The sequence below is a fragment of the Streptomyces sp. NPDC044106 genome (genome assembly GCF_056433985.1).
Window position 1 is genome coordinate 57,672 of sequence record NZ_JBWKFZ010000014.1, and the last position, 114,742, is coordinate 172,413.

The window sequence follows — 114,742 nt, forward strand, 5'->3', positions numbered from 1 at the left end:
CGCGCGCTTGCGCTGCGTGTACATCCGGAATCCGGCCAGCACGAGCAGCAGAAGGCCGCCGGCGATGACGAGCATCACCGTAGGGGTGACCTCTGTGACGTTGACCTCGAAGCGCACGGCGTCGCCGTAGGGCTCCCCGTCCTCCGTGTACAGCTGGGCGTAGACCGGCACCGGGCCGTTGGCGTTCGCCGTGGTCGTGAACTTCACGGACTGGGAGTGGCCGCCCGCGATCTTGATCGGCTTCTCCTCGAACTGCCCGCCGCCGATCTTGAGACGCGTGGGGTTCCTCGAGGACAGCCGCAGGGTCAGGTGATCGACGCCCTGCACCAGGTTGTTCTGCACGGACACCGGGATGGTGGCGCTGCGGCCGGAGAGCTTCGCGTCGGCCCGCTGGATCAGGGACACCTGTTGGGTGAGGCCGTTCAGGTACGCCCAGACGCTGTCCTGGTAGGCCTTCGCCTCCCGCGGGTGCCCGCGCCAGGACGTCGACATCTCACGGTCTATGGCCCTCCCGAAGGGGGTGACCACGCGGTCCTTCTCGTCGAGGATCACCTGGAAGCGTTCGAGCCGGTTCTGGGTGTTCTGGATGCTCTCGAACGACTGCTGCGTCAGCTCCTGCCTGCGCAGCGACGCGGGGTACGCCCCGGCGGACGGGACCCGGGTGGTGGCCTGCGGGTCCGGCTTCGCCTTCGCCGCGGCGGTCAGGTCCTCGGGCTGCGACCACTTCTCGTCGGCGAGGGCCGAGAGGGCCTTCTGCATGGTCTGGGCCTGACTGGCCGACGGCATGCGCTGCGGGGCGATGACGATGCTCCGCTGCCTGTCCGGGTCCTGAAGATTGAGCATCAGGCTCTGGGCGAGGAACTCCTGGACGGCGAGCGTGGAGTTCTCGGCCTCCGACATGTCGCCCTGGAAGGCCGTCGAGAGGCGCGCGTCGGCCACCACCGCGGTCGTGCCGCCACCAATGGGCCGGGCCGCGGTCGGCGAGTACGGCAGGTCGTTCGTTTCGCGCATGCTGTCGCTGCGCGTGATCACCGTGTGGGCACCCGCGGAGGTGGCGACATCGACGATCGACGGATCGATCGCCCCGTCCGCCGGCCATGCGAAGTCCGTGCTCGGCTTCACCTGGAGGATCGTCTGTACCGTCTTGGCCCCCACATCAGTGGCTTCCTTGAGGTGGCCGAGCGAGCCGGTGACCGCCTTGCCGGTGTGGGCGAGGGATGCGAGGTCGGGGTCGGCGAAGGGCAGCGCGACGACCTTCTTGCCCTTGACGGCGGACTGGAGGTTGTTGAGCCACTGGTTGGCGACCGCCTGGTGCTTGCCCGCCCTGCTGGTCTTCCCGTCGGGGTTCTCGATCCGGTAGCTCTTCGTCATCGCCTCGACCGAGGCGAGCAGGTACGGATCGATGACCCAGGTGACGTCCAGGCCGCTGCCGAGGGACAGGAGCTGTTCCAGGCGCCCGCCCGTTGCCAGTTCCTCGGCCAGGTCGTCGTTCTTGAAGACAGGCGTCTGCTGCTCGTCGGAGCCGGTCTTCGCGGTGAGGTGGTTGGCGGAGATGAGCGGCCACAGGTACGTGGTCTTGGTCTTCGTGCCCGCGGCACCGGGCTGCCATGGCAGGAACGTGCGCTTGATGCCCAGCACCTGGGCGTACGGCTGGGCGGCGGTCTGGCCGGTGAGGGCGACCCCCAGCTGATAGACGCCGTCGACGCCCAGAGGCAGCTCCTTGACCGGTACGGAGATGCTGAAGTCCTGCCGCACCCCCGGAGCGAGCCTGCTGAACTTGTCGACGTACTTTCCGCCGACCTCCGTGCCCTCTGACCCGGGCTGATACCCCGTGCGCTGCGCGGCGCTGTCGATGGAACTCCGGGAATTGAGCGGCGCGACGCGCAGACCGACCTGCGCCTGGGTCACCGGCTGCTTGCCGTTGTTGGTGACCGTGCCCGACACGGTGAGCGTGTCGCCCTCGCCGGGAGCCGTGGGGGTGAGCGAGTCCACAGAGACGTCGACGGTGCGCGATCCGGTCGCGTCGGCCTTCGCGCTCGGCACGGCCGTGCCGGCTTTCGCGCTTGTCCCGGTGGCATGCGCCGCGGGCCCCGCCGGGACCTGCAGGAGGCCGGCCAGCATAGGGGCACCCACCAGCAGTGCTGCGGTGCGCCGCAGCCACCGGCGGGCAGGTGAGGGGCTTGTCCCCGGGAAGTCTGCCGCCTCGGCCACGCGTTCGCCCGTCCCTCGTCGTCAGTGGTCGTCGGTTGTGCGTCCACGCATGGTAACGATGCGCGCCGGGGCGAAGTGCCGCGGACTGCTCCACGTGATCGGGAGACCGGCCGGAGCGGCGGTGGGAGCCCTTCGGGGCCGGGGCGGAATCGGGTCGGCCGGGGGCGCCGGGGGCACGTACCCTTTTCTGTTGTGCCGAACGCCAATGAAGACAATTCCAGCGCACTGAGCCAGGTGCAGCGCCGCGCGGTCAGCGAACTGCTGCGTGTGTCCCCTGTCGCGGACGACCTCGCCCGCCGTTTCCAGGAGGCCGGGTTCTCCCTCGCCCTGGTCGGTGGCTCGGTCAGGGACGCCCTTCTGGGCCGGCTCGGCAGTGACCTGGACTTCACGACCGACGCCCGCCCCGAGGACGTACTGAAGATCGTGCGGCCGTGGGCCGACGCGGTGTGGGAGGTCGGGATCGCCTTCGGCACGGTCGGCTGCCAGAAGGACGCCCGCGTCGAAGACACTGATATGAGCTTCCAGGTCGAGGTCACGACGTACCGCTCGGAGGCGTACGACAGGACCTCGCGCAAGCCTGAGGTGTCCTACGGCGACTCGATCGAGCAGGATCTCGTCCGTCGTGACTTCACCGTGAACGCGATGGCGGTTGCTCTCCCCGAGAAGGAGTTCATCGACCCGCACGGCGGTCTCGAAGACCTCGCGGAGCGCGTGCTGCGTACTCCGGGCACCCCTGAGGAGTCGTTCTCGGACGACCCGCTGCGGATGATGCGGGCCGCGCGCTTCGCCGCGCAGCTGGACTTCGAAGTGGCTCCCGACGTCGTCGCGGCGATGAAGGCGATGGCCGAGCGCATCGACATCGTCTCCGCGGAGCGCGTGCGGGACGAATTGAACAAGCTGCTCCTCTCCGCACACCCGCGCAAGGGCCTCGCTCTCCTCGTCGAGACCGGGCTCGCCGAGCGGGTCCTGCCCGAATTGCCTGCGCTGCGTCTGGAGCGGGACGAGCACCACCGCCACAAGGACGTGTACGACCACTCGCTGATCGTCCTCGAGCAGGCGATGGCCCTGGAGACGGACGGCCCCGACCTGACGTTGCGGCTCGCGGCGCTGCTGCACGACATCGGCAAGCCGCGGACCCGGCGCTTCGAGAGCGACGGCCGGGTCTCCTTCCACCACCACGAGGTGGTCGGCGCCAAGATGGTCAAGAAGCGGATGACGGCTCTCAAGTACTCCAACGAGCTTGTGAAGGACGTCTCCCGCCTGGTGGAGCTCCATCTGCGCTTCCACGGCTACGGCACGGGAGAGTGGACGGACTCGGCCGTACGTCGCTACGTACGCGACGCGGGCCCGCTCCTGGAGCGTCTGCACAAGCTGACCCGGTCGGACTGCACGACGCGCAACAAGCGCAAGGCGAACGCCCTGTCGCGTGCGTACGACGGCCTGGAGGAGCGCATCGCCCGCCTCCAGGAGCAGGAGGAGCTGGACTCGATCCGCCCCGACCTCGACGGCAACGACATCATGGAGATCCTGGATGTGAAGCCGGGCCCGGTGATCGGCAAGGCGTACAAGTTCCTGCTGGAGCTGCGCCTGGAGAACGGGCCGATGGAGCGGGAAGCGGCGGTGGCGGCGCTCAAGGAGTGGTGGGCCGCGCAGAGCTGAGGCCTCAGAACGGGGACGATTCGGTAGGTGTTTCACGTGAAACACCCATCGCACCCGAATACGCCGAGGGGCCGCTGTTTCACGTGAAACCGTGAAACAGCGGCCCCTCGGCGGGCTCCTACTTGGTCTTCTTCAAGCAGAGCACCACGTTGTGGCCCTTGCCGCTCTGGTAGTAGGCGATCTCAGAGGTCTTGACGGCCTCGCACTTTTTGCTGTCACTGGTGTCGTCGAACTTCTCGACGACCTTGAACTCGGAGTCGCTCGAGGAGCAGTCGACCTCCTTGAGATCCGGCGTGAACTGCGTGCCCTCGTTGTGCATGCAGCTGCCGACCGAGGTGGTCTCCGCGTCGCTCTTGTTGAGCATCGACTTGCCGACGGCTATGAGGATCGCCACCAGGATGAATCCGCCGATCCGCAGGAACAGCTTCTTGCCACGCCCTCCACGAGGAGCGGCCGGCGGGGGGACGGGGCCACCCTGGTTGTAGGGCGGGTACGGCTGCTGCGGCATTCCCGGCTGGCCCGGCTGGCCCTGGTGGGCCGGGTAGGGAGCCGTGGGGGCCTGCTGGCCGTACGGGGCCGGAGCGCCGCCCTGGGGCTGGCCATAGGGGTTCTGGCCCTGGGGCGGGTACGGCAGCTGGCCCTGGGGCGGCGGAGTGGTCACTTTGGGGGTCCCCCTCGAACGGAAGCGCGATGGCGCGAATACGACGCCCGTAAGTTATCGGGGTGCGGGGACAACTCTGAAGCTCAGAGGGGCTCTGTGGCACTGATGTGACACTTATTGCGCGTCAAACCGGGCCATAGCTCCAGCAACCGCCGCGTAGACCAGAGCCACCGTGACCACCAGCGGCACCGACCGGCCGTCGGGCGGCAGCATCAGGGCGGCCACTGCCGCGGCGCCCACGAACGCGACGTTGAAAAGCACGTCGTAGACGGAGAAGATCCGACCGCGAAAGCCGTCGTCCACCGCGGACTGCACCACCGTGTCCGTGGCGATCTTCGCGCCCTGGGTCGTCACGCCGAGGACGAAGGCGGCGACGAGCAGAGGGACGGGCTCAAAGAGGAGGCCGAGAGCTGGTTCCAGGACCGCGGCCGTTCCCGCGCAGGCGACCATCCAGCCGCCCGCTCCCAGCCGCCCCACCGCCGCCGGCGTCACCAGGGCCGCCACGAAGAACCCCGCCCCTGAGGCCCCAACGGCCAGGCCGAGCAGCGCGAGCCCGTCGGACTCCGTCGACGACCAGGCGTACCGGCACAGCATCAGGACCATGACCGTCAGCGCGCCGTAGCAGAACCGCATCATCGTCATCGCGGCCAGCGCACGCGCGGCCGCGGGGCGCTGCGTCAGGTGTCGTACTCCCCCTCTCAGCCCGCGCGCCGTCCCGGCCAGCGCGGCGGAGAGCCGTGGCGGCACCAGCTCCGGATCGGGGCCGAGCAGGTCGCGCGCCATGCGCAGTGAGGCGAGCGCGGCGCAGAGGTACAAGGCGGCGCCGAGGAGGACCACCGCCGCGTCCGAGTCCGATCCCACCAGGCGGACCGCGAAGGCCATGCCGCCGCCCACGGTCGCGGCGAGCGTCCCTGCGGTTGGCGAGAGGGAGTTGGCGATGACCAGGCGGTCGGCGTCGACGACGCGTGGCAGCGCGGCCGAGAGCCCGGCCAGGACGAAGCGGTTGACGGCGGTGACACAGAGGGCGGAGATGTAGAAGAGCCAGTCGGGGACACCGCTCAGCATGAGCACGGCGGTCAGCGAGGCCAGGGCAGCCCGCAGGAGGTTGCCGTACAGAAAGACCTGTCGGCGCTGCCAGCGGTCGAGCAGGACCCCGGCGAAGGGCCCGATGAGCGAGTAGGGCAGGAGCAGCACCGCCATGGCGGAGGCGATCGCCGCCGGTGAGGTCTGCTTCTCCGGGGAGAAGACGACGTAGGTGGCGAGTGCGACCTGGTAGACGCCGTCGGCTCCCTGGGAGAGCAGCCGTACGGCGAGCAGCCGCCGGAAATCCCGCAGTCGCAGCAGTATCCGCAGGTCACCGACGACAGCCATGGGGCACAGCCTCACATATGAGGAAGGCCCCCGGGCGCCATGCCCGGGGACCCTCGACACGTGACAAGGAGAGAGCTGTTTAGCGCTCGACCTCGCCCTTGATGAACTTCTCGACGTTCGCGTAGGCCTCGTCGTCGAAGTACTGGACCGGCGGCGACTTCATGAAGTAGCTCGACGCGGAGAGGATCGGGCCGCCGATGCCGCGGTCCTTGGCGATCTTCGCGGCGCGCAGGGCGTCGATGATGACACCGGCCGAGTTCGGGGAGTCCCAGACCTCGAGCTTGTACTCCAGGTTCAGCGGGACGTCGCCGAAGGCGCGGCCTTCGAGGCGGACGTACGCCCACTTGCGGTCGTCGAGCCACGCGACGTAGTCCGACGGGCCGATGTGGACGTTCTTCTCGCCCAGCTCGCGGTCGGGGATCTGCGAGGTGACGGCCTGCGTCTTCGAGATCTTCTTCGACTCGAGGCGGTCGCGCTCCAACATGTTCTTGAAGTCCATGTTGCCGCCGACGTTCAGCTGCATGGTGCGCTCGAGGCGGACACCGCGGTCCTCGAACAGCTTCGCCATGACGCGGTGCGTGATGGTGGCACCGACCTGCGACTTGATGTCGTCACCGACGATCGGGACACCGGCCTCGGTGAACTTGTCGGCCCACTCCTTGGTGCCGGCGATGAAGACCGGCAGAGCGTTGACGAACGCGACCTTGGCGTCGATGGCGCACTGCGCGTAGAACTTCGCGGCGTCCTCGGAACCGACGGGCAGGTAGCAGACGAGGACGTCGACCTTGCGGTCCTTGAGGATCCGGACGATGTCGACCGGAGCCTCGTCGGACTCCTCGATGGTCTGGCGGTAGTACTTGCCCAGACCGTCGAGGGTGTGACCGCGCTGGACGGAGACGCCCTTGTTCGGCACGTCGCAGATCTTGATGGTGTTGTTCTCGCTGGCGCCGATGGCGTCCGACAGGTCGAGGCCGACCTTCTTCGCGTCGACGTCGAAGGCGGCGACGAACTCGACGTCACCGACGTGGTAGTCGCCGAACTGGACGTGCATCAGGCCCGGGACCTTGGCGTCCGGGTCGGCGTCCTTGTAGTACTCGACGCCCTGGACCAGCGAGGCGGCGCAGTTGCCCACGCCGACGATGGCTACGCGAACCGAACCCATTCCGGTTGCTCCCTGTGTGATCTCGGTATTCGGGATGAAACCCCGCGGAACGCTGGGTCTCACTTGGTGGGGTCATCGGACGGATCCGGCGGCGGGTTGGTCTCCCGCCGCCGGGGCAGGCCCGCCGACTCCCCAGATGTGCTGTTCTGCTGAGCGGAGCTGCCGGAGGGCCGTTGCTGGTCCCGTCCCGCTCGCTCGCTCTCGATGAGCTCGTTCAGCCAGCGCACTTCGCGCTCCACGGACTCCATGCCGTGCCGCTGAAGTTCGAGCGTGTAGTCGTCCAGGCGCTCCCGGGTACGGGCCAGGGAAGCGCGCATCTTCTCCAGACGCTCTTCGAGGCGGCTGCGGCGGCCCTCGAGCACCCGCATCCGTACGTCCCGCGAGGTCTGCCCGAAGAAGGCGAAGCGGGCGGCGAAGTGCTCGTCCTCGTATGCGTCGGGGCCGGTCTGCGAGAGCAGATCCTCGAAGTGCTCCTTACCTTCTGCCGTCAACCGATAGACGATCTTGGCGCGACGCCCTGCGAGCGGGGCTGCGAGTGCGTCGTCAGGGGCGCTGCCCGACTCCTCGATCAACCAGCCGTTGGTGACCAGCGTCTTGAGGCAGGGGTAGAGCGTCCCGTAGCTGAAGGCGCGGAACACTCCCAGTGACGTATTGAGTCGTTTACGCAGCTCATAGCCGTGCATCGGGGACTCTCTGAGCAGACCGAGCACAGCGAATTCCAGGATGCCGGAGCGCCTGCTCATCTTCGCCTCCCGACTGCCGCGGTCCCTCAGTACGGCCTTTATGCCGAGCTGATGTATCGACTCGATACATCGAGACGATAGAACGGCGATCCGGTTGAGACAAGAGGGGGAACGGTGAACGGCGTCACATCACCGATTCGTAGGAAGTAACTTGCCTGATTTGGGGTGAACTTCGGCTCTACGAGGGTTTTGACGGTGCGTAGTCTGTGCGCCATGCATGCCACCGGGAACCATGTGACGCCAGGGGGCGTCGTCGTCCCCGGTGTAGTGCGGGTGAGCTTCGGAACGGGCGCATCCGTACTTCGGGGGGACCGGAAACCAGCCGCCGTTTCCAGGCGTGGACAGCTGCGCCTGCCCGAGGAGTAATCGTTCGATGAGCGAGCACCGTCGCAAACCGCCGCAGCCGCAGGGTGGCGGACGCGCCGCGGCCAGGCGTGGCACCCCACCAGCGCCGTCGGGCCGCCGCGCGGCACCGCGAAGCGACACCGGATCGCCTTCTTCCTCTTATGGGGCGCCCGGATCAGGGGCCCCGGATGCCGGGGACCGTCCCTACGGAGGCCGGGCCGAGGCCCGCCGTGCCGCCCAGCGCAGCGGCTCGGTCGGTGCGAGCGGCGGCCGGCGCAGGGCGCCGGAGGGGGGCGGGCGCTCGGGCGGTGGTGGCCGCCGCGGCGGTGGCGGACCCGGTGGCCCGAGCGGTCCGGGGCGCGGCAGGGGCCGTGGCGGCTCCGAGCCGCCCCGCAAGAAGCGGTTCATCGACTACCCGCGCGCGGGCAAGTACGGCGCGCGGCGCTGGGTCCCGTCCTGGCGCTTGGTTTCCGGTCTCTTCCTGGGCTTCCTCGGCAGTGTGATGGCGGTCGCCGGCATCTCGTACGCCCTGGTGGATGTGCCGGAGGTCGACAAGGCGGCCAAGGCGCAGAACAACGTCTACTACTGGGCCGACGGCAAGCAGATGGTCGCGACCGGTGGTGAGCGCAACCGCCAGATCATCGATTACGACGACATTCCCGATGAGATGCGCTTCGCCGTCATGTCGGCGGAGAACAAGTCCTTCGAGAAGGACAAGGGCATCGACCCGATGGGCATCACCCGCGCCCTGGTCAACATGGCCAAGGGTGGGCAGACCCAGGGTGGCTCCACGATCACCCAGCAGTATGTGAAGAACGCGCGCCTGGGCGACCAGTCGCAGACGTTCACCCGTAAGTTCAAAGAGCTCTTCATCTCGATAAAGGTCGGCCGGACGGTCTCCAAGGAAGACGTCATGGCCGGGTACCTCAACACCGCCTATTACGGGCGTGGGGCGTACGGCATCCAGGCGGCGGCCCGGGCGTACTTCAACGAGGAAGCCAAGGACCTGGACCCGAGCCAGTGCGCTCTCCTCGCCACCGTCCTGAAGGGCGCCACGTACTACGACCCGGCCGGCTACCCCGAGATCGACCCCTCGGCGAACCCGCAGGACAACACAGCCCGGGCCAAGAAGCGGTGGGCGTGGATCCTCGACGAGGAGGTCAAGGACGGCCGTCTGACCGCCGAGGAACGGGCCAAGTACACCAAGTTCCCGAAGCTGCAGAACCCGCGGTCCAACATCGACCTGGCCGGCCAGACCGGTTACCTCGTGGACCTGGCCAAGGCGTACGTCATCAGGAACACCGGCATCACAGACGAGCAGCTTCGGCAGGGCGGCTACGAGATCCACACGACCTTCGACAGGACGAAGGTCAAGGAGCTCGAGAAGGCGGTCAACAAGGTCCGCAAGGAGAAGATCAAGCCGAAGCTGCGGCCCGATAAGGACACCCACGTCCAGTTCGGTGGCGCCTCCGTGGACCCGGGGGACGGCGCGATCAGGGCCATCTACGGCGGTGAGGACGCGACGAAGCACTTCACCAACAACGCTGACCAGACCGGTGCGCAGGTCGGTTCGACGTACAAACCGTTCGTGCTGGCCGCGGCCTTCAAGTACGGCGTGCGGAACCCGGACCTCGGCGAGGTCCAGACGGACAGCGAACGCACCATCGTGAACCCGAAAAGCCTGTACAGCGGCAAGAACGAGCTCAAGATCCAGAAGTACAACGGCGCGATCTGGACGGACCGGGAGGGCCAGCAGTGGAACCAGAAGAACGACGGCGGCCGTTCGTACAACCCTCCTAGCTACCAGATCGACCTCCGCGAGGCGATGAGGGAGTCGGTCAACTCGGCCTACGTGCAGCTCGGCATGGATGTCGGTCTGTACAAGGTGAAGGAGTCGGCCATGGCCGCCGGCCTCAAGGACGACCAGTCCATGGCCAGCGCCAACTACCCGTCCTTCTCGCTCGGCACCTCGTCACCGAGTGCGATCCGGATGGCCGGCGCGTACTCCACCTTCGCGGCGAGCGGCAAGCAGAACGATCCGTACTCCGTCACCGAGGTCCAGCACGGGGGCGAATCGGTCTACCGGCACAAGAAGGAGACCAAGCAGGCCTTCAGCGATGAGGTCGCCGACAACGTCACCGACGTGCTGCGGACCGTCGTCGAGAAGGGCACCGGAACCTCGGCCAAGCTCATCGGCCGCCAGGTGGCCGGCAAGACCGGTACGACCGACGGCAACAAGTCGGCCTGGTTCGTGGGCTACACCCCGCAGCTCTCGACGGCGGTGAGCATGTACCGGCTCGACGACGACGAGAGCAACAAGAAGCGCAAGTTCCTGGAGATGTTCGGCACGGGAGGTGAGGCGAAGATCCACGGCGCCTCGTTCCCCGCGCAGATCTGGCAGGACTACATGGAGCAGGCGCTCAAGGGCAAGCGCGCCATCCCCTTCCCTGTGCCCGGGCCGATCGGTCAGGTCGTCGGTGAGACTCCGCCCCCGACGAAGACCAAGGCACCGGAGGAGACCAAGGAGCCGGAGAAGACGACCTCGCCCACCCCCTCGCAATCCGAGACAACGAAGCCTCCGACGAAGGAGCCGGACCCCGAGGAGACCTGCGAGCCACTCGACTGGGAGTGCAACCACCAAGACGGTGGGCAGCAGAACGGAGGCGGCGGCCAGGGCGGTGTCGACGGCGGTCCCGGTGGCCAGTCACCGCCCCCGACGGATGATCCGGCCGGTGGTGGAGCCAACGAGGGCAACGAAGACGGAGGCGGCGGCTTCATCCGCGGCCCGAGGGGCTGAGCCGAATCCGCTGGGGCGCGACTCGGCGGGTCGCCGGAACTCCCCCAGGGATGTTTCACGTGAAACGAGGACCGTCGCACTGATGGGTGCGGCGGTCCTCTCCGTGTTCTCAGGCGCGTACGGCAGGATGGCGGGCATGCCCAGCGCAGACCCCCACAGTGCAAACCCTGGTGCAGAGACGGCGCACACGAGCGCGTACGAATCTGTGAGCCCGCAGGAGCCGGTACGGCCGACCAAGGAGGATCAGGTCGCCCGGGCCGGCAGTGAGCTGCTCGGGGGCCCGGCCGGCAGAAGAGTGCTGTTCACGGCGGGCTGGTGGACACCCGTCCGTGTCATCACGCTCCTCGCCCTCGGCATGTTCGCGCTCGGCATGGTCCAGAAGATGCCGTGCTACAACGGCGCCTGGTTCTTCGGAGCGAGCTCGCAGTACACGCACGCGTGCTACTCCGACATCCCGCACCTCTATCAGGGACGCGGCTTCGCCGACGGTCTCGTGCCGTACTTCGACCGGCTGCCCGGCGACATGGAGTACCTCGAATACCCGGTCCTGACAGGGGCGTTCATGGAGGTGGCCTCCTGGGTGACGCCTGGCAGCGGCTCCATCCAGCACCAGGAGAAGATCTACTGGATGGTCAACACCGGGATGCTGATGGTCTGCACCGCGGTTCTCGCCATCTGTGTCGCGTGCACCCACCGGCGCCGCCCCTGGGACGGGCTGCTCGTCGCCCTCGCGCCGGCCCTCGCGCTGACGGCCACCATCAACTGGGACCTGCTCGCCGTCGCTCTCACGGCCGCCGCGATGCTGATGTGGGCGCGCTCGCGCACCCTCGCCTTCGGCGTGCTCCTCGGGCTCGCGACGGCCGCCAAGCTCTACCCCGTGCTGCTGCTCGGCCCCCTGCTGATCCTGTGCTGGCGGGCCGGTCGATGGCGGGAACTCGGGACGGCCCTGCTCGGCACGGTGGGCACCTGGCTGCTCGTGAACCTTCCGGTGATACTGCTCGCGGGCGACGGATGGTCGAAGTTCTATACGTTCAGCAAGGAGCGCGGCGTCGACTTCGGGTCCTTCTGGCTGATCCTCTCCCAGCGGATGGATTCCCCGCTGTCCACCGACACGGTCAACACCCTGGCGATGGTCCTGATGCTCCTCGCCTGCCTGGGCATCGGTGCGCTCGGGCTCACCGCGCCGCGCCGTCCGCGCTTCGCGCAGCTCGCCTTCCTGGTGGTCGCCGCCTTCGTCCTCACCAACAAGGTCTACTCACCGCAGTACGTCCTGTGGCTGGTTCCGCTCGCCGCGCTCGCCCGCCCGCGTTGGCGCGACTTCCTGATCTGGCAGGCGGGTGAGGTCGCGTACTTCCTGGGGATCTGGATGTACCTGGCGTACACGACGAGCGGGGACGCCCATAAGGGGCTGCCGACCGAGGGCTACCAATTGGCCATCGTCGTGCACCTGTTGGGCACGCTGTATCTGTGTGCCGTGGTCGTACGCGACATCCTGATGCCGGAGCGCGACACGGTGCGGCGGGCCGGGGACGATGACCCTTCGGGGGGTGTCCTGGACGGGACCGAGGACGTCTTCGTCCTGGGGTACACGGGCCGTGCCGCACGCACTTCGCTGTGCTCCACTGTGGCGCCCGTCGTGAAGTGGGGCTCTGTGACGGATCCGTCGCGTTGAGACTGCCCTAGGTTTCGCTCAGAGCGAACAGGGGGCGGCGAGTGGACGACGGGGCGGCTTTGCGGCTCGCCAGTCAGACGGAAGGGCCGGTACGACGGTGAGTCGTACCGGCCCTTCCGCTTGCCGCTGCGTTACCCGCGCTGAGGGCGCCTCTTCTCAGCGGTCGAGGATCCGGTCGAACTGCGTGGTGGTGTGCCGCAGATGGGCCACCAGTTCCTCGCCGACCTTCGGCTCCGGCGCGTCGGAGGGCACGAAGAGGATCGAGACCTGCATGTGCGGCGGCTCCGCGAACCACCGCTGCTTGCCCGCCCAGACGAACGGCGAGAGGTTGCGGTTGACGGTCGCGAGGCCCGCCCGGGCCACGCCCTTGGCCCGCGGCATCATGCCGTGGAGCGCCTTCGGAGCCTCAAGGCCGACACCGTGCGAGGTGCCGCCGGCGACCACGACCAGCCAACCGTCGGACGCGGCCTTCTGCTGGCGGTAGCCGAAGCGGTCACCCTTGGCGACGGCGGTGACATCGAGGACGGCGCCGCGGTACTCCGTGGCCTCGTGATCGCCCAGCCAGAGGTTCGTGCCGATGCGCGCGCGGAAGCGGGTCTGGGGGAACTGCTGCTGCAGACGCGCGAGTTCACCGGCCTTGAGGTGGCTGACGAACATCGTGTGGAGCGGGAGGCGGGCCGCGCGCAGGCGGTCCATCCAGCCGATGACCTCCTCGACGGCGTCGGAGCCGTCGGTGCGGTCCAGCGGCAGGTGGATCGCGAAACCTTCGAGGCGCACGTCCTCGATCGCCGCGTGCAGCTGCGGAAGCTCCTGTTCGGTGATGCCGTGCCGCTTCATCGAGGACATGACCTCGATGACGACACGAGCGCCCACCAGGCCGTACACGCCGTCGAGCGACGACACGGAGCGGATGACGCGGTCGGGCAGCGGCACCGGCTCCTCGCCCCGCCGGAACGGGGTCAGGACCAGCAGGTCACCGCTGAACCAGTCCTTGATCCGGGCGGCTTCGTACGTGGTGCCCACGGCGAGGATGTCGGAGCCGAAGCGCGTGGCTTCCTCGGCGAGGCGCTCGTGACCGAAGCCGTAACCGTTGCCCTTGCAGACCGGGACGATGCCCGGAAACTGCTCCAGCAGGTGCTTCTGGTGTGCCCGCCAGCGCGCGGTGTCGACATAGAGCGTGAGCGCCATGGCTGGATCCCGGAACCTTTCTCGTGTCTGCGGTGTATCAGAGGTATGGAAGGAAATTGTGCGGGATCAGCGGCGCGACATGTAGATGTCCAGCGCCTTGTGCAGCAGCTTGTTGAGCGGGAAGTCCCACTCGCCGATGTACTCGGCGGCCTCGCCGCCGGTGCCGACCTTGAACTGGATCAGGCCGAAGAGGTGATCGGTCTCGTCCAGCGAGTCGGAGATGCCGCGCAGGTCATAGACCGTTGCCCCCATGGCGTACGCGTCGCGGAGCATCCGCCACTGCATCGCGTTCGAGGGCCGGACCTCACGCCCGATGTTGTCCGAGGCGCCGTAGGAGTACCAGACGTGCCCGCCGACGACGAGCATCGTCGCGGCCGACAGGTTCACGCCGTTGTGCCGTGCGAAGTACAGCCGCATGCGGTTGGGATCCTCGGAGTTGAGGGCCCGCCACATCTGCTCGAAGTAGCCGAGGGGCCGCGGGCGGAACTTGTCGCGCACTGCGGTGATCTCGTAGAGACGCTGCCACTCGGGGAGGTCCTGGTAACCGCCCTGGACGACCTCGACGCCCGCCTTCTCGGCCTTCTTGATGTTGCGCCGCCACAGCTGGTTGAAGCCCTTCTGGACCTCGTCCAGGGAGCGGTTGGCCAGCGGCACCTGGAAGACGAAGCGGGGCTGTACGTCACCGAAGCCGGCGCCGCCGTCCTCGCCCTGCTGCCAGCCCATCCGCCGCAGCCGGTCGGAGACCTCGAAGGCACGCGGCTCGATGTAGGTGGCCTCGGTGTCCCGCAGCCGCTTCACGTCCGGGTTCTGGATGCCTGCCTTGATCGCCGGAGCGTCCCAGCGGCGGATCACGACCGGCGGACCCATCTTCACGGAGAAGGCGCCCTGCTGCTTCAGATGCGCCAGCATCGGCTGCAGCCACTCGTCGAGGTTCGGGGCGTACCAGTTGATGACCGGGCCCTCGGGGAGGTACGCGAGGTACCGCTTCAGCTTGGGCAGCTGCCGGTAGAGCACCAGGCCCACGCCGACCAGCGCACCGGTCCGGTCGTCGAACCAGCCCAGGTTCTCCGAGCGCCATTCGCTCTTCACGTCAGCCCATGCCGGGACCTGGCAATGACTCGCCGACGGCAGTGTCTGGATATACGCCAGATGCTGCTCGCGACTGATGGTCCTCAGGGTCAGACTCATTCGGGGCGCTCCTCGGGCTGGTGTGTCCCCATGGGTTCAGGGGCTCCGGCTCTCGCGCCGAAGCCTACTGCGCCCTGCGAGCGCCCCGTCTGGGCGTACGGAACTCCGAGCCCCGGCCCGCTTGCGCGACCGGGGCCGGGAAGGCCGTCAGCCGACGATCCCGCCGAAGAGTCCGCCGTGCGCCATGCCCAGGAAGAAGCCGACCGCCGAGGCGCCGAGGCCCAGGATCAGGCCGAAGCGCTCGCGCGTGGTCACCGAGATGAACTGGCCGTACGCGCCGGTGGCGATCCCGACCAGGCCCGCCCACGAGCTGAGCAGATGGAGGTTGTGGAACATCGCCGTCACGAAGGCGATCACCCCCAGCACCAGTGTCACGCCGACCAGCGCGTCCTGGAACGGATGGGCTTTGCCGTCCGAGGCGAAGAGAGAGGTGGCGGTGTTCGGTCGCATTGCTTGTGCCATGTGAGGCACCTCCTGCGTGAGGCGGCGCATCGTAGCGCCATACACACCCGATGTGTACAGATTCTGCCCGTCCGCAGCCGGATTTCAACCGGAAGCCTCGGTGCGGGTACTCTGTACCGTCTGCACCGGTGTCTGCCCTGGCCACAGCATGAGCCCCCGTTCGCGGGAGCCGATTGTCAGTGGCGGCCGATACCGTTGCGTACGCATCACGACCCTCCTGCCACGGAACGACCGTGGCCGCTGAGTCCAAAGGAGGTGGGTTCCACATGCGTCACTACGAAGTGATGGTCATCCTCGACCCCGATCTCGAGGAGCGCGCTGTCTCCCCGTTGATCGAGAACTTCCTCTCCGTCGTCCGTGAGGGCAACGGAAAGGTCGAAAAGGTCGACACCTGGGGCCGTCGTCGTCTCTCGTACGAGATCAAGAAGAAGCCCGAGGGCATCTACTCGGTCATCGACCTGCAGGCCGAGCCTGCGGTCGTCAAGGAGCTCGACCGCCAGATGAACCTGAACGAGTCGGTCCTCCGGACCAAGGTCCTCCGTCCCGAGATGCACTGAGCTCTCTAGCTCAGCAGCACCCGGGAATCGAGTAGCAGCAACAAGCAGCCAGCAGCAAACCCGCCGAGAGGTTCCCCCATGGCAGGCGAGACCGTCATCACGGTCGTCGGCAATCTTGTCGACGACCCCGAGCTGCGCTTCACCCCCTCCGGTGCGGCGGTCGCGAAGTTCCGTGTCGCGTCCACCCCCCGCACCTTCGACCGTCAGACGAACGAGTGGAAGGACGGCGAGAGCCTCTTTCTGACCTGCTCGGTCTGGCGTCAGGCGGCGGAGAACGTCGCGGAGTCGCTTCAGCGAGGCATGCGCGTCGTCGTGCAGGGCCGGTTGAAGCAGCGGTCCTACGAGGACCGTGAGGGCATCAAGCGCACGGTCTACGAGCTGGACGTCGAGGAAGTCGGCGCCAGCCTGAAGAACGCCACGGCCAAGGTCACCAAGACCACCGGTCGCGGTGGCCAGGGCGGCCAGGGTAATTACGGCGGCGGTGGCGGCAGCCAGCAGGGCGGCGGCTGGGGCGGTGGCCCCGGTGGCGGTCAGCAGCAGGGTGGCGGCGGTGCTCCCGCCGACGACCCCTGGGCGACCGGTGCGCCGGCCGCTGGCGGTCAGCAGCAGGGCGGCGGCGGTGGCGGCTGGGGCGGAAGCTCCGGCGGCTCCGGTGGCGGCTACTCGGACGAGCCCCCCTTCTAAGCCTCAGGGCTTTCAGGCCTTCGGGCCGAGGGTGGGCCGAACCCCACTTCTTGATCACACAGGAGAAACACCATGGCGAAGCCGCCTGTGCGCAAGCCGAAGAAAAAGGTCTGCGCTTTCTGCAAGGACAAGGTCACGTACGTGGACTACAAGGACACGAACATGCTGCGGAAGTTCATTTCCGACCGCGGCAAGATCCGTGCCCGCCGCGTGACCGGCAACTGCACGCAGCACCAGCGTGACGTCGCCACGGCCGTGAAGAACAGCCGTGAGATGGCGCTGCTGCCCTACACGTCCACCGCGCGATAAGGGAAGGGTGACCGACTAATGAAGATCATCCTCACCCACGAGGTCTCCGGCCTCGGCGCCGCCGGCGAGGTCGTAGACGTCAAGGACGGCTACGCCCGCAACTACCTGATCCCGCGGAACTTCGCGATCCGCTGGACCAAGGGTGGCGAGAAGGACGTCGAGCAGATCCGTCGTGCTCGCAAGATCCACGAGATCGCGACCATCGAGCAGGCCAACGAGATCAAGGCCCGCCTCGAGGGCGTCAAGGTCCGTCTGGCCGTCCGCTCCGGCGACGCCGGTCGTCTCTTCGGTTCCGTCACTCCGGCTGACATCGCTTCGGCGATCGAGGCTGCCGGTGGCCCGAAGGTCGACAAGCGCCGTGTCGAGCTGGGCGCGCCGATCAAGACGCTGGGCGCCCACACGACGTCCGTGCGTCTGCACCCCGAGGTTGCCGCGAAGGTCAACGTCGAGGTCGTCTCCGCCTAAGCACTGCGCTTGGCAGAGTTGAAACGAAGCGATGGGCCGCACCCCTCGGGGTGCGGCCCATCGTCTTTCCTGGGAGGTGCTGTTTCACGTGAAACAGCACCTCGGGAACTGCCCCTACCAGGAAACGACGACGCTTTCAGGACGGCCGCTCAGCGCGTGGCGCCGGTGACGATCCAGCGGCCCGAGCGGGAGCGCAGCCAGAGCGTCAGCATGCGTACCGCCATCATCAGCGTCATCGCTCCCCACAGCGCTGTCAGGCCTCCCCCGAAGACCGGCACGAGCAGGGCGACCGGTGTGAAGACAGCCAGCGTGATGATCATGGCCCAGGCGAGGTAGGGCCCGTCGCCCGCGCCCATCAGGACGCCGTCGAGGACGAAGACGATGCCGCAGACGGGCTGGGCGAGAGCCACCACCACGAGGGCGGGCAGTGCCGCGTCCTGGACGGCGGCGTCGCCCGTGAAGAGCGGGATGAACAACGGCCGGGCGAGGACGACCAGCAACCCGAGGACGACACCCGAGGCGATGCCCCACTCGACCATCCGGCGACAGACGGCGCGTGCGCCGTCCGGATCATCGGCGCCCAGATAGCGTCCGATGATCGCCTGCCCGGCGATGGCGATGGCGTCGAGCGCGAAGGCCAGCAGACTCCACAGGGAGAGAACGATCTGGTGGGCGGCCACGTCGGAATCCCCGAGGCGGGCGGCCACGGCGGTCGCGATCATCAGGATGGCCCGCAGCGAGAGCGTGCGGACCAAAAGCGGCGCACCGGCTTGGGCGCAGGCCTGGATCCCGGCGATGTCGGGACGCAGCGAGGCGCCGTGGCGCTGTGCTCCGCGTACGACGACGAAGAGGTACACGGCGGCCATGCCGCACTGGGCGATGACGGTGCCCCAGGCGGAGCCGGCGATACCGAGGCCGGCGCCGTAGACCAGGCCGACGTTGAGGACGCCGTTGGCGATGAACCCGCCGACCGCGACGTACAGCGGGGTCCGGGTGTCCTGCAGGCCGCGCAGGACACCGGTGGAGGCGAGGACGACGAGCATGGCGGGGATGCCGAGCGAGGAGATCCGGAGATAGGTGACGGCGTACGGGGCCGCGGTGTCCGATGCGCCGAAGAGTTCCACGAGGGCGGGAGCGGTGGGCAGGACGAGGGCGATGACGACGGCACCGAGGAGCAGCGCGAGCCAGATGCCGTCCATGCCCTGGCGAATGGCGGACGGGAGGTCCCCGGCACCCACCCTGCGGGCGACGGCGGCAGTGGTGGCGTAGGCGAGGAAGACGAAGACGCTCACCGCGGTGGTGAGGAGCGCCGAGGCGACACCGAGACCGGCGAGCTGCGCGGTGCCGAGGTGCCCCACGATGGCGCTGTCGGCCAGCACGAAGAGGGGCTCGGCGACCAGCGCGCCGAAAGCGGGAACGGCGAGCGAGATGATCTCTCGGTCATGCCGTCGCCGGGCGGTCTTGGATGCCGCGGGAGCCTGTGTCATGGGTGCCAATCTAATCTTCCACAGGTAAGAGATGCAATGCCTACGAGACCCTTACGCGAGCCGTCCGGGAGCATGCTGCCCTGCGTGGTTTGCAACGATCTTGGTCCGACCGGGAAAGTTTTTCTTCTGCACAGCCAGTGGATGGGGAAAGTGCAGGTCAGCAGCGTTTTCGTGGAGTTGCTGAGGGCTTGTTCACAGGGCTGTCCACCGGGCCGTGCACAGGTTTGGGGAGGTTCTCCACAGCGTAGGGTCCGTCATCCACACCGCCTGTGGATAACCAGATTGGCTGACGGTGCCCACAGGCCTACCGTGGTCCGGCGCCCGCCTCCTCGTGCGACCTCGGAAACCGCGTAAAACCGACGCGTCAGAACCGGAGTTGGGACCCCTTATTTGTCAGTGTCGTGCCGTAGGAAAGAGGGGCACGGCGAGGTCCGCTCGGCGGACGGGAGGAGGTGGCCCGGTGAGTATTTCCGAGCCTTTGGACGACCCCTGGGCCGACAGCGGTCCCAGTGACCGTCTGCCCGTCTCCCGTCAGCGCCGCGACGGAGGCCGGGGCCGTGACGAGCAGCACGATCGTGGCCGGGAGAGCGGCTGGGACGGCGGAGGCACGTCGTTCGAGCGCGTTCCGCCGCAGGATCTCGACGCGGAGCAGTCCGTGCTGGGCGGCATGCTGCTCTCCAAGGACGCCATCGCCGACGTCGTCGAGGTCCTCAAGGGCCACGACTTCTACCGGCCCGCGCACGAGACGATCTACGCCTCGATCCTCGACCTCTACGCGAAGGGCGAGCCGGCCGACCCCATCACCGTGGCCGCCGAGCTCACCAAGCGCGGTGAGATCACCAAGGTCGGCGGCGCATCGTATCTGCACACGCTCGTCCAGACGGTCCCGACCGCGGCGAACGCCGAGTACTACGCGGAGATCGTCCACGAGCGTGCGGTGCTGCGCCGCCTGGTGGAGGCCGGCACGCGCATCACGCAGATGGGCTACGCGGCCGACGGCGACGTCGACGAGATCGTCAACAGCGCCCAGGCCGAGATCTACGCGGTCACCGAGCAGCGCACCACCGAGGACTACCTGCCGCTCGGCGACATCATGGAGGGCGCGCTCGACGAGATCGAGGCGATCGGGTCGCGCTCTGGGGAGATGACCGGTGTCCCGACGGGCTTCACCGACCTCGACCAGCTCACCAACGGCCTGCACCCCGGCCAGATGATCATCATCGCGGCCCGCCCCGCCATGGGTAAGTCGACGCTGGCCCTGGACTTCGCGCGGGCCTGCTCGATCAAGCACAACATGCCGAGCGTGATCTTCTCGCTCGAAATGGGACGCAACGAGATCGCGATGCGTCTGCTGTCCGCCGAGGCCCGGGTGGCGCTGCACCACATGCGCTCCGGCACGATGACCGACGATGACTGGACCCGCCTCGCCCGGCGCATGCCGGACGTCTCGGCCGCCCCGCTCTACATCGACGACTCCCCGAACCTGTCGATGATGGAGATCCGCGCCAAGTGCCGCCGCCTCAAGCAGCGCAACGACCTGAAGCTCGTCGTCATCGACTATCTGCAGCTCATGCAGTCGGGCGGTTCCAAGAGGTCCGAGAGCCGTCAGCAGGAAGTCTCGGACATGTCGCGAAACCTGAAGCTCCTGGCCAAGGAGCTGGAGCTGCCGGTGATCGCGCTCTCGCAGCTGAACCGTGGCCCCGAGCAGCGTACGGACAAGAAGCCCATGGTTTCCGACCTCCGTGAATCCGGCTCGATCGAGCAGGACGCGGACATGGTGATCCTGCTGCACCGCGAGGACGCGTACGAGAAGGAGTCACCTCGCGCGGGTGAGGCGGACATCATCGTGGGCAAGCACCGTAACGGCCCGACGGCGACGATCACGGTCGCCTTCCAAGGCCACTACTCACGCTTCGTGGACATGGCCCAGACCTGATCCAGGGACGGGCTATCGCACTTCGGGCGCAATCTCCCGCACGGGAGCCTCGGGTTCCGGGTGCCCTGAGCTGCTGTACGAGGCAGCGTCACGCAGCGCCGTCTCGACCCGGCGGTTGCTGGTCATGGTCGCCGTCACGGCGGTCATGGTGAGCAGGAGGCCGGCGGCGGCGTAGAGCGGGGTGCGTACGTCGTACGTGGTGGCCAGCCAGCCGCCGAGGAAGGCGCCGAACGGGGCGGCGCACATGGCGAGCATGCGGGAGGTGGAGGCGACCCGGCCCATCAGATGGGCGGGGACGATCGCCTGCCGGAGAGAGGGCCCGAGCACCATCGTGGCGCCCATGCCGGCCCCGCAGATGGCGAGCGCGAGCCCGGCCACGTAAGGGTTCGGGGCGGCGGCAAGGCCCAGGATGGCCAGCCCTTCGACCGCGGCCGTGCAGGTCAGCGCGGTGCCGGTGCCGAGTCGTCGGCCGAGGAAGGAGGCGATGCCCGCGCCGAGCAGACCGCCGGTGGCCTCCGCTGTCAGGAGCAGGCCGAAGCCGAAGGTGTCGATGCCGAGACGTTCGTGCGCGAAGAGGGCGAGCACGGTCTCCACGGCGAGGAAGGCGACGTTTCCGACCGCCGGACGCAGTGCGAGCCCGAGCAGGACGCGGTCCCGGAAGACATACGAGGCGCCGGCCCGCGCCTGCCGCAGCAGCGACTCGCGGGCCTTCGGTGCGGACCGCGGGGTGGCGGGCAACGACCGTACGAGCAGTGCGGAGAGCGCGAACGACACCGCGTCGGCGAGCAGCGGAACCGCCCGACCGAGTGCGAGGAGCGCACTGCCTGCGGGCGGCCCCGCGAAGCCGGACGCGGCGGTCTGGGTGCCGCGCAGGCGGGAGTTGGCGCGTTCCAGGAGCGCGGGGGCGCGGCCGAGCAGATCCGGCAGGTAGGCCGTGGCGGCCGTGTCGAAGAAGAGCCCGCCGAGGCCGAGGAGGAAGGCGACGGCTGCGAGCAGGGGAACGCTCAGCGTGTCGAGCGCGGCTGCTGCCGCCGGTATCGCGAGCAGCACCGCACGTGCCGCGTCCGCGACCCACATCGTGCGCCGACGGTCCCAGCGGTCCACCAGCGCACCGCCGAGCGCCCCGAAGAGCAGCCACGGCAGTGTTCCTGCGGCCGTGACGACGGCGAGCGCCATCGGATTCCGCGTCAACGTCAACGCGAGCAGCGGCAGCGCGGCATGTGTCACTCCGTCACCGAGCGAGGACACCGTCTGCGCGGTCCACAGCCGTCCGAACCCGGCCGGCAGCTTTCGAACGCTTGAGGTCACGTGGCGTCCCCTTCGGACTTGGCGGTTGTTTCGGTCTGCTGACGCGGTGCCGGGTGGAAGAGGGCGAAGACGAGAGACGCGTCCGGCAGTGACGGGTCGGACAGCTCCCGGTACTCGTCTGCCAGCGCCTGCAACCGCGCCCCCAGCTCCGCGAACTGCTCCTCGGTGAGCCGCAGATGCGCCATCCGTACGTGCCGCTCGCTTTCCGCCGACGATGCCTCCAGGTCCGCCACCGCATGCCGCATCAGCACATCCGGGCCTCCCTCGCCCGGTTCCGGCAGCACGATCGACCGTGCGGCCATCGCGTAGTACCGCTCGGTGACCCCCCGGACCTTCCGCGTCCGCACCACTTTCACCAGGCCGGCCCGTTCGAGCAGTCGTACGTGGTAGCTGGAACTCCCTTTCGCCAGGCCCACCCGCTCGGCGATCTGCGTGATCGTCGCGGGCTCGAAGCGGAGGACGGCCATGATCCGGTGGCGAGTGAGATTGGAGACGGCCCGCAGCTGTTCGTCAGTGGTGACGTGAAGCGTCTCGGGGAGATCGTCAGTAGGCATGCACCAATGGTCAACACTCCTTGACCATTGCGCAAGAGGGTTGTCCGTACTGGTGGATGAAAGTGCTTGGATCACTGGAGCGAGTGGAGATGCGGGCGCCGGCCGGCTCGGGCGTTCCCCTGGGATGACCGCTTGCCGAGAACGGATGGCCGCCGCCCGATGTGGATGAGGCAGAGCGCCGACGCGCCCTACGGTTGCGAGGCAAGCGGAGGAAATCGAAGCCTGGAGGCGTTCATGTACAGCTGTCGCGGCGCGCGGACGGCCGTGATCGTGGGTGCGGGCGTGGCTGGTCTGACAGTCGCCACCGCTCTGGCACGCGACGGGTGGCAGGTCGAGATCGCCGAGATCGGTCCGTCGCAAGCTCCTTCCGGATGGGGACTGTGCCTGACCGGTCCTTCGCTGCGTGCGCTGGACGAGCTGGGTCTCGCCGACGCGTGTCTGGCCGAGGGATACGGCATGAGCACGATCACGCACGTGGACATGCGCGGGGAGCCCGCGGGCGTGGTCCGGTTGCCGCGCCTGCTCGGTGCGTACCAGCCGGCGATGGTCGGCATCGCACGCCCCGTGTTGCACCGCATCCTGTACGCGGAGGCCGAGAGGTGTGGCGTAGTGGTACGCCATGGAGTCACCGTTGCCGCGGTGGATCAGGAGAGTGAGCTGGTCCGCGTGCGGTTGTCGGACGGAGCGGTCCGGAGGGTCGCGTTGCTGGTGGGCGCGGATGGGATCCGCTCGTCGGTGCGGGGCCTCCTGGGACTCGAGACCTCGCTCGATTTTCACGGGCAAATGGTCTGGCGGGCTCTGGTGCCACGCCCGCGGTGGGCCAGGGGTATCCACCAGTTTGCCGGGAAGACCGACACGGCCGGACTCGTGCCCCTCTCGAACACGCAGGCGTACATGTTCCTGACGGAGAACGGCGTAGAGCAGAGCGTGCTGCCCGACGCCGAACTCGCCCCGCGTCTGCGGCGACTCCTTGAGGCCTTCCCGGGCCGGATGGAGGAGATCCGCTCCCTGGTCTCCGTCCCGGAAGCGGTGGTGCGCCGTCCGGTGCTCACGGCGTTCCTGGAGGGCGACTGGCACCGGGGTGGCGGTGTGGTCATCGGGGACGCCGCGCATGCGCCCGCGCCTCAGATGGCCAGTGGCGCTGCTCTGGCCATCGAGGACGGGCTTGTACTGGCGCGGGAACTCGGGCGGCACGAGTCGGTCGCCGTGGGACTCCAGGCGTTCACAGGACGACGCGCGCGACGGTGCCGAACGCTCGTGCAGACCTCGGTGGCGGTCGCCCGCCTGGAGCAGGCGCGGCGCCACCACGAGACGTATCCGCTGGTCGATTCCTGCCACCGGCTCATGGCAGAGCCCGTGTGACCAGCCGGTGCGAAGGGTGCCCCGATGCGTCCCGGCGGATGGCCGTACGGACGACGGAGAATGGACTCCTTCGGGAGGTGACCCCACCATCGTGTCGACGCCGCTGCGCAACCACCTCATCACCAGGTCGCGAAACCCCGCCGATCTCCTCAACGCCGCCACCCGCCTGTTCGGCGGCTCGATCGCCACATCGCCCCTGGACGAGCTGTGCGGCGGCGAACACGAACTGCGCGGCGTCGCCGCACACGACTTCGCGGTGGGCTACTTCGTCTCGCCACTCAATGTGCGAGTCGCCCCGGCCGAGGGCCGCGCCCGCGGCTCCTACTTTGTCAACATCGGCCTGTCCGGTGCCCTCTCGGCATCGTGCGGCGGCCTGCGGGCGATGCTCGACGAGACGACGGCAGGAGTCGCCAACCCCGGAGACATCCAGGAATTGCGGCCCCTGCCGAGCCGGAGGTCGGGGTTTCTGGGGCTGAGGATCGATGCCGCCCTGGTCGACCAGGAATTCGCCGCGCTGACCGGGCGTACGCCGAGGTCCACCGTGCGCTTCGAGCTGGCCCTCGACCTCGCCGAGCCCAAAGGCCGGGCGGTACGTCTGCTGGTCCGTTCCCTCCTCGAACAGCTGGACTCGGGAGACCCTCTGTTCCAACGCGCGGATCTGCAGCGCAGCCAGCTGCGTTGCCTCGTCACCGCTCTGCTCCTGGCCCAGCCGCACTCGCACACCGGCGAACTGCACGACGGTCCGCGGCCCGGCTACCCGCGCTCCTTGCGGACAGCCCTCGCGTTCATCGAAGCGAACGTCAGCGAGCGCATCAGCCTCGCCGACATCGCAAGTGCCGCAAAGTGCAGCCCGCGGACGCTCAGCTCCACGTTCCGGGGAAGGCTCGGCATCTCGCCCATGTCCTACGTCCGCGACCTGCGGCTCGACCGGATCCGAGAGGAGATCCTCGCCTCCGACGATCCCGTCGGCGCGATCGCCTACCGGTGGGGGATCGCGCACCTTGGCCGCTTCGCCGGCGATTACCGGGACCGCTTCGCCGAACTGCCCTCCGACACCGCGGCGCGCAGGTGACCCGGCCCCTCCCGCCTTCCCTGTCTGCCTGTCGGGGTTCAGAAGGCGCTGACGCCCGTGAGTTCGCAGGAGAGGTCCCAGAGCCGGGAGGCCGCGTCGGGGTCCACGGCCCAGGGCTTGACGCCGCCGATCAGCATGTCGTCGGTGGTTGCCGGTTCGGCGATGTCGCAGTCCTGGCAGTACGCGCCTCCGTGACCGTTCAGCAGAGGTGAGGTCGCTGCCCAGACCGCTGTCGCCGCACCCTGCTCCGGTGTCTTGAAACCCTCGGCAGGAGTGCCGTCCTGGGTCACCCAGCCCTGAGCGAACCACTCCGCGCGCGGAATATGGCGCTGCAGCGGGGTGAGGATGCTGCCGGGGTGCACGGCGAACGCGTTGACGCCGTGGTCGTTGCCCAGGCGGTCGAGGTGCAGGGCGAAGAGGGCGTTGGCGGTCTTGGACTGGGCGTATGCCAGCCACCGGTCGTAGCCGGCGCGGAAGTGGGGGTCGGTCCAGCGGATGTCGGACAGGAAGTGCCCGGATGAGGCGACGGCCACTACACGGACACCGGAAGGTGTGAAGGCCGGGCGCAGGCGGTGGGTCAGCGCGAAGTGACCGAGGTGGTTGACGGCGAAGTGCGCTTCCCAGCCCTGGCCGACGCGCGTCTCCGGGCAGGCCATCACTCCGGCGCCGTTGATGAGGATGCCGAGGGAGCGGCCGGATTCGAGGAAGCGTTCGCAGAAGACGCGGACGCTGTCCAGATCGGCGAGGTCGAGGGCCTGCACCTCTGTATGAGGCAGGCCGCGCAGGGCCTCCTCAGCGGCCTCGGGGCGGCGGGCGGGGACGATGACGTGCGCGCCCGCACGGACCAGCGCGCGGGTGGTCGTGAGCCCGAGACCGGAGTACCCGCCGGTGACCAGGGCCGTGGTGCCTGCCAGATCCCTCCCCGCGAGAACGTCGTCGGCAGTGCTGCGGGCCCCGAATCCGCTTCCGAGTCTCTGCTGTTCGGTGATCATGCACGGACGCTAGGACCTGGAGTGCACGCAAGGTCAAGGGACGGGTTCGGGTGCACCGAGTGCCGAGTGCCGCACTCACGGGGAACGCGGGTTCGGGTGCGCCTCCGGGCCCGGCGACGAGCCGTACGCCTCGCGCGGTGGTACCCGGGCAGCGGCCAGGCCCCCCGGGTCACCACGCCGCCGCTCACACTCCCGCGTCGCGATTCGTCGGTGCAGTGACGGACCACCACGGCGCTTCTGAGTAAGACAGCGGCGCTGGGCAGACGCTTGAGGAGAACACTCAATGCAGGCTCGTATGCGGAACCCCGCCGTGATCATCCCGGAGGCCACGACGGCCTTGCTGATCCTGTCCAAGGTCGTCAGGAAGCAAGGGCTGCCCCAGGCGACGATCGAGCTGGTGCAGCTGCGTGTGAGTCAGATCAACGGATCCAGCGTCTGTGTGGACGGCAGTGCGCGAAGCGCCGGGGCGGCGGGCGTCACCGACCAGCGGTGTTCGGCGGTGGCTGCCTGGCGCAGCGCCCCCTGCTTCACCGATGCGGAGCGTGCTGCCCTCGCTCTCGCGGAGGCGGCCACCCGGCTGGCCGACCGGAGCGATCCGGTGCCGGTGGAGGTCTGGGACGAGGCGGCGAAGCACTTCACCGAGCAGGAACTGGCGGCGCTCGTGCTCGCCGTCGGCTTGACCAACATGCTCAACCGGATCAACATCACCACGCGGCGGATCGCGGGCTCGATGCCGTGGGAGGGCTGAGGGGGCACGGGGACGAATTCGCTCGACTCAGCCACGACCGCCGGGTGAACTGGTCCCATGACAACACCCCATGAAGAGCTTCTCCCGTCCACCCGCCGAGCTCTGCTGCACCGCATCGCCACCGCGCAGACGGAGGGCCGGACCCCGTCGCTGGTCGCCGCGGTGGCCCGGGACGGCGAGCTGGTGTGGAGCGGTGGCCGCAGCATGGTGGACGGGCACGAGCCGGACGAGAACGTCCAGTACCGCATCGGCTCGATCACCAAGACCTTCACCGCTGTACTGGTGATGCGGTTGCGGGACGAGGGCCTGCTGGATCTGGGAGACCCGCTGGAGAAGCATCTGCCGGAGACCGGCGTGGGGGAGGTCACCATCGCCGAACTCCTCTCCCACACCGGCGGCCTGGCCGCCGAGACGCCCGGCGCGTGGTGGGAGCGCACACCGGGATCGACGCGTCCGGAACTCGCCGATGTCCTGGGCCAGGACCCCTTCAAGCACCCCTCGGGACGCCGCTTCCACTACTCGAATCCCGGCTATACGTTGCTCGGTTCGCTGGTGGAGGCGTTGCGAGGAGCTCCGTGGGAGGAGGTGCTGTGCCGCGAGGTGCTTGAGCCGCTGGGCCTGAGCCGTACGAGTGCGCAGCCTCAGGCACCGCACGCGGGTGGTTTCGCCGTCCATCCCTGGGCGGACGTGATGATGCCCGAGCCCGTCGAGGACCTGGGCCTGATGGCCCCGGCAGGGCAACTGTGGTCCACCGCGGCCGACCTGGCACGCTTTGGAGCCTTCCTGGTCTCGGGGGACGACCGGGTTCTCTGCGCGGAGTCCGTACGGGAGATGCGGACGCCGTCGGCTCCGTCGCAGGCGGGGGAATGGGACAGGGCGTACGGCCTGGGAGTGGATCTGCTGCGGTGGGAGAGGGGCAGCCTGGCCGGACACAGCGGGTCTCTGCCGGGTTTCCTGGCTGCTCTGTGGGTGAGCGAGGCGGATGGTCTGGTCACGGTCACCCTCACCAACTGCACCTCGGGTCCGCAGGTGGCGGCGGTGGCCGTGGAGCTGTTGAAGATCGTGGCCGACGCCGAGCCCCGTATTCCTGAGCCGTGGCGGCCGCTCACCGAAGTCGACCGAAACGCGCTGGAGTTGGCGGGGCCCTGGTACTGGGGGACTCAGGTGCTCGCGCTCCGGCTGACGGCCGACGGCGGTGTCGAGATGGGCCCGCTCGCCGGTGCGGGGCGCCAGGCCCGGTTCCGGTCCAACGGGGACGGGACCTGGACAGGCCTGAACGGCTACTACGCGGGGGAGCTGCTGCAGGCGGTACGGCGGCAGGACGGCTCGGTGAGCCACCTCGACCTGGGGTCGTTCGTCTTCACGCGGAAGCCGTACGACGAGGGGGTGCCGGTTCCTGGCGGGGTGCACCCGCAGGGGTGGCGCGGCTTCCCGTAGACAGCCCTCACACTTCGGGGGCCTGAGGGGCGGCACAGTGCGACAAGGCGGCTTGTTTCACGTGAAACAAGCCGCCTCGTCGTGTTTCACGTGAAACACCTTGCGGGCGAGCGCTGTCTCAGAGCTGCAATTTGAAGCCCACATGGGAGGCCGAGAAGCCGAGCCGCTCGTAGAAGCGGTGGGCGTCGGTGCGGGTGGCGTCCGACGTCAGCTGTACCAACTGGCAGTTCTGGCGGCGGGATTCCTCGACGGCCCATTCGATGAAGCGCGTACCGAGTCCGCTCCCGCGCTCATCTGCGTGAACGCGCACGCCTTCGATGATCGACCGGGTGGAACCCTTCCGGGAAAGCCCCGGAACGATCGTGAGTTGGAGTGTGCCGACGACACGCCCCTCGCGCTCGGCGACGACCAGGTGCTGGTTCGGGTCGGCGGCCAGACGCTCGAACGCCGTGACGTACGGAGCGAGGTCGTCCGGAGACTCGCGTGCGGCGCCCAAGGGGTCGTCGGCGAGCATCTCCACGATGGCGGCCAGGTCTGCGGCTATGGCAGGGCGGATTTCAAGATCTCCCATGGCCGCAGCCTACGCGGGCACACGCAGCGTTTCGACGGCCTTGACCAGCGGGGCCAGCTCCGGGCTCTGTGCGGCCTCGTCGAGGGCCTCGCGCAGGGCGGCGTCATTGGTCGGACGCGCCTCGGCGAGCAGTGCGGCACCGGCCTCGCTGACGTCCGTGTAGATGCCGCGGCGGTCGGTGGGGCACAGGTAGCGGGACAGGAGGCCACGCTCCTCGAGCCGGGTCACCAGGCGGGTGGTCGCGCTCTGGCTCAGGACCACGGCGTCGGCGACCTGCTTCATCTGCAGATGGCCGCCCTCACCGTCGTGCTGGCGGTTGAGGACGTCGAGGAGGCTGTACTCCCGCACGCTCAGGCCGTGCTTGGCCTGGAGGGCGCGCTCGACGCGCGCCTCGATCTTGCCGTGGAGCAAGGAGAGGGCGCACCAGCTTTGGGCGAGCCCGGTGAGTGCGGGGTCTGTCGCTGTCATGGCTCTTGTTCCTCCGTCCCGGAGCGGTTGTACCCAGAGTAGTCCACCGATGCAATATCCATCGCTTGCAAATATACAGCGCCTGCAACTATTGTGAACGCATGTAAGGCGCACCTGCAATCGTTTGGAAGGTAGATCCATGCCACTCGCGCTTCTGGCCCTCGCGATCGGGGCCTTCGGGATCGGGACCACGGAGTTCGTGATCATGGGGCTACTTCCCGAGGTCGCGGGTGACTTCGGCGTCTCCATCCCGACGGCCGGTTTCCTCGTGACCGGCTACGCCCTCGGCGTCGTACTCGGCGCCCCCCTGATGACCGCCCTCGGCACCCGAATCCCGCGCAAGCGGATGCTGATGCTCCTGATGGGCCTCTTCGTCCTCGGCAACCTGCTCTCCGCCGTGGCCCCCGTCTTCGGTGTGATGCTGGCCGGCCGTGTCGTCGCCTCACTCGCCCACGGCGCCTTCTTCGGCATCGGCTCGGTCGTCGCGGCCGAGTTGGTCGCCCCCGAGAAGAAGGCCGGAGCGATCGCCATGATGTTCTCGGGCCTCACCGTGGCCAACGTGGTCGGTGTACCGCTCGGCACGCTCGTCGGCCAGGCCATCGGATGGCGGATCACCTTCGTGATCGTGGCAGCCCTGGGCGTCTTCGGCCTCGTCGGGATCGCCAAGCTCGTGCCGGACCTGCCCAAGTCCGAAGGCGTGCGGCTGCGCGATGAGCTGGGTGCCTTCCGCAATGTGCAGGTGCTGCTCGCCATGGCGATGACGGTCCTCGGCTTCGGCGGCGTCTTCGCGGCCATCACCTACATCACGCCGATGATGACGGATGTCGCAGGCTATGCGGACTCCTCCGTCACCTGGCTGCTCGTCCTCTTCGGGCTCGGCATGGTCGGCGGCAACCTCGTCGCCGGGCGGCTCGCTGACCGCGTGCTGATGCCGATGCTGTACGTGACCCTGGGCTCCCTGGCCTTGGTGCTCGGCCTGTTCACCTTCACCGCGCACAACAAGATCGCGGCCGCCGTGACCGTCCTGCTGATCGGGGCCCTCGGCTTCGCGACCGTGCCGCCTCTGCAGAAGCGCGTCCTCGACCACGCCTCGGGCGCTCCGACGCTCGCTTCCGCGGTCAACATCGGCGCATTCAACCTGGGCAACGCGCTGTCGGCATGGCTCGGCGGGCTCGTCATCTCCGCAGGACTCGGCTACACCGCTCCGAACTGGGTCGGCGCGGTACTCGCCGCCTCCGCCCTTGTGCTGGCCTTCGTCTCGGCCGCCCTGGAGCGTCGCTCCGCAAGCGCCGGTCTCGTCGTGGCCGGTGCGACACCCGCGCCCGTCGAGCAGCGGACGCCGGTCCACCACTGACTCCCTCCCCCTGCCTGCTCGGCCCTCCCCACTGTTCCGACCCCACACCCTCCGTCCCCCAAGCATCACTTCGCAGGAGAACCTTCATGAGCACCACCACCGCCGTTGTCCCGCTGACCACCGATGACGCCGAGGTACTCGTCAACGCGGGCCGCCGCGCGGCCCAGGCAGCCGGTGCCACGGTCAGCGTCACCGTCCTCGACGCGGGCGGCCACCTCATCGCCTTCCGGCGTGATGACCGGGCCGTCCTGATCTCCGGCGAGACCAGCACCCGCAAGGCGTACACGGCACTGCAGCTGAACGCACCGACCGCCGACCTCGTGGACGCGGTCCAGCCCGGCGGCCTCTTCCACACCCTTCCCACCGCACTCGACCGCCCCCTGCTCTTCATCGCGGGCGGGGTACCGGTTCACCGTGACGGCCGCCTGATCGGCGCCGTCGGAGTCGGCGGCGGTGTGCCCGAGCAGGACCACGGCTTCGCGACAAGGGCCGTGGAGGCCCTCGCGTAAGGCACGTACGACCTCCTACAAGGGGTAACAGACGTACGAGAGAAGGCCTGCTCCCAGACGTTGCTGGGGGGCAGGCCTTTCCGTGTCGCGGCGGTCGGCTCAGCAGGCCGCCACCGTCAGCGGTGCGAAACGGCGGGTCCAGTCGCCGGGCAGCTCAGGTGTCCCGTACGCCATCACGGCGTTGTGAGCGACGGATTCGAGGCCGCTCTCCTTCAGCCACGACAGCAGCTCTTCGTGCCGTACGTCGATGTCGGTACGCAGCGGACGGTCGGTGCCGACGGCGAGTGAGGCGATGAGAGCCTTCGCTGTCTCGGTGTCCCGCGCGACGAGCGGACCCACGACATGCGTCTCCATGTTGGGCCAGGCGCCCGCGTAGCCGACGAGCTCGCCGTCGGCCTCCGCTACCCGAAGCTGGTCGGTGAAGGCGGGTAGCCGGGTGATCACATGCATGCGATCAAGCCCCAGGACCTCGGTGTCGAGCCGGAGGATGGCGGTCAGGTCCTCCGCGGTGGCCGGTCGGGTGGCGAGCGCGGGCAGTGGTCCCACAGGGGCGAAGTGCCCCCTGATCATCTCGGCCCGGCCGATCACCTTGAAGCCGAGCTGTTGGTAGAGAGGACGGCCGTACGGTGTCGCGTGGAGAGTCAGAGGGGTAGGACCCGCTGCCCCGACGGCGTACTCCATCAGCCGACGGCCGATGCCCCGACGGGCGTACCGCTCGGCGACGAGGACCATGCCGATCGCGGCCAGACCGGGGTGCTCCCGAGGGCCGTACTGGGTCACTACGTAGGCGCCGATCAGGCCGTTTCCTTCGGGGGCATCGATGCCGTAGCCCGTTCCGGCCGAAAGCAGCAGACCCCACTTGTGTTCTTCACGTGGCCAGCCCCGGTCTTCGGACAAGTCGGCGCAGGCCAGCAGGTCGCGGGGCGTCAGTCGGCGGATGGGCAGTGCGGAGAGGGAAGGTGTCGACACGCGGGCCAGGCTGTCTGACGTACATCCTCGGCGTCCACCGGTTTGTGGGCAGAACCACGTTGGTTCTGGCCACGTTGTCTCAGGCTGCTACGCCGACAGGCGACCTACGGGAAGGTCATGTTTCACGTGAAACGTGGGGCCAAGCAGTGCGGGACGGGGTGTCTGGCAGCCCGGGTGGCAAGGGGCACTAGCCTCGGCGGACATGGCACGCCTACATCTCTTCGATCTGGACGGGACGCTGCTGCACGGCACGGCGGCGCCCGTGGAGATATCGCGACAGCTCGGTCTGGATGCGGAGATCGCCGAGCTCGAACGGGGCTTCGTGGCAGGACGCATCGATTCACCGGAGTACGCGGAGCGGGTGCACGCCCTGTGGGCCGAGCTAACGGATGCCCAGGTGAAGGCTGCTTTCGACGGAGCGCCATGGCTCTCCGGCATCCAGGAGACCTGGGCCGACATCAGGGAGCGCGGTGACTACAGCGCGGTGGTCTCCCTCTCGCCGTCATTCTTCGTGGAGCGGCTCATCGGATGGGGCGCGCATGCCGCACATGGTTCGCGTTTCCCGGCCGTACCGTTCAGCGAACCCGTCGATCCGACGGGCATTCTCAATGCGGCGGCCAAGGTGAAGATCGCGAACCGGCTCTGTGAAGAGTTCGGGGTGGACCGCAGCGATTGCGTCGCGTACGGCGACTCGCTTTCCGACCTGGAGTTGTTCGGCGTAGTGCCGGTCTCCGTGGCGGTCAATGCGGACCAACGGCTGGTGAGCCTGGCGACCCACTCCTATGTCGGGCGGGATCTGCGTAAGGCGTACGAATTGGTCCGGCACGGCGGGTAATTGAGGCAATTGACAGCCAGATCGACAGAATTCCGTGCGAAGGGAAGAGGTACTTGTGCGTCGGGAGGCTGCCGGTATGGTCGATCACGGTTCGTGCCGGGTGCGTCTCTCGCACCCTGGGGGGGGGTACGCGCGCAGGTAATGAAGCCTAACGGGGTGGAGAGATCCAGAACTCGCACTTCCGGTTATCCGGACGGCGCGACGACGGGCAATGGGATGCTGCGGTGAGACGGCTGCGGCCAATGTCACATTCTCGCCCTACTTGTCCGTAGGGCCCGGGGGGCCGGGGTTCAATGTGGCCGTAACGGCCGTCCAGGCAGAGCGGGGAACACAGGCAGCTTCCGGCAGGAAGTGCGCAGACCGACCGAGAGATGTTCGAGGCGAGGCACAGCATGGACGCTCCGACCACCACGTCGGCGGATGACGGCACGACCGGCGACGGGGGCGGCTGGTTCACCCCGCGCAGGCCTTCGGCGCGGCCGGAGGACGCCGACAGCCGGCAGTCCGACGCTCCCCCGTCGTCGACCGCCACGGAGTCGACGGACGAGCGAATATCCGCAGCTCCGGGTGCCCAGGCTCCGAGTGTCCAGGCTCCGGGTGCCCAGGCCCAGCCGCCACAGGTCTTGCCGCAGGATCAACACCAGCCCTCTCGGACTCCGGCGCCGCAACCCCAGCCGGCCTCGCCGCCGATACCGTCCCCGGAGGCGAAGCCCTCGCGGAAGGCGTCCCCCGACGCGGTTCTGGTCCAACGCACGATGGCCGAAATCGCCCCTGTCGCCGACAAGGTCACCTCGTACTTCTACGCGCTGCTCTTCACCCGCCACCCCGACCTGCGCGCCCTCTTCCCCGGGGCGATGGACACCCAGCGGGACCGGATTCTCAAGGCGCTGCTGACCTCGGCCGAGCACATCGACCACCCCGACGTGCTCGTCTCGTATCTGAAGAACCTCGGACGGGGTCACCGCAAGTACGGCACGCAGCCCGAGCACTACCCGGCCGTCGGCGAGTGCCTGATCGGTTCGCTGAGCCGGTACGCGAGCGCGGTCTGGGACGAGGAGACCGAAGCCGCCTGGGTCCGGACGTACACGACGATCTCGCAGGTCATGATCGATGCGGCCGCCGAGGACGAACTGCGCGCCCCGGCGTGGTGGTTCGCCGAAGTGGTCTCGCACGACCTCCGGACCCCCGACATAGCGGTCGTCACGGTCCGCCCCGACCAGCCGTACCCCTTCCTCGCCGGGCAGTACACCAGCCTGGAGACCCCCTGGTGGCCACGGATCTGGCGCCACTACTCCTTCGCATCGGCGCCACGTTCCGACGGGCTGCTGTCCTTCCACGTGAAAGCCGTCCCGGCGGGGTGGGTGTCGAACGCCTTGGTGCATCACGCCCGTCCCGGCGACGTCCTGCGGCTCGGCCCGCCCGCCGGTTCGATGACCGTCGACCACACCACCGACAGCGGATTGCTGTGCCTGGGTGGAGGCACGGGCATCGCGCCCATCAAGGCATTGGTCGAGGACGTCGCCGAGCACGGCAGGCGCCGCCCGGTCGAGGTGTTCTACGGGGCGCGCACCGATCACGACCTGTACGACATCGACACGATGCTGCGACTGCAACAGACCCATCCGTGGCTCGCCGTACGACCGTTCGTCGACCAGCGGGCCCAACTGCCGGATGCCGTGCGGGAGTACGGACCGTGGAACGAGTACGACGCCTATCTCTCCGGCCCGCCCGGAATGATCCGCAACGGCGTGGACACCCTGCGGGACATCGGAATCCCCGAGGGCAGAATCCGCCATGACTCGGTCGAGGAACTGATGGCGACGGCGGACTGAGCCGGTCCTGTGGCGGAACGACCCGGGCCGGCGGCGGACTAACCGAGGTCGGGGGCGTGCATCGCACGTACGCCCTCGATGTTGCCGTCCAGATAGTGCCGGAGTGACAGCGGTACGAGGTGTACCGAGGCGATGCCGACCCGAGTGAAGGGCACGTGCACGATCTCGTACTCGCCGCACGGGTCCTCGACCTCGGGTCCGTGCCGCTGGCCGGTGTCCATGGACTCAAGTCGGCAGACGAAGAAGTGCTGCACCTTCACTCCGGTCGCGCCGCCGTCCTCACCAATGTGCTCCACGGTGTCGACGAAGCAGGGCACGACGTCGACGATCTTGGCACCGAGCTCCTCGTGGACCTCGCGGTGGAGCGCGTCGACGACGGAAGCGTCCTCCGCCTCCACTCCGCCGCCCGGGGTGACCCAGTACGGATCGACGCCGGGCTTGGTGCGCTTGATCAGGATCAGGTCGTCTCCGTCCAGTAGGACGGCACGTGCGGTGCGCTTGACCACGGGTCGGACGGTCATGGGGAAAATGTGGCCCGGACTGTTCCACGTGAAACATCGCGGGTCGGCCCCGCCCCCATCAAGCCCAGTCCGCGGCGGCGTGCAGCAGTCACTAAGGCCGGGCGGGCAGCGCGCGCTCGACGGTGAATTCAGGTGGTCCGAGCCACGTGGGGGAGGCTTGGACCGTTCGTTGTGCGTAGCCGGAGTGCCACTGGCGGTCCGCCTGGAGACCATGCCGTGGATCCGCTGAGGGGCTACCGGTGGCACCCGCCGGGGTGGTCAGCCCGCGGGGGCGGCCGACTCGTCTAGGGCGCGCAACACGTCCGCCACGAGGTCAGCAGGGTCCTCGGCGCCCGCGGAGAAGCGGATGAAGCCCTCCGCGACGGCGTCACCACCCCAACGGCGACGGCGTTCGGCCGTGGACCGTACGCCCCCGAAGCTCGTGGCATCGTCGACCAGGTGCAGTGCTTTGAGGAAGCGCTCGGCACGCGCGCGCGTGGGCAGCGTGAAAGAGACCACGCACCCGAAGCGCCGCATCTGCCGCGAGGCGATCTCGTGGGAGGGGTCACCGGGCAGCCCGGGGTAGCGCAGCCCCGACACATCGGCGCGGTCGCGCAGGGCCTCCGCGACGGCCAGAGCATTCCCGTTCTGCCGGTCGGCGCGGAGTTGGAGCGTGGCGAGCGACCTGTGCGCGAGCCAGGCCTCCATCGGCCCTGGGATAGCCCCGACGATCTTGCGCCACTGCCGCACGGAGGCGGTCATCTGCGCGTCACGGCAGGCGACGTATCCCAGCAGGATGTCTCCGTGGCCGGTGAGCATCTTGGTACCGCTGGCAACCGCGAAATCGGCGCCGAGTTCGAGGGGCCGCTGGCCGAGCGGCGTCGCCAGGGTGTTGTCGACGGCCACCAGGGCGCCACGCGCGTGTGCCGCATCGGCGAGCCGCCGCACGTCGCACACGTCGAGGCCGGGGTTGGAAGGCGTCTCGATCCACAGCAGCTTGGCGCCGTCCAGGACGTCGAGCTGGGCATCACCGCCAGTCGGGGCGGTGCGCACCTCGATGCCGTACGCCGAGAGCTGCTCGCGGACCAACGGCAGGACCTGATATCCGTCGTCCGGCAGAACCACCACGTCGCCGGCGCGCAGCTGCGAGAACAGGACCGCGGAGATCGCGGCCATACCGGAGGCGAAGACGAGCGTCTCGACGTCCGTACCGGAGCCCGGCGCCTCCAAATCCCCGATGGCGCGCTCCAGGTGCGTCCAGGTGGGGTTGTCGTCGCGTCCGTAGGCATATCCGCCCGTCGGGTCGCCAGGCAGATGGAAGTGGGCTGCGAACACCGGGCCGGGCAGCGTCGGTTCGTACTTCACGGGCTCGGGCAACCCGGCCCGCACGGCACGCGTGCCGTCGCCTATGCGCGCCGCGCCGTCGTCCACGCGTCCCGGTTCCGTCATGCCGCCCGCCTCTCCACTGCTTCACGTACAACGCCGAGCGGGCTTCCGCTCGCCGCCCCCACCATTCTCAGACACTCTTCGGCCCCCTCACCCCTCGGCCGCCGGAGGGTTCGGCAGTCAGTCCTTGTCGTCGGGGAGCACGACATTCATGGCCCAGGACACGATCGAGATGATCAGGCCGCCCAGGACGGCGGTCCAGAAGCCCTCGACGTGGAAACTGACGTCGAGCTTGTCGGCCAGCCACGAGGTCAGCAGCAGCATCAGGGCGTTGACCACGAAGGTGATCAGACCGAGCGTCAGGATGAACAGGGGGAAGGTGAGGACCTTCACCACCGGCTTGACCAGGAAGTTCACCAGACCGAAGAGTAGGGCGACGACGATGAGCGTGCCCACCTTCTTCCCGGTGCCGTCACCGGTCAGGGTGATCTTGTCGAGCAGCCACACGGCGACAGCCAGGGCCGCGGCGTTGGCGATCGTCTTGACTACAAAATTCTTCATGTGTCTGATCGTGGCAGACACGAGCCGGGAACGGTCGGCTCACGGGAGCCCGCGAGCAGTGGCAGGCCGAGCGGCGGCACAACGGGCATCAGCGAGGGGTGTACGAGAGCGATGAAGGCTTTCCGACTGGACGAGCTGGAGGCGGAGCGCGCCGCGAACGACGGCGCCTACCTGCAATTCCTGCACGAGCGGAACATGTCGGTCGGGCTGTACGCGCTGAAGGCCGGGGAGTCCGACCCGCAGCAGCCGCACCGCCAGGACGAGGTGTACATGGTCGTCAGCGGCCGCGCCTCGATCACGGTCGGCACGGAGACCACGCAGGTGGCGCGGGGCAGCGTCGTCTATGTGCCGGCGGGAGTGGCCCACAAGTTCCACCACATCAGCGAGGACCTGCGCGTACTCGTCGTCTTCTCTCCGCCCGAGTCCTGATCAGGGCTGGGGCCTCGGGGTTCTCTCAGGGTCGGATCAGGGGAGGACAAGGGCTCCGAGGCCCCCGCGGAGCTCTTTGGCACCTTAGTCTCGAATGTGAGAAGCCAGGGACCTGCAGGAATTCAGGAACCGCACCGAGGCGAAGAGCGCGGGAGTGCGGACAGAGCAGAGAGAGGTAAGGACGTGGCAGCGAAGGAGATCTTTGCGGGAATGCCGTGGTGGGTGAAGTGGGTGGCTGTGCCCGTCATCGCACTCGTCGTGTTCGGCGGCGTGATAGCGACCGTTGTCGGATTCGTGGTCGGTCTGCTCTTCAAGGCGCTGATATTCGTAGCCTTGGTCGGTGGACTCATCTACGTCGTACGGAAGTTCATATCCGGCTCGTCCTCGTCCCGCACCGACTGGTGACCGCCCGCCGTCAGATCCTGACCACTGACTGGTGATTTTGCGAATCGGTTCCCTCGCCCGGGGGAAGTTTCGCGGTGAGGCACCGTAGAGCGAAGGCCAAGGATTAGAGTCCGGAAACCGACGCGGGGGGCGATCTCCGTGTACGGGCGCACGCGTACTGCCCCTCCCTCGCTACTCCGGGCCCGGGCGGGCCCCCACGCGCTTCGGGAGTGAACCTTGGCCGCGGCCGACACCACAACCTCACCGATCGACACAACCTCACCGATCGACACAACCTCACCGATCGACACCTCTTCGCCGACCGACACCAGTTCCGCGACCGTCGGGCCGACCCTCATCGGCTCGGTACAACGGGCGATGCGGCTACTGGAAGCCGCCGCCTCGCACCAAGGAGGCGCGCCTGCAAAGCAGTTGGCCCGTGAGGCGGGGCTTGCCCTCCCCACCGCGTACCACCTGCTGCGCACCCTGACCCATGAGGGCTATCTGCGCAGGGAGAAGGGTGTGTTCGTGCTCGGCGAGGCGGCCGAGCGGCTGAGCAGCAGCGGGGCGGAGCAGAAGCGGCGCGGAGCGATCGAAGAGTCCATGGCGCATTGGCGGGACACCATCGGCGTCCCCGTGTACTTCGCCGTCTACCGCGAGGGCGAGATCGACATCGTGGCCGTCGCGGACACCCCGGGCAACCCCGCCGTGGAGGAATGGGCTGACTTCAGGGAGACAGGACATGCGCACGCGATCGGGCAGTGCCTGCTCGGCCAGCTGGACAACGAGGCACGACTGGACCACCTCGACCGCTACCCGGTCCAGCCGACCACGCGCTATTCGGTCCGGGACGACCGCACATTCATCCGCCGACTCGATGCCATGGAGCGGATGCGGCCCGTCGTGGAGCGTCAGGAGTACGCGCTGGGGACGGTCTGCGCGGCAATCCCGATTACAGCGGGTGACACGGCCGCGACCATGGCCATCTCCGTTCCGGCCTATCAAGCCGACCGACTGCTGCCCGCAGCCCACCGGTTGCAACGGGAGATCGGAAAGCTACTAGGAACACTCGCCTTCTCTATCAGCATCTGAAAACTCACTCCTTGTGATCTGACACGCACGTTGAGCAAGATGCGAGGGTGTCAGGGAGTTGGTTCCTGGCTCCTCGACGGCTAAGTGACGGGGTAGGGCGCGATGGACGAGACGGTGCAGGCAGAGGTCATGATGAGCTTTCTCGTTTCCGAGGAACTGTCATTTCGCATCCCGGTGGAGCTGCGCTACGAGATCGACGATCCCTATGCCGTGCGGCTGACGTTCCATCTGCCGGGGGACACTCCGGTGACCTGGGCCTTCGGGCGGGAGTTGTTGATCGACGGGGTGGGCAGGCCGTGCGGCGACGGTGATGTGCGGATCGAGCCCACCGATACCGGTCTGCTGGACGAGGCCCTGATCAGGCTTCAGGTCGGTGCGGACCAAGCGCTGTTCCGGGTGGGCATCCCGCCGCTGCTCGCCTTCCTCGACCGCACGGACAAGTTGGTGCCGCTCGGACAGGAGCGGGTGCTCGCCGACTTCGACGCACACCTCGACGAGGCGCTGGACCGGATCCTCGCGGAGGAGCAGAACGCGGGTTGACTCGTTGCCGCCAACAACTCCATACAGTCAGTGGCATTTTGGTGCATTTGCTGGCGGGGCCCTCGGGGCGCGTACAGCGGCTTGAGTGCCCGGGTGCACCGATCGTCTCCGGACGCCCCGTGCATCCGGCCCCCGAGCGCCTCAACCTCCAACCCCAACCCCAAGCCCCGGATCAACTAGCGCTTGCGCCGTCGCCCCTTCCCACCGCGCGACGGCCGAGCGGAACCGGCAGCACCAGCACCCGCCCCTGCAACAGGGCCCGCATTCACACGCGTACCCGCACTCACACCCGCACCCACACCCCCACTCGCACCGGCTCCGGCATTCCCCCCGGCGCCCGCACTGCCCCCCGCCCCCGTCGTGCGGTCCGCCGAGACGACCAGGGCGGCGAGTGCGGTCGTGACCGGCACTGAGGCGACCAGGCCGATCGAGCCGATCAGGGTGCGGACGATCTCCTCGGCGACCAACTCGCTGTTGGCCACCGTGCCCACGCTGGACTGAGCGATCGAGAAGAGAAGGAGGAGGGGCAGGGCGGCACCCGCGTAGGCGAGGACGAGGGTGTTGACGACGGAGGCGATGTGGTCGCGGCCGATGCGGATGCCCGCACGGTACAGACCGCGCCAGCCCATGGTCGGGTTGGCCTGGTGCAGTTCCCAGACCGCGGAGGTCTGGGTGACCGTCACATCGTCGAGGACGCCGAGCGAGCCGATGATGACGCCCGCGAGCAGCAGCCCGCTCATGTCGATGGACGGGTAAAGGCCGTGGATGAGGCCGGTGTTGTCATCCGTGTTGCCGGTCAGGGAGGCCCAGCCGATGAAGAGTGAGCCGAGCAAGCCGATCAGAAGGAGGGAGATGAGCGTACCGAGCACCGCGACCGACGTACGGGCTGTGAGGCCGTGGCAGAGGTAGAGCGCGATGAGCATGATGGCGCTCGCCCCGATCACTGCCACGACCAGTGGGTTCGAGCCCTGCAGGATGGCGGGCAGGATGAAGAAGGTGAGCACCAGGAAGCTGATGGCGAGGGCGACCAGGGCCATCATGCCGCGCAGCCGTCCCACCACGACGACGGCGAGTGCGAAGATGCCGGCGAGCAGAGCCATCGGAATCTTGCGGTTGACGTCGGTGACGGAGTACTGGAGTCCTTCGGGGGCCTTGGGCTCGTAGGCGACCACCACCTGTTGGCCCTGCTTCAGTTGCCGGGGCGAGTCCGGCTGGATGATCTCGGTGAAGGTGCGGCCCTTGTCCTTGCCGCTGCCGACCTCGATCGTCGCCTTTTTGCAGATGCCCGCCGCCCGGGACTGCGCGGACTGTCCCTCGGCGGTGGAGGTGTCGCCGTTCGGCTGGGGCTGTGACGGGCTGAGGTCTTTGCAGGGCAGTTCCTGCACCTTGGTGACCTTCGCCGACTGTGTCTGCCGGTCGAAGCCGACGCCGGTGCGTTCGTGTCCCGGTGTGCCTCCGGGCCACAGCACGGCCAGGCCCACGACGACTGCGGCGGCGAAGGGGATGAGTACCGCGGCGATGACCTTGCGGAGGTGCTTGGAGACGGGAGCGGCCGGACCGTGACTGTGCGAGTGCCCGTGTTCACCATGCCCGGACCCGTGCCCGTGTGACCCGCCCTGCCCGTGTGACCCGGACCCGTGCCCGTGTGGCCCGGACCCCTCTCCTCCGTGTCCCTGTCCTCCGTCTCCCTGCCCCCCGTGCACACGCCCGTCACCTGGAAAGCTTCCGTTCGGGGGCGGGGCCGGGGCCGGTGGCCCGGACGGGGGGCGGGAGGGCGGGGGGAGCGGCGGTTCTGTGGTGGTCACTGCCCGATCATCGCAAGAACGAAGGGGGCCCTCTGTTCAGCGCGGCCGATATGACGCTAGCGTGGTGCCACCTTTGCAATCGCGGGAGCTCGGAGCACCGGGCTGAGAGGGCGCTGACCTCCGTACGAACGGGCACGATCGTGCACGAGCCGTACGGGATCCGCTGCGTCGACCGCCGAACCTGTTACCGGGTAATGCCGGCGTAGGGAGTAGGTCTCATGACCACATCGGACACACGCACGCCTGCCTCCGGCAGCGACGAGAACACCGTCGCGGCCGACGAGGCCGGGAAGTCCATCGGCTGGCACAAGGCGTATGTCGAGGGCTCGCGCCCCGACCTGCGCGTGCCGGTCCGCCAGGTGCACCTCACCAATGGCAAGTCCGTCACCCTGTACGACACCTCGGGCCCGTACACCGACCCGTCGGCCGAGACCGACGTCCGCCGCGGGCTGCCGCCGCTGCGGGAGAACTGGATCATCGCCCGCGGCGACACCGAGGAGTACGTCGGCCGTCCGCTTCGCCCCGAGGACGACGGCCTCAAGCACACCTCGCCCCGCGGAGGGCTCAAGAACCTCGACGCGGTCTTCCCCGGCCGCCCCCGCCAGCCGCGTCGGGCCCGCGACGGTCAGGCGGTGACGCAGCTCGCGTACGCCCGGCGCGGTGAGATCACGCCCGAGATGGAGTTCATCGGGATCCGCGAGAACCTCGACCCCGAGGTCGTGCGCGCCGAGGTCGCCGCGGGCCGCGCGGTGATCCCGGCCAACGTCAACCACCCGGAGATCGAGCCGATGATCATCGGCAAGAAGTTCCTGGTGAAGGTGAACGCCAACATCGGCAACTCCGCGGTGACCTCCTCCATCGAGGAGGAGGTGGACAAGATGACGTGGGCGACCAAATGGGGCGCCGACACGGTCATGGATCTGTCCACCGGCCGCAACATCCACACCACCCGTGAGTGGGTCCTGCGCAACTCCCCCGTGCCGATCGGCACCGTGCCGCTCTACCAGGCCCTGGAGAAGGTCGACGGCAAGGCCGAGGAGCTGACCTGGGAGATCTACAAGGACACGGTCATCGAACAGGCCGAGCAGGGCGTGGACTACATGACGGTGCACGCGGGCGTGCGCCTGCCGTACGTCCCGCTCACCGCGCGCCGCAAGACCGGCATCGTCTCGCGCGGCGGTTCGATCATGGCCGCCTGGTGCCTCGCGCACCACAAGGAGAGCTTCCTCTACGAGCACTTCGAGGAGCTCTGCGAGATCCTCGCGGCATACGACGTGACGTACTCGCTCGGCGACGGCCTGCGCCCCGGCTCGATCGCGGACGCCAACGACGAGGCGCAGTTCGCCGAGTTGCGGACGCTCGGGGAACTCAACACGATCGCCAAGCGTCACAACGTACAGACGATGATCGAGGGCCCCGGTCACGTCCCGATGCACAAGATCAAGGAGAACATCGACCTCCAGCAGGAGATCTGCGAGGAGGCGCCGTTCTACACGCTCGGCCCGCTGACCACGGACATCGCACCCGCCTACGACCACATCACCTCCGGCATCGGTGCCGCGATGATCGGCTGGTGGGGCACGGCGATGCTCTGTTACGTCACGCCGAAGGAGCACCTCGGCCTGCCGAACAGGGACGACGTCAAGACGGGCGTGATCACCTACAAGATCGCGGCCCATGCCGCCGACCTGGCCAAGGGGCACCCGGGCGCGCAGGACTGGGACGACGCGCTCTCGGACGCGCGGTTCGAGTTCCGTTGGGAGGACCAGTTCAATCTGGCCCTCGATCCGGTCACGGCGCGGGAGTTCCACGACGAGACGCTGCCGGCCGAACCCGCGAAGACGGCGCACTTCTGCTCGATGTGCGGGCCGAAGTTCTGCAGCATGAAGATCTCTCAGGACATTCGGCGCCGGCACGGCGGTGACCTGGCCGACAGTGACCTGGCCGCCGATGACATCGAGGCGGGCATGGAGCAGAAGTCCAGGGAGTTCGCCGCGGCGGGCAACCGGGTCTATCTGCCGATCGCCGACTGAGCCGTCCCCACGGCCGACGGCACGCGGAAGCAGGGCAGCACACCGGCATCCAGCCGGTCACTGCCCTGCCCCGCGCCTCGTCCAGCCGGGTGTTCGGCCAGGTCATACGGTCTGACCTGGCCGGCCCTTCGTCCGGCCCCTGCGTACCTGTGCACGGTCTTGCCCGTGCCCGTCCCCGGCCCTACTACTCCGGCTTGTGGTCGGGACCGCCGAAATCGGGGCTGGAGAAGTCCGGGCTCGAGTAGCTCGGCCGGGACCCCGCGGTCTGGCCGCCGTCCGGGCTGCTGAACCCCGGCCTGTGGTAGCCGAGTTGGGGCATGCGGCCGCCCTTGCCGGATTCCCCGGCGCCCGGAGACGGCGCGCGGGCGGCCGGAGCCGCCCCCGGTTCCGTCAGGGCCTCCCGCAGGAACGGTACGACGCCCCGCTCGAGGAGCGCCCGGCCCCAGTCTTCCCTGGCCCGGGACACCTCCTCGCACTGCTCGCCGTGGAGTTCTGCCTGGAGCGAGGTGGAGCCGTTGCGCAGAGCGGTCAGGAGCAGACCGACCGCGGCGACCAGGATGCCCCCTGCGGTGAGCGCGCCGAACAGCCATCCCGCGGTGAGCAGGGTGTCCGCGAAGGCGGGCTCGGGGTTGAGCATCTTCAGGATGTAGCCGACGAGCAGGAATATCGCGGCGGCCGCCCCCGCGAGGACGGGTGCGAGGACCGCGACGACGGCGATCGCCCCGGCTCCCGCTGCCACCGGTTCCGCCACCTCGCCCATCGTGGTGGCGAGGCTGAGGCCGCCGGAGCCCGACTCCGCGGCGCTCTGTCCGTTCCTTTCACGGATCGTGGTGGATGTCGGTCGAGGTTCGCGCAACTCCTCGCGAACCTTCACGTAGTGCGCGTACTCGGCCGCTGCCGCGGCCGTGATCAGTGCTGTCGCGTTCAGGGCCATGGTGCGCAGTTGTTCGGTGTTGAGCCGCTGGCCCACGGCGGCGAGTTCAGGACGGTCAGGTGCGTTGCGCAGCGCCTCATCGAGAATCCGCTCGTATTCGGGGCGGTCCTCATTGAGCAGGTGTGGAGCGCTGTTCATGTGCATCCCCCGATGCTCCGTAGGGCTGAGGCTCGCATGGCTACGAGCCGTTGGGCAGAAACGGAGGGGAGCCTGCTACGGATAAGCCGATGGTAGAGCCGTGACCGCATGCGGTGACAGGGGGTTTCCAGAATTTGCCACCCTGGTCAGCGTGATCGTGTAGAGGAACGCCTGCCCGCTGAAGCCTCAGTCAGCCAGTGGGAGTTGCTGGACCAGTAGCTTTCCGGCCATGGTCACTCCGCCGTCCATGGCGATGGCCAGGCCGTCGGCGTACACGTGCGGACCCTCGATGACCGGGCCGCCGCCGTCCGACTCGTCCTCGGAGCCGACATCGCCCAGGAGGTAGGGGATGGGGCTGTGGCCGTGGACGATGCGTGTGCCGCCATAGATGTCGAGGAGTTCGCGGACGGCCGAGGGGCCCGACTCGTCGCGGAAGGCGAAGCGTTTGGTGAACTTGCGGAAGAGGTCCCAGCACTCGTCGGCGTCATTGCGCGTGAGGGTCTCCCGGATGGTGTCGTTCACCGCCTCGATCGAGTCGCCGTAATCCAGATAGGCGGTTGTGTCGGAGTGCACGAGCAGGTGGCCGTCGGCCTCCTCCATCGCGTCCAAGCGGGCCATCCACTGCAGGTGGTGGTCCTCCAGCCGCTCCATGTCGGTCTTCTGCCCGCCGTTCAGCAGCCAGGCGGCCTGGAAGGTGGCGGTGCCGGCGCCGGAGTTGACGGGGGTGTCGCCGAAGCGCTTGGCGCCGAGCAGGAGCAGCTCGTGGTTGCCCATGAGCGCCTTGCAGTAGCCACCGGCGGCGGCGGCCTCGGCGGAAAGGCGCATCACGAGGTCGATGACGCCGATGCCGTCGGGACCGCGGTCGGTGAAGTCGCCGAGGAACCACAGGCGCGCGTTGCCCGCGGCCCAGTTGCCCTCGGCGTCGATGAGGCCCTGCTCATGGAGGGCCGCGAGGAGCTCCTCCAGATAGCCGTGCACGTCGCCCACGACGAACAGGGGCCCGTGCTCCTCGCTGGCCCGCGGCTGCGGCGGCTCCGGCATGACCTGCACCTGGACGGTGTCTCCCCGGTTGATGACGGGCAGATCGCGCTGGGTGGGGGTGTAGCCCTCCTCCGGCGGCTCGCCGGGAGCTCCTGGGCTCGCGGGGCCGGGAGCGGTCGTCTCATGGACGTACGCCGGTACGCGGAAGTCGCGCAGCGTCGCCGTCCGCACATCGGGTCCCTGACCGGCCCCCTGAGTCATCGACCCCTCCACCACCATTGCGCCGCATCTGCACCGAGATCGGACTGCTTGGTCGCAGCGGCCCGCGGTGTCGTCCGCCCATCATAGGAATGCGGCTCCCGCTGTGTGGTGCACCAGGGGTGGTGAATCGGTACTGAAGCCCGGTTCGCCGAGGTTTTCTCCCGAATTGGGCAGAGGTTTCCCCGCTGGTGGCGGGGGATACACCAACCTCTGCCCGGTGTCGGGACGCTTGGGCGGAAGCGGTCAGCCGTGGCCGGGCGATCGGGGCGGGCTGACCGTCGTGCGCGGCGGACGTCGCTCGGACGAGGTGCGCACGATCAGTTCGGTCGGTATCACCTGCTCGATGGGACGGCCCGTGTCGAGGCCCTCGATGGCGTCGATGAGGAGCTGGACGACGGCTGTGCCGATGCGCCGGGGTTTGAGGGAGAGCGTGGTGATCGGCGGTTCCGTGGTGGCGTACACGGTGGACTCGCTGCAGCAGACGAGCAGCAGGTCGTCGGGGACGCGCAGGCCGTACCGCCGGGCGGCGGCGAGGAGATCGGTGCCGTTGGGGTCGAAGAGGCCGTAGACGGCGTCGGGCCGATCGGGCCTGGCGAGCAGCCGGTCGGCGGCGACGGCGCCTGCGCAGGGGTCGTGCGCGGGATAGGACTCGTAGACCGGGTCCTGCCCGACGCGTTCGCACCAGCGCAGGTAGGCGGTGGTGGAGAGGTGGGTGTACGTGTCCGTGGTGGTGCCGGTGAGGAGGCCGATCCGGCGGGCACCGGCGGCGGCGAGGTGGTCGAGGATCTCCAGGACCGCCGCCTCGTGGTCGTTGTCGACCCAGGCGGTGACCGGCAGGGAGCCGGCCGGGCGGCCGTCGGAGACGACCGGGAGGCCCTGTCTGACCAGTTCGCTGACCACGGGGTCGTGGTCGGAGGGGTCGACGACGACGGTCCCGTCGAGTGCGACGTTCGACCACACGTCGACGGGGCTGCGGCGCGAGGTGGCGGGGAGGATGACCAGGGCGTATCCCCTGGCCAGGGCGGCCGAGGTGGCGGCTCTGGCCATCTCGGCGAAGTAGGCGAACTCGGTGAAGGTGAAAGGTTCATCCCCGTACGTCGTCACGGTCAGGCCGATGAGGCCGGATTTGCCGGTACGGAGGGTGCGGGCCGCGGCGGACGGGCGGTAGCCCAGCCGCTCTGCGACTTCGCGGACATGGCGTCGGGTGGCGTCGGGAAGCCGCCCCTTGCCGTTGAGGGCGTCGGAGACAGTCGTGATGGAGACACCGGCGGCTGCGGCGACGTCTCTGATCCCCGCTCGACTCTGCCGGTTGCCCCGGCGCGCGGTCTCCGCTCGGCTCACCTGGTGCTTCCCTGCTGCTGTCATGGCGAGCCGATAGTAGGGCTCATGCGGGTGGGTAGCAGGGACGCATATTCACTCGTTGACAGGCACGTTTCTGCATGGCGTGTGCGGCTCAATGACCATGGAATGCAAGGGAGTTGGGCGGCCGGACGGTCAGCTGCCCGTGATCGTCACGCATGAGCCTGCCAAATGGATCAGGTCTCGAAGAGGTCTCAACTCACCTTCACGGGGGACGCGCGCCACGGAGCGAGCCACCGGCGCGTGGGGGAGCACGGAGCGCCCCCTCCGCCGCGTACGCCGATATCGGATCGCCGCGTACGCCGATGCCGGATCGCCCGTGCGTCGATGCCGGATCGTTCGTACGCCGATATCGGAAGGCCATTCGCAGGGGCGCCCAATCCTCATAAGGTAAGCAGTATTCGAACGTGTCGAGACTGGCTACGAGGAGGACTGCGGTGAGCGAGACGAGCCCGAGGCTGCGCGCCGAGCTGGAAGGTGTCCCCACCTACAAGCCGGGCAAGCCCGCCGCGGCCGGCGGTCCGGTGGCCTACAAGCTGTCCTCCAACGAGAACCCCTACCCGCCGCTTCCCGGCGTCATGGAGAGTGCGCTCGCGGCGGCCGGTTCCTTCAACCGCTACCCCGACATGGCGTGCACGGCCCTGATGAGTGAGCTGGCCGAGCGTTTCGGGGTGCCCGTCTCGCACATCGCCACGGGCACCGGCTCCGTCGGCGTCGCCCAGCAGCTGCTGCAGGCCACCTCCGGTCCGGGCGACGAGGTGATCTACGCGTGGCGGTCCTTCGAGGCGTACCCGATTATCACGCAGGTCAGCGGTGCGACCTCGGTACGGGTGCCGCTGACGGACGACGAGGTGCACGACCTCGACGCGATGGCCGCGGCCATCACCGACCGCACCCGCCTCATCTTCGTCTGCAACCCCAACAACCCCACGGGCACCGTGGTCCGCAGGGCGGAACTCGAGCGGTTCCTGGACCGGGTGCCGAGTGATGTGCTGGTCGTCCTGGACGAGGCGTACCGCGAGTTCATCCGCGACCCCGAGGTGCCGGACGGCATCGAGATCTACCGTGACCGCCCCAACGTCTGCGTCCTGCGCACGTTCTCCAAGGCGTACGGCCTCGCGGGCCTGCGTGTCGGCTTCGCGGTCGCCCACGAGCCGGTGGCCGCCGCGCTGCGCAAGACGGCGGTGCCTTTCGGCGTGAGTCAGCTGGCGCAGGACGCGGCGGTGGCGTCGCTGCGCGCCGAGGACGAGCTGATGGGGCGGGTCGACTCGCTGGTCGCCGAGCGCACGCGCGTGGTCGAGACGCTGCGCGGCCAGGGCTGGACGGTGCCGGAGACGCAGGCGAACTTCGTGTGGCTGCGGCTCGGGGACCGTACGGCGGATTTCGCGGCGGCGTGCGAGAAGGCCGGTGTGGTCGTGCGGCCGTTCGCCGGTGAGGGGATGCGGGCCACGATCGGCGAGACCGAGGCCAACGACCTCTTTCTGCGGGCGGCGGAGGCGTTCCGCAAGGAGCTCTAGCCTCGAAGGAGGCCAGGAGATCCGTATCCGCATGGCGCGGATGCAACAAGATGTTGAAGCGACAGGGAAGGCCCCGGACAGCAGTCCGGGGCCTTCCCGGTGTTCCGGTGTTCCTGGTGTTCCGGCGTTCCCGGCGGTAAAGGGGACCCCCCTTTGGATGTGCGCAGCCGGTACGACATAATGCTTGTGAATGTGAACGCGTTCACAAGCGCGTCCCGGTTCGTCCGGAGATCAGCGGGATAAAAGGGGCAAAGCTGCCTCCTTGGCCCGCGGTGAGTAAGGAGAAGCCGCAGTGGACCTGGCTCTGGCGCCGGAAACCCTGGCGCGATGGCAGTTCGGCATCACGACCGTCTACCACTTCCTGTTCGTCCCCCTGACGATCTCGCTCGCCGCCCTGACGGCGATCCTCGAGACGGCGTGGGTGCGGACCGGCAAGGAGCATTACCTCCGAGCGACCAAGTTCTGGGGAAAGCTGTTCCTGATCAACATCGCGATGGGTGTCGTCACCGGCATCGTCCAGGAGTTCCAGTTCGGCATGAACTGGTCCGACTACTCGCGCTTCGTCGGTGACGTCTTCGGCGCGCCGCTCGCGTTCGAGGCGCTGATCGCGTTCTTCTTCGAGTCGACCTTCATCGGGCTGTGGATCTTCGGCTGGGACAAGCTGCCGAAGAAGCTGCACTGCGCCACGATCTGGATCGTCTCCATCGGAACCGTCCTGTCGGCGTACTTCATCATCGCGGCCAACGCCTTTATGCAGCACCCGGTCGGCTACAAGATCGTGGAGCGGGACGGCACCAAGCGCGCGGAGCTCACCGACTTCGCCAAGGTGCTCTTCCAGGAGACGGCGCTCGTCAACTTCTTCCACGTCATCTCGGCGGCCATCCTGGTCGGCGGCGCCTTCATGACCGGCATCGCCATCTTCCACCTGCGCAAGAAGCAGCACATCCGCACCATGCGGATGTCGATGCGGCTCGGTCTGGTCGCCGCGTTCGCCGGCACGCTGCTCACCGTCGTCAGCGCCGACACCCTCGGCAAGGTCATGTACGAGCAGCAGCCGATGAAGATGTCGGCGGCCGAGGCGCTGTGGGAGAGCGAGAAGCCGGCGCCGTTCTCGATCTTCGCGTACGGCGATGTCGCCAAGGGGCACAACGACGTCGCCATCCAGGTCCCCGGCGTCCTGTCCTTCCTCGCCAAGAACAACTTCAACGCCGAGATCCCCGGCATCAACGACCTCAACAAGGAGGCGCGGGAGAAGTACGGGCCCGGCGACTACCGGCCCAACATCCCCACCGCCTACTGGTCCTACCGCTGGATGATCGGCTTCGGCGGCGTCTCGATGGCGCTGTGCACCGCGGGCCTCTGGCTGACCCGGAAGAAGTTCTGGCTGGCGCCCGAGCACCGCACCGGCGCGGACGACATCCCCAAGCTGATGCTCACCAAGGACAAGGAGCTCGCGCCGAGGCTCGGCACGTGGTGGTGGCGGCTCTCGCAGTGGACACTGATCTTCCCCCTCATCGGCACCGCCTGGGGCTGGATTTTCACCGAGACGGGGCGGCAGCCCTGGGTGGTCTACGGGGTCCTGCGCACCAGGGACGCCGTCTCCCCCGGGGTCTCGCAGGGCGAGGTGCTCACCTCCCTGATCGGGTTCACGCTGATCTACGCGATCCTCGCCGTCATCGAGGTGAAGCTGCTGCTCAAGTACGTCAGGCAGGGCCCGCCCGAGCTGACCGAGGCGGACCTCGACCCGCCCACCAAGATCGGCGGCCCCGGCTCTGGCAAGGATTCGGGCTCGGGCTCCGATTCCGACGCCGATTCCGACCGGCCCATGGCCTTCTCGTACTGAAGGAAGGAGCGACGACGACATGGAACTTCACGACGTCTGGTTCGTACTGATCGCCGTTCTGTGGATCGGCTACTTCTTCCTGGAGGGGTTCGACTTCGGGATAGGGGTCCTCACCAAGCTGCTCGCCCGCGACCGGGTCGAGAAGCGGGTGCTCATCAACACCATCGGTCCCGTCTGGGACGGCAACGAGGTGTGGCTGCTCACGGCGGGCGGCGCGACCTTCGCCGCCTTCCCCGAGTGGTACGCCACGCTCTTCTCCGGCTTCTACCTGCCGCTGCTGCTCATCCTGATCTGCCTGATCGTGCGCGGTGTCGCCTTCGAATACCGCGCCAAGCGGCCCGAGGAGCGCTGGCAGACCAACTGGGAGCACGCGATCTTCTGGACCTCCCTGATCCCGGCACTGCTGTGGGGCATCGCCTTCGGCAACATCGTGCGCGGCGTGAAGATCGACGGCCACAAGGAGTACGTGGGCGGCTTCTGGGACCTGCTCAACCCGTACGCGATCCTGGGCGGCCTGGTCACCCTGACACTGTTCACCTTCCACGGAGCGGTGTTCGCCTCCCTCAAGACGGTGGGTGACATCCGGGTGCGGGCGCGGAAGACCGCGTTGGGCCTCGGGCTCGTGACGGCCGTGCTCGCGCTCGGATTCCTGACCTGGACCCAGGCCGACAAGGGCGACGGCAAGAGCCTGATCGCGATGATCGTGGCGGTGGCCGCCCTGGTGGGTGCCCTCGTGGCGATCAAGATCGGGCGTGAGGGCTGGTCGTTCGCGCTGTCGGGGATCACGATCGCGGCGGCCGTCGCGATGCTCTTCCTGACGCTCTTCCCGAACGTCATGCCGTCGTCGCTGAACGAGGAGTGGAGCCTGACGGTCACCAACGCCTCGTCCAGCCCGTACACGCTGAAGATCATGACGTGGTGCGCGGGCGTCGCTACACCGGTCGTGCTGCTCTACCAGTCGTGGACGTACTGGGTGTTCCGCAAGCGGATCGGTACGCAGCACATCGCCGACGCGGCGCACTGAGCCCGTCGTCACCTGCCGCTCCCCTGCCCTTCGGAGGGTGTGTTTCACGTGAAACCAATCGACCCGCGCCTGCTGCGATACGCCCGCGCCACTCGCTTCTTCCTGGTCGCCGTGGTGGTTCTGGGGCTGATCGGCGCCGGCCTGGTCATCGGTCAGGCGATGCTCATCGCCGAGATCGTGGTGGGCGCCTTCCAGAAGAGCCTCTCCGCAGGTGACTTGAGCACGCCCTTGGTGCTGCTCACTCTGGTCGCGCTGGGGCGGGGCCTGGTCTCCTGGCTGACCGAGCTCGCCGCGCACCGGGCGAGCGCGGCGGTCAAGTCGGAGTTGCGGGGGCGGCTGTTGGAGCGGGCGGGCGCGCTCGGACCCGGGTGGCTGGGAGAGCAGCGCACGGGTTCGCTGATCTCCCTCGCCACGCGGGGCGTGGACGCGCTCGACGACTACTTCTCCCGCTATCTGCCGCAGCTGGGGCTCGCGGTGGTCGTGCCGGTGGCGGTGCTCGCCCGCATCGTCACCGAGGACTGGGTATCGGCGGTGATCATCGTCGTCACCCTGCCGCTCATCCCGGTCTTCATGATCCTGATCGGCTGGGCCACGCAGAACCGCATGGACCGTCAGTGGCGGCTCCTCTCACGGCTCTCAGGACATTTCCTGGACGTGGTCGCGGGGCTTCCGACCCTGAAGGTGTTCGGTCGCGCGAAGGCCCAGGCCGACTCGATACGCAAGATCACCGGCGAGTACCGGCAGGCCACGATGCGTACGCTGCGCATCGCCTTCCTGTCGTCGTTCGCCCTGGAACTGCTCGCCACGATCTCGGTCGCCCTGGTCGCGGTCACCATCGGCATGCGGCTCGTGCACGGCGAGATGGAGCTGTACGACGGACTCGTCGTCCTCGTCCTCGCGCCCGAGGCGTACCTGCCGCTGCGCCAGGTCGGGGCGCAGTACCACGCGGCGGCGGAGGGGCTCTCGGCCGCCGAGGAGATTTTCGAGGTCCTGGAGACCCCGGTGCCGCCCGCCGGGACCGGGGCGGCGCCCTCGGGCGTGCTGAGCGTGGAGGGCGTGACGGTCCGGTACCCGGGGCGGACGTCGGACGCCGTCTCCAAAGCCGCCTTCCAGGTGGCGCCCGGGGAGACCGTGGCGCTCGTGGGGCCCAGCGGGGCGGGCAAGTCGACCCTGCTGAACGTGGTGCTCGGGTTCGTCAGGCCCACCGAGGGGCGGGTGTGCGTCGGCGGGGTCGACCTGGCCGACGTCGCGCCGGAGCGGTGGCGGGAGCGGATCGCGTGGGTCCCGCAGCGGCCGCACCTCTTCGCCGGGACCATCGCGGAGAACGTACGCCTCGCACGGCCGGAGGCGGACGACGCCCAGGTGCGGGAGGCTCTGCGGGATGCGGGCGCCCTGGAGTTCGTGGACGCGCTGCCCGCCGGGGCCGGCACCGCCCTCGGTGAGGACGGGGCCGGGCTCTCCGCCGGGCAGCGGCAACGGCTCGCCCTGGCGCGGGCGTTCCTCGCCGACCGGCCCGTGGTCCTCCTCGACGAGCCGACGGCGGCGCTCGACGGCGGGACCGAGGCGGAGGTGGTCGAGGCGGTTCGCCGGCTGGCGGTCGGGCGGGCCGTTCTGCTGGTCGTGCACCGTCCCGCGCTCCTTGCGGTGGCCGACCGGGTCGTACGGCTGGACGCCACGGACGTGGCCTCCCGGCGCCAGGGGGCGCGCCCGTCCGTGACGCCGTCCGATGCGCCGTCCGGCACGGGCGGGCACATCGCGGGCAGCCCAGGCGACAGCGCGGTGCCGGGCGATCCGGACGCGACCCGCCCGAAGAGCCGGGTCCTTGCCAGGGTCCGGCACGCCGCGCGGGCGAGGCGGGGTCAGCTGGGCCTCGCCCTGCTCCTCGGCGCCCTCGCCCTCGGCAGCGCCGTCGGGCTCATGGCCACCTCCGGCTGGCTCATATCGAGGGCCTCGGAGCAGCCCCCGGTGATGTACCTGATGATCGCCGTCACGGCGACCCGCGCCTTCGGCATCGGCCGCGCCGTCTTCCGGTACGCGGAGCGGCTCGTCTCGCACGACGCCGTGCTGCGGATGCTCGCCGACACCAGGGTCGCCGTCTATCGGCGCCTGGAGCGGCTCGCCCCCGCGGGCCTGCGCGGCGCCCGGCGCGGCGACCTCCTCTCCCGCCTGGTCGCCGACGTCGACGCCCTGCAGGACTACTGGCTGCGCTGGCTGCTCCCCGCCTCCGCCGCGGCCCTCGTGAGCGCGGGAGCCGTCGGGTTCACCGCCTGGCTGCTGCCCGAGGCGGGTGCCGTGCTCGCCGCGGGGCTGCTCGCGGCGGGCGTCGGCGTGCCGCTGGTCAGCGGCGCCGTGGCCCGTCGCGCGGAGCGAAAGCTGGCCCCCGCGCGCGGGGTGCTCGCCACCCGCGTCGCCGACCTGCTCACCGGAACCGCGGAGTTGATCGTCGCCGGGGCGCTGAAGCGGCGTACGGCCAAGGCGGGGGAGGCCGACGCAGAGCTGACCCGGATCGCCTCCAGGGGCGCCACCGCCACCGCGCTCGGCGACGGCCTGAGGGCGCTCGCCACCGGGCTCACCGTCGCCGCGGCCGCGCTCGTCGGCGTACAGGCGGTCCACGACGGGCGGCTCAGCGGTGTGGCCCTGGCCGCGGTCGTGCTCACGCCGCTGGCCGCCTTCGAAGCGGTGATGGGGCTGCCGCTCGCCGTGCAGTACCGCCAGCGGGTCGGCAAGAGCGCCGAACGCGTTTACGAAGTGCTCGACGCGCCCGTGCCCGTCCCCGAGCCCGCCGTACCCGCGCGGGCGCCGCAGTCGCCCTTCCCGCTGCGCGTCGAGGGGCTGCGTGCCCGGTACGAGGGGCAGGACCGGGACGCGCTCGCCGGCGTCGGCCTCACCCTGGAGCGCGGCCGGCGGATCGCCGTGGTCGGCCCCTCCGGGTCGGGCAAGACGACGCTCGCGCAGGTGCTGCTGCGGTTCCTCGGGGCGAGCGAAGGGACGTACACCCTCGGTGGCACGGACGCGGCCGCCCTGGACGGTGACGCCGTGCGCCGCGTGGTCGGGCTGTGCGCCCAGGACGCCCACATCTTCGACAGTTCGGTGCGCGAGAACCTGCTGCTCGCCAAGAAGAACGCCACGGAGGGGGAGTTGCGCGACGCCCTGGAGCGGGCACGGCTCGACGGCTGGGCCGACTCGCTGCCGGAGGGGCTCGACACCCTCGTCGGCGAACACGGGGCCCGGCTCTCAGGAGGGCAGCAGCAGCGCCTCGCGCTGGCCCGCGCGCTCCTCGCCGACTTCCCCGTCCTCGTCCTCGACGAGCCCGCAGAGCACCTCGACCTGCCGACCGCCGACGCCCTCACCGCCGACCTGCTGGCCGTCACCGAGGGACGTACGACGCTGCTCATCACCCACCGGCTCGCCGGCCTCGACGCCGTGGACGAGGTGCTCGTCCTTGACGCGGGACGGGTGGCGCAGCGCGGCACGTACGCGGAGCTCACGGCGGTGGAGGGGCCGCTGCGGCGGATGCTGGAGGTGGAGCGGGCGGCGGACCTGCTGGTGGCGGCTTGAGGGGGCGTCCTGGGGGTGTCCTGGGGCCGAGGGGCAGCCGGGCGGGACGGCTTCGGCGGGCCGGGGACGGGCCGGAGACGTATCGGATCGATCGAGGCTTCGGCTTCCCCCTTCAAAGCTTCGGCTTTCCCCTTCAAATAGGACTTACTAGGCTCAAAGGCATGTCAGTACCTTCGGCCCCCGCCGATCCCCCGCTTCCCGACGGCACACCGACCACGGTGAAGGCGGCGGAGCTGGCGATCCGCGGCCTCCAAGGGCTCACGCCCGAGCTGAGTTCGCGGGTGCCGCAACTGCTCGACGCCATGCGGTCGGTCGGTGCCGGACTCGAACTGCACACCACTCTGGACCGCATCTGCGAGACGGCCGCCGAGCTGGCCGATGCCCGCTACGCCGCCATCGGCGTCGTCGCCGAAGACGGCGAAGGGCTCTCCGACTTCGTCTACCACGGCATCGACGAGGAGACCGCGGAGCGCATCGGACACCTGCCCGACGGCCACAAGGGCCTCCTCGGCGCCCTCATCCACCAGCCGCGGACGCTGCGCCTCGGCGATCTCTCCGCCGACCCGCGCTCCTGCGGATTCCCGGCCCACCACCCCCCGATGCGGACCTTCCTCGGCGTCCCCATCCGCGTCCAGGGAGAGATCTTCGGCAACCTCTACCTGACGGAGAAGCGGAACGGAGCGGACTTCAACGACTACGACGTGCACATGGTGCGTGTCCTCGCCACGGAGGCGGGCATCGCCATCGGGAACGCGCGCCTCTACGAAGCCGCCAAGCAGCGTGAGCGCTGGATCGACGGCTCCGTGGCGGTCACCACGGCCCTGCTGTCCGGCAGCGACGCCGAGGAGGCGCTCGAAGTGGTCGCCGAGCAGGCCAGGCACCTCGCGGACTCGGCCGCGGGCATCGTGCTGCTGCCCGACGAGGAGGGCGGCATGGAGGTCGTCGCGGTCTCCTCGCAGGAGCCCGTCGGAGCCCTCGGCATGGTCGTCCCCGCGGAGAGCCGCATCGTGGCCGACCTCCTCGAAGGCAACTCCGTGTTCATCGACGACGCGGCCGCCGACCCGCGCATCATGACCGAGGCCGCCCGTGCGTTCGGCCCCGTCATGATGCTGCCGCTGCAGAGCGACGGCCGGGTCCTCGGCACGCTCGTGACGCCGCGCGTGCGCGGTGCGCGCCCCTTCACCGAGGCCGAGCGGACGCTCGCCACCCAGTTCGCCTCGCAGGCCGCGCTCGCGCTGATGATGGCCGAGGCGCAGCGGGACCGGGAACGGCTCGCGGTCTACGAGGACCGCGACCGGATCGCCAGGGACCTGCACGACCTCGTCATCCAGCGGCTGTTCGCCACCGGGATGATGCTGGAGAGCGCCCAGCGCAGGTCGGTCGTGCCGGAGGTGCAGGTAGGCGTCGGCCGCGCCGTCGACGAACTGGACGTGACGATCCAGGAGATCCGCACGGCGATCTTCGCGCTGCAGCAGGGGCCGGCCGAGGCGCCCTCGGGGCTGCGCACGCGCGTCCTGCGCGAGATCAACATGGCCGCCGTCCCGCTGGGCTTCAAACCGTCGCACCACTTCGTGGGGCCCGTCGACACGGTGGTCGGGGAACTGACCGGCAAGAACCTCATCGCGGCGCTGCGGGAGGCGTTGTCCAACGCGTTCCGGCACGCGCAGGCCGCCCGTATCGACGTCGTGGTCGACTCGACCGTCGTCCTCCCTGACGGGCAGCACGGCGTACGCCTGACCGTCGCCGACGACGGCGTGGGGATCGCCGAGGGCGGCCGGCGCAGCGGCCTGAGGAACCTCAAGAGGCGGGCCGAGTCGCTGGGCGGTGACAGTTGGTACGGGCCCGGGATCGGCGAGGACGGCGGCGGTACGACGGTGGTGTGGGAGGCGCCGTACTGACGTAGTACGGGGCGGCCTCAGTGAGCGTGGCGGGCCCTGTTCGGCGGTATACGAGTGGGCCGTACGGGGCACCGTGGCCCCCGGGTCCACGAGTTGGTCCTGACCCGCGCCACCGCGACCGGCAACGATCCCTGACATGTTGCTGAGCCGCCACCACCGTCCGCACCCGTTCGTCAGCGTGCCGGTACTGCTGTGCGCGCTGCTCTGGTCCGCTCCCCCTGCCCCCGCCTCCGAGGCTCCGGACACGAGCGTCGACGTGGCACGGCTGTACGAGGAGGCCTCCGTGGCGACCACACGCTACGAAGAGGTGCATCGGGCCGTCGGCCGCCAGCGCGCGAAGGTCCGGAGGGTGAACCGGCTGCTCGCCGAGGAGCGGCGTGACATGGCGGCGCTGCACGGTGACCTCGGCCGGCTGGCCAGTGCCCAGTACCGCACCGGTGGCGGTCCGCTCTACACCGTGCAACTCCTCCTCGCGGGCAGCCCCGACGCCCTGATGCGGGGCAGGCAGATCCGGTGGCAGGCCGATCTGGCCGTGAACAGCGCTGTCGCCAAGACCCGGCGGGCGGCGGCCGGGCTCGCCCTCGCCAAGGACCGGGCGGCCCGCGCCAAGCGCACCCTGGAGCGGCGCAAGGTCCACCTGGCCGAGCTCAAGCGGGACATCGATCAGAAGCTGGAAAGGGCCCGGTGGACCCTCCAGGGCGAGGCCGACCGGTCGGTGACGGAGGGGAGGTGCCGCGGCGCGGTCCGGCTCGATCAGCCGAAAACGCGCCGCACGCGCGCGTGGGTGACGCCCGTGAGGTCCTACGAGCTCTCGGCGGGCTTCGACAGCGTCGGCGGGCGCTGGGCACACCGGCACACCGGGCAGGACTTCGCGGTCGGCATCGGGACGCCCGTGCGGTCGGCCGGCGCGGGCCGGGTGGAGAGCGTGTCGTGCGGCGGGAGCTTCGGGATCGAGGTGGTGGTGCGGCACAAGGGCGGCTACTTCACGCAGTACGCGCATCTCGCGGGCGTCACCGTCGACCAGGGGGAGCGGGTACGTCCCGGTCAGTGGATCGGGCAGTCCGGCACGACCGGCAACTCGACCGGTCCGCACCTGCACTTCGAGGTACGGCTCACGCCGGAACCGGGGTCGGCGGTCGATCCGCGGGAGTGGCTGGCCGAGCGGGGCGTCACGCTCCGAACCCGTCCTTGAGAGCCTGTCTTTGAACCCCCGTCTGCGCCCCGGCGCCCGGCACGCACGCTCGGCGCACGGAGCCCCAGGACAGGTGGCTCCGCCACATGACCTGGGACTCCGCACACCGATCGAACGCTTCCCCAAGCTCTCGGCTCCGCTCGAGCAGGGGAGGCCCCAATCCACCGCTGCGCCCGCGCTTCGCGCGGACGACGGGGGTTCAAAGACAGGCTCTGAGGATCTGCTCGATCACGACCGCGACGCCGTCGTCGTTGTTGGCGACGGTGCGCCCGGAGGCCGCGGCGACGACGTCCGGGTGGGCATTGCCCATCGCGTACGACGTACCGGCCCAGGCGAGCATCTCTATGTCGTTGGGCATGTCTCCGAAGGCGACGACTTCCCGCGGCGTGATGCCGCGCTCCGCGCAGCACAGCTCCAGGGTGCTCGCCTTGGAGACGCCGGGGCCGCTGATCTCCAGGAGGGCGCTCGGGCTGGAACGGGTGACCGTGGCCCGGTCGCCGATGGCCGTGCGGGCGAGCACCAGGAATTCGTCGGGGGCGAGCCCGGGGTGGAAGGCGAGGATCTTGAGGACGGGCTGGTCGGGGGCCGCGGAGTCCGCCGCGTGTTCGGCGAGCAGCTTCTCCGCGGGGGCGACGCTTTCGCCCGGCTCCATGTGCAGCGGTGGGTACGTCTCCTCGTGGTGCAGTCCCCCGGTCCGCTCGATCGCGAAGGACGTGCCCGGCGCCGCGGCGCGCAGCCTGCGCACGACCTCGAGGGCACACTCCCGCGCCAACTCGCGGACCTTGACGAAGCGGTGGGTGCCGGGGCCGCCGTGCAGGTCGACCACGGCGGCGCCGTTGCCGCAGATGGCGAGGCCGTGGCCGTGGACGTGCGCGCTGACGACGTCCATCCAGCGGGCCGGGCGGCCGGTCACGAAGAAGACCTCGATGCCGGCCTCCTCGGCTGCCGCGAGCGCGGCGACGGTGCGGTCCGAGACCGTCTTGTCGTCACGCAGCAGCGTGCCGTCGAGGTCCGTCGCGATCAGCCGGGGCCGCGGCCGGCTCGCGGCCGGGCCGCCGGGCGCCCAAGCTGTGGGGGCCGGGGCGGTGGGGGCCGGGCGCCGGGGCCCTGGGGTCGCTGAGGTCACGCCCTCGATTGTCCCGCATATGCGCGCACGGCCGTGCGCTGGGGCGCACATCTGAGTACTCGGCGGCTCAGGGCCCCGCCGTAAGCTCTGGGGCATGAGTCTGCGTCTGAGCACTGTGATTCTTCCCGTACGTCGCTGGCACGAGGGCGCCCGCGACCAGTGGCGGCAGGCCGAGGAGCTCGGCTTCCACGCGGCGTACACGTACGACCATCTCGCCTGGCGCACCTTCCGTGACGGGCCGTGGTTCGGGGCGCTGCCCACGCTGACCGCCGCCGCGACGGCCACCGAGCGGCTGCGCCTGGGCACGCTCGTCACGTCACCGAACTTCCGGCACCCGGTGACGCTCGCCAAGGAGCTCATCTCGCTCGATGACATCTCCGGAGGCCGGATCACGCTCGGCATCGGCGCCGGCGGCAACGGTTTCGACGCCACGACGCTGCTGCGGAGCGGTGCGGAGCCCTGGACCCCGCGCGAGCGCGCCGACCGGTTCGCGGAGTTCGTGCCGCTGCTCGACCGGCTGCTGACCGAGGACTCGGTGACGTACGAAGGGACCCACTACTCGGCGACCGAGGCGCGTGACATCCCGGGCTGCGTGCAGCGGCCGCGGCTGCCCTTCGCCGTGGCGGCCACCGGCCCGCGCGGCCTGAAGCTCGCGGCCCGGCACGGGCAGGCGTGGGTGACGACGGGGGACCCGAAGCTCTTCGAGGCGGGCACGCCGGAGCAGTCCCGCGAGGCGCTCTCGGGTCAGCTCGAGAAGCTTGGCAAGGCGTGTGCGGAGATCGGCCGGGACCTGGCCGACCTGGACAAGGTCCTGCTGACCGGCTTCACGCCGGAGCGCGGCCGTCCCCTTGAGTCCGTCGACGCCTTCGTGGACTTCGCCGGCCGCCACCAGGCGCTGGGCTTCACCGAAATCGTGGTGCACTGGCCGATCCCCGGCTCGGACTTCGCCGCGGACCAGTCGGTGTTCGAGAAAATCGCCACCGAGGCGTCCCGACAGCTGAGCTGAAACGCCGTTTTCCGTGTGCTCGATTTTCGTCCATCGACTTTTCATCGACGGGTCGAGGCCCGGAGGTTTGATCCACAGCCAAGTCGAGTTATCCACAGGCTAGTTGATAATTCTGTGGACAACTCTTAAGCGACTGGCGGCATTTGGCTAACTTGCGGCATATTTGGGCCTCTTGTCGCCAGCGCGTCCAATGTCCTTGTCTGCACCTCCTTTTCGGCGGCTGCGGCAATGAACGCGGGCGCGTTCGTCTCGCCAACCAGGGCCTGAACGGCGCGCATTGTGGATGCCGGGAGTGCTACGTTCTGCCGCTCGTCCGTGCGAGAGGCGAGTGCCCCCGGCTCCAGGTGCTGACGCAGGTGCCTGGTGGCGAACGTCCGCATCGCGCGGGCCAGTTCCGCGTCCACCGACTGCTGGGCGAGCGGTCGCAGCCTGCGGACGAGCGAGGCCGCCTCCGCCGCGTCCGAGTCGGTCGGCGGGTGAGGTCCGAGGTAGCGCGCGAATACGTGCTCGGTCGTGAACTCCAGGAAACGGGCGGCTATATGCTCGACCTGGCCCCTCAACTCCCGCAAATGCCCCGAAATAGCCGACAGCGGTACGCCCGCCGCGTACAACTCGACGGCCACCGAGAGCTCTTGTGGGCTCGGCACCAGGAACTCGTCCTCGCGGCCCGGTATCGGTTCGAGCACCCCGAGAGCGATCGCGTCGGCCACCGCCGCCTCGTCGGGAGTGCCGCCGAAGGCCGCGTCGAGCTCGGCACGGGTGATCCGGTCGGCCTTCTCGTCCGTCCACGGGCCGTCGACCTCCGCGACCAGGCCGAGCACCCCGCCGAGCCCCCGGCCCGCGTCCCAGGCCTCGAGGAGCTCCTTGATGGACGCCAGGGTGTAACCGCGGTCCAGCAGGTCCGCGATCTGCCGAAGGCGTGCCAGATGCTCGTCCCCGTACACGTTCGACCGACCGCGCCGCTCCGGACGGGGGAGCAGCCCGCGGTCTTGATAGGCGCGGATCGTACGGACCGTCGCCCCGCTGTGGTGCGCCAGATCCTCGATGCGGTACTCCGCGCGATGCTCCGCCGGTTGCTCTGTGGGCTCCGTATACGTCACGCCCCCCGCCCTTCGTGTCGCCTGGGCACAGCCGCTACGCGGTGGCCGTCCGGCCGATCGCGCCCGCCGCGGCCCGCGCCGCGGGCGACTGCGCCAGATATCCGACGGCCTTGCGCAACGAGCCTTCCTGGGAGGGATGGTACGACCGCCGCAGATAGCGGGGTATCGCCGTGCCGAGCTCGCGCCAGGTGGGCAGCAGGCCCTTGCGGACCGCGCGATTGTGCTCGGCCAGTGAGTACCGCGAGCGGTCCGCGAGTTGGGGGTCGTGGCGGATCAGATAGGCCGTGCCCCACATCCACAGGTACAGCATCACGGGCGCCGTGACCGCCATGCCAGCGACCCTGCGCGCGTACCGGGGGAGGCCCTGGCCGCCGCAGTGCTGGAACATGTCGAAGGCGACCGCGCGGTGCTCGACCTCCTCCGCCCCGTGCCAGCGCAGCAGATCGAGCATGACCTCGTCGGCCCCGGCGCGGTCGAGGCCCTCGGCGCGCAGGACCCAGTCGCCCAGGACGGCCGTGAACTGCTCTATCGCGGCGATGATCGACAGCCGGAACCGAAGCCACTCCTGCGTCGGCACCGGCACGCCCAGCGGTGGCTTCTCGCCGAGGAGCTTCTCGAAGAGGAAGTCGACGTACTTGGTGAAGGCAGCGGTGTCCAGGCGCTGCGCCGCCAGGTGGTCGAGCACGTGCGCGTGCTGCACGCTGTGCGTGGCCTCCTGACCCATGAACCCCTTGACGTCCCCGCGCAGTGCGGGATCGGTGATCAGCGGCAGGCCTTCCTTGAAGACCTTCACGAACCACCGCTCCCCCGCCGGGAGAAGCAGATGCAGGACGTTGATGACGTGCGTGGCGGTCGGCTCGTCCGGTATCCAGTGCAGAGGTGTCCCGTCCCAGTCGAACGAGACCCGGCGCGGAACGATCGCGTAGTGCTCCCGCGCGCCCGTGCGGGGATCCGTCTCCTTGCTCACAGCGGCGGCTCCAATCGGGCTATCGCACGCAGGGCCTTCGGGCTGAAGCGCGACATGAAGCGGGCGCCGCGGGCCTCCGGGGTGACCGGGACCACCGCCTGGTTCTTGACGACGGCGTGCAGGATCGCGTCGGCGACCTTCTCCGGCGGGTAGTTGCGCAGGCCGTACAGCCGGGCCGACTTCTTCTGGCGGCGCTTCTCCTCGTCGGCCCCGACACCGACGAAGCGGGACGTCGCCGTGATGCTCGTGTTCACGAAGCCCGGGCAGATCGCGGAGACCCCGATGCCCCGGCCCGCGAGCTCGGCGCGCAGGCACTCGCTGAGCATCAGGACGGCCGCCTTGGAGGTGCTGTAGGCGGGCAGGCTCCGGGAGGGCTGGTACGCCGCCGCGGACGCCGTGTTGACGATGTGGCCGCCCTGGCCGCGCTCGGCCATCTGCTTGCCGAAGAGCCGGCAACCGTGGATGACACCCCACAGATTGACGTCGAGGACCTTCTTCCAGTCCTCGCTGCTGGTCTCAAGGAAGGAACCGGCGATGCCGATGCCCGCGTTGTTCACCAGGACGTCCACCACGCCGTACTCCGTGGCGACCCGTTCGGCGAGCTTCTCCATGGCCTGCTCGTCGGTGACGTCGACCGTCTCGGCCCAGGCCGCGGGGGCACCTATCAGGCGCGACATCTCCGCCGTGCGGGCCGCGCTCTCCGCGTCCCGGTCGACGGCCACCACGCGCGCGCCCGCCTCGGCGAACGCGAAGGCGGTGGCCCGCCCGATGCCGCTGCCCGCTCCGGTGACAAGGACGAGCTGTCCGCCGAACCGGTCGGCGTGCTTGCCGCTCGCACCGCTGTCGTTGACGGGCATGCCATCCTCGTTCGTCGTGACGAACTCGCCGATCCAGGCGGCCAGTTGGTCGGGTCGGGTGCGCGGCACCCAGTGCTTGGCGGGCAGGGTGCGGCGGATCAGCTGCGGGGCCCACAGCTCCAGCTCGTCGTAGAGCCGCTCGGACAGGAAGATGTCGCCGGAGGGCGTGATGAGCTGCACGGGCGCGTGGGCGTACGCGTCGGTGCGCGGCCTGCGCAGCCTCGCGCGGACGTTGTCGCGGTAGAGCCAGGCCCCGTGTGCCGCGTCCTGGGGCAGGGACGACGTCGGATAGTCGCCCGCCGGGACCTTCTCCAGGCGCTGGAGGATCTTCGGCCACTGCTTGGCGAGCGGGCCGCGCCAGGCGAGCTCGGGGAGCACGGGGGTGTGCAGCATGTACACGTACCAGGACTTGGCGCCCTGGCCGAGCAGCTGGCCGACCTTGCGGGGCGTGGGCCGGGACACGCGCTGCTTGATCCAGTGGCCGAAGTGGTCGAGCGAGGGGCCCGACATCGAGGTGAAGGAGGCGATGCGGCCCTCCGTGCGCTTCACGGTCACGAACTCCCAGGACTGCACCGAGCCCCAGTCGTGCCCGACCACGTGCACCGGCTTGTCCGGGCTGACCTCGTCGATGACCGCCACGAAGTCGTCGGTCAGCTTCTCCAGGGTGAAGCCGCCGCGCAGCGGACGCGGTGCGGTCGACCTGCCGTGCCCGCGGACGTCGTACAGCACGACGTGGAAGCGGTCGGCGAGGCGCCCGGCGACCTCGCTCCACACCTCCTTGGAGTCCGGATAGCCGTGCACGAGCAGGATCGTGGGCCGGTCCGGGTCGCCCAGCTCGGCGACGCACAGCTCCACCCCGCCCGTGCGCACCCAGCGCTCGCGCGCGCCCCGCAGGCCGCCGCTCCGCTCCTCGCCGGTGCCCTTGGCGATGTCTCCGGTCGTCATGCGGCGGCCCTCTCCTCAGCCCAGCGCCGCACATGCGGCAGATCGTCGTCCAGCCAGAAAGCGCTCTGTTCGGGGTCCTTGGAGTCGGTGACGACCAGGATCTCCTCGAACTTCGCGCCCGTACCTCGGAAACCGAGGTGCGGCTCGACCGCCCAGAGCCCCTTCCGGGGTGGGTGGTCGGAGAACTTGTACGGGGACCACAGCGGCGACCAGCCGTCGCGGTGGCCGTGGATCGCATCGCTGACCAGGCCCTTCAGTGACTGTGTGCCGAAACCGAAGAGGTGCGGGGAAAGGCGGCGCTCCTTGACCCGGTCGACCTTGTGCGCGATGACGCCGAACGGATACGCGCGATGGCGGTTGGCATACCCCTGGCGGACCATGAGCCGGTCGACGTCCTCATAGATCTCCCGCAACGGCCTGCGCTCGCGCACCTCGCGCAGGATCAGCTCGCGGTGCGCCTCCAGGTCGGCGAGGAGCCTGTCGTGCACGGGGTTGAGGCCCAGGCAGCCGGAGTAGCCGATGTCGGCCGTGAAGCCCTTGTAGACCGGGGCCATGTCGAGGATGAAGGGCATCCCCGGCTCCAGCTTGCGGTGGGTGGGGAAGAACTGCAGGGGGATCCGGAAGCCCGCGAACGCCGTGCGGTCCCCGAACCAGGCGAAGGGCAGGTGGAACCAGTCGCGCACGCCCCGCTCGCGCAGCCACTCGCGCTGCATCCGCGCCGCCTCGCGCTCCGTCACACCCGGCCTGAGCTGAGCCGCCACCGCCTCGGCGCACGCGTACGCAAGGGTCTGCACTTCTCTGAACCCCCGCAGCTCCGCCGAGAGTTCGCCCGCCACCGCTGAGGTCATGCCACCGTCCGTCCTGAGTCCGGTCCATCCCGAGTCCGGTGCATCCCGTGTCCCGGGTCATCGCCGTACGCGGTCGTAACTTGACACTGATGAATGTGACAATGCCCGGCGGCTACGTCAAGAGTTCTGTCCAACCCTGCGGGAGAGGTCCGGAAGAACCCCCACGGGTCGACTTCCGGACGACCCCTACGGGCCCGTGATACTCGAGAGTGAGGGCAGGGCAGGCCCTTGGTCTGACGCGCCGGTGTGGGCCGCGCCACTAGCGTCGAAGCGTGACTGTGATCGCGACCGAAAGCCTGAGCAAGCGGTTCCCCAGGGTGACCGCGCTTGACCGGCTCTCCATGGATATCGGGCCCGGTGTGACCGGACTCGTCGGAGCCAACGGAGCCGGCAAGTCCACACTGATCAAGATCCTGCTGGGTCTGTCCCCCGCCACGGAGGGCCGCGCCACCGTGCTCGGCCTCGACGTCGCCACCAGCGGCGGCGAGATCCGCGAACGCGTGGGGTACATGCCGGAGCACGACTGCCTGCCGCCAGACGTCTCGGCCACCGAGTTCGTCGTGCATATGGCGCGCATGTCCGGACTCCCGCCCACCGCGGCCCGCGAGCGCACCGCGGACACCTTGCGCCACGTCGGGCTCTACGAAGAGCGCTACCGCCCCATCGGCGGCTACTCGACCGGCATGAAGCAGCGCGTCAAGCTCGCGCAGGCCCTCGTCCACGACCCCCGGCTGGTCTTCCTCGACGAGCCGACGAACGGCCTCGACCCGGTCGGGCGCGATGAGATGCTCGGCCTGATCCGCCGCGTCCACACCGACTTCGGCATCTCGGTCCTGGTCACCTCGCACCTCCTCGGCGAGCTGGAGCGCACCTGCGACCACGTCGTCGTCATCGACGGCGGCAAGCTCCTGCGGTCCAGCTCCACCACCGACTTCACCCAGACCACCACGACGCTCGCCGTCGAGGTCACCGACACCGACGACCACCCCGACGGCACCCGCGCGCTGCGCGAGGCGCTGCGGGGCCGCGGCATCGGCACGGAGACCGGCGGCGAGCTGCCCGGCGCGGGGCACACGATCCTGCTCACCGCCGAGGGTGAGGAGACGTACGACGTCGTGCGCGACCTCGTCGCCGACCTCGGCCTCGGCCTGGTGCGGATGGAACAGCGCAGGCACCACATCGCGGAGGTCTTCACGGACGAGCCGCGACAGGAGCCCGCGGCCGGGCCCACCGCCGCCCTCGTGACCACCGCACAGCAGAAGGGGGCCGGCCGCGATGAGCACTGAGGCCACCCGGAGTCCGGAGCCCGCACGGGCCCCCGAGTCCACCCGCATCCACAACATCGGTTACCGCAACTACGAAGGACCGCGGCTCGGCCGTGCCTACGCCCGCCGCTCGCTCTTCTCCCAGAGCCTGCGCGGCGCGTACGGACTCGGGCGTTCCGCCAAGTCCAAGGTCCTGCCGATGATCCTCTTCGCGGTGATGTGCGCACCCGCGGCGATCATGGTGGCGGTCGCCGTCGCCACCAAGGCCGACGACCTCCCCCTGGACTACACGCGCTACGCGATCGTGCTCCAGGCCGTCATCAGCCTCTTCCTGGCAGCCCAGGCCCCGCAGACCGTCTCCCGCGACCTGCGCTTCAAGACAGTGCCCCTCTACTTCTCGCGGCCCATCGAGCGCGGTGACTACGTGGCGGCGAAGTTCGCCGCGATGTCCTCGGCGCTCTTCGTCCTCACCGCGGCGCCGCTCGTCGTGCTCTACGTAGGGGCGCTGCTCGCCAAGCTCGACTTCGCCGACCAGACCAAGGGATTCGGTCAGGGGCTGGTCTCCGTGGCGCTGCTCTCCCTGCTCTTCTCCGGTATCGCCCTCGTCATCTCCGCCGTCACACCCCGCCGCGGATTCGGCATCGCCGCCGTCATCGCGGTGCTGACCATCACCTACGGAGCGGTGTCCACGGTCCAGCAGATCGCCTCCGAGCAGGGCAGCACCGGAGCCATCGCCTGGCTCGGCCTCTTCTCGCCGATCACGCTCATCGACGGCGTACAGACCGCCTTCCTCGGCGCCACCTCCGCCTTCCCCGGAGGGGAAGGCCCCTCTTCCGCCGTAGGCGCCCTCTACGTAGTCGTTGTTCTCTGCCTCATCGCGGGCTGCTACGGCGCGCTGATGCGCCGCTACCGGAAGGTCGGCCTCTGATGACCACGATCAATATTGACCATGTGTCGCGCTGGTTCGGGAACGTCGTGGCGGTCAACGACATCACCATGAACATCGGCCCGGGAGTCACGGGGCTCCTCGGTCCGAACGGCGCGGGCAAGTCGACGCTCATCAACATGATGGGTGGTTTCCTCGCCCCCTCCACGGGCAGCGTCACCCTCGACGGCAGGCCCATCTGGCGCAACCAGGAGATCTACAAGGACATCGGTATCGTCCCCGAGCGCGAGGCGATGTACGACTTCCTCACGGGCCGCGAGTTCGTCGTCGCCAACGCCGAGTTGCACGGTCTCGACGAGCGGGCTGCCAAGAAGGCGCTCGCCACCGTCGAGATGGAGTACGCGCAGGACCGGAAGATCTCGACGTACTCCAAGGGCATGCGCCAGCGCGTGAAGATGGCCTCCGCCCTGGTCCACGACCCTGCGGTGCTGCTGCTCGACGAGCCCTTCAACGGCATGGACCCGCGTCAGCGCATGCAGCTGATGGACCTCCTGCGGACCATGGGCGGGCAGGGCCGCACGGTCCTGTTCTCCTCGCACATCCTCGAAGAGGTCGAGCAACTCGCCTCGCACATCGAGGTCATCGTCGCCGGACGGCACGCGGCCAGCGGTGACTTCCGCAGGATCCGGCGCCTGATGACCGACCGCCCGCACCGCTATCTGATCCGTTCAAGCGACGACCGCGCCCTGGCCGCCGCGCTGATCGCCGATCCGTCGACGGCCGGCATCGAAGTCGACCTCAAGGAGGGCGCCTTGCGCATCCAGGCGGTCGACTTCGGCCGGTTCACCGCGCTGCTGCCCCGCGTCGCCCGCGAGCACGGCATCCGGCTCCTGACGGTCTCGCCCTCGGACGAGTCCCTCGAGTCGGTCTTCTCCTACCTCGTCGCGGCCTGAAGGGACTGACCGTGTACAACCCCACTGTCGCCCGGCTCACCTACCGGGCCCTGCTCGGCCGGCGCCGGGCACTGATCCTCCTCGCCCTGCCCCTCCTCCTGATCGTCATCTCCGCGGCGGTACGGGGGTTCAGCGGCGCCGACGACCAGGTGGCCGCCGATGTCCTCGGCGGATTCGCGCTCGCCACGATGGTGCCGATCATCGGCGTCATCGCGGGCACCGGTGCGATCGGTCCGGAGATCGACGACGGCTCGGTCGTCTACCTGCTCTCCAAGCCGGTCCGGCGGCCCACGATCATCTTCACCAAGCTGATCGTCGCCATCGCCGTGACCATGGCCTTCTCGGCGATCCCCACGTTCATCTCGGGGATGATCCTGAACGGCAACGGGCAGCAGATCGCCATCGCCTACACGATCGCCGCCCTCGTCGCGTCCGTCACGTACGCCGCGATCTTCCTGCTCCTCGGCACGGTCACCCGGCACGCCGTGGTCTTCGGGCTCGTCTACGCGCTGGTGTGGGAGGCGCTCTTCGGTTCGCTGGTCTCCGGGGCGCGCACGCTCAGCGTCCAGCAGTGGTCGCTCGCCGTGGCGCAGAAGGTCGGCCACGGTGACCTGATCACCTCGGACGTGGGTCTGCCGGCCGCGACCGTACTGTTGGCCGTCGTCACGGTGGTCGCCACGTGGTACGCGGGGCAGCGGCTCCGGTCGCTGACGCTGGCCGGGGAGGAGTGACGGGGCGTTGCACTGGGCTTGGGCGGGGGTGGGGGCCCGCGCCGCCTGATCCGGCCTTCATCACCGGCTTCGCCGAGTTCGTCCTCAAACGCCGGACGGGCTGAAGATCTCGAGCGCCGGACCGGCTGGAAATCCCAAGCACCGGGTGGGCTGAAGATTCGAGCGCCGGACGGGCCGGGGAGCTTGAGCGCACGACGGGCTTGGGAATCTTGAGCGCCCGACCGCTGGAAAACTCAAGCGCCCGACGGGACGGATACGCCCCCTCGCCCGCTCGGCGACCTCAGCCCAGCAAGCGTTCCAGAACCACCGCGATGCCGTCCGCCTCGTTCGACGTCGTCACCTCGTCCGCGACCGCCTTGAGTTCGTCGTGGGCGTTGGCCATGGCTACGCCGTGGGCCGCCCAGCCGAACATCGGGATGTCGTTCGGCATGTCGCCGAAGGCGATCGTGTCCGCGGCCTTCGCGCCGAGGCGGCGTGCCGCCAGGGAGAGGCCCGTGGCCTTGGAGAGGCCGAGCGGCAGGAGTTCGACTATCCCCTCGCCCGCCATGGTCACGCCGACCAGATCGCCCGCCACCCGGCGCGCCACCTGCGCCAGCGCGTCGTCGCTCAGGCCGGGGTGCTGGATGTACACCTTGTTCAGCGGGGCCGCCCACAGGTCGGCGACGTCCGTGAAGGGGATGGCGGGGAGCGGGCCCTCCTGGACCGCGTAGCCGGGGCCGACCAGCACCTCGCCGTCGATGCCGTCGCGGCTCGCGGCGAGGAAGAGCGGGCCGATCTCCGCCTCGATCTTGGCGAGCGCAAGGCCCGCGAGCTGGCGGTCGAGCGTCACCGAGGTGAGCAGCCGGTGCTCCCCCGCGTGGTACACCTGCGCGCCCTGGCCGCACACCGCGAGCCCGTCGTAGCCGAGGTCGTCGAGGATGTGCCGGGTCCAGGGCACCGCACGGCCGGTGACGATGATGTGCGCCGCGCCCGCCGCGGTGACCGCGGTGAGCGCCTGGCGCGTACGTCCCGAAACCGTGTCGTCGGGGCGCAGCAGCGTCCCGTCGAGGTCGGTCGCGACCAGCTTGTACGGGAAGGAGGGCGTGACCGGAGCAGGGTGACTCACTTGGCGATGGGCTCCAGAATCTCTCGGCCCCCGAGGTACGGACGCAGGACCTCGGGCACCACCACGGAGCCGTCGGCCTGCTGGTGGTTCTCCAGGATGGCCACGATGGTGCGCGGAACGGCGCACAGCGTGCCGTTCAGCGTGGCCAGCGGCTGGAGGACCTTCTTGCCGTCGCTGCTGTCGCGCATCCGGATCGACAGGCGGCGGGCCTGGAAGCCGTCGCAGTTCGAGGCGGAGGTCAGCTCGCGGTACTTGCCCTGGGTGGGGATCCACGCCTCGCAGTCGTACTTGCGCGAGGCCGAGGCGCCGAGGTCACCCGTCGCCACGTCGATCACCTGGAAGGGCAGGCCAAGGCCGGTCAGCCACTGCTTCTCCCACTCCAGGAGACGCTTGTGCTCGTTCTCGGCGTCGGCCGGGTCGACGTACGAGAACATCTCGACCTTGTCGAACTGGTGGACGCGGAAGATGCCGCGGGTGTCCTTGCCGTACGTGCCGGCCTCGCGGCGGTAGCAGGGCGAGAAGCCCGCGTACCGCAGGGGCAGCTTGTCGGCGTCGATGATCTCGTCCATGTGGTACGCCGCGAGCGCCACCTCGGAGGTGCCGACCAGGTAGTAGTCGTCCTTCTCCAGGTGGTACACGTTCTCCGCGGCCTGGCCGAGGAAGCCCGTGCCCTCCATGGCGCGCGGGCGGACGAGCGACGGCGTCAGCATGGGGATGAACCCGGCCTCGGTCGCCTGCGCGATGGCGGCGTTGACCAGGGCGAGTTCGAGCAGGGCGCCGATACCGGTGAGGTAGTAGAAGCGCGATCCGGAGACCTTGGCGCCGCGCTCGACGTCGATCGCGCCGAGCAGCTCGCCGAGCTCAAGGTGGTCCTTCGGCTCGAAGCCCTCGGCCGCGAAGTCGCGCGGGGTGCCGATCGTGTCGAGGACGACGAAGTCCTCCTCGCCGCCGACCGGGACGTCCGGGTGGACGAGGTTGCCCAGCTGCCCGAGGAGGCGCTTGGTCTCCTCGTCGGCCTCGTCCTGCGCGGTGTTGGCCGCCTTGACGGCCGCGGAGAGCTCGCCCGCCTTCTTCAGGAGCTCCTGCTTCTCCTCGGGCGCGGCCTTGGGGATCAGCTTGCCGAGCGCCTTCTGCTCGGAGCGGAGCTCGTCGAAGCGGAGGCCGGACGACCTGCGCCGCTCGTCGGCGGAGAGCAGGGCGTCGACGAGCGCGACGTCCTCTCCACGGGCGCGCTGGGAGGCGCGAACACGGTCGGGGTCCTCACGGAGCAGGCGAAGGTCAATCACCCTTCAAGGCTACCGTCGCGCGGTTGCGGCCTACGACTCGATATTGCATGGTGTGCGTTATGCCCGTTTTGCCGGAATGGGAATTCCCGGCGGCCGACGGCTCCGAATGGGGCTCGGCCCGGCTGGAAAAACGCCGCCGCTGAGCACTCGGGGTGCGGGTCAATAAATGGCCACCATTCCCCGAAATGGGGCAGACCGCACCCGGCGTCTTGACCCGAACTCCTTGCGGGAGGCGGGACTTGGCCGCCCGCTCGCCGCGGTTGTCCACAGGAATCGGCGACTCCGGACGGTTGTCCACAGCCTGTGCGAAAGATCTGTGGATGCCGGAAGGGGGAGTTCCGAAAGCTCCGCACGGGCCGAAGGAATCGCTTCCCAAACCACCCGCACACCCTCTTTCGAGTGGAAATCCCTCGCCCCAAAGAGTTGATCAATGGAAAAGAGTGGACGAGGGGTGACGTGCCGGACTGTGGACGGACTTGAGGCCCCTGCGCCGATTTGTCGACCATGTCGTGCTTCGTTGTCGACTTGTCCCCAGGTCGAGACGCGCACCTGTGGATAACTTCTGTGGACAACGTAAATCTGCAGGTAGGACCGGACGGCGAGCGGGCGAGCGGCTAGAAACGGCCGTCCTCGCAGCGTGCCAGCCAGTCCGACGCCGCCATGAACTCGCTGTCGGTCGTGCCGGGCCGCAGCGGCCGGACGTCCTCCGTCGCCACTCCGGCCCGCGGGTACGACCCGAGGAAGCGCACCTGCGGGCAGATCCGCTTGAGCCCCATCAGGGCCTCGCCGACCCGGCGGTCCGTGATGTGCCCCTCGGCGTCCATCGAGAAGCAGTAGTTGCCGATGCCCTGGCCCGTCGGCCGCGATTCGATCCGCATGAGGTTGACGCCGCGTACGGCGAACTCCTGGAGCAGTTCGAGCAGCGCGCCGGGGTGGTCGTCGCCCAGCCAGATGACGACGGAGGTCTTGTCGGCCCCCGTCGGCGCGGCGGGCCGGGCGGGGCGGCCGACCAGCACGAAGCGGGTCTCGGCGTTCGCCGCGTCGTGGATCTCGCTGACCAGCGGCTCCAGGCCGTACGTCGCCGCGGCGAACTCACCCGCGAAGGCGGCGTCGAAGCGGCCCTCCTGGACCAGGCGGGCGCCGTCCGCGTTCGAGGCCGCCGACTCCCACAGGGCGTCCGGCAGGTGCGCGGCCAGCCAGTTGCGGACCTGCGGCTGGGCCACGGGGTGACCGGTCACCGTCTTGATGTCCGTGAGCTTCGTGCCGGGGCGCACGAGCAGCGCGAAGGCGATCGGCAGGACGACCTCGCGGTAGATCATCAGGGGCTCGCCCTTGGCGAGCTCGTCGACGGTGGTGGTGACGCCGCCCTCGACGGAGTTCTCGATCGGCACCAGCGCGGCAGCCGCCTGGCCGCCGCGGACCGCGTCCAGCGCGGCGGGCACGGAGACCATGGGGACGAGCTCCCGGGCGGCCGCCTCCGGCAGCGTGCGGAGTGCCGCCTCCGTGAAGGTGCCTTCGGGGCCCAGGTACGTATAGCGCGTCGCCGACATACCGTCACCCTAATGGGCCCGACGTGGCGCGGCTCACGCGTCTCACAGAGCGGCGCCCGTCGCACGTACGCGCGTACGAAGAAGGCGTACGCCCCCGCATGCACCCCAACACGCGCCCCCGCATACGCCACGCGCCGGCGCGAGCGGCGGCTCACCCCTCCAGCAGCCGCTGCCCCACGTACTCGCCCTTCGCCGCCCCGCCCGGCACCGCGAAGAGCCCGCTGGCCTCGTGCCGGATGAACTCCGACAGGGCGTCGCCCCGGTCGAGCTTGCGCTGCACCGGGATGAAGCCGCTCATCGGGTCGGCCTGCCAGCAGATGAAGAGCAGGCCCGCGTCGGGCTCGCCCTTGGCGTCGAAGCCGTCGTGGTAGGAGAACGGGCGGCGCAGCATCGCGGCGCCGCCGTTCTGGTCGGGCCTGCTGATGCGGGCGTGCGCGTTGGGCGGGATCACGACCTTGCCGTCCGGGCCGGTCTTGTCGAGCTTCGGCTCGGTGCTCTCCGAGCCGCCCGTCAGCGGTGAGCCGTCCGACTTGTGCCGTCCGATCACCGCCTCCTGCTCCTTCAGGCCGAGCTTCTCCCAGTCGTCCAGGAGCATGCGGATGCGGCGGACGACGACGTAGGAACCGCCCGCCATCCACGCGGGGTCCCCGCCATCGGGGACGAAGATGCGCTGGTCGAAGGTCTTCTCCGACGGCTTGGGATTGTTCGTGCCGTCGATCTGGCCCATCAGGTTGCGGGTGGTCATCGGGCGTGCGGTGGCGCCCGGCGAGCGGTTGAACCCGTTCATCTGCCAGCGGACCTTCGCCGCGCCCGCCGCCTCCCGCTGGATCGCGCGCAGGGCGTGGAAGGCGACGAGCGGGTCGTTCGCGCCGATCTGCACCCACAGGTCGCCGTTGCTGCGCGCTTTGTCGAGATGGTCCGAGGAGAAGTCGGGCAGCGGGTCCAGGGCGGCCGGGCGCTGCTTCGCCAGGCCCGTGCGGGAGAAGAAGGAGGCGCCGAAACCGAAGGTGACGGAGAGCGAGGACGGGCCCGCGTCCCGGGCGACGGCTGTGTCGTCGCCGTCGGTCGGCCGCCCCGCCATCAGCGCCTGGGCTGTCGCCGACCAGCGGCGCAGCAGGGCTGCCGCCTCCTTGCGGCCCGTCCCCGCCACCAGGTCGAAGGCGACCAGATGGCCGCGGGACTGCATGGGCGTGGTGATGCCGGGCTGATGTTTCCCGTGAAACATCACCTCGTCCGTGCCGAGGGACGTCAGCGCGGACGACGAGCCGTCCACCGCGGCGGAGGAGTCGGACGAGGGTGCCGCGGCGTATCCGGCGGCGCCGCCCGCCGCGCCGAGCGCGAGTCCGGTCGCGCCGGCGGTGCCGAGCAGCCGCCGCCTCGAAATGCCGTTGTCCGCCATGGTCGTTCCACTCAGCCGATCTGCGCGTTCTTCTTCACGGTGACCTGATCGATGTCGCTGGTCCGCACCGTCACCGCGATCTTCCAGTTTCCTGCCATCGGAATCTGCACGCCGTTCGCGCTCCAGTGTCCGGTGGCGATGTGGTCGGGCGCGACGGGCAGCGGTCCGACGTCCTGCGACGCGAGGGTGAAGGAGACCTTCACCTCGGGGACGTCGAAGGCGCTGCCGTTGGGCCGCTTCACGTACAGGTGCAGGGCGTTGCTGCCGCTGCGGCCCGGGTCGAGGTCCAGCTGCACCGTGCCCTTGCCGTCGGTGCCGCCCGTGTCGAAGGGCACCTTGACCTTGAGCGGGCCCGAGCGCTGCGCCGCTGCCGCCGCGGTGGCGCCCGCGGCCTCCTCCTCGGTGCGGCCCGGCTCGGTGGTGGTGAGGATCGTCGTCACGGCGAGCAGGACGACGGCGATGCCGGTCTCGGTGAGCACCGAGCGGCGCAGGCCCGAGCGGTGCGGGTCGGCGTCACGTATGCGCTTCTCGCGGGCGGTGTCCATGGCGGCACGCTGGCGCGCCAACTGGGCGGAGCGCTGGGAATCGCCGCCCGTGTCCGCGTCGGTGGCGGGCACGGTGACCGTCTTCTTGGACGCCTGCTTGGAAGCCTGCGTCTGCTTCCCGCGCTGTTCGACGACCACGGCGGTCGCCGCCGCGGCCTCGGCCGTGATCCGGCCGGTCCACCGGCGGGAGACGGAGGCGACGCCCACCAGGACGACGACCAGGCCGATCTTGACGAGGAGCAGCTGCCCGTACGACGTACCGGTCAGCGCCGACCATGAACCGACCTGCCGCCACGACTGGTACGTGCCGGTCGCGGCGAGTACGACGACGCTGGTGAATGCCACGGCCGAGAACCGGCGCACCGCGGGCGCGTCCACCGCGGCCGTGCGGAAGAGCGCGAGGCACAGCGCCGCGAGCCCACCGAGCCAGGTGGAGACGGCGAGCAGGTGCAGGACGTCGACGGGCATCGCGATGCCCGCCTGGATGCCGGTCGACGCGTGCTCGGCCATCGCCCAGGTCGCCGCGATGCCGATGGCGACGACGGTGCCGCCGATGGCGAGCCCGAAGGTGAGGTCCTTCTTCTCGGCCGCGTCGTCGGGTCCCTCGCGCTTCGCGTACGCGCCGAAGAGCACCGCGATGAACAGCGCGGCGGCGGCGAGGAGCAGCAGCCTGGAGACGAGGGCCGCGCCCGTCTTGGTGTTGAGGACGTCGCCGAGCTTGCCCATGTCGAAGGCGTCGGCGAGCTTCCCGGAGCCGGTGTAGGGGGCGCGCAGGAGCAGCAGGACGAGGGTGGAGGCGGTGAGCGCGACCCAGCCCGACGTCACGAGCCGCTGCAGCGGCCGCACCCCGGCGCCGCGCGGCCAGCAGCCGAGCACGAAGGCGGCGCCGCCGACGAGCAGGATGAACCCGGCGTACGAGACGTAGCGGGTGATGTCGTAGAGCACGCCGACCAGGCCGCCGCCGGCCTCCTGGTCGGGCAGCGCGACCTTGGTGTCGGAGGGCGCGCCGATGGAGAAGGTGAAGGCGCCGGAGACGGGGTGGCTGTCGGCGGAGACCACTTGGTAGGCGACGGTGAAGGTGCCGTCGGGCAGGCCGGGGCGGAGTTTCACGCCGTACGTGTTGGCGCCCAGGTCCGTCGTCTTGTCGGTGTCGGCGCGTTTGCCGGACGGGTCGAGCACCCGCACGGAGCCTTCCGACATGGCGACCTTCTCCGAGAAGGTGAGCTTGACCTGGGCGGGGGCCGCCTCGACCACCGCTCCCTGCCTCGGATCGCTACCGGTCAGCGCGGCGTGCGCGGAGGCCGGCGCGGCCCCGGCGAGGAAGGCGCCGGTCGCCGCGAGCAGCACGAGGAGGAGCCGCCAGACACGGGGGGCGGCGCTGGTCCGGGGAGCGACCCCGGAGCGGGAAGCGATGGTCTGCATCAACGGTCCGTCCCTCAGTGCGAGTTGTGTGACGTGTCGTGCTGCTTCGGCTGGTACGTCGCTTCCTTGACCGGCACCTCGACCTTGACGGGGTCCGACTTCTGGAAGCGCAGCGTCAGGGTGACCTTCTCGCCCTGCTCCAGCTTGCGCTTGAGCTTTTCGAGCATCAGGTGGTTGCCGCCGCTGGTGAAGTCGAGGTGGCCGCCCGCGGGCACGTCGAAGGACTTCTGCTCCTTCATCGCGCCGCCCTTGGTGCTGTGCAGCGTGACCGAGCCCGCGACATCGCTGGTGGCGGAGGTGAGCTTGTCGGCGCCGCCCTTGTTCGTGAGCGTGAGGAAACCGGCCGCCATGTCGGCCATGGTGGGCTCGGGGATGTAGGCGTCGCTGACCTTGAGGTCGGGGGCCTTCGCCGAGGCCGGCTCGGAGTCCTTGCCGGAGTCCGAGCCGCCGCAGCCCGCCAGGGCGAGCGCGGCGGCCAGCGCCATGGCTCCGCCGGTGAACGCGCGGTGGGGGGTGGTGCGGCGCCGGGTGGTGCGGTGGAGGGTGGTGCGGTGGTTCACGGGTTCTTTCCCTCGATGAGCTTGGGGAGGTCCTTCGTGTAGTCACCGGCTGTCGCGTCGGCGTTGTACATGACGTATCCCGAGTCGTTCTTCGGTGAGAAGGCGATGACCTGCAGCCCGTGCATCGAGACGATCTTGCCGTCCTTCTGCTTCTTGGGCGGCTCGATGCTGATGGCGAGCTGGCGGGCGCCTGCCTGAATGGTGGCGAAGTCGCCGGTCAGGCCGGTGAAGTCGGCGTCCACGCCCTTGAGCCACTTGCTGAGCTCGGCGGGGGTGTCCCGCTCGGGGTCGGTGGTGACGAAGACGACCTTCAGCTTCTTCTGGTCCGCCTTGGGCAGCTTCTTCTTGGCGACCGCGATGTTGTTCATCGTCAGCGGGCAGACGTCGGGGCAGTGCGTGTAGCCGAAGTAGATCAGCGTCGGCTTGCCCTTGGTCTCCTTGCGCAGGTCGTACTTCTTGCCGTGCGTGTCGGTGAGGACGAGGTTCGGCTTCTCGTAGGGCTTGTCCAGGACCGTGGAGGCCTTGCCCGAGTCGGTCTCGACGGAGACGTCGGCGACCGGCTTCTTGTCGTCACCGCCGCCGCAGGCGGTCAGCGTGAGGGCGGCGGTGGCCAGCAGGGCAGCCGCGGCGAACTTCTTGTTGGTGCTCTTGGAGAGGTGCTTGGAGTGGCTCTTCGAGCTCTTCGTGCGCATACGGAAATGTCCCAGATGTGAGGGGGTCGGGGTGCACCGGGGCGGCTGCGTGCCGCGGCGGCGCACCCCGTGGGGTGGCTCGGCCGACGGCTCAGCCGGTGACGCGGCGACGGCCCGCGAGGACGCCGAACGCGACGCCCGCCGCGCCGACGACGATGCCGACGATGCCGAGGACGCGGGCGATGGTGTCGCTGCTGTCCGAGGAGTCGGAGGACGCGCTCTCGGTCTTGCCGCCCTTGTCGTCCGCCTTGGTGTCGGCGGCGGCGCCGTGGCCCTCGGTGGCAGCGGTCAGCTCCAGGGCGGGCGCCGGGTGCTCCGGCTCCTCCTGGCCCTTCTGCTGCGGCTCGATCCAGCGGACGACGTCCTTGTTGTCGTACGTCTGGATCGCCTTGAAGACGAGCTGGTCGGTGTCCTCGGGCAGCTGGCCCAGGGAGACCGGGAACTTCTGGAAGCTGCCGGGCTGGATGCCCTTGCCGTCGGCGGTCCAGGTGACCTTGGTGACGGCCTCGTCGATCTTCTCGCCGTGGATCTCCAGCGGCTTGTCGAGCTTGCTCTTGGTGACCTTGACGTTCCAGCCGGGGACGGCCTCCGTCATGACGGAGGCGAGCGGGTGGTCGGCCGGGAAGGTGACCTCGACCTTGTTGGTCGCGGCGTCGTCCATCTCGTTCGGCACCTTGAAGTTGACCGTCGCGTACCCGCCCTTGGCGGCGGCGCCCTCGGGGGAGACGCTGACGTGCGCGAACGCGGGCGCCGAGAGGACGAGAACGGCGGAGGCGGCGACGGTGCCGACGGCGGCGATACGGGACATCTTCATGACAGGAACACTCCACTTTCGTCAGTGGTCACCGGTACGCGACGCGCTGGTCGCCGTACCGGGTGCTGGATACGGGGGGTGGCGCGGCCCGTCGGGCACGCGCGCGACGCCGGGCGACCCCTCCGTACAGCGGTGTGGAGCACTGCTCCGTACAGCGGTGTGGAGTGTCGCGTCAGGCGGCGAGTTCGAGATCGAGGAGGCCGGCCGGGGGACCGCGCCTGATCACCGCGTCCTCGAGCGCGACCGTGCGCGGCTTCGGCGGCGCGAGCAGCGCGGTGCGCGGAACCGGCGGGCCGGTCGTCTCGGGCGCGCCGGGCAGACCCGCCCGCAGGGCGCGTACGAGGGTGAGCGCCGAGCGCAAGGAACGTACCAGCGCTCCTTCGGTGACCCCGTGCGCCCCGTCGGCGAGCCGGATGAGGCGGAGCAGCGCGATGTCGCCGCGGCGCAGCAGCCAGCCGGCGGCCAGGGCCGCGAGGACGTGGGCGATGAGCATGGGCAGGGACGGCAGGAGCGACATGGCGCCCATCGATCCCATCGAGCCCATCGACCCGAGCGGGCCGCCGCCCGGTGCGCCGGTCGCACTCGTCACCGAGTCCAGCGCGGCGTCCGCGGCCGCGGCGGCGGATCCGCCGTGCCCGTGGGCGACGGAGTGGCCCGCTCCGAGAGTGCCCGAACCGACCGAACGTCCCGCGCCACCGGGTCCGAACCCGGCGGTGGTGAGGATCCGGTGGGCCTGCGCGGGCGTGATCGGCGCGGCGCCCGCCCCGCAGACCAGCCGGGCGGCCCGTTCCACCAGAGAGCCGTCACCGTTGCGGGTGACGGCGGTGGTGACCGCGGTGCCGTGCTGGCCGAGGCCGAACAGGGCGTGCAGGCCGAGCTGTCCGGCCGCGAGCAGCGCGGCGATGCCGGGCAGCGAACGGGCCCGCCCGGCGAGCGGCAGCGCGACCGCGAGGACGAGAAGGAAGCCCACGCCCAGCGTCCACAGCGGGACGGCGGCGCAGGAAGCGAGCACATGGCCCCCGGCGGACAGCACGACGCAGACCGCGGCGAATGTCGCGGCCCTGAGCAGCCGGAGATCGGCTCCGTCGCGCGGCTGGCGCTGGTGGGGGGCGTTCATGGCCGGGCCATCATCGCACTGGACCCGTCCGGTGCGTACGGCAGGTCCGGAAGGTCCGGTTCCAGGGTGTTGGGGCGTCTGAGGCTCTAAGACGGGCTGCGAGGGACCCCGAGGCGCCGCGGGCCTACACGGAGCGGCCGGGGCCGCGCGTCCGCCGTATGGGCGGTATCACGTCAACCGTGCGCTTATCCGCGGGCGGGTGTGGCAATACGTATCGGTATGTCGAGCCGCAGCCAGGAGGCTGGAGCATGAGCATCTGGTGGTCTCTCCATTTGCGGCGCGAAGCTGCGAGCGTTCCGCTCGCCCGCCGCCTGTTGATCGGCACGATGGAGACGGCGGGCGTGGACCCCGACGTCTCCTACGACCTGTCGGTCGCTCTCAGCGAAGCGTGCGCCAACGCCGTGGAGCACGGCGGTGCGGGTAACCCCGGCGGCGCGCTGGGCGGCGCGGGCGGGTACCGGGTCACGGCCTATCTGGACGGCGAGAAGTGCCGCATCGAGGTGACCGATTCCGGCCCCGGCTTCCCCGGCTCCTCACGCGGCTGTCCGCCGCCAAGGCCGCCCGCCGCGGAGACGGACGAGCACGGCCGTGGCCTGTGCCTGATCAGGGAACTCGCCGACCACGTCCACCTCGCCAACAAACCCGGCAGAGGCGCGGTGATCAGCTTCGACAAGATTCTCAAATGGCGTGCGGACGCGCCGTTGATGACGGCCTGACGGCTTGCCGGCCGCACGCCCTGAGAAACGATTCGCCACGGCCGGACGGCAGGTGGCGGGGGAATGCGACTGTCCCCACCATGGTTGGTAGCAACCATGACAACTCCCCTGCCTACGACGGCAGATGGCAACGGCCGGCTCCGGCGCCCCGCGCGCATGCGCTCGCTGCGAATCGGCCGTACGAAGCTGACGTACATACCCGACGGCGCGGTGCAGCTGTCACCGCGCCTCTGGTTCTCCGCCTCCACCGAGGACGACTGGGCCGCCCACCCCGAATACCTGGACGCCGACGGTTACTTGACGGCGAGCATCGGCGGCCTGCTCGTCGAGCGCGCCGGTGATGAGGGCGGAGCCAGCGAGGGCGAGGGTGGCGACAACGACGACGCCGTGGGTGCCCTGCTGATCGACGCCGGCTTCGGCCCGCTGACGATGCCCGCGCAGGACGGCGGGCGGATCGGCGCCGTCCGGAGCGGGACGCTGCTCGACAGCCTGGCCGCGGCCGGCCGGCCCCCGGCGCGGATCGGCGCGGTCGCCTTCACCCACCTCCACCCCGACCACGTCGGCTGGGCCTGGCAGTCCGCGCCCGGCGGCGAAGGACCCGCGCTCGGCGGCGCCGAGTACCTGCTGTCCGAGCAGGAGTGGACGGGACGCCACCACGCCGGTGCGGAGGGCCTCGACGACGACATCCTCGGCGCCCTCGAACCGCGGGTGCGCACCGTGGCCGACGGTGAGGAGATCCGCCCCGGCGTCCACGTCCGGCTGCTCCCCGGCCACACGTCGGGCCACACCGCGTACGTCATCTCCGACGGCGGGCAGCGCGTCATCGCGTTCGGCGACGCCCTGCACTCGCCCCTCCAGATCGCCCGCCCCGACTGGTCGGCCTCCCCCGACCTGGACCGGGACGCGGCCGCCGAGGTCCGCCGCGCGCTCGTCGCCGAGCTCGCGGAGCCGGGCACCATCGGCTTCGGCGTCCACTTCGCGGACGTCCCCTTCGGCACGGTCCGCCGGGACGTCGACGAGCTCCGCTGGGTGCCGTACCCGGAGGACTCCTCGGACTGACCGCGCCGCCCCTGCCCGGTGGCTACCGATCCGTCTCGGCAGGGACCCCGACGGAGTCGTCGGCGGGTGGCAGCGCCCGCAGCAGCGCCTCGACCGCGGCGTCGTACGCGTGCTCCGTCGGCGTCGAGTACCCGACGACGAGGCCGTCCCCGGCCGGCATCGTGGCCCGCGGGTGCCGGAAACCGGCGAGCCCCTCCAGCGCGATCCCTTGCCAGGACGCGGCCTTGACCACGGACGCCTCCGTGCCGGGCGGCAGCCGCAGCACCGCGTGCAGGCCCGCCGCGATGCCGGTGGCCGTGATGTGCGGGGCGTGTTCGGCGAGGGCGGTGACGAGGCGGTCGCGGCGGCGCCGGTAGCGCTGCCGCATCCGGCGGATGTGCCGGTCGTACTGCCCGGAGGCGATGAAGTCGGCGAGCGTGAGCTGGTCGAGGACGCTCGCCCACGCCTCCCGCTCCCCCTTGGCCGCGAGGACGCCGTCGACGAGGTGCTCGGGCAGCACCATCCACCCGAGGCGCACCGCGGGGGACAGGCTCTTGCTCACCGAGCCCAGGTGGACGACGCGTTCGGGGTCCAGGCCCTGCACGGCGCCGACCGGCTCGCGGTCGTAACGGAACTCGCCGTCGTAGTCGTCCTCAAGGACCACCCCGCCACCGGTGCGGGCCCAGTCGACGACCGCGGCGCGCCGGGCCGCGTGCAGTGGGCCACCGGTCGGGAACTGGTGCGCGGGCGTGAGCAGTACGCCGCGTACTCGGGGATGCCCCGCCAACTCCTCGACGCGCGCGCCCCGTTCGTCCAGGCCGAGCGGCACGGTCCGCACGCCCGAATCCGCCAGGATCTCCCGGTGGAAGCCGAGGCCGTACGACTCCACGGCGAAGGGGCCTCGCAGCACGCCGGCGCCCGCGCCCGGCGCGCCCCCGAAGAGCAGCCGCAGCGCGTGCGCGGACCCGGAGCAGACCACGATGCGCTCGGGGCCGGCACGCACCCCGCGGGCCCGCGCCAGGTAGTCGGCGAGCGCCAGCCGCAGTTCGACGCGCCCGCGCGGGTCGCCGGGACCGAAGGCCTCGTTGGGCGCGGCGCCCAGGGCACGCCGGGCGGCGGCGAGCCAAGACGTGCGGGGAAAGGACGCCACGTCCGGTGTGCCCTGGCGGAGGTTGTACGCGGGGGTGGCGGGCCGGGCGGGTGCGGGCTTCGGCCGTCGCGGCCGCTTGGGCGGCGCCGCGCGCTCCGCCACCCTGGTCCCGGATCCCTGCCGAGCCGTCAGCCAGCCCTCGGCGACCAGTTCGGCGTAGGCGTCGGCGACCGTGTTGCGGGCCAGGCCGAGGTCGGCGGCGAGCGAACGGTAGGGCGGCAGACGGGTGCCCGGGGCGAGGCGGCCCTCGCGTACGGCGTCGCGCAGCGCGCGGATCAGAACGGCGCGGCGACTGCCCGGACCCGACAGCTCCACATGCAGGTCACTGCCGATGCGTTCCGCCGAATTGACCCATGATTCCGCCATGGGAATGCACCCTACGCGAGGTCTTTCCCGGACCTAGATTCATCGTCATGACGAACAACGTGCACACCGCGAACACCCCGCAGACCGCTTCCACCCCGGCCGCCATCCTCACCCCTCGCCTCAACTTCGCCCAGGCCGCCCCCAAGGCGTTCAAGGCCCTCATAGGCTTCGACGCCGCCGCCCGCGACGGTCTCGACCCGGCCCTGGTCGAGCTGGTCCAGATCCGCGCCTCGCTCCTCAACGGCTGCGCGTACTGCCTCCACATGCACACCTCCGACGCCCGCAAGGCCGGTGAGGACGAGGCGCGGCTGCACATGATCGGCGTATGGCGCGAGGCCAGGCACTTCTTCACGGCGAAGGAGCAGGCGGCCCTCGCCCTGACCGAGGCCGTCACCCTCGTCTCCCGGGGCAGTGTGCCGGACGACGTCTACGCTGAGGCGGCCCGCCACTTCGACGAGCAGGAGCTGGCCCGCGTCCTCGCCCTGATCTTCACCATCAACACCTGGAACCGCATCGCCCTGAGCACCGCCAAGGTCGCGGGCGAGGACGAGCGCTAAACCCTCTGTAAAGGCCCCCTGTAAAGGCCGAAAACGCAGAACCGGGCCTCCTCTTTAAGAGGAGACCCGGTTCGAGAGGGGACCCGGTTCTGCGGGAACACTCAGCCCTTGAGCCGTGCCATCCACGCCTCGACGTCGTCGGACGTACGCGGCAGAGCGGCCGACAGGTTCTTGTTGCCGTCCTCCGTCACGAGGATGTCGTCCTCGATCCGGACGCCGATCCCGCGGTACTCCTCCGGCACGGTCAGGTCGTCCGCCTGGAAGTACAGGCCGGGCTCGACGGTCAGGCACATGCCGGGCTCCAGCGTGCCGTTCACGTACGCCTCGGTGCGCGCGGCGGCGCAGTCGTGGACGTCCATGCCGAGCATGTGGCCGGTGCCGTGCAGCGTCCAGCGGCGCTGCATGCCCAGCTCGAGGACGCGCTCGACCGGCCCCTCGACGAGGCCCCACTCGACCAGCTTCTCGGCGAGCACGCGCTGCGACGCGTCGTGGAAGTCGCGGAACTTGGCGCCCGGCTTCACCGCCGCGATGCCCGCCTCCTGCGCCTCGTACACGGCGTCGTAGATCTTCTTCTGCAGCGCGTCGAAGCGGCCGTTGATCGGCAGCGTGCGCGTGATGTCCGCGGTGTAGTACGTGTGCGTCTCCACACCGGCGTCGAGCAGCAGCAGCTCGCCGGAGCGCACCGCGCCGTCGTTGCGCACCCAGTGCAGGGTGGTGGCGTGCGGGCCCGCGGCGCAGATGGAGCCGTAGCCGATGTCGTTGCCCTCGACGCGGGCGCGCAGGAAGAACGTGCCTTCGATGTAGCGCTCGCTGGTGGCCTCGGCCTTGTCGAGGACCTTCACGACGTCCTCGAAGCCGCGGGCGGTCGAGTCGACGGCCTTCTGCAGCTCGCCGACCTCGAACTCGTCCTTGACCAGCCGGGCCTCGGAGAGAAAGACGCGCAGCTCCTCGTCGCGCTCGGCGGTGACCTTGTCGGTCAGGGCCGCCTCGATCCCGGCGTCGTGGCCGCGGACCACGCGGACCGGTCCTGTGGCCTCGCGCAGCGCGCCGGTCAGCTCGCGCACGTCGGAGGCGGGGATGCCGTACAGCTTCTCGGCCTCGGTGAGGGAGTGCCTGCGGCCGACCCAGAGCTCGCCCTGGCCGTCCAGCCAGAACTCGCCGTTCTCGCGGTCGGAGCGCGGCAGCAGGTAGATCGTCGCGTCGTGGCCGCTCTCGGTGGGCTCCAGGACCAGGACGCCGTCCTCGGTCTGGTTGCCGGTGAGGTACGCGTACTCGCAGGAGGCCCGGAAGGCGTACTCGGTGTCGTTCGAACGGGTCTTGAGGTTGCCCGCGGGGACGACCAGGCGCTCGCCAGGGAAGCGCGCGGAGAGCGCGGCGCGGCGGGCCGCGGTGTGCTCGGCCTGCGCGATCGGCTGCAGGTCGCGCAGCTCGGTGTCGGCCCAGCCGGACTTCATGTTCTCGGCGAGCTCATCGGAGACGCCCGGGTACAGGCCGTTCTTGCGCTGCTTGATCGGCTCTTCTTCGGTCTCTTCCGGGGTCACCGGGTTGAGCGCCTCCGACACGGTCTGCCTCCTATGTACGACACTGGGCCACCCTCCATCGTACGGGTGTACGGAAGGGGTCCCAGGGCCGGAAGGCCACTTACCGCGCGTGCCTGGCGCCTCACTCGAAGCGGGCCGCGAGTACCACCACGTCCTCGTCGCTGTCCACCGCGTCGAGCCCGTCAGGCAGGACGGTGTGCAGCACGTGATCGGCGATCGCGCCGGGGTCGTCCCTGATGCCCCGCGGCACGCTCGCCGCCGCCGCGTGCAGCCGCGCGAAGGCCCGGTCCATCGGTTCGCCGGTGCGGTACAGCAGCCCGTCGGTGTAGAGAAGCACCGTTTCTCCGGGCTCCGGGCTGATCTCCACGCTGGGCGCCTCCCAGCAGGCGAGCATCCCGAGCGGCGCGGAGAGCGAGGTCTCCACGAACTCCGTGCGCCGCTCCCCGATGATCAGCGGCGGGCTGTGGCCGGCCCCGGCGAGGACGACCTTGCGCAGCGCGGGCTCGCAGTACGCGAAGAGGGCCGTCGCCGACCGCGCGGGCTCGGTCAGCCGCAGCAGCAGCTCCAGGTCGGAGAGGACGGCGACGGGGTCCTCGCCCTCCATCACGGCGTACGCGCGCAGGGAGGCGCGCAGACGGCCCATCGCGGCCACGGCGCTGGGCCCCGACCCGGTCACGGACCCGACGGCGAGGCCGAGCGCCGCGTCCGGCAGCGGCAGCGCGTCGTGCCAGTCGCCGCCGCCGCGCGGCCCGGTGCGGTGCCGGGCGGCGAGCTGCACACCGGCGACCCGGGGCAGCCGCGAGGGCATGAGCTCCTCGCGCAGGGTGGCGTCGGCGGCGCGGGCGCGGTCCAGTTCGATCAGCCGCGCCACGTGCTCGGTGGCGTGGCGGGTGTAGAGCCCGACGAGGTGGCGGCGGCGCTCGGCGGGTTCGGCGGGCTCGTCGTACAGCCAGACGGCGGCGCCGATCCGGCCCGCGGAGTCGGAGGCGAGCGGCAGGGCGTAGCTCGCGGCGTATCCGAGGCGGGCGGCGACCTCGCGGTGACGCGGGTCGAGAGCGTCGTCGGCGAGCAGATCGGGCTGCGCGATCTCCCCGGGCACGGCGCCGGGCACAGCAGCAGACGCGGCAGCAGGCCCAGTACCGGCCGCGGCGTCCGCCCCGCCCTCCGCGGCGTCCAGGATCCTGCCGTACGCGGTGGCGGCGCGCGGCACCGTCTCGATGTGCCCGAGGTCGGCGCGGTCGAGGCCGAGGCCCACGGTGGTCTCGGGGCCGAGCCCGTCGGCGGGCTCCACGACGGCGAGACCGCGCCGGGCGCCCACCAGCGCGGCACCCGCGCGCAGGAGCTCTTGCAGGGCGTCGTCGAGGGTGGCCGTGCGGGCGAGCCGTTCGGTCAGTTCGTGCAGCGTGGTGAGGTCGGAGACCCATCCCGCGAGCCGGTCCTGGAGCACGGCGCCCGGTGCGCCCGGCACGGAAGTGCTCCTCGTGGGCGCTGCGGCGGGCGTGGTCTGCGCGGTCGGCGCGACAGTGTGGGCCGGTGGTGGAACAGTGGAATCGATTCCGGCCACTTTCGGAAGGTGAGGGGTGTTCATGGCTGACGGCTTTCCGGCCGGTGCGTAATGCTCAATAGCATCGCAAACCCCCATGTCATTATGCGCCGCTAGCAATGCCTCCAGATGTACACGCACTGGTGAGGGGATGTCCAGCATTGTCCTGCTGGGATTCCTGGTGTCCGTGGGAATTGATCAAGCGGTAAAAGATCTTGAAAATATGGCTGAAAACAGCGGCGGGTTAGGGCATATTGGGGTCGACTGAGGTTGTTCGGTAAAGCGTTGCAGTGGTCGCGCTGGGTACGTACTCAGTGATGGCCAGGGGCAGTTGGGACCCGTCCGGAACCTGACCAAGGACCCGGGCGTCCTAACTCACGACGACCGTGCCCCATCCTCCCGTGGCGGAGGCGGCAAGCAATATCGCGGGACGGCAAACGCCAGGCGCCGCCACCCCACGCCACGTCAACGCTCGGTTCAGAGTGGTTCCCCATGCCGCAGGCTGGGGTCGGATGTGCCAGCTCGTACGTACAGCGAAGAGATCCACACATGGTGTGATGTGGCCCGCAGTCTCCCCGGCTAACCGTCGGCGTGCAACGGAAAGGAACGAGCGCTCATGCGCGAGATCCTCGGAAGGCGACGCAGGCTCCTGTCCTGGCGAATCGGAAGAAAGCCCGGCCGGAGCGCCGGACAGCTCGGCGCGGCTCTGACCTTCGCGACCGCATGGCGGTGGCCCGTACTGCCCGGAGTCGGCCTCGACCGGCGCGACGGCACCCGGTGCGCCTGCCCCGACCTCGACTGCGCGGTGCCGGGCGCGCACCCCCTCGACCCCGGCCTCCTCGCCGCCACCACCGATGAGCGGATGGTCCGCTGGTGGTGGACCAACCGACCGGGCGCACCCGTCGTGCTCGCCACCGGAGGCAGCGCCCCGTGCGCCGTGAGCCTCCCCGTGGACGCGGGCGTGCGCGCCCTCGCCGCGCTCGACGAAGCCGGCATCAGGCTCGGCCCTGTGGTCGCCACCGAGACCAGGCTCCATGTGCTCGTCGCGCCGTACTCCATGGCCCAGCTGGGTGAGCTCCTCTATACGAAGGACTACGTCCCCGGCTCACTGCGCTTCCACGGGGAGGGCGGTTATCTCGCCCTGCCCCCCTCCGAGACGGGGCAGGGCAGGGTCCGCTGGGAGCGCGCGCCGCTGCCCGGTTCGGCCGCCCCCTGGGTGCCGGACGTCGAGGCGGTGGTGGACGCCGTCGTGGACGCCCTCACTCGTACGGGTGTGAGCGCCCCCGAGTTGTAGGGGAATCGGGCGCGCGGCGGCCGGGCCGCGCGCCCACTGTCGATATCTTCGGCTCATGCAACCCCGCCTGATCGTGCTCCTGGGCGTCGTGGCCGTCACGGTTCTTCTACCGCTCGCCGGCGCGTCCGCGGGGCCGGTGGGTGACGGTGACGCGAAGTCGCCCCCTCCCTCCCCCTCACGCGCCCCCTCGAACGCCCCTTCGGAGCCATACCGGTCTGCGGGGTCCGGTCCGGAGTCCTCCCTGCCCGCGGTCCTCGGAGAGACCACCGCGGCGCGGTGCGGCCCCGAACTCTCCTCGCCCGACGGCATCGAGGCGCAGACCTGTGTCCTCACGCGCGCCCGCGACACCTGGGCGCGCACGTACTACCGCAATGCCACCGGCGAGGAGCTGACCGCCGTGCTGACCCTGATGGGTCCCGGCGCTCGCACCGTGCAAATGCACTGTGTGGTGGGCGTGGGGGACGAACCGGCGACGTGCGAGACCCCGCGTGAGCGGACGGCGGGCGAGGCGGCGGCGTACGCGGCGGTGGCGGAGTACGCGGCGGGGGAGACGGGCCGACTGCTGCTGCGCTCCGGGAGCAACTCCGCGTCGGCGCAAGGCAGTTGAGACCCGAACCGGTCCCGGGAAATGAAAAAGGCCCGGTTGCTGGCGACGGGGGATGCACCAGCAACCGGGCTACCTGAACGGTAACAAGAGATCGGCTCTTGGCAAATTCGATCCCAGTTATCCGGACAGGGATTTATCTGTCCCTACGGGGAGTTGTGACAGGAGTCACGCATACGACCCCTACCGCCCCGACCGGCCGATGGTTCAGCTGAGCGTGACCTGACGGTTGGTGAGGCCGCCGCGCGCCCGGCGCTCGTCCGCGGTCAGCGGCGCGTCGGAGGCGAGCGCCGCCGCGAGCCGCTCCGCGAACTGCGCCGCGGGCTTCTCGACGTCCGCGGCGCCGACGTCGCTCGGCAGGTCCCACACCGGCACGGTCAGACCGTGCGCACGGAACGAACCGACCAGGCGCGTGCCCTCGCCGAGGCTCGACGTACCGGCCGCGTGCAGCCGGGCCAGCGCGTCAAGGAGCTGCTCCTCGGGGTGCGGCATGACCCAGCGCAGGTGGTTCTTGTCCGGCGTCTCACACCAGTACGCGGCGTCCACGCCGGTCAGCTTGGCGGTCGGGATGGCGGCGTCGTTCGCCCGCTCCAGGGAGGCGGAGACCTCCGGCGTCGCGTTCTCCGCGTCCGGCACCCAGAACTCGAAGCCCGAGTGCACGATCGGCTCGAACGGGCCCGCCGGGTCGAGCAGGTCCTGCAGCCGCGGACCGTCGGCCGGGGCGCGGCGGCCCTTCACCGGCGTACCCGGCTCGGCCTCCAGGGCGCGCTGCAGGGTGTCGGCGAGGTCGCGGCTGATGTCGCCGGACGCGGTGTCGTTCTGCAGGCCGAGCAGGACCGAGCCGTCGTCGCGGCGCAGCGCGGGCCAGGCCATCGGCAGCACGGTGGCGAGGGAGACCGAGGGAACGCCCTCGGGGAGCCCGCCCTTGAGGGTCAGCTCCACCGTGGCGGCGGGGACCAGCTCGCGCAGCGCGACCCAGTCGCCCTCGCCGGGCAGGCCTTCGAAGGGGCGCTGCACCAGCTCGGTCACCGCGTGGGCGGCGGCCCGGCCGTGACAGGCCTTGTAGCGGCGGCCCGAACCGCAGGGGCAGGGCTCGCGGGCGCCGACGACGGGGTAGTTCTCATCGGCGCCCGAGGCGCCGGTCCCGCTCTTGAGCTGCGACTGCTTGCCCTTGGTCTGGGGGCGCTTCTTGGCCATCTTGGGTGTCTCCCGGCTACGGCTCTCTTGCGTACGGGCGCGAGCCTAGCCGTTGGTACGGGGGCCGTCGGGACGTGTGGCCCGGCGACCGTCCGGCAGGTGCCCGTGCGGTGCCCGGCGGTTGCCTCAGTCGAGGTCGTCGAAGGGGTCCGGGAAGGCGAGGTCGGTTATCGCGGCCGCCGACGGCGCGGCGACGCGCGTAGCGAAGTCCTCGTGACGGTGCCCCGCTCGCAGGACGACCCACACGGTGACCTCGCCGTGCGCGTCGTCGCGGACGCCCCAGGTCTCGGCGAGCGCCGTGATGATGTTGAGCCCGCGGCCGCCGCGCGCCGTGACCGACGGGGTGGCCGGGAGCGGGCGGGTCGGTCCGCCGCCGTCCGTCACCTCGACCGTCAGCAGGCCCGCCTTGTCGACGTGCCACGCCGCCCGCACGTCACCGTCGCCGACCATCCCGCGGCCCAGCGGCCTGCCGTGCCGGCAGGCATTGCTGAGCAACTCCGACAGGACCAGTACGGCATCGTCGACGACCGACTCCGAGACCCCGCTCATGCGCAGCTGACTGCGCATCCGGTGTCTTGCTTCCCCCACGCCCGCAGGGCCATGGGGTACGGCCATGCTCGACGACGTGGGCACCTCCCGTGCCACCACCAACGCCACCCCCGAGACCTCCTTCGCCCCACGCCACGGTGTGGATGCCCCAATGGACTGGACCGGAAACCGGCCACTCGACGTCCGGTGACGCACTCGTAACGATCGAATACGGACCGAACGCGCCGGTGCACACCCTGTAACCGGAGTTAATGAAGTCCCAGCTGATTCAGTTGGGACAGAACTTGCTTGGGGCGGTTGGTGATGATCGCGTCGACACCCAGTTCGGCGCAGAGTTCGACGTCCTCCGGTTCGTTCACGGTCCACACGTGCACCTGGTGTCCCGCGCGCTTCAGCTTGGCCACGTACCCGGGGTGGCCGCGCACGATCCGCATGCCGGGGCCTGCGATGCGTACGCCTTCCGGAAGGCGCCCGTCACGGTGGCGCGGCGAGACGAACTGCATCAGGTAGACGGTCGGCAGCGTCGGCGATGCGGCCCGTACGCGGTGCAGTGAGCGCGCCGAGAAGCTCATGACCCGTACCGGCGAATCGGCTTCGGAGGAGGGGGCGTCAAGGCCGAAGCGCTTGAGCAGCAGAAGCAGGCGCTCCTCCACCTGGCCCGCCCAACGGGTGGGGTGCTTGGTCTCGATCGCGAGCCGTACGCGACGCCCCGATGCATTGCTTTCGGCCACCAGCTCCAGCAGCCGCTCCAGGGTGAGGACGGACGTGTCGGCGCCCGTGGAGCCCTCCCAGTCCGGCCCTTCCTCGGCCTCGCCGTGGTGTCTCTTCCAGGACCCGAAGTCCAGGGCGGCGAGATCGGCGAGTTCGAGGGCGGAGACGGCGCCGCGGCCGTTCGACGTACGGTTGACGCGCCTGTCGTGGACGCAGACAAGGTGGCCGTCGGCGGTGAGCCGGACATCGCATTCGAGGGCGTCGGCGCCGTCCTCGACCGCCTTCTTGTACGCGGCCAGCGTGTGCTCGGGAGCGTCCTCGGACGCTCCGCGGTGGGCGACGACCTGGATCTGGTGCTGTCGTGCGAGGGTCACCGCGTCATGGTGCCATCACGGGGTACTCGGCGGCTCGCCGGACGGTGCCCTCCGGGGGCGCCGGACACACAGGCTCGGCTTATGGTGCCCTGACAGCCCATGGGAAAAGCTGACTGCAGACAGATGGACAGATGCCTACATGGACAGATGCCCATCTGTCCGGATGTCCATAGAGGACGGACGGACGCACAGTCGGCGCCCCAGGCCGTGACCGAGAACGCACGCAACGACAGCATGGACCGAGGAGAAGAGCTGTGAGCACCGAGAACGAGGGCAACGAGGTACCCAAGGCCCCGTCCGCGCCTCCCGCGCCGGTGGACGCTCCCGCAGTTCCTGCCGACTCCGCTGCCGCCGGTCCCGCGGCCGGGCCCGTCGCCGGGGCCGACCACGGCGCCGATCACGGGGTGGGTGGTGGTGCCGACCACGGGGCGGGTCATGGTGCCGGTCACGGCGCCGTGCACCCGGGGCCCGCCGATGCCGTCGCACCTTCCGTACCTCCCGCGCCCACCGGGCAGCCGGGCCACGAGGGGGCGCACGCCGCTCCCGGGCACGCCCCCACCCCGGCGCACGCGGGGGCTCCGCAGAGCGCTTCCGGCGCCGGGAACTGGCCGCCTCCGCAGCCGCCCGCCGTGCCCTCGTACGCCACGGGCGGTGGTTCCGGGTCGGGTTGGGGCGCGTCGTACCAGCCGCAGGAGCCGAAGCCCGGCGGCCGGCGCGGCGGCCTGGTCGCCGCGGTGCTCGTGGCTGCCCTGGTGGCGGGCGGCATCGGCGGTGGCGTCGGCTACTGGGCGGCCGAGCGGAACGACAACGACACGGGTTCGACGACGGTCTCCGCCGCGGACACCCCCGCCGATCTCAAGCGCGCGCCAGGATCGGTCGCCAAGACCGCGAACGACGCCCTGCCGAGCGTCGTCACCATCGAGGCGCAGAGCGGCGGCGGCGAGGGCGGCACGGGCACCGGCTTCGTCTACGACAAGCAGGGCCACATCCTCACCAACAACCACGTGGTGGCGTCGGCAGCCGAGGGCGGAAAGCTCCAGGCGACGTTCTCGAACGGCAAGAAGTACGCCGCCGAGGTCATCGGCCGCGCCGAGGGCTACGACGTGGCGGTCATCAAGCTCAAGAACGCACCGGGCGACCTGCGCCCGCTCCAGCTCGGCAACTCCGACCGGGTGGCGGTCGGCGACTCGACGATCGCGATCGGCGCCCCCTTCGGCCTCTCGAACACCGTCACCACCGGCATCATCAGCGCCAAGAACCGCCCGGTGACCTCCAGCGACGGCGGCCAGAGCGGCAAGAGCTCGTACATGAGCGCCCTGCAGACCGACGCCTCCATCAACCCCGGCAACTCCGGCGGCCCGCTGCTCGACGCGCGCGGGGCGGTCATCGGCATCAACTCCGCGATCAAGCCCGCCGACAGCGGCGGTGGCTTCGGCGGCGGTGGTCAGTCCGGCTCCATCGGCCTGGGCTTCGCGATCCCGGTGAACCAGGCGAAGCAGGTCGCCCAGCAGCTGATCAAGACCGGCCAGCCGGTCTACCCGGTGATCGGTGCCTCGGTCTCGCTCCAGCAGGACGGCGCCGGCGCGACGATCAGCCCGCGCAGCGGCGCGGACGGTTCGGATCCGGTCACCCCGAACGGCCCGGCGGACAAGGCGGGCCTCAAGCCCGGCGATGTCATCACGGAGCTCGACGGCATGACGATCGACAGCGGCCCGACCCTCATCGGCCAGATCTGGACCCACAAGCCGGGCGACTCGGTGAAGATCACCTACGAGCGCGACGGCAAGGAGCACACGGTCGACGTAACCCTGGGCCAGCGCAAGGGCGACAGCTGACCCGCTAGTCTTGTCCCCGCGCCGTCCTGATCCGTTTCCGGTCGGACGGCGCGGGGTGGGTTGCCCGAGCGGCCTAAGGGAACGGTCTTGAAAACCGTCGTGGCGCGAGTCACCGTGGGTTCAAATCCCACACCCACCGCTTGCAGTTCAGTGCGTGCGCAGGTCATGAGGGGTGTCCCCGTTCAGGGACACCCCTTTTTCGTGCTCGCTGTCTCGTCTTGATCAGCGTCAGTCCCGCTGTTGATCAGGTCGGAAAGCTGCCACACGCCCTGTCGCCTCTGATGCGCCGCTTTTGTCGGATTCGTGGGTACCTTGGCGCCGTCAGCGCAAGCGGCCGGGAGGAAAACCAGTGTCCAGCTCAGGATTCGACTCACCGCAACATCGCATCTTCACCATGCTGGATGTGGATGGAGACGGCGTGATCACGCATGCGGAATACCTCGCACGGGTCGACCGCGCGGCCTCCGCGATGGGCCGCGACGCCCATCATCCCGTCGTCGCTGCTTCGCGAGCCGCTCACGAGGCGGTCTTCGGGGACATGGACGGCGACCGCGACGGGCGCGTGACGTTCGAGGAGTACCGCACATGGGTGGGGCATGACGCGTTTGAACGCTCCTGCCGACCCGCCCTGGGTTCCCTGTTCGACATCGCCGATACCGACTCCGACGGACGCCTGAGCCGTGCGGAGTTCACCCGCCTTCGTACAGCGACGGGGAATGCCGCAAGCGACGCCGACGCGGCATTCGAGGCTCTCGACACCGACCTTGACGGGCTGATCGACCGCGACACCTACCTGGAAGGCATCCGCAGCTTCGTGACCACGGGCAACTCCCCCATGGCCGCGGCGTACGGAGCCGGACGACCGCCGGCCGCCCCGGTGCCATCGGCGCCGGCGTCCTGATCAGGGCTGCTGCGTTCGGACGCCACGCTCTCCACGAGGCATGTACGTGAAGGGGCCCCTGGGAATTCTCCCAGGGGCCCCTTTCGGCTTGCTGCGCCTGCAACGGCGTGTGTGCTGAGCCGATTACGACGTGCTCTGGTTGGTCAGCGCGACGGACTTGATCAGTCGTTGACGCAGGTGTTGCCGAAGGCCGGGTTGAGCAGCCCGACGATGTCGATGGTGTTGCCGCAAAGGTTGATCGGGACGTGGATCGGGACCTGGACGGCGTTGCCCGAGATCACGCCCGGGGAGTTCACGGCGGCACCCTGGGCACCGGCGTCGGCCGAGGCCAGACCGGCCCCGCCCACAACGAGGGCGCCGGCACCCAACACGAGAGCGGTGGTCTTCTTCATTGCGGACATGCTTGTTTCTCCTTGAGTACGTGCCAGTCGAAGGGCGCCCTGCCGGGCCACAACGAGACGTCGCTCCGGCAGAGGAGCAGCACACCTGACGGGCGTCCGCGTGATCAACGCGTCGCCCCGCCACTGGACACGTTCATGCCCTCCATTCGGGGCAGTGGACATCCGCGCGGGGTCGGCGACGTACGGATGTGCGATAGCGCGGGCGTTCCTGCGCCCGTCAAGCGTCCCCTCAGGCGCCCCCGTCAGGCGTGTCCCGTCAGCCGGGCCGCCGAGGCGATCGTCGAGTGGGCCTCGCGTTCGGTGAGACCGACGCGGAGGGCGGCATCGGCGAGTTGCGGGGCCAGAGCCTCGCCGATGCCGTTCTCGTAGGCGCGGCAGGCGGCCCAGAAGAGGCGGGTGTTGCGCTGCCCGTCGTGCGCCGCGAGCACGAACTGAACCAGTCCTTGGCCGCGTTGGGGGTCCAAGTCCGGGTCGGGGTGCCCGGTCGGCAGGTCCATCGCGGGGCGGGGCGGCCGGTGGTGTGCGCGCGGTGGGGGCACGAGCAGGCGCAGCAGCGCGGGTGGGCAGGGTGCGGGCGGCAGGTGGGCGGTGCCGGGCACGGTGGTGTAGAGCCCGTGTTCGGTGCGGGACCCGGGGCCGACGAGGTAGCCGCCCGCGCCCCGGATGTCGATGCCGGGGGCGAGCCGGCCCGCCGAGTTGGGGACCACGGTGTGGGCCGGTCCTGCCAGCCAGATGTGACGACCGCCGCTCGGCGTGGCCACGACGACGGTGCCGGGGATCGTGAAGAGGTGGCGCAGCGCCAGTTCGCGCAGGGCCGCCGGAGCGTCCGTACCGGACTTGGTGTCCAGGTCGACGCCGATCAGATGGTGCGGCGGCAGTCCGCAGGCGATGCCGTAACCGGTGGCCCAGGGGGCTGCGGCGAAGAGTTCACGGATGCGCCGCGGATCGGTCGTCGCGTCGTACACACCGTGCCCTGGGCGGCCGCATTCGCCGTGGCAGAGGGATGGTTGGGGGTCCTCGTGGTGGGGCGAGCGCAGGGCGGGGAGCTTGGTGCGGGACAGCGGGATCACCGCGAGGCCGCGCTCGGCGGCGGACAGGGCGTGGGCGAGCGCGAGGGTGGCGGTTCGGCGGTCGGGAGCGAGGGGGTCGGGGGTGTCGTGGTCGGGGGTGTCGCGGTCGGCGGCATGGCGGTCGGTGGGGGCCATGGCTTCATTTTCGTACGCATGTTCGAAGAAGGGAAGAGGCGGTGGAGTGGAGGCGGCGGGGGGAGCGCGATTGGGAGGGGGCGGCGCCCCCTCGCGCGGGGCGGTCATGAAGACCTGCCGGAACGGTTCGCCCCGTGCGGCGCCTGGCCTGAGCTGCGGTTGGACAGAGTCCGCGCCGAACCGCACCGGGGCTCCGGGGGCGCGAAGAATGTTTATCAATAAGTCACCACGCTTGCGGGGGAATCGGCACTTCCAAGGTGGTTCGCCGGGGATTCGGTGGGCAACTCTGGAGTCGCGACGTCGTGCAGATCGCCAGGGCGGCAGGCCAACCGCCATGGCACAAGCCTTACTTCCGGTACAGCCGGCTCTCGGCCGGTGCGTATCTCGTGCTCTGGAGGAATAGACATGGCAAGCATCCGTACCGCCCGCATCATCGCCGCCGCCGCCGCTGTGCCGCTGGCTGCGGCGCTCTTCTCGGGCATCGCGACGGCCGACAACGGCTCATTCGCGGACAACGGATCGAACGCGGGTGTGGCGACCGTGAACGGCAGCGGCGTCGGCCACAACAACAGCGGCAACTCGTCCACGACGCAGCAGCAGGCCGTCGGCAGCGGTGCCTCCAACCAGAGCAACACCGCCCAGGCCAACGGCTCCGCTTTCACGCCGATCTACCAGTCGAACGAGAACGTCGCGGTCAACTTCGCCAACCTCTGGTGAGCCGTCGGCCTCCGGAGTCGCTCGGGACGACTCCTGGGGGCGTGCGCTGTGGGGTGTGACGTCCTGTGCGGCGGTGCTTCGGCGCCGCCGCACAGGCGTGTTCGGGGTGGGGCGCTGTCGGGTGCAGAGGGAGGGGGTGATGCTCGGGAGCCCGCCCCGGGCGATCTCTTGACACCGGTACGGTATCTGACGGACAGTCAGAAACCCTTGTCGGTACGAGATGGAGAGGCCGCCACCGTGCACCTCGCCCCCACCGAACGTCAGCGCCGACTCCGCGCCGAACTGCGCGCCTACTTCTGTGACGTGATGCCGGAGGGGCCGACCGACCGCACCGACGCGCAGGCCCAGCGCCGCCTGCTGCGCCGGCTCGGCGCCGACGGCATGCTCGGGCTCGGCTGGCCGGTTGAGTACGGGGGCCAAGGGCGCGGCGCCGACGAGCAGTTCGTCTTCTTCGACGAGGCCTACCGCGCGGGCGCGCCGGTGTCGATGGTCACCCTGAACACCGTCGGGCCGACGCTGATGAAGTACGGGACCGAGGAGCAGAAGGCCACCTTCCTGCCGCGCATCCTCAGCGGTGACCTCGTCTTCGCGATCGGTTACAGCGAGCCGTCAGCCGGGACGGATCTCGCGTCGCTGCGGACGAGGGCGGTACGGGTTGGCCCCAATGGCAGTTCCGATGGCAGTTCCGATGGCAGTACTGGTGACGGCGGTGGCGACTGGCTGATCGACGGCCAGAAGATCTTCACCTCGAACGCGCAGAACGCCGACTGGATCTGGCTGGCCTGCCGGACCGACCCCGACGCCCCCAAGCACCAGGGCATCTCGCTCCTGCTCGTACCGACCGACGACCCCGGCTTCTCCTGGACGCCCATCGAGACGGTGGGCGGGCTGACGACGACGGCGACGTACTACGACGGGATCCGGGTCCCCGCCGCGAACCTCGTCGGTGAGGAGAACGGCGGGTGGAGCCTCATCACCAACCAGCTCAACCACGAGCGGGTGGCGCTCGCCGCGCTCGGCATGCAGGCGGAGGACTTCTACGCAGCCGCCCTGGACCATGCGGGCTTGCCCGATCCGGTGACGGGCGAGCGCCGGATTGACGCGCAGTGGGTGCGGTCGCGGCTGGCCGAGACGCATGCGCGCCTGGCGGCGACGCGCCTGCTCAGCTGGCGTCTGGTGGGTGATGTGGGCGATGCGGGCGCGGGTGGTCCGGCGCCGGGCGACGCGAGCGGCGTGAAGTTCATGGGAACCGAATCGGCCGTGGCGGTGTACCGAATATGTCAGGAGATCACGGGGGAGGCGGGGCTCGTCCGGGCCGGTTCGCCGGGCCGGTTCGGGGACGGCGAGCTGGAGCGGATGAACAGGGCGGCGCAGATCAACACCTTCGGGGGCGGGGTGAGCGAGGTGCAGCGGGAGATCGTCGCGACGATGCGGCTCGGCATGCGAAGGGGGCGGCGGTGATGGGGGTGAAGGGAGTGGCAGGGGTGAGTGCGACGGCGACGGCGACGATGGCGACGAGGGTGAAGGACATCGCGTACGCGGAGTTGAAGGCGTTCGAGGGCAGGGCGGCGGAGGAGGAGGGGCGCGGCAAGGACCGGGTCAATCGGCCGATGATCAGGCACTGGTGCGAGGCGATGGGCGACACCAATGCCGCGTATGCGGGCGCGGATCCGGTGGCGCCGCCGACCATGCTGCAGGCCTGGACGATGGGCGGCCTCTCCGCGAACGGCGGACGTTTCCGAGCCCACGACGAGCTGTTCGCGCTCCTTGACGACGCGGGGTACACCTCAGTGGTCGCCACCGACTGCGAGCAGGAGTATCTACGGGCGCTGCGGCCCGGTGACGAGATCACCTTCGACGCGATGATCGAAGCGGTCTCGGAGCGCAAGACGACCAAACTGGGGACGGGCCACTTCGTCACGACCCGGATGGACGTCCGCGCAGGCGGCGAACTCGCGGGAACGCATCGCTTCCGCATCCTCAAGTACGCACCGGCGGGGGCGACGGGTTCGACGGGAACGGGAACGGGATCGGCGGGGGCGGCGGGATCGGCAGAGTCGGCGGGGCAGCCGTCGAAGCAGCCACCGAAGGGCATGCGCCCCCGGCCCCGCCCCGTCGTCAATCGCGACAACGCCGGATTTTGGGCGGGCGTCGCCGACCACCGCCTGCTGATCCAGCGCTGCGCCGGCTGCGGCGAGCTCCGCTTTCCCTGGCTGCCGGGTTGCAACGTCTGCGGTTCGCCCGAGTGGGACACGGTCGAGGCGAGCGGCGAGGGCACGGTCTATTCGTACGTCGTGATGCACCACCCCCCGTTCCCGGCCTTCGACCCGCCCTACGCCGTGGGGCTCGTCGAACTGGCGGAGGGCGTGCGCATCATCAGCAACGTCACCGGGGTGCCGTACGACAAGGTGCGCATCGGGATACCGGTGCGGCTCGAATTCCGGCGCGTCGACGACGAGCTGGAGCTGCCGATGTTCCGTGCCGTGGGCGGCGCTGCGGGGAGTGGAGGCTGACATGGACTTCACGCCCACGGAGGAGCAGGCGGCCGCGCGGGACCTCGCCGGGGAGATCTTCACCGATCTGGCCACACCGGAGCGGCTCGCGGCGGCCGGGACCGGTTCGGACGCCGAGCTGTGGAAGGCGCTGTGCGCCGCGGGGCTGCCGGGCGCGGTGGAGGACATCGGGCTGCTCGGACTCGTGCTGCTCCTGGAGGAGCAGGGGCGGACCACGGCCCAGGTGCCGTTCGCGGCAAGCTGTGTCTACGGCCTGCTCGCGGTGGCCGCGCACGGCACGCCCGCGCAGCGGGACCGGCTGCTGCCCGGACTGCGGCAGGGGAGCGTGGTCGTGACGGGTGCCTTTCCTGCCCGGGGCGGGGTCGAGGCGGCCGGGGGCGGGGTGTTGAGCGGCACGGTGTCATGGGTGCCCTGGCTGCGGGATGCGACGCAGGTCCTGGTGGCGGTCGCCGACCGGAGTCTGTGGCTGGTGCGGGTGGCCGACGCGCGGGTGGAGCCGGTGGAGCTGACCGCGCCCTGGGCGGCGGGGCGGCTCGTCCTCGACCGGGCTCCGGGGGAGCGTCTCGGCGGCCCCTCGGCGTACGAAGACGTACTGGCCAGTGCGCGTACGGCTTTCGCCGGGCTGCAGGCCGGAGTGTGTGCGGGTTCGCTGGCCCGCGCGGTGGCCCACACGAACGCGCGGGAGCAGTTCGGCCGCCCTCTGGCCGCCAAGCAGGGCGTGCAACTTCGGGCCGCCGATGCCTACATGGACACCGAGGCGATACGGGTCACCGCTTATGAGGCGGCCTGGCGCCACGACGCCGGTCTTCCCTACGACACGCACGCGCTCACCGCCGCCTGGTGGGCGTCGGAGGCGGGCACCCGCGTCGTGCACACGGGCCAGCACCTGCACGGCGGCGTGGGCGCCGACCTGGGCCACCCCGTGCACCGGCACTTCCTGTGGGGGCGACAGCTGGACGCGTATCTGGGCTGCGGCAGCGAGGTGCTGGAGGAGTTGGGGGAGCTGATAGCGGAGAGTCGGTCGGTTGCCGAGGGTGAGCCGATAGCCGAGGGCGAGTCAGTGGCCCAGGCGGAGCCGATAGCCGAGGGGGAGTCAGTGGCCGAGGGGGAGTCCGTGTGACGCAGGGCGAAGAGCTGCCTCCGCTGGAGGTTCCGATCACTCGCACGCTGATCGTCGCCGGGGCCATCGCGTCCCGCGACTACCAGGACGTGCACCACGACGCGGAGCTGGCGAGGGCCAAGGGCTCCCCCGACATCTTCATGAACATACTCACCACGAACGGCCTGGTCGGCCGGTACATCACCGACCACTTCGGCCCGACCGCCGTCCTGCGCAAGGTGGCCATCAGGCTCGGGGCGCCCAACTATCCGGGAGACACGATGGTCCTGAGGGGAACCGTCGAGCGGGTCGAGCCCGCACCCGGAGGTGAGACGGCCGTTGTCAGGGTCGTCGGGGCCAACGCCATCGGCAAGCACGTCACCGGCACGGTCACGGTGACCGTTCCCGAGGGAGGCGCCGCATGAGTGTCCGTACGCGCGACAGCCTCGGCGGGAAGGCCGCGATCGTCGGCATCGGGGCGACCGAGTTCTCCAAGGACTCGGGGCGCAGCGAGCTCAAGCTGGCCGTCGAGGCGGTCGGCGCCGCGCTCGACGACGCCGGACTCGCCCCTGCCGACGTCGACGGCATGGTCACGTTCACCATGGACACCAACCCGGAGATCACCGTCGCCCAGGCGGCCGGTATCGGGGAGCTGTCCTTCTTCTCCCGCGTCCATTACGGCGGCGGGGCAGCCTGCGCCACCGTTCAGCAGGCGGCGCTCGCGGTGGCGGAAGGGGTGGCCGAAGTCGTCGTCTGCTACCGCGCGTTCAATGAACGCTCGGGCCGTAGGTTCGGCTCCGGAGTGCAGCAGCGCGAACCGTCCGCAGAGGGCGCCGCGCTCGGCTGGGCCCTGCCGTTCGGTCTGCTGACCCCCGCCTCCTGGGTGGCGATGGCGGCCCAGCGCTACCTCCACACGTACGGGCTGACGCCGGACGCCTTCGGCCCCGTCGCCGTCATGGACCGGAAGTACGCGGCCACCAATCCCGCGGCGTACTTCCACGGGAAGCCGATCACGCTGGAGGACCACGCCGCGTCGCGCTGGATCGTGGAGCCGCTGCGGCTCCTGGACTGCTGCCAGGAGACCGACGGCGGGCAGGCGATCGTGGTGACGAGCGCGGAGCGGGCACGCGACCTCCCGCACCCGCCGGCGGTCATCGTGGCGGCGGCTCAGGGCGCGGGGCGGGCGCAGGAGCAGATGACCAGCTTCTACCGCGACGACCTGAGCGGGCTGCCCGAGATGAATGTGGTGGCCCGGCAGCTGTGGCGGACCTCGGGCCTCGCCCCGGCCGACATCGACGTCGGGATCCTCTACGACCACTTCACGCCGTTCGTGCTGATGCAGCTTGAGGAGTTCGGATTCTGCCCTCCTGGGGAGGCCGCGGGCTTCGTCGCCGAGGAGCGGCTCCCCCTGAACACGCACGGGGGCCAGCTGGGCGAGGCGTACCTGCACGGCATGAACGGCATAGCGGAGGCCGTCCGGCAGGTGCGCGGCACCTCCGTGAACCAGATACCCGAAATCGCGCGCACCTTGGTCACGGCGGGCACGGGTGTTCCCACATCGGGGTTGATTCTGGGGGCGGACGGCTGAACGTGCCGCGTGTCCCGGGCTTGTCGCGCGCTCGGGCCCGTTCACTCGCCCTATGCGTCTCAGAAAGCTGATCATTGGACTTGTCCTCGTCCTGACCGCCCTGACGGCGGACCTGTCGGCGTCGCCACCTGACGCCGCCGCCGGTACCGCCCGGCCCGGTGCGCAGGCGCCCGCCAAGGTGTCGACCTTCCACGGCCGGGCCTTCGACACCTGTATCACCCCGTCCACCGACACGATGCGGCGCTGGCGCAAGTCCAGCTACGGCGCGGTCGGCGTCTACTACGCGGGCCACGGCCGGGCCTGCAAGAACCAACCGAACCTGAACCACGCCTGGATGCGCGCGATGAAGGGGATGGGCTGGCGGGTCCTTCCGGTGTACGTCGGATCGCAGTCGCCGTGTGTGGTCGCGAAGAACAAGAAGCACGTACGCATCGGACGGAACCCCTGGGGTCAGGGGAGCCAGGAGGGGCACGAGGCGGTACGCGTGGCGAAGGCCTTCGGGCTCCGGCAGCAGAGCCCGCTCTACCTCGACATGGAGGCGTACGACTACCGCAACAAGAGCTGCGCCTACACCACGCTCTCCTTCGTCAGGTCCTGGAGCCGCGAGGTCCGCAAGCACGGCTACATCCCCGGGTTCTACAGCAGCGCCGACGCCGGTGTGCGGCACATGGAGCAGGCACGGCGGGCGGGCGTTCGGGACCTGCCGGGCGTCATGTGGTTCGCGCGCTGGCACACCAGGCCGAACCTGGCCGGCGAGCCCGTTCTCGCCCGCAACGCCTGGCAGCCGGCCCGGCGCATCCACCAGTACGCGGGGAACGTGAAGGAGCGGCACGGCGGGCGCACGCTGTGGATCGACCGCAATGAGGTGCACGCCCCCGTGGCACGCATTCGGTAGGCCGACCGCCGTCCGGGGGCGAGGTGCGCCGGGCGGTTCTCGGGGGTGAACCCTCAGAGGGGTGCTCCGTCTCCTCCACCTGTAGGAGGTGGAGCCAACCCCACTCGTACAACCTGAGGCGGACACCGCTTCGGGACCTGCGGCCGATCCGCAGAAGTAGGGGGCGCTTCTAGCGTGGAGCCATGACCGCATCCATGGTGTCCGTGTGCACCAGCGCATCGAAGGCCGCGACGCGGCGCCCGGGGCCGATGAGGGCCACCGGGCCCTCCGCGTACCCGTCGTTCGCGTCTTATGTACGGGCCCGCCAGCCCGTACTGCTGCGCACTGCCCGCTCGCTCACGGCGAATCCGAGCGATGCCGAGGACCTGCTGCAGACCGCGCTCACCAAGACGTATGTCGCGTGGGACCGGATCGAGGACCACCGTGCGCTCGACGGGTACGTCCGCCGGGCCCTGCTGAACACGCGCACGTCGCAGTGGCGCAAGCGGAAGATCGATGAGTTCGCGTGCGACGAGCTGCCGGAGCCCGATGTGACGCCGGTCGGGGATCCGGCGGAGCAGCAGGTGCTCCGGGACGCGATGTGGCGCGCGATCATGAAGCTGCCGGCGCGGCAGCGGGCGATGGTCGTCCTCAGGTATTACGAGGATCTCAGTGAGGCCCAGACCGCCGAGGTGCTCGGGGTGTCCATCGGCACCGTCAAGAGCGCGGTCTCCCGTGCGCTCGGCAAGCTGCGCGAGGACCCGGAGCTGACGCCGGTCCGCTGAGCGGGGCGTTCAGGGGCCGTCAAGGGTGCGGCCGATGATCGATCATCCTCTGGAGTAGTGACATACCAAGCGGTATGCGCGCAGAATCAGCGCAGCCCTTACTGCCGCGTAGGCAATGTCGCCCCAGGAGGACGCCGTGCTGAGCACGATGCAGGACGTACCGCTGACCGTCACCCGCATCCTCCGGCACGGCATGACCGTGCACGGGGCATCGCAGGTCACGACCTGGACCGGCGAGGGCACACCGCAGCGCCGCAGCTACCGCGAGCTCGGTGAACGCACGGCCCAGCTCGCCCACGCCCTGCGTGAGGACCTCGGCGTCACGGACGACGAGCGAGTTGCCACTTTCATGTGGAACAACGCCGAGCACGTCGAGGCCTACTTCGCCGTGCCCTGTATGGGCGCCATCCTGCACACCCTCAATCTGCGGTTGCCCGCGGACCAGCTGACGTGGATCGTCAATCACGCCGCCGACCGCGTCATCATCGTCAACGGCTCCCTCCTCGGCCTGCTCGCACCTCTCCTGCCGCGGCTGACGAGCGTCGAGCACCTGGTGGTCTCGGGCCCCGGCGACCGTTCCCTGCTGGCGGGTGCCGACGTTCAGGTGCACGAGTACGAGGAACTGATCGCGGGCAAGCCCACCGCCTACGACTGGCCCGAGCTGGACGAGCGGGCCGCGGCGTCCATGTGCTACACCTCCGGCACCACCGGTGACCCCAAGGGTGTCGTCTACTCCCACCGGTCGATCTACCTGCACTCCATGCAGGTCAACATGGCGCAGTCGATGGGCCTCACGGACGCGGACACGTCGCTGGTCGTCGTCCCGCAGTTTCACGTCAACGCCTGGGGCCTGCCGCACGCGACCCTCATGACCGGCGTGAACATGCTGATGCCGGACCGTTTCCTGCAGCCCGCCCCGCTCGCCGAGATGATCGAGGCGGAGCGGCCCACGCACGCGGCCGCCGTCCCCACCATCTGGCAGGGCCTGCTCGCCGAACTCACCGCGAAGCCGCGCGACGTCAGCTCGCTCGGCCAGGTCACCATCGGCGGCTCGGCCTGCCCGCCGTCCCTGATGGAGGCCTTCGACCGGCTCGGAATGCAGGTCTGCCACGCCTGGGGCATGACGGAGACGTCCCCGCTCGGCACGGTGGCCCGCCCCCCGGCCCACGCCGTCGGCACCGAAGAGGAGTTCAACTACCGGCTCACGCAGGGCCGCTTCCCCGCCGGGGTCGAGGCCCGCCTGGTCGGACCCGATGGCGAACACCTGCCGTGGGACGGTGAGTCGGCCGGTGAGCTGGAGGTGCGCGGCCCCTGGATCGCGGGCGCCTACTACGGCGGCGCGGGCGGTGAAGCCCTCAGGCCCGGGGACAAGTTCAGCGAGGACGGCTGGCTGAAGACCGGTGACGTCGGCGTGATCACCGCGGACGGCTTCCTCACCCTCACCGACCGGGCCAAGGACGTCATCAAATCGGGCGGCGAGTGGATCTCGTCGGTCGAGCTGGAGAACGCCCTGATGTCCCACCCTGACGTCGCCGAGGCCGCGGTCGTGGCCGTGCCCGACGACAAGTGGGGCGAACGACCGCTCGCCACAGTCGTGCTGAAGGAGAACGCGACCGCCGACTACACCTCCCTCCGTGACTTCCTCGCGGGCAGCATCGCCAAGTGGCAGCTACCCGAACGCTGGGCGATCGTCACCGCGGTACCGAAGACCAGCGTCGGCAAGTTCGACAAGAAGGTCCTGCGCCGGCAGTACGCGGCGGGCGAACTGGACGTCACGCGGCTCTGACGCGACCAGGGTCGGAGCGGGACGGGCGCGGGGGCGGGGCCGGGCGTTGGCGGTCGGGAGTCGGCTGAGGGTGGTCGTCACGCCGTCCCGGCGGTGCCGACGGGCTTCCTGCCACCGCGCCGGGCCGGTATCGCGGTCGACACCCAGCCGAGTGCGAGCCAGAGGGCGGCGACCGCGCACACACCCGTCCAGCCCCACTGCGTGAACGCGGTGCCCGCGAGGGCGGAGGCCAGCGCGCCGCCCGCGAAGCCGGCCACCACATAGGCGGTGTTGGCCACCGCCGGTGTGGAGGTGGTCGTCAGCGCCAACGTCTGGTTGGCGATGTGGTTGGCGACCAGCGCCACGTGAAGGGCGACCGCCCCCGCGCAGAGAGCCCAGAGGGCGCCGCCGCCCAGCCAGAAGAGCGGCACGGAGACCGCCGCCGTGGCATACGCGTACGCGACGACCTTGGCCGCGCCGAAGCGGTCGACGAGCCCGCCCGCGAGCGGCGCCACGACGGCGGCCGCGAGACCGAAGAGCCCGAAGAGGCCCGCGGTGGCGGTCGTCATGCCGTACCCACCGTCGCCGCTCTCGGTGAGCAGCACGGCCAGGGAGGTCCACAGCGCGCTCCACGCCCCGTACATCCCGGCCTGGCGGACGCAGGCGCCCCGCAGCTCGGCGGAGCCGCGCACCACACCGGGGAGTTGGGCGAGACCGGCGAAGAGCGGTCCCGTCCTACGGCGCCGCTCGGCGGGCAGCACGGCGGCGGAGGCCAGGCCGAGCAGTGCGGTGAGGACGGCGGCGCCCACGAAGACGTAGCGCCAGCCGAAGGCCTGGCCGACGAGGCCGCCGAGCACGCGGGCCGCGACGATTCCGGCGAAGAGACCGGCTATGACCGCCGCGACATGGCTGGCCCGCCGGTGCGCGGGTGCCCGCTCGGCGACCAGCGGCACGAGCAACTGCGGCACGACCGTGGCCGCGGAGGCCACCAGGACGGTGGCGGCGAGCGCGGTGGCCCCCGAGGTGGTCGCGCCCAGGGCGAGCGCCACCGCCGCGACGACGGAGAGCACCGCGACGAGCCCGCGGCGGTTCACCCGGTCTCCGAGCGGGGCGAAGAACAGCAGCCCCGCCGCGTAACCGAACTGGGCCACCGAGGCGACCCACGCGACGGCCGACGGGGTGGACCCGAAGTCGCGGGCGATCAGGGGGAGCAGCGGCGCGGCGATGTAGATGTTGGCGGCCGTCACCGCGGTGCAGACGGCTATGAGGACGAGGAAGACGCCTTGAGGTACGGAGGTGGGGGGTGCTTCTTGAGCGGGTGCTTCGTGTGCAGTTGTTTGGTGAGTGGGTGCCTCACGTACAGGTGCTTCATGTGCGGTGGTTGAGGGCGGTGAGGTGGGTGCTGAAGGCATGAGGGAGCTGGACTCCTTCGCGTAGCCGCAGGCCGGTAGTCGGCAGCCGGTAGCTCGTAGCCGGTTGCCGTGACGAATGGGCGGGACGCCAGTCGAGTGCTGGCAACCAACTGGTTGGTTGGAAAAAGTCTGCGCCTGCCGCGGTCGGTCTGTCAAGCAACCAAACAGTTGGTTACCCGAACGGGTTCGCCTACCCTGTGCGCATGGCAGTGAGAGACCCCGAGGCCACCAAGGCGCGGATCTTCGATGCGGCGGTCGCCGAGTTCGCCCGGTACGGCATCGCGGGCGCCCGCATCGACCGCATCGCGAGTCAGGCGAAGGCGAACAAGCAGCTCATCTACGCCTACTTCGGCAACAAGGCGGAGCTGTTCACGCAGGTCCTGGAGGCGCGGATGCTGGAGATGGCCGTCGCCAACCCCGTCGACGCGGACGACATGGACGGCTGGATGGACCGGCTGATGGACTACCACGCCGCCCACCCCGAGCTGCTGCGCCTGCTCTTCTGGGAGGGCATCGAGTACGACACGGACGAGCTCCCCGACGAGCCGGAGCGCCGCGACCACTACGACCGCAAGGTCGCCGTGCTGGCCGACGCTCAGGCCCGGGGCGTCATCGGCGACGAGATCCCCGCGTCCCACCTGCTCTTCATGGTGGTCGCGCTGGCCGGCTGGTCCACGGCCGTGCCGCAGATGCGGCGCATCCTCGTCGGCGACGAGGACACCGACCGCGAGCGGCTGCGCGCCTCGATCAAGGCGGCGGTGCGGCGCATAACTGCTTAGAGCCCGTGTGAGCCCGTGTGAGCCCGTGTCACACAGGCTCCTGGAGCCAGACGGCCGCCGTACCGCTAGTTCGTGCCGATCTTCGCCAGCAGGTCCACGATCCGGCTCTGCACCTCAGTGCTGGTGGAGCGCTCCGCCAGGAACAGCACGGTCTCGCCCGCCGCGAGCTTCGGCAGGTCCGTCTTGTCGACGGCCGCCGTGTAGACGACCAGCGGAGTGCGGTTCAACTGCCCGTTCGCGCGCAGCCAGTCGACGATTCCGGCCCTGCGGCGACGCACCTGGAGCAGGTCCATCACCACGAGGTTCGGCCGCATCTGCGCCGCGAGCGTCACCGCGTCCGCGTCGCTCTCGGCCCGCGCGACCTGCATGCCGCGCCGCTCCAGCGTGGCGGTCAGGGCGAGCGCGATCTCCTCGTGCTCCTCGATGAGCAGGACCCGCGGAGGGTGCTGCTCGCTGTCGCGCGGCGCGAGCGCCTTCAGGAGTACGGCGGGATCGGCGCCGTACGCCGCCTCGCGCGTCGCCTGCCCGAGGCCCGCCGTCACGAGCACGGGCACTTCGGCGGCCACGGCGGCCTGACGCAGCGACTGCAACGCCGTACGCGTGATCGGCCCGGTCAGCGGGTCGACGAAGAGCGCCGCGGGGAACGCCGCGATCTGCGCGTCGACCTCCTCCCGCGAGTGCACGATCACCGGGCGGTAGCCGCGGTCGCTCAGGGCCTGCTGCGTGGTGACGTCGGGCGCGGGCCACACCAGGAGACGGCGCGGGTTGTCCAGCGGCTCGGGCGGCAACTCGTCGTCCATCGGCTGGGGCTGGGGCCGGTTCGCGATCTCGACGGCACCGCCGGGACCGTCCAGCGGCTCCGGGCCCTCGTCCGCGTCCTCGTCGGGGGCACCGATCGCGTACGAACGTCCGGCGCCCTCGGTGGCGGACGGGATACGGGACTGGGGGTGTGCCGAGGTGGGCGGCTGGGGGTGCGGGTGCGGGCGGGCCGAGGCCTCGGGGCGCTCGTCGGTCGCGGGGTCGGGGGGCGTGCCGAGGCGGCGTCGGCGTCCGGAACCGCCGAGCGTGTTCGACTGCGCGGCGCCGACCTGCGGCTGAGCCTGCCCTTGGCCATGACCTTGGCCATGACCTTGGCCTTGGCCTTGGCCAGGACTTTGGCTTTGGCCAGGACTTTGTGGCCGGCCCGCTTCCGGGCGGCCCTTGGGCGCGGCCGACGGCGCGTGGGGGGAAGGTGCGCCGGCGGGCGGCGCGGTCTGCGGTACCGGCATCGGACCCGCCGCGGTGGCCGCCTGGCCGGGCGCCGGGGCCTGGGGCGGCAACGGGGGCTGTGGAGGCTGTGGTGCCTGGGGGATCCGGGCGTTCCTCGGCGGCTGCTGGCCATGGCCCTGACCCGGTACGGACGTGCCGCCCTGCGGGCCGCGCTGCTGCTCGGCGGGCACCTGCTGGCCGAACGGCACGCCCTGCCCGAGGGTGCGCACGCTGATCGAGCGTCCCTGGGTCGAGTTGGGGTCCCCGGCAGGAGCCTCGGCGGGCAGCGGCTGTGCCGCTCGCGCCTGCGTACCGTGCGGGGGGGTGCCGTGCGCGGGGGTTCCCGCCGCGTGAGGGGTGCCGTGCGCCGGGGTGCCCGCCCCGTGCGGGGTGCCCTGAGCGGGTACGCCGCCGGGCGGAGTCGTGCCGTCGGGCCACGGCTGCGGTGCGGGCAGCGGGCCGGGCGCGGCGCCACCGCCACTCCGCTGGGGCTGCGGCGCGGTCTGGTCCTGGGGCCGACGGCCCCGACCGGGCGCAGACGCCTGCGGACCGGCCTCCGGGGTGTACGGGGCCTGCGGGGCCTGCGGGGACTGCGGGGCTTGAGGAACCTGTGGGGCCTGCGCGGCCCGCGGCGCCTGGGCCGGTCCTCGGCGCGAACGGTGGCCCGTCGGCGCCTGCGTCGGATGGGGCTGCGGCGGTGTGTGATCGTCGCCGCCTCGGCCCGCGGCCGCGGCGTGCTGCCCGGTGATCTCCTGCGCGGCCGCGTACTCCTGGCCAGCGGCATGACCGGCGGGGGCGTACCCCGCGACGTCCTGGCCCGGCGTGCGGTCGGCCGTGGCGGGCGGCAGCGCGAAGACGCGTCCGCTGTTCGCCTCTTCCGCGGCGGCACGCTCCTTGGCGGCGGCCAGCGCACGGCGCGCCCGCCGTCCCGTGGGCCGCGTGGCGGCGTCGCCGTGCCCGGCCCCGGCCTCGACGGCGGCAAGCTCGGCGCCCGTGGAGGCGCCGGACGCCTCGGAAGAACCCGAAGCCAGCGCGGGCAGCGCGTGCTGTTCGCCGATCCGACGGGCCCGACGTCCGGTCGCCCCTTCGGCATCGGCGACGGGCACGCCCTGCGGTGGCACCGTCTCGCCCAACGCGGCAGATCCGGCCGCGTGTTCGGCCGCCGTCATCACGGCGCCCTCCGCGGCGCTCGGACGACCTCGCCGCCGCCCCGTACCGCCGGAAGCGCCGGACACGCCGGACACGCCACCGAACGTCTCCGAAGCGTCCGCCCCCACACCGGTACCGCTCTCCGGATCAGCGGTCACCGAACCGGAACCGAGCGTCTCCGAAGAGGCCGCCTCCGCCGCGCGCCGCCCCCTGCGTCGCCCCGTGCCCGTGCCCGTGCCGGTGCCGGTGCCGGTGCCCGTGCCGGTCGGCGACGCCACCGCGCCACCCTCCGTACCAACCGAAGAACCCTCAGAGGCTCCCGGAATAGCACTCTCCAGGAAGGAGTCCACCGAGGAACGCCGAGCCCGCCGACGCCCGCCACCACCGGAACCGCCCATGGCCTGCTCGGGCACCATCACCGAACTACCGGGAAAAGCACCCGCCCCGGGGACGGCCCCCGCCGAAATCGTCCTCTCCGAAGAACTCGAAGAACTCGAAGAGCCCACAGCGGCCGAAGATTCGCCTGCCTGCCCCCCACTCACCACACCCGTAGCGCCGCCCCCGGAACCACCGCTCTCCGAAGAGCCCGATCCCATCGGTACTTCGAGGACGTACGCACTGCCGCTCATGCCCGGCACCTCGTGCGTCTGGAGCACGCCGCCGTGCGCCCGCACGATGCCCCGCACGATCGGCTCGTGGACCGGGTCGCCCCCGGCGTAAGGCCCCCGCACCTCGATGCGGACCACCTCGCCGCGCTGGGCCGCGGCCACGACGATGGTGGAGTCGACGTAGCCACCCGCCGCGGCGACCCCGGCGACACCGGCACCGGAACCAGCACCCGCGCGCGTGTTGCCGGTCGCGTCGATGCCCGCGACGTCCGCGACGAGGTGGGCGAGCGCCGTGGCGAGGCGTTCCGGGTCGACCGTGAGCTCTATCGGCGGCGCGTGCACCGCGAACTGCGCGCGGCCGGGGCCGATCAGTTCGACCGCGCCCTCCACACCGGCGGCGACGACCGCGTCGAGCATGACCGTCGTACGGGAAAGCTGTTCGTCGCCCGCGTCGAGCCGCTGGAAGCCGAGGACGTTGTCGACGAGGGTGGTCATCCGGGCGTACCCGGCCGACAGGTGGTGCAGGACCTGGTTGGCCTCGGGCCACAGCTGGCCCGCGTCGTCCGAGGCGAGCGCGGCCAGTTCGCGGCGCAGCTCGTCCAGGGGCCCGCGCAGCGAGGAGCCGAGGACGGCGAGCAGCTGCTCGTGCCGCGCGGCCAGGGTGTCGTACCGCCCCTTCTCGCGTTCGGCGAGTTCCTCGAAGCGGTCCTTCTCGCGCTCGGCGAGCGCCGCGTACCGCTCCTGCTCGGCGGCGAGTTCCTCGGCCCGCTGCTCCTCGGCGGCCTCGATCTCGGCGGCGCGCCGCTCGGCGGCGGCGCGGATCTCGTCCTCGTGCCGGGCGAGCGCGGCCTCGTACTTCTCGTTCAGCTCGTCGTAGGGCCTGCGGTCGGTGAACGTCATCACCGCGCCGACCAGTTGGTCCCCGTCGCGCACCGGCGACGTCGTCAGGTCCACCGGCACCTTGGCGCCGCTCTTGGACCACAGGACCTGTCCGCGCACCCGGTGTTTGCGGCCCGAGCGCAGCGTGTCGGCGAGTGGGGACTCCTCGTACGGGAAGGGCTCGCCGTCGGCGCGCGAGTGCAGGACCAGCGGGTGCAGTTCCTGCCCGCCGAGGTCACTGGCCCGGAACCCCAGTATCTGGGCGGCCGCCGGGTTGACGAGGACGACCCGTCCGTCGGTGTCCGTGCCGACGACGCCCTCGGCCGCGGCCCGCAGGATCATCTCGGTCTGCCGCTGGGAGCGCGCGAGTTCGGCCTCGGTGTCCACCGTGCCCGAAAGGTCCCTGACGACCAGCATGAGCAGTTCGTCGCCGGTGTACCCATGGGCGTCGTACGCGGTCCTGCCGTCCTCCAGCGGGGAGCTGGTGACCTCGACGGGGAACTCGGTGCCGTCCGTGCGCCGTGCGGTCATCCGCGTCGGCTTGGTGCGCCCGCGCTCGTCGATGGTGTCCGGGCGCCGCATGGAGCCGGGGATGAGCCGGGAGTCGAACTCCGGCAGCAGATCGAGCAGACCGCGCCCGACGAGCGCGGTCCCGGGCGTTTCGAACGCCTCCAGCGCGATGGCGTTGGCGTTGACGACCGTGCCGTTGGCGTTGACCAGGACCAGCGCGTCCGGCAGTGCGTCGAGTATGGCTGCGAGGCGAGCAGCGCCTCGGGATGGCCTGCTGCTCACGACGACGCTTCCTCCCTGATTACCGCTTCTTGCCGACTCGCTCAGGCCATCTTGCCCCTCGGCCCGTGGCGTGTCACGGGAGGGAGTCTACGGGGAGTGGTTGCGCGCGCGACGCCGGATGCGAGGGAGGTCGCACGCAGAAGATGTGAGTTTTCCGTAGCCCCTGGTCACGCGGAGGTCGCGGGCCCCTGGTCACGCGGAGGTCGCGGGCAGCACCGGCACGAGGTTGTTCCACCGTGAGATCTCGCAGCCGTCGCTGCGCTTGTACGTGGCGTCGACGGGCCGGCCCTGCCAGGTGCCCGTGATGTGCGCAGTGGCGGGTCCGCCGTACTGCATCGTGCACATCGCGTCGCGCGGCACGGGGGCGAAGGGGTCCTTGCCCCAGCGCGTGACCTCGTGGAGCCGCTCGCACGCCTCGGCGGCCTGCGGATGGGTGCCGCCTGTCGGGTGACACTTCAGTACGTACGTTCCATCACCCGCGCCGCCCGAGTCGGTGACCGTCACGGTGAGCCGGTCGACCGGAGTCGGGACGGGCGCGGTGGCGTGGGCGGTGGCGGGTACGGCGGACAGCGCGGCGGCGGAGGCGACCGCGGTGAGGACGAGGCGACGCAGCATTTCTTTGCTCCACGGAGGACGGGGACGGCGGACCGGGAGCGGCGGGCCCGCACACTCTGGAGCGGGCTCTCGGCCCGGACTCGTGGCGCGCGTGGGACTGCCGCTCTACCGCTCTAACGCCGGGCGGCGCGCTTCGTTGCGGTGCCGCTTAACGCTTTGCCCCGCGGGGTGTGGGACTAGTACCGTGGAGGCCACGATTGGTGACGAGCCGCCCGGCTGTGTCATCATCTGCACGCACCCCCCGCGCTCGCGCAGGTGTGCAAGCTGGAGGCGTCGCCTAGTCCGGTCTATGGCGCCGCACTGCTAATGCGGTTTGGGCCTTCAAGCCCATCGAGGGTTCAAATCCCTCCGCCTCCGCAGCTTGATCCGAAGCCCCGGTCCACTGGACCGGGGCTTCGGCGCGTCAGGGGGAGGTGTGCGAACGCATGTCGCCCCGGAGGGCGTTTCCGCAGGTCACAAGGGGTCCGCCTAACGGATTTCACATGGCGGCGGCAGTCATGTAATGTTCTTCCTGTCGCCGCGAACGGGCCGAAGGGCCGGGAAGCGGAGACGGAAACAAAAGAAGAAACAAGCACTCGTAGCTTAACGGATAGAGCATCTGACTACGGATCAGAAGGTTGCAGGTTCGAATCCTGCCGAGTGCACATCAGACAAAAGGCCCCCGGAGATGATCCGGGGGCCTTTTGCGTTGTCGTCCGGCTCCGGGAGAACCAGTAAGGAGTTGCCGGCGTGGAGTGGCGTTGTGCGGGGCTCGGGTGGCCCGGGGGGCGGCCCGTGCTGCGGTGGGAGGGCGGCCGGGGCAGCGCCCTCGCGTACGGGACGGGCATCGGGTTCCGGGCCGTCGGTGAGCGGCGGTGCGTGGGGGCGCGGGGGAATCCGTGTCCCCTGCGGGCCGTCGTGCCGGGCAGGGCCACGCAGGCGCGCTGTCCGGAGTGCGCACGCCTTGACCGGGCGTTCTCGGTGGCGGCGGACGGCGTGCCCGACGACCCGCGTACGTACCGGGTGTATCTGGCGTGGTTCGGGCCGGGGCTGGTCAAGGTTGGGATCACGGCCGAGGAGCGGGGCGGCGCACGGCTTCTGGAGCAGGGGGCGGTGGCGTTCTGCTGGCTCGGCCGGGGGCCGTTGATGGCGGCCCGGCGCACCGAGGAACTGTTGCGGGCGGCCCTCGGGGTGCCGGACCGGGTGCCGTATGCGCGCAAGCGGGAGGTGCGGGGGGCGCTGCCCGCGTGGGCGGACCGGGCGCGGGAGCTGGACGAGCTGTACCGGCGGGCCGTGGGGCTCGACGGGTGGGCGGAGACGCTGGAGCGGGTGGCGTTCGAGGCGGTCGATCACTCGGGGGCGTTCGGGCTGGGCGCGGGCGGTGGAGCGGCGGCTGGGACGGTCGTCGGGGCAGTCGCTGGGGCGGTCGATGAAGTGGTGCGGGAGTTGATCGATGGCGGGGTGGTCGCGGGGCGGCTGATCGCCGCGGCCGGGCCCGACCTCCATATGGAGGTCGCGGGCGGGGGCGTGCTGGTGGTCGACACGCGGTTGCTCGTGGGGTGGGAACTGGTGGCGGCGGACGCGGAGGCGGGCGTCACTGTGCCGGTGTACGCGGTGGAGGGCGGGGGCGGGGGCGAGGACCGGGGAGGAAGTGGGGGCGCGGGCGGAGGTGTTGAGCAGGACGGGCTCTTCTGAGGGCGGTGGGTCGGAGCCCGGGGTACGAGCGCGGGGATGTCGGCCGGGTGGCCAAGCCTGCCTCGCCGCGCGGCCGTTGTGTGCGGGGTGGCGGAAAGGGATGGACGTGCGGTTCTGTACGGGAACGAACGCCGCCCTGGTCTCCGCGATCGGCCGAGGGCGATTTTTCTCAGGGAATTCACAGGCTTGCGCAAGAGTGCTCTCAGAGGCGTGCCACAGCCTGTGGCGCATGACCATGACCTCGCCTCAGGCGCTTACCGAACCGCTCAGGCCGGACGGGGGACCCGTCCGTGTGCTCGTCGTGGACGACGAGGTGTCGCTCACCGATCTGCTGTCCATGGCGCTGCGTTACGAGGGCTGGCAGATCCGCAGCGCCGGTGACGGCGCGGGCGCGGTGCGGGCGGCCCGTGAGTTCCGGCCCGACGTCGTGGTGCTCGACATGATGCTGCCCGACATGGACGGCCTCGCCGTACTCGGCAGGCTGCGCCGCGAGATGCCCGACGTACCCGTGCTGTTCCTGACCGCGAAGGACGCGGTGGAGGACCGTATCGCCGGGCTCACGGCAGGCGGCGACGACTACGTCACCAAGCCGTTCGGCCTGGAGGAGGTCGTGGCGCGGCTGCGCGGGCTCATCCGGCGCGCGGGCGCCGCGGACAAGCGCGGCGAGGCCACCCTGGTGGTGGGCGATCTGACGCTGGACGAGGACAGCCACGAGGTGACGCGGGGCGGGGACTCCATCCACCTCA

At 70.1% G+C, this 114,742-nt stretch carries 98 protein-coding genes and 3 tRNA genes (2 of these 101 only partly in view); 54 read left to right on the forward strand and 47 right to left on the reverse strand.

The annotated features are described in order from the left end of the window. A protein-coding gene (locus AC07DI_RS25565; protein ID WP_478906239.1) for a DUF6049 family protein crosses the window boundary here: on the reverse strand, positions 1-2,211 show its 5' portion. Its footprint begins 171 nt before the window's first position; the window shows 2,211 of its 2,382 coding nt (coding positions 1-2,211); it begins with the start codon at positions 2,209-2,211; its stop codon lies beyond the left edge, outside the window. Positions 2,212-2,403: 192 nt separating this feature from the next. Between AC07DI_RS25565 and AC07DI_RS25570 the strand changes: the two genes are divergently transcribed. Then, positions 2,404-3,870: a CCA tRNA nucleotidyltransferase gene (locus tag AC07DI_RS25570; RefSeq protein WP_478906240.1), complete on the forward strand. Its 1,467-nt coding sequence runs from the start codon at positions 2,404-2,406 to the stop codon at positions 3,868-3,870. 118 nt (positions 3,871-3,988) lie between these two features. Here AC07DI_RS25570 and AC07DI_RS25575 read toward each other — a convergent pair whose 3' ends face one another. The 4 genes from AC07DI_RS25575 to AC07DI_RS25590 form a co-directional block, all read right to left on the reverse strand. Beyond that, on the reverse strand, positions 3,989-4,531 hold the full coding sequence (locus AC07DI_RS25575; protein ID WP_478906241.1) for an LppU/SCO3897 family protein: 543 nt from the start codon (positions 4,529-4,531) through the stop codon (positions 3,989-3,991). A gap of 114 nt (positions 4,532-4,645) precedes the next feature. Further along, complete coding sequence (locus tag AC07DI_RS25580) at positions 4,646-5,902, reverse strand: MFS transporter (RefSeq protein WP_384254395.1); 1,257 nt, start codon at positions 5,900-5,902, stop codon at positions 4,646-4,648. Positions 5,903-5,981: 79 nt separating this feature from the next. Next, positions 5,982-7,064, reverse strand: coding sequence for an inositol-3-phosphate synthase (locus tag AC07DI_RS25585; RefSeq protein WP_478906242.1), 1,083 nt, complete (start codon positions 7,062-7,064; stop codon positions 5,982-5,984). 59 nt (positions 7,065-7,123) lie between these two features. Continuing rightward, positions 7,124-7,807, reverse strand: a complete 684-nt coding sequence (locus AC07DI_RS25590; protein WP_384254399.1) for a PadR family transcriptional regulator — start codon at positions 7,805-7,807, stop codon at positions 7,124-7,126. Between the two features lie 373 nt (positions 7,808-8,180). On the opposite strand from AC07DI_RS25590, the gene AC07DI_RS25595 reads away from it, so the two are divergent. Further along, positions 8,181-10,949 (forward strand): transglycosylase domain-containing protein, encoded by a 2,769-nt coding sequence (locus AC07DI_RS25595; RefSeq protein WP_478906243.1) that lies wholly within the window; start codon positions 8,181-8,183, stop codon positions 10,947-10,949. Between the two features lie 127 nt (positions 10,950-11,076). After that, the gene (locus tag AC07DI_RS25600; protein ID WP_478906382.1) at positions 11,077-12,621 is read left to right on the forward strand and encodes a glycosyltransferase family 87 protein; all 1,545 of its coding nucleotides are present in this window, start codon (positions 11,077-11,079) and stop codon (positions 12,619-12,621) included. A 156-nt stretch (positions 12,622-12,777) separates the two neighbouring features. Here the strand turns inward: AC07DI_RS25600 and AC07DI_RS25605 are convergent, their stop codons facing one another. From AC07DI_RS25605 to AC07DI_RS25615, 3 genes are all read right to left on the reverse strand, one after another. After that, on the reverse strand, positions 12,778-13,809 hold the full coding sequence (locus AC07DI_RS25605; RefSeq protein ID WP_384254404.1) for an alanine racemase: 1,032 nt from the start codon (positions 13,807-13,809) through the stop codon (positions 12,778-12,780). Positions 13,810-13,875: 66 nt separating this feature from the next. Continuing rightward, positions 13,876-14,997, reverse strand: a complete 1,122-nt coding sequence (locus AC07DI_RS25610) for a lipid II:glycine glycyltransferase FemX (RefSeq protein ID WP_384254406.1) — start codon at positions 14,995-14,997, stop codon at positions 13,876-13,878. Positions 14,998-15,144: 147 nt separating this feature from the next. After that, on the reverse strand, positions 15,145-15,459 hold the full coding sequence (locus AC07DI_RS25615) for a hypothetical protein (RefSeq protein ID WP_384254409.1): 315 nt from the start codon (positions 15,457-15,459) through the stop codon (positions 15,145-15,147). Positions 15,460-15,725: 266 nt separating this feature from the next. Here AC07DI_RS25615 and rpsF point away from each other — a divergent pair, with 266 nt between their 5' ends. The 4 genes from rpsF (at position 15,726) to rplI (ending at position 17,474) form a co-directional block, all read left to right on the forward strand. Further along, on the forward strand, positions 15,726-16,016 hold the full coding sequence (gene rpsF / locus AC07DI_RS25620) for a 30S ribosomal protein S6 (protein WP_016644628.1): 291 nt from the start codon (positions 15,726-15,728) through the stop codon (positions 16,014-16,016). Positions 16,017-16,094: 78 nt separating this feature from the next. Beyond that, entirely contained in the window at positions 16,095-16,700 is a 606-nt protein-coding gene (locus AC07DI_RS25625; RefSeq protein WP_478906244.1) for a single-stranded DNA-binding protein, read from the forward strand. Positions 16,701-16,772: 72 nt separating this feature from the next. Next, the gene (rpsR, locus tag AC07DI_RS25630) at positions 16,773-17,009 is read left to right on the forward strand and encodes a 30S ribosomal protein S18 (RefSeq protein ID WP_003949403.1); all 237 of its coding nucleotides are present in this window, start codon (positions 16,773-16,775) and stop codon (positions 17,007-17,009) included. 18 nt (positions 17,010-17,027) lie between these two features. Then, positions 17,028-17,474, forward strand: coding sequence for a 50S ribosomal protein L9 (gene rplI / locus AC07DI_RS25635; protein WP_384254413.1), 447 nt, complete (start codon positions 17,028-17,030; stop codon positions 17,472-17,474). A gap of 149 nt (positions 17,475-17,623) precedes the next feature. Here rplI and AC07DI_RS25640 read toward each other — a convergent pair whose 3' ends face one another. Then, positions 17,624-18,961 (reverse strand): MATE family efflux transporter, encoded by a 1,338-nt coding sequence (locus AC07DI_RS25640; protein ID WP_478906245.1) that lies wholly within the window; start codon positions 18,959-18,961, stop codon positions 17,624-17,626. A gap of 460 nt (positions 18,962-19,421) precedes the next feature. On the opposite strand from AC07DI_RS25640, the gene dnaB reads away from it, so the two are divergent. Next, positions 19,422-20,897 carry a replicative DNA helicase gene (gene dnaB, locus AC07DI_RS25645; RefSeq protein WP_384254418.1) on the forward strand — a complete coding sequence of 492 codons (1,476 nt, stop codon included), beginning with the start codon at positions 19,422-19,424 and terminating at the stop codon, positions 20,895-20,897. A 12-nt stretch (positions 20,898-20,909) separates the two neighbouring features. Here the strand turns inward: dnaB and AC07DI_RS25650 are convergent, their stop codons facing one another. Together AC07DI_RS25650 and AC07DI_RS25655 are read right to left on the reverse strand one after the other, a co-directional pair. Then, positions 20,910-22,205 (reverse strand): MFS transporter, encoded by a 1,296-nt coding sequence (locus tag AC07DI_RS25650; protein ID WP_478906246.1) that lies wholly within the window; start codon positions 22,203-22,205, stop codon positions 20,910-20,912. Continuing rightward, entirely contained in the window at positions 22,202-22,759 is a 558-nt protein-coding gene (locus AC07DI_RS25655) for an ArsR/SmtB family transcription factor (RefSeq protein WP_478906247.1), read from the reverse strand. Before AC07DI_RS25655 ends, AC07DI_RS25650 begins: the two co-directional genes overlap by 4 nt. Positions 22,760-22,993: 234 nt before the next feature. Between AC07DI_RS25655 and AC07DI_RS25660 the strand changes: the two genes are divergently transcribed. Together AC07DI_RS25660 and AC07DI_RS25665 are read left to right on the forward strand one after the other, a co-directional pair. Then, entirely contained in the window at positions 22,994-24,121 is a 1,128-nt protein-coding gene (locus AC07DI_RS25660; protein WP_478906248.1) for an FAD-dependent monooxygenase, read from the forward strand. Between the two features lie 91 nt (positions 24,122-24,212). Continuing rightward, positions 24,213-25,193, forward strand: coding sequence for a helix-turn-helix transcriptional regulator (locus tag AC07DI_RS25665; protein ID WP_478906249.1), 981 nt, complete (start codon positions 24,213-24,215; stop codon positions 25,191-25,193). A gap of 38 nt (positions 25,194-25,231) precedes the next feature. Here AC07DI_RS25665 and AC07DI_RS25670 read toward each other — a convergent pair whose 3' ends face one another. Next, on the reverse strand, positions 25,232-26,185 hold the full coding sequence (locus AC07DI_RS25670) for an SDR family NAD(P)-dependent oxidoreductase (protein ID WP_478906250.1): 954 nt from the start codon (positions 26,183-26,185) through the stop codon (positions 25,232-25,234). A 283-nt stretch (positions 26,186-26,468) separates the two neighbouring features. On the opposite strand from AC07DI_RS25670, the gene AC07DI_RS25675 reads away from it, so the two are divergent. Further along, positions 26,469-26,933 carry a carboxymuconolactone decarboxylase family protein gene (locus AC07DI_RS25675; RefSeq protein WP_478906251.1) on the forward strand — a complete coding sequence of 155 codons (465 nt, stop codon included), beginning with the start codon at positions 26,469-26,471 and terminating at the stop codon, positions 26,931-26,933. Between the two features lie 57 nt (positions 26,934-26,990). Next, on the forward strand, positions 26,991-28,370 hold the full coding sequence (locus AC07DI_RS25680) for a serine hydrolase domain-containing protein (protein ID WP_478906252.1): 1,380 nt from the start codon (positions 26,991-26,993) through the stop codon (positions 28,368-28,370). A 118-nt stretch (positions 28,371-28,488) separates the two neighbouring features. Here the strand turns inward: AC07DI_RS25680 and AC07DI_RS25685 are convergent, their stop codons facing one another. Together AC07DI_RS25685 and AC07DI_RS25690 are read right to left on the reverse strand one after the other, a co-directional pair. Then, positions 28,489-28,941, reverse strand: a complete 453-nt coding sequence (locus tag AC07DI_RS25685; protein WP_478906253.1) for an N-acetyltransferase family protein — start codon at positions 28,939-28,941, stop codon at positions 28,489-28,491. Between the two features lie 9 nt (positions 28,942-28,950). Further along, positions 28,951-29,409 carry a MarR family winged helix-turn-helix transcriptional regulator gene (locus AC07DI_RS25690; protein WP_384254464.1) on the reverse strand — a complete coding sequence of 153 codons (459 nt, stop codon included), beginning with the start codon at positions 29,407-29,409 and terminating at the stop codon, positions 28,951-28,953. A gap of 139 nt (positions 29,410-29,548) precedes the next feature. Between AC07DI_RS25690 and AC07DI_RS25695 the strand changes: the two genes are divergently transcribed. Both AC07DI_RS25695 and AC07DI_RS25700 read left to right on the forward strand, forming a co-directional pair. Then, positions 29,549-30,763: an MFS transporter gene (locus AC07DI_RS25695; RefSeq protein ID WP_478906254.1), complete on the forward strand. Its 1,215-nt coding sequence runs from the start codon at positions 29,549-29,551 to the stop codon at positions 30,761-30,763. An 86-nt stretch (positions 30,764-30,849) separates the two neighbouring features. Continuing rightward, positions 30,850-31,272 (forward strand): GlcG/HbpS family heme-binding protein, encoded by a 423-nt coding sequence (locus AC07DI_RS25700; RefSeq protein WP_478906255.1) that lies wholly within the window; start codon positions 30,850-30,852, stop codon positions 31,270-31,272. Positions 31,273-31,371: 99 nt separating this feature from the next. On the opposite strand, the gene AC07DI_RS25705 is transcribed toward AC07DI_RS25700, so the two are convergent. After that, positions 31,372-32,241: a GNAT family N-acetyltransferase gene (locus AC07DI_RS25705; RefSeq protein ID WP_384254471.1), complete on the reverse strand. Its 870-nt coding sequence runs from the start codon at positions 32,239-32,241 to the stop codon at positions 31,372-31,374. Positions 32,242-32,443: 202 nt separating this feature from the next. Between AC07DI_RS25705 and AC07DI_RS25710 the strand changes: the two genes are divergently transcribed. Both AC07DI_RS25710 and AC07DI_RS25715 read left to right on the forward strand, forming a co-directional pair. Then, the gene (locus AC07DI_RS25710) at positions 32,444-33,076 is read left to right on the forward strand and encodes an HAD family hydrolase (protein ID WP_478906256.1); all 633 of its coding nucleotides are present in this window, start codon (positions 32,444-32,446) and stop codon (positions 33,074-33,076) included. A 371-nt stretch (positions 33,077-33,447) separates the two neighbouring features. Then, a complete protein-coding gene (locus AC07DI_RS25715) occupies positions 33,448-34,908 on the forward strand; it encodes a globin domain-containing protein (protein WP_478906257.1) in 1,461 nt (486 codons plus the stop codon). Positions 34,909-34,946: 38 nt separating this feature from the next. Here the strand turns inward: AC07DI_RS25715 and AC07DI_RS25720 are convergent, their stop codons facing one another. The 3 genes from AC07DI_RS25720 to AC07DI_RS25730 form a co-directional block, all read right to left on the reverse strand. Further along, positions 34,947-35,429 carry an NUDIX domain-containing protein gene (locus tag AC07DI_RS25720; RefSeq protein WP_384254475.1) on the reverse strand — a complete coding sequence of 161 codons (483 nt, stop codon included), beginning with the start codon at positions 35,427-35,429 and terminating at the stop codon, positions 34,947-34,949. 258 nt (positions 35,430-35,687) lie between these two features. Further along, on the reverse strand, positions 35,688-36,857 hold the full coding sequence (locus tag AC07DI_RS25725; RefSeq protein WP_478906258.1) for a cystathionine gamma-lyase: 1,170 nt from the start codon (positions 36,855-36,857) through the stop codon (positions 35,688-35,690). A gap of 117 nt (positions 36,858-36,974) precedes the next feature. After that, positions 36,975-37,355 (reverse strand): phage holin family protein, encoded by a 381-nt coding sequence (locus tag AC07DI_RS25730; protein WP_384254481.1) that lies wholly within the window; start codon positions 37,353-37,355, stop codon positions 36,975-36,977. A gap of 111 nt (positions 37,356-37,466) precedes the next feature. On the opposite strand from AC07DI_RS25730, the gene AC07DI_RS25735 reads away from it, so the two are divergent. The 4 genes from AC07DI_RS25735 to AC07DI_RS25750 all read left to right on the forward strand — a co-directional run bounded on the left by AC07DI_RS25735 (position 37,467) and on the right by AC07DI_RS25750 (position 39,800). Continuing rightward, positions 37,467-37,784: a cupin domain-containing protein gene (locus AC07DI_RS25735; RefSeq protein ID WP_384254483.1), complete on the forward strand. Its 318-nt coding sequence runs from the start codon at positions 37,467-37,469 to the stop codon at positions 37,782-37,784. Between the two features lie 183 nt (positions 37,785-37,967). Beyond that, positions 37,968-38,189 carry a DUF5326 family protein gene (locus tag AC07DI_RS25740; protein ID WP_384254486.1) on the forward strand — a complete coding sequence of 74 codons (222 nt, stop codon included), beginning with the start codon at positions 37,968-37,970 and terminating at the stop codon, positions 38,187-38,189. A 357-nt stretch (positions 38,190-38,546) separates the two neighbouring features. After that, on the forward strand, positions 38,547-39,260 hold the full coding sequence (locus AC07DI_RS25745) for an IclR family transcriptional regulator (RefSeq protein WP_478906383.1): 714 nt from the start codon (positions 38,547-38,549) through the stop codon (positions 39,258-39,260). Positions 39,261-39,362: 102 nt separating this feature from the next. Beyond that, the gene (locus AC07DI_RS25750; RefSeq protein WP_384254488.1) at positions 39,363-39,800 is read left to right on the forward strand and encodes an SsgA family sporulation/cell division regulator; all 438 of its coding nucleotides are present in this window, start codon (positions 39,363-39,365) and stop codon (positions 39,798-39,800) included. 176 nt (positions 39,801-39,976) lie between these two features. Here AC07DI_RS25750 and AC07DI_RS25755 read toward each other — a convergent pair whose 3' ends face one another. Beyond that, positions 39,977-41,605 (reverse strand): YibE/F family protein, encoded by a 1,629-nt coding sequence (locus tag AC07DI_RS25755; RefSeq protein WP_478906259.1) that lies wholly within the window; start codon positions 41,603-41,605, stop codon positions 39,977-39,979. Between the two features lie 218 nt (positions 41,606-41,823). On the opposite strand from AC07DI_RS25755, the gene thiC reads away from it, so the two are divergent. Beyond that, complete coding sequence (thiC, locus tag AC07DI_RS25760; RefSeq protein ID WP_384254493.1) at positions 41,824-43,638, forward strand: phosphomethylpyrimidine synthase ThiC; 1,815 nt, start codon at positions 41,824-41,826, stop codon at positions 43,636-43,638. A 184-nt stretch (positions 43,639-43,822) separates the two neighbouring features. On the opposite strand, the gene AC07DI_RS25765 is transcribed toward thiC, so the two are convergent. From AC07DI_RS25765 to AC07DI_RS25775, 3 genes are all read right to left on the reverse strand, one after another. Beyond that, the gene (locus AC07DI_RS25765; RefSeq protein WP_478906260.1) at positions 43,823-44,716 is read right to left on the reverse strand and encodes a hypothetical protein; all 894 of its coding nucleotides are present in this window, start codon (positions 44,714-44,716) and stop codon (positions 43,823-43,825) included. A gap of 180 nt (positions 44,717-44,896) precedes the next feature. Then, a complete protein-coding gene (locus tag AC07DI_RS25770; protein ID WP_384254498.1) occupies positions 44,897-45,952 on the reverse strand; it encodes a metallophosphoesterase in 1,056 nt (351 codons plus the stop codon). A gap of 243 nt (positions 45,953-46,195) precedes the next feature. Next, the gene (locus AC07DI_RS25775) at positions 46,196-47,317 is read right to left on the reverse strand and encodes a LacI family DNA-binding transcriptional regulator (RefSeq protein ID WP_361718992.1); all 1,122 of its coding nucleotides are present in this window, start codon (positions 47,315-47,317) and stop codon (positions 46,196-46,198) included. A 431-nt stretch (positions 47,318-47,748) separates the two neighbouring features. Between AC07DI_RS25775 and hisC the strand changes: the two genes are divergently transcribed. The 6 genes from hisC to AC07DI_RS25805 all read left to right on the forward strand — a co-directional run bounded on the left by hisC (position 47,749) and on the right by AC07DI_RS25805 (position 58,343). Then, on the forward strand, positions 47,749-48,828 hold the full coding sequence (gene hisC / locus AC07DI_RS25780; RefSeq protein ID WP_478906261.1) for a histidinol-phosphate transaminase: 1,080 nt from the start codon (positions 47,749-47,751) through the stop codon (positions 48,826-48,828). 292 nt (positions 48,829-49,120) lie between these two features. Next, complete coding sequence (locus AC07DI_RS25785; RefSeq protein ID WP_478906262.1) at positions 49,121-50,671, forward strand: cytochrome ubiquinol oxidase subunit I; 1,551 nt, start codon at positions 49,121-49,123, stop codon at positions 50,669-50,671. Between the two features lie 19 nt (positions 50,672-50,690). Beyond that, positions 50,691-51,695 carry a cytochrome d ubiquinol oxidase subunit II gene (gene cydB / locus AC07DI_RS25790; protein WP_478906263.1) on the forward strand — a complete coding sequence of 335 codons (1,005 nt, stop codon included), beginning with the start codon at positions 50,691-50,693 and terminating at the stop codon, positions 51,693-51,695. Positions 51,696-51,743: 48 nt separating this feature from the next. Next, complete coding sequence (cydD, locus tag AC07DI_RS25795; protein WP_478906264.1) at positions 51,744-55,253, forward strand: thiol reductant ABC exporter subunit CydD; 3,510 nt, start codon at positions 51,744-51,746, stop codon at positions 55,251-55,253. A gap of 161 nt (positions 55,254-55,414) precedes the next feature. After that, positions 55,415-57,151 (forward strand): sensor histidine kinase, encoded by a 1,737-nt coding sequence (locus AC07DI_RS25800; protein WP_478906265.1) that lies wholly within the window; start codon positions 55,415-55,417, stop codon positions 57,149-57,151. 136 nt (positions 57,152-57,287) lie between these two features. Continuing rightward, on the forward strand, positions 57,288-58,343 hold the full coding sequence (locus AC07DI_RS25805; RefSeq protein ID WP_478906266.1) for a M23 family metallopeptidase: 1,056 nt from the start codon (positions 57,288-57,290) through the stop codon (positions 58,341-58,343). 199 nt (positions 58,344-58,542) lie between these two features. On the opposite strand, the gene AC07DI_RS25810 is transcribed toward AC07DI_RS25805, so the two are convergent. Beyond that, positions 58,543-59,469 carry a Cof-type HAD-IIB family hydrolase gene (locus AC07DI_RS25810; RefSeq protein ID WP_478906267.1) on the reverse strand — a complete coding sequence of 309 codons (927 nt, stop codon included), beginning with the start codon at positions 59,467-59,469 and terminating at the stop codon, positions 58,543-58,545. 94 nt (positions 59,470-59,563) lie between these two features. Here AC07DI_RS25810 and AC07DI_RS25815 point away from each other — a divergent pair, with 94 nt between their 5' ends. Next, positions 59,564-60,475: an LLM class flavin-dependent oxidoreductase gene (locus AC07DI_RS25815; protein WP_478906268.1), complete on the forward strand. Its 912-nt coding sequence runs from the start codon at positions 59,564-59,566 to the stop codon at positions 60,473-60,475. A gap of 125 nt (positions 60,476-60,600) precedes the next feature. On the opposite strand, the gene AC07DI_RS25820 is transcribed toward AC07DI_RS25815, so the two are convergent. The 4 genes from AC07DI_RS25820 to AC07DI_RS25835 are packed head-to-tail and all read right to left on the reverse strand — an operon-like array spanning position 60,601 to position 65,192. Beyond that, positions 60,601-61,575 carry a MerR family transcriptional regulator gene (locus tag AC07DI_RS25820; RefSeq protein ID WP_384254519.1) on the reverse strand — a complete coding sequence of 325 codons (975 nt, stop codon included), beginning with the start codon at positions 61,573-61,575 and terminating at the stop codon, positions 60,601-60,603. A 34-nt stretch (positions 61,576-61,609) separates the two neighbouring features. Beyond that, a complete protein-coding gene (locus AC07DI_RS25825) occupies positions 61,610-62,542 on the reverse strand; it encodes a metal-dependent hydrolase (RefSeq protein ID WP_478906269.1) in 933 nt (310 codons plus the stop codon). Then, positions 62,539-64,344: an SDR family oxidoreductase gene (locus AC07DI_RS25830; RefSeq protein ID WP_478906270.1), complete on the reverse strand. Its 1,806-nt coding sequence runs from the start codon at positions 64,342-64,344 to the stop codon at positions 62,539-62,541. The genes AC07DI_RS25825 and AC07DI_RS25830 overlap by 4 nt, the downstream gene beginning before the upstream one ends. Continuing rightward, positions 64,341-65,192: a M24 family metallopeptidase gene (locus AC07DI_RS25835; RefSeq protein WP_384254526.1), complete on the reverse strand. Its 852-nt coding sequence runs from the start codon at positions 65,190-65,192 to the stop codon at positions 64,341-64,343. Before AC07DI_RS25835 ends, AC07DI_RS25830 begins: the two co-directional genes overlap by 4 nt. 278 nt (positions 65,193-65,470) lie before the next feature. On the opposite strand from AC07DI_RS25835, the gene AC07DI_RS25840 reads away from it, so the two are divergent. The 4 genes from AC07DI_RS25840 to AC07DI_RS25855 are packed head-to-tail and all read left to right on the forward strand — an operon-like array spanning position 65,471 to position 69,027. After that, on the forward strand, positions 65,471-66,478 hold the full coding sequence (locus tag AC07DI_RS25840; RefSeq protein ID WP_384254685.1) for an ABC transporter ATP-binding protein: 1,008 nt from the start codon (positions 65,471-65,473) through the stop codon (positions 66,476-66,478). Next, positions 66,468-67,385: an ABC transporter permease gene (locus AC07DI_RS25845; RefSeq protein WP_384254528.1), complete on the forward strand. Its 918-nt coding sequence runs from the start codon at positions 66,468-66,470 to the stop codon at positions 67,383-67,385. The genes AC07DI_RS25840 and AC07DI_RS25845 overlap by 11 nt, the downstream gene beginning before the upstream one ends. Then, on the forward strand, positions 67,385-68,296 hold the full coding sequence (locus AC07DI_RS25850) for an ABC transporter ATP-binding protein (RefSeq protein WP_384254531.1): 912 nt from the start codon (positions 67,385-67,387) through the stop codon (positions 68,294-68,296). Before AC07DI_RS25845 ends, AC07DI_RS25850 begins: the two co-directional genes overlap by 1 nt. Before the next feature lie 11 nt (positions 68,297-68,307). Next, the gene (locus tag AC07DI_RS25855) at positions 68,308-69,027 is read left to right on the forward strand and encodes an ABC transporter permease subunit (protein ID WP_478906271.1); all 720 of its coding nucleotides are present in this window, start codon (positions 68,308-68,310) and stop codon (positions 69,025-69,027) included. A 280-nt stretch (positions 69,028-69,307) separates the two neighbouring features. On the opposite strand, the gene AC07DI_RS25860 is transcribed toward AC07DI_RS25855, so the two are convergent. The 9 genes from AC07DI_RS25860 to AC07DI_RS25900 all read right to left on the reverse strand — a co-directional run bounded on the left by AC07DI_RS25860 (position 69,308) and on the right by AC07DI_RS25900 (position 79,517). Then, positions 69,308-70,132, reverse strand: a complete 825-nt coding sequence (locus tag AC07DI_RS25860; RefSeq protein WP_384254535.1) for an HAD family hydrolase — start codon at positions 70,130-70,132, stop codon at positions 69,308-69,310. Beyond that, on the reverse strand, positions 70,129-71,418 hold the full coding sequence (serS, locus tag AC07DI_RS25865) for a serine--tRNA ligase (protein ID WP_478906272.1): 1,290 nt from the start codon (positions 71,416-71,418) through the stop codon (positions 70,129-70,131). Before serS ends, AC07DI_RS25860 begins: the two co-directional genes overlap by 4 nt. Before the next feature lie 614 nt (positions 71,419-72,032). Then, positions 72,033-72,968 (reverse strand): prephenate dehydratase, encoded by a 936-nt coding sequence (gene pheA, locus AC07DI_RS25870; protein ID WP_384254540.1) that lies wholly within the window; start codon positions 72,966-72,968, stop codon positions 72,033-72,035. 151 nt (positions 72,969-73,119) lie between these two features. Continuing rightward, positions 73,120-74,367 (reverse strand): iron uptake transporter deferrochelatase/peroxidase subunit, encoded by a 1,248-nt coding sequence (efeB, locus tag AC07DI_RS25875; RefSeq protein ID WP_478906273.1) that lies wholly within the window; start codon positions 74,365-74,367, stop codon positions 73,120-73,122. A gap of 11 nt (positions 74,368-74,378) precedes the next feature. Beyond that, positions 74,379-76,334 carry a copper resistance CopC/CopD family protein gene (locus AC07DI_RS25880; protein ID WP_384254545.1) on the reverse strand — a complete coding sequence of 652 codons (1,956 nt, stop codon included), beginning with the start codon at positions 76,332-76,334 and terminating at the stop codon, positions 74,379-74,381. Between the two features lie 14 nt (positions 76,335-76,348). Further along, positions 76,349-76,819, reverse strand: a complete 471-nt coding sequence (locus tag AC07DI_RS25885) for a copper chaperone PCu(A)C (protein ID WP_478906385.1) — start codon at positions 76,817-76,819, stop codon at positions 76,349-76,351. Positions 76,820-76,890: 71 nt separating this feature from the next. Further along, entirely contained in the window at positions 76,891-77,586 is a 696-nt protein-coding gene (locus AC07DI_RS25890; protein WP_478906274.1) for an SCO family protein, read from the reverse strand. A 91-nt stretch (positions 77,587-77,677) separates the two neighbouring features. Beyond that, entirely contained in the window at positions 77,678-78,400 is a 723-nt protein-coding gene (locus AC07DI_RS25895; RefSeq protein WP_478906275.1) for a YcnI family copper-binding membrane protein, read from the reverse strand. Between the two features lie 172 nt (positions 78,401-78,572). After that, the gene (locus AC07DI_RS25900) at positions 78,573-79,517 is read right to left on the reverse strand and encodes a hypothetical protein (protein WP_478906276.1); all 945 of its coding nucleotides are present in this window, start codon (positions 79,515-79,517) and stop codon (positions 78,573-78,575) included. Between the two features lie 248 nt (positions 79,518-79,765). On the opposite strand from AC07DI_RS25900, the gene AC07DI_RS25905 reads away from it, so the two are divergent. Both AC07DI_RS25905 and AC07DI_RS25910 read left to right on the forward strand, forming a co-directional pair. After that, positions 79,766-80,233 (forward strand): ATP-binding protein, encoded by a 468-nt coding sequence (locus AC07DI_RS25905; protein WP_384254554.1) that lies wholly within the window; start codon positions 79,766-79,768, stop codon positions 80,231-80,233. Positions 80,234-80,389: 156 nt separating this feature from the next. Beyond that, positions 80,390-81,292 carry an MBL fold metallo-hydrolase gene (locus tag AC07DI_RS25910; RefSeq protein WP_478906277.1) on the forward strand — a complete coding sequence of 301 codons (903 nt, stop codon included), beginning with the start codon at positions 80,390-80,392 and terminating at the stop codon, positions 81,290-81,292. A gap of 22 nt (positions 81,293-81,314) precedes the next feature. Here AC07DI_RS25910 and pdxR read toward each other — a convergent pair whose 3' ends face one another. Beyond that, entirely contained in the window at positions 81,315-82,787 is a 1,473-nt protein-coding gene (gene pdxR, locus AC07DI_RS25915) for a MocR-like pyridoxine biosynthesis transcription factor PdxR (protein ID WP_478906278.1), read from the reverse strand. A gap of 47 nt (positions 82,788-82,834) precedes the next feature. On the opposite strand from pdxR, the gene AC07DI_RS25920 reads away from it, so the two are divergent. Beyond that, the gene (locus tag AC07DI_RS25920) at positions 82,835-83,344 is read left to right on the forward strand and encodes a carboxymuconolactone decarboxylase family protein (protein WP_478906279.1); all 510 of its coding nucleotides are present in this window, start codon (positions 82,835-82,837) and stop codon (positions 83,342-83,344) included. 101 nt (positions 83,345-83,445) lie between these two features. Here the strand turns inward: AC07DI_RS25920 and AC07DI_RS25925 are convergent, their stop codons facing one another. Both AC07DI_RS25925 and AC07DI_RS25930 read right to left on the reverse strand, forming a co-directional pair. Beyond that, positions 83,446-84,906 carry an aminopeptidase P family protein gene (locus AC07DI_RS25925; protein ID WP_478906280.1) on the reverse strand — a complete coding sequence of 487 codons (1,461 nt, stop codon included), beginning with the start codon at positions 84,904-84,906 and terminating at the stop codon, positions 83,446-83,448. A 100-nt stretch (positions 84,907-85,006) separates the two neighbouring features. Next, positions 85,007-86,590: a PP2C family protein-serine/threonine phosphatase gene (locus AC07DI_RS25930; protein ID WP_478906281.1), complete on the reverse strand. Its 1,584-nt coding sequence runs from the start codon at positions 86,588-86,590 to the stop codon at positions 85,007-85,009. A 454-nt stretch (positions 86,591-87,044) separates the two neighbouring features. Between AC07DI_RS25930 and AC07DI_RS25935 the strand changes: the two genes are divergently transcribed. Then, on the forward strand, positions 87,045-87,722 hold the full coding sequence (locus AC07DI_RS25935; protein ID WP_478906282.1) for a bifunctional DNA primase/polymerase: 678 nt from the start codon (positions 87,045-87,047) through the stop codon (positions 87,720-87,722). A gap of 55 nt (positions 87,723-87,777) precedes the next feature. Next, a complete protein-coding gene (locus AC07DI_RS25940; protein ID WP_478906283.1) occupies positions 87,778-88,329 on the forward strand; it encodes a hypothetical protein in 552 nt (183 codons plus the stop codon). Positions 88,330-88,533: 204 nt separating this feature from the next. On the opposite strand, the gene AC07DI_RS25945 is transcribed toward AC07DI_RS25940, so the two are convergent. From AC07DI_RS25945 to AC07DI_RS25955, 3 genes are all read right to left on the reverse strand, one after another. Next, complete coding sequence (locus tag AC07DI_RS25945) at positions 88,534-89,523, reverse strand: DUF5926 family protein (RefSeq protein ID WP_478906284.1); 990 nt, start codon at positions 89,521-89,523, stop codon at positions 88,534-88,536. Positions 89,524-89,649: 126 nt separating this feature from the next. Next, entirely contained in the window at positions 89,650-90,267 is a 618-nt protein-coding gene (locus AC07DI_RS25950; RefSeq protein WP_478906285.1) for an ATP-binding protein, read from the reverse strand. A 53-nt stretch (positions 90,268-90,320) separates the two neighbouring features. Continuing rightward, positions 90,321-91,157: a glycerophosphodiester phosphodiesterase gene (locus AC07DI_RS25955; RefSeq protein WP_478906286.1), complete on the reverse strand. Its 837-nt coding sequence runs from the start codon at positions 91,155-91,157 to the stop codon at positions 90,321-90,323. A 254-nt stretch (positions 91,158-91,411) separates the two neighbouring features. On the opposite strand from AC07DI_RS25955, the gene AC07DI_RS25960 reads away from it, so the two are divergent. The 3 genes from AC07DI_RS25960 to AC07DI_RS25970 all read left to right on the forward strand — a co-directional run bounded on the left by AC07DI_RS25960 (position 91,412) and on the right by AC07DI_RS25970 (position 93,893). Continuing rightward, positions 91,412-92,992 carry a S1C family serine protease gene (locus tag AC07DI_RS25960; protein ID WP_478906287.1) on the forward strand — a complete coding sequence of 527 codons (1,581 nt, stop codon included), beginning with the start codon at positions 91,412-91,414 and terminating at the stop codon, positions 92,990-92,992. A gap of 54 nt (positions 92,993-93,046) precedes the next feature. After that, positions 93,047-93,131, forward strand: a tRNA-Ser gene (locus AC07DI_RS25965). A gap of 210 nt (positions 93,132-93,341) precedes the next feature. Beyond that, positions 93,342-93,893: an EF-hand domain-containing protein gene (locus tag AC07DI_RS25970; protein ID WP_478906288.1), complete on the forward strand. Its 552-nt coding sequence runs from the start codon at positions 93,342-93,344 to the stop codon at positions 93,891-93,893. A 161-nt stretch (positions 93,894-94,054) separates the two neighbouring features. Here the strand turns inward: AC07DI_RS25970 and AC07DI_RS25975 are convergent, their stop codons facing one another. Next, complete coding sequence (locus AC07DI_RS25975; protein ID WP_478906289.1) at positions 94,055-94,294, reverse strand: chaplin; 240 nt, start codon at positions 94,292-94,294, stop codon at positions 94,055-94,057. Between the two features lie 242 nt (positions 94,295-94,536). Then, a complete protein-coding gene (locus AC07DI_RS25980) occupies positions 94,537-95,499 on the reverse strand; it encodes a bifunctional DNA primase/polymerase (RefSeq protein WP_478906290.1) in 963 nt (320 codons plus the stop codon). A 405-nt stretch (positions 95,500-95,904) separates the two neighbouring features. Between AC07DI_RS25980 and AC07DI_RS25985 the strand changes: the two genes are divergently transcribed. From AC07DI_RS25985 to AC07DI_RS26025, 9 genes are all read left to right on the forward strand, one after another. Then, positions 95,905-96,216, forward strand: coding sequence for a hypothetical protein (locus AC07DI_RS25985; RefSeq protein WP_384254636.1), 312 nt, complete (start codon positions 95,905-95,907; stop codon positions 96,214-96,216). Positions 96,217-96,453: 237 nt separating this feature from the next. Next, a complete protein-coding gene (locus tag AC07DI_RS25990) occupies positions 96,454-97,677 on the forward strand; it encodes an acyl-CoA dehydrogenase family protein (RefSeq protein WP_478906291.1) in 1,224 nt (407 codons plus the stop codon). Between the two features lie 47 nt (positions 97,678-97,724). Next, positions 97,725-98,729 carry a bifunctional MaoC family dehydratase N-terminal/OB-fold nucleic acid binding domain-containing protein gene (locus AC07DI_RS25995; RefSeq protein ID WP_478906387.1) on the forward strand — a complete coding sequence of 335 codons (1,005 nt, stop codon included), beginning with the start codon at positions 97,725-97,727 and terminating at the stop codon, positions 98,727-98,729. 1 nt (position 98,730) lies between these two features. Further along, a complete protein-coding gene (locus AC07DI_RS26000; RefSeq protein WP_478906292.1) occupies positions 98,731-99,849 on the forward strand; it encodes an acyl-CoA dehydrogenase family protein in 1,119 nt (372 codons plus the stop codon). Continuing rightward, positions 99,846-100,253, forward strand: a complete 408-nt coding sequence (locus tag AC07DI_RS26005; RefSeq protein ID WP_478906293.1) for a MaoC family dehydratase — start codon at positions 99,846-99,848, stop codon at positions 100,251-100,253. The genes AC07DI_RS26000 and AC07DI_RS26005 overlap by 4 nt, the downstream gene beginning before the upstream one ends. Next, on the forward strand, positions 100,250-101,416 hold the full coding sequence (locus AC07DI_RS26010) for a lipid-transfer protein (RefSeq protein ID WP_478906294.1): 1,167 nt from the start codon (positions 100,250-100,252) through the stop codon (positions 101,414-101,416). The genes AC07DI_RS26005 and AC07DI_RS26010 overlap by 4 nt, the downstream gene beginning before the upstream one ends. A 52-nt stretch (positions 101,417-101,468) precedes the next feature. Then, the gene (locus tag AC07DI_RS26015) at positions 101,469-102,311 is read left to right on the forward strand and encodes a DUF1906 domain-containing protein (RefSeq protein ID WP_384254648.1); all 843 of its coding nucleotides are present in this window, start codon (positions 101,469-101,471) and stop codon (positions 102,309-102,311) included. A 182-nt stretch (positions 102,312-102,493) separates the two neighbouring features. Beyond that, entirely contained in the window at positions 102,494-103,075 is a 582-nt protein-coding gene (locus AC07DI_RS26020; RefSeq protein WP_384254651.1) for a SigE family RNA polymerase sigma factor, read from the forward strand. A gap of 115 nt (positions 103,076-103,190) precedes the next feature. Then, entirely contained in the window at positions 103,191-104,861 is a 1,671-nt protein-coding gene (locus AC07DI_RS26025; protein WP_478906295.1) for a long-chain fatty acid--CoA ligase, read from the forward strand. A 77-nt stretch (positions 104,862-104,938) separates the two neighbouring features. Here the strand turns inward: AC07DI_RS26025 and AC07DI_RS26030 are convergent, their stop codons facing one another. Beyond that, a complete protein-coding gene (locus AC07DI_RS26030) occupies positions 104,939-106,252 on the reverse strand; it encodes an MFS transporter (RefSeq protein ID WP_478906296.1) in 1,314 nt (437 codons plus the stop codon). A gap of 203 nt (positions 106,253-106,455) precedes the next feature. On the opposite strand from AC07DI_RS26030, the gene AC07DI_RS26035 reads away from it, so the two are divergent. Further along, positions 106,456-107,031 (forward strand): TetR/AcrR family transcriptional regulator, encoded by a 576-nt coding sequence (locus tag AC07DI_RS26035; protein WP_478906297.1) that lies wholly within the window; start codon positions 106,456-106,458, stop codon positions 107,029-107,031. 65 nt (positions 107,032-107,096) lie between these two features. On the opposite strand, the gene AC07DI_RS26040 is transcribed toward AC07DI_RS26035, so the two are convergent. Together AC07DI_RS26040 and AC07DI_RS26045 are read right to left on the reverse strand one after the other, a co-directional pair. Then, positions 107,097-111,707, reverse strand: a complete 4,611-nt coding sequence (locus AC07DI_RS26040) for a PAS domain-containing protein (RefSeq protein WP_478906298.1) — start codon at positions 111,705-111,707, stop codon at positions 107,097-107,099. A 192-nt stretch (positions 111,708-111,899) separates the two neighbouring features. Next, on the reverse strand, positions 111,900-112,322 hold the full coding sequence (locus AC07DI_RS26045; protein WP_384254663.1) for an SSI family serine proteinase inhibitor: 423 nt from the start codon (positions 112,320-112,322) through the stop codon (positions 111,900-111,902). A 266-nt stretch (positions 112,323-112,588) separates the two neighbouring features. Here AC07DI_RS26045 and AC07DI_RS26050 point away from each other — a divergent pair. From AC07DI_RS26050 to AC07DI_RS26065, 4 genes are all read left to right on the forward strand, one after another. Next, a tRNA-Ser gene (locus AC07DI_RS26050) sits at positions 112,589-112,679 on the forward strand. A 214-nt stretch (positions 112,680-112,893) separates the two neighbouring features. Then, positions 112,894-112,966: transfer RNA gene (locus AC07DI_RS26055), tRNA-Arg, on the forward strand. Between the two features lie 85 nt (positions 112,967-113,051). Continuing rightward, positions 113,052-113,996 (forward strand): DUF2797 domain-containing protein, encoded by a 945-nt coding sequence (locus tag AC07DI_RS26060; protein ID WP_478906299.1) that lies wholly within the window; start codon positions 113,052-113,054, stop codon positions 113,994-113,996. 229 nt (positions 113,997-114,225) lie between these two features. Beyond that, positions 114,226-114,742 carry the 5' portion of a response regulator transcription factor gene (locus tag AC07DI_RS26065; RefSeq protein ID WP_478906300.1) on the forward strand. The gene runs 233 nt beyond the window's last position, so only the first 517 of its 750 coding nucleotides appear in the window; the start codon lies at positions 114,226-114,228; its stop codon lies beyond the right edge, outside the window.

Bases quoted from the DNA above. Each gene is read 5' to 3' on its own strand.
- AC07DI_RS25920 (WP_478906279.1), top strand. From the start codon at position 82,835: ATGACGAACAACGTGCACACCGCGAACACCCCGCAGACCGCTTCCACC.
- AC07DI_RS25750 (WP_384254488.1), top strand. From the start codon at position 39,363: ATGGACGAGACGGTGCAGGCAGAGGTCATGATGAGCTTTCTCGTTTCC.
- rpsF (WP_016644628.1), top strand. From the start codon at position 15,726: ATGCGTCACTACGAAGTGATGGTCATCCTCGACCCCGATCTCGAGGAG.
- AC07DI_RS25690 (WP_384254464.1), bottom strand. From the start codon at position 29,409: ATGACAGCGACAGACCCCGCACTCACCGGGCTCGCCCAAAGCTGGTGC.
- AC07DI_RS25770 (WP_384254498.1), bottom strand. From the start codon at position 45,952: ATGACTCAGGGGGCCGGTCAGGGACCCGATGTGCGGACGGCGACGCTG.
- AC07DI_RS25775 (WP_361718992.1), bottom strand. From the start codon at position 47,317: ATGACAGCAGCAGGGAAGCACCAGGTGAGCCGAGCGGAGACCGCGCGC.
- AC07DI_RS25675 (WP_478906251.1), top strand. From the start codon at position 26,469: ATGCAGGCTCGTATGCGGAACCCCGCCGTGATCATCCCGGAGGCCACG.
- AC07DI_RS25585 (WP_478906242.1), bottom strand. From the start codon at position 7,064: ATGGGTTCGGTTCGCGTAGCCATCGTCGGCGTGGGCAACTGCGCCGCC.
- rplI (WP_384254413.1), top strand. From the start codon at position 17,028: ATGAAGATCATCCTCACCCACGAGGTCTCCGGCCTCGGCGCCGCCGGC.
- AC07DI_RS25730 (WP_384254481.1), bottom strand. From the start codon at position 37,355: ATGAAGAATTTTGTAGTCAAGACGATCGCCAACGCCGCGGCCCTGGCT.
- AC07DI_RS25935 (WP_478906282.1), top strand. From the start codon at position 87,045: ATGCGCGAGATCCTCGGAAGGCGACGCAGGCTCCTGTCCTGGCGAATC.
- AC07DI_RS26020 (WP_384254651.1), top strand. From the start codon at position 102,494: ATGACCGCATCCATGGTGTCCGTGTGCACCAGCGCATCGAAGGCCGCG.
- AC07DI_RS26025 (WP_478906295.1), top strand. From the start codon at position 103,191: ATGTCGCCCCAGGAGGACGCCGTGCTGAGCACGATGCAGGACGTACCG.
- AC07DI_RS25715 (WP_478906257.1), top strand. From the start codon at position 33,448: ATGTTCGAGGCGAGGCACAGCATGGACGCTCCGACCACCACGTCGGCG.
- AC07DI_RS26030 (WP_478906296.1), bottom strand. From the start codon at position 106,252: ATGCCTTCAGCACCCACCTCACCGCCCTCAACCACCGCACATGAAGCA.
- AC07DI_RS25895 (WP_478906275.1), bottom strand. From the start codon at position 78,400: ATGAAGATGTCCCGTATCGCCGCCGTCGGCACCGTCGCCGCCTCCGCC.
- AC07DI_RS25610 (WP_384254406.1), bottom strand. From the start codon at position 14,997: ATGAGTCTGACCCTGAGGACCATCAGTCGCGAGCAGCATCTGGCGTAT.
- AC07DI_RS25625 (WP_478906244.1), top strand. From the start codon at position 16,095: ATGGCAGGCGAGACCGTCATCACGGTCGTCGGCAATCTTGTCGACGAC.
- AC07DI_RS25660 (WP_478906248.1), top strand. From the start codon at position 22,994: ATGTACAGCTGTCGCGGCGCGCGGACGGCCGTGATCGTGGGTGCGGGC.
- AC07DI_RS25580 (WP_384254395.1), bottom strand. From the start codon at position 5,902: ATGGCTGTCGTCGGTGACCTGCGGATACTGCTGCGACTGCGGGATTTC.
- AC07DI_RS25940 (WP_478906283.1), top strand. From the start codon at position 87,778: ATGCAACCCCGCCTGATCGTGCTCCTGGGCGTCGTGGCCGTCACGGTT.
- AC07DI_RS25765 (WP_478906260.1), bottom strand. From the start codon at position 44,716: ATGCACATGAACAGCGCTCCACACCTGCTCAATGAGGACCGCCCCGAA.
- AC07DI_RS26035 (WP_478906297.1), top strand. From the start codon at position 106,456: ATGGCAGTGAGAGACCCCGAGGCCACCAAGGCGCGGATCTTCGATGCG.
- AC07DI_RS25985 (WP_384254636.1), top strand. From the start codon at position 95,905: ATGGCAAGCATCCGTACCGCCCGCATCATCGCCGCCGCCGCCGCTGTG.
- AC07DI_RS25980 (WP_478906290.1), bottom strand. From the start codon at position 95,499: ATGGCCCCCACCGACCGCCATGCCGCCGACCGCGACACCCCCGACCAC.
- AC07DI_RS25975 (WP_478906289.1), bottom strand. From the start codon at position 94,294: ATGTCCGCAATGAAGAAGACCACCGCTCTCGTGTTGGGTGCCGGCGCC.
- cydB (WP_478906263.1), top strand. From the start codon at position 50,691: ATGGAACTTCACGACGTCTGGTTCGTACTGATCGCCGTTCTGTGGATC.
- AC07DI_RS25600 (WP_478906382.1), top strand. From the start codon at position 11,077: ATGGCGGGCATGCCCAGCGCAGACCCCCACAGTGCAAACCCTGGTGCA.
- AC07DI_RS26000 (WP_478906292.1), top strand. From the start codon at position 98,731: ATGGACTTCACGCCCACGGAGGAGCAGGCGGCCGCGCGGGACCTCGCC.
- AC07DI_RS25700 (WP_478906255.1), top strand. From the start codon at position 30,850: ATGAGCACCACCACCGCCGTTGTCCCGCTGACCACCGATGACGCCGAG.
- AC07DI_RS25830 (WP_478906270.1), bottom strand. From the start codon at position 64,344: ATGACGACCGGAGACATCGCCAAGGGCACCGGCGAGGAGCGGAGCGGC.
- AC07DI_RS25815 (WP_478906268.1), top strand. From the start codon at position 59,564: ATGAGTCTGCGTCTGAGCACTGTGATTCTTCCCGTACGTCGCTGGCAC.
- rpsR (WP_003949403.1), top strand. From the start codon at position 16,773: ATGGCGAAGCCGCCTGTGCGCAAGCCGAAGAAAAAGGTCTGCGCTTTC.
- AC07DI_RS25680 (WP_478906252.1), top strand. From the start codon at position 26,991: ATGACAACACCCCATGAAGAGCTTCTCCCGTCCACCCGCCGAGCTCTG.
- pheA (WP_384254540.1), bottom strand. From the start codon at position 72,968: ATGTCGGCGACGCGCTATACGTACCTGGGCCCCGAAGGCACCTTCACG.
- thiC (WP_384254493.1), top strand. From the start codon at position 41,824: ATGACCACATCGGACACACGCACGCCTGCCTCCGGCAGCGACGAGAAC.
- AC07DI_RS26010 (WP_478906294.1), top strand. From the start codon at position 100,250: ATGAGTGTCCGTACGCGCGACAGCCTCGGCGGGAAGGCCGCGATCGTC.
- AC07DI_RS25605 (WP_384254404.1), bottom strand. From the start codon at position 13,809: ATGGCGCTCACGCTCTATGTCGACACCGCGCGCTGGCGGGCACACCAG.
- AC07DI_RS25995 (WP_478906387.1), top strand. From the start codon at position 97,725: ATGGCGACGAGGGTGAAGGACATCGCGTACGCGGAGTTGAAGGCGTTC.
- AC07DI_RS25595 (WP_478906243.1), top strand. From the start codon at position 8,181: ATGAGCGAGCACCGTCGCAAACCGCCGCAGCCGCAGGGTGGCGGACGC.
- AC07DI_RS25655 (WP_478906247.1), bottom strand. From the start codon at position 22,759: ATGCCTACTGACGATCTCCCCGAGACGCTTCACGTCACCACTGACGAA.
- AC07DI_RS25900 (WP_478906276.1), bottom strand. From the start codon at position 79,517: ATGAACGCCCCCCACCAGCGCCAGCCGCGCGACGGAGCCGATCTCCGG.
- AC07DI_RS25670 (WP_478906250.1), bottom strand. From the start codon at position 26,185: ATGATCACCGAACAGCAGAGACTCGGAAGCGGATTCGGGGCCCGCAGC.
- AC07DI_RS25880 (WP_384254545.1), bottom strand. From the start codon at position 76,334: ATGCAGACCATCGCTTCCCGCTCCGGGGTCGCTCCCCGGACCAGCGCC.
- AC07DI_RS25945 (WP_478906284.1), bottom strand. From the start codon at position 89,523: ATGGCCAAGAAGCGCCCCCAGACCAAGGGCAAGCAGTCGCAGCTCAAG.
- AC07DI_RS25710 (WP_478906256.1), top strand. From the start codon at position 32,444: ATGGCACGCCTACATCTCTTCGATCTGGACGGGACGCTGCTGCACGGC.
- AC07DI_RS26045 (WP_384254663.1), bottom strand. From the start codon at position 112,322: ATGCTGCGTCGCCTCGTCCTCACCGCGGTCGCCTCCGCCGCCGCGCTG.
- AC07DI_RS25905 (WP_384254554.1), top strand. From the start codon at position 79,766: ATGAGCATCTGGTGGTCTCTCCATTTGCGGCGCGAAGCTGCGAGCGTT.
- AC07DI_RS25910 (WP_478906277.1), top strand. From the start codon at position 80,390: ATGCGCTCGCTGCGAATCGGCCGTACGAAGCTGACGTACATACCCGAC.
- AC07DI_RS25735 (WP_384254483.1), top strand. From the start codon at position 37,467: ATGAAGGCTTTCCGACTGGACGAGCTGGAGGCGGAGCGCGCCGCGAAC.
- AC07DI_RS25720 (WP_384254475.1), bottom strand. From the start codon at position 35,429: ATGACCGTCCGACCCGTGGTCAAGCGCACCGCACGTGCCGTCCTACTG.
- pdxR (WP_478906278.1), bottom strand. From the start codon at position 82,787: ATGGCGGAATCATGGGTCAATTCGGCGGAACGCATCGGCAGTGACCTG.
- AC07DI_RS25800 (WP_478906265.1), top strand. From the start codon at position 55,415: ATGTCAGTACCTTCGGCCCCCGCCGATCCCCCGCTTCCCGACGGCACA.
- AC07DI_RS25850 (WP_384254531.1), top strand. From the start codon at position 67,385: ATGACCACGATCAATATTGACCATGTGTCGCGCTGGTTCGGGAACGTC.
- AC07DI_RS25725 (WP_478906258.1), bottom strand. From the start codon at position 36,857: ATGACGGAACCGGGACGCGTGGACGACGGCGCGGCGCGCATAGGCGAC.
- AC07DI_RS25590 (WP_384254399.1), bottom strand. From the start codon at position 7,807: ATGAGCAGGCGCTCCGGCATCCTGGAATTCGCTGTGCTCGGTCTGCTC.
- AC07DI_RS25745 (WP_478906383.1), top strand. From the start codon at position 38,547: ATGCGGCTACTGGAAGCCGCCGCCTCGCACCAAGGAGGCGCGCCTGCA.
- AC07DI_RS26015 (WP_384254648.1), top strand. From the start codon at position 101,469: ATGCGTCTCAGAAAGCTGATCATTGGACTTGTCCTCGTCCTGACCGCC.
- AC07DI_RS25835 (WP_384254526.1), bottom strand. From the start codon at position 65,192: ATGACCTCAGCGGTGGCGGGCGAACTCTCGGCGGAGCTGCGGGGGTTC.
- AC07DI_RS25640 (WP_478906245.1), bottom strand. From the start codon at position 18,961: ATGACACAGGCTCCCGCGGCATCCAAGACCGCCCGGCGACGGCATGAC.
- AC07DI_RS25615 (WP_384254409.1), bottom strand. From the start codon at position 15,459: ATGGCACAAGCAATGCGACCGAACACCGCCACCTCTCTCTTCGCCTCG.
- AC07DI_RS25695 (WP_478906254.1), top strand. From the start codon at position 29,549: ATGCCACTCGCGCTTCTGGCCCTCGCGATCGGGGCCTTCGGGATCGGG.
- AC07DI_RS25885 (WP_478906385.1), bottom strand. From the start codon at position 76,819: ATGGCGCTGGCCGCCGCGCTCGCCCTGGCGGGCTGCGGCGGCTCGGAC.
- AC07DI_RS25890 (WP_478906274.1), bottom strand. From the start codon at position 77,586: ATGCGCACGAAGAGCTCGAAGAGCCACTCCAAGCACCTCTCCAAGAGC.
- AC07DI_RS25845 (WP_384254528.1), top strand. From the start codon at position 66,468: ATGAGCACTGAGGCCACCCGGAGTCCGGAGCCCGCACGGGCCCCCGAG.
- AC07DI_RS25685 (WP_478906253.1), bottom strand. From the start codon at position 28,941: ATGGGAGATCTTGAAATCCGCCCTGCCATAGCCGCAGACCTGGCCGCC.
- AC07DI_RS25930 (WP_478906281.1), bottom strand. From the start codon at position 86,590: ATGCTGGACATCCCCTCACCAGTGCGTGTACATCTGGAGGCATTGCTA.
- AC07DI_RS25805 (WP_478906266.1), top strand. From the start codon at position 57,288: ATGTTGCTGAGCCGCCACCACCGTCCGCACCCGTTCGTCAGCGTGCCG.
- efeB (WP_478906273.1), bottom strand. From the start codon at position 74,367: ATGGCGGACAACGGCATTTCGAGGCGGCGGCTGCTCGGCACCGCCGGC.